Source organism: Pantoea sp. X-Soil-MYKO-1289 (genome assembly GCF_059730625.1).
On sequence record NZ_AP036004.1, the window covers coordinates 2193221 to 2307756 of the forward strand.

The 114536-nt window shown below is 59.0% G+C and carries 99 protein-coding genes, 2 tRNA genes and 3 pseudogenes (2 of these 104 running past the window's edge); 51 read left to right on the forward strand and 53 right to left on the reverse strand.

Going from position 1 to position 114536, the window contains the following annotated elements:
• From AC6I7Z_RS10625 to AC6I7Z_RS10635, 3 genes are all read right to left on the reverse strand, one after another.
• On the reverse strand, positions 1-7025 hold the 5' portion of the coding sequence (locus AC6I7Z_RS10625) for a hemagglutinin repeat-containing protein (protein WP_497814185.1). 4432 nt of this gene lie to the left of the window's left edge; 7025 of the gene's 11457 nt are visible here — the first part of the coding sequence; its start codon is at positions 7023-7025; its stop codon lies beyond the left edge, outside the window.
• 12 nt (positions 7026-7037) lie between these two features.
• Entirely contained in the window at positions 7038-8702 is a 1665-nt protein-coding gene (locus AC6I7Z_RS10630) for a ShlB/FhaC/HecB family hemolysin secretion/activation protein (RefSeq protein WP_497814186.1), read from the reverse strand.
• A 343-nt stretch (positions 8703-9045) separates the two neighbouring features.
• Entirely contained in the window at positions 9046-9954 is a 909-nt protein-coding gene (locus AC6I7Z_RS10635) for a LysR family transcriptional regulator (RefSeq protein WP_497814187.1), read from the reverse strand.
• A gap of 103 nt (positions 9955-10057) precedes the next feature.
• Between AC6I7Z_RS10635 and AC6I7Z_RS10640 the strand changes: the two genes are divergently transcribed.
• Entirely contained in the window at positions 10058-11146 is a 1089-nt protein-coding gene (locus AC6I7Z_RS10640; RefSeq protein ID WP_497814188.1) for an oxidoreductase, read from the forward strand.
• 51 nt (positions 11147-11197) lie between these two features.
• Here the strand turns inward: AC6I7Z_RS10640 and AC6I7Z_RS10645 are convergent, their stop codons facing one another.
• Complete coding sequence (locus AC6I7Z_RS10645) at positions 11198-11593, reverse strand: VOC family protein (protein ID WP_497814189.1); 396 nt, start codon at positions 11591-11593, stop codon at positions 11198-11200.
• Between the two features lie 81 nt (positions 11594-11674).
• Here AC6I7Z_RS10645 and AC6I7Z_RS10650 point away from each other — a divergent pair, with 81 nt between their 5' ends.
• Complete coding sequence (locus AC6I7Z_RS10650; RefSeq protein WP_497814190.1) at positions 11675-12538, forward strand: alpha/beta fold hydrolase; 864 nt, start codon at positions 11675-11677, stop codon at positions 12536-12538.
• Positions 12539-12561: 23 nt separating this feature from the next.
• Here the strand turns inward: AC6I7Z_RS10650 and AC6I7Z_RS10655 are convergent, their stop codons facing one another.
• The gene (locus AC6I7Z_RS10655; protein ID WP_497814191.1) at positions 12562-12771 is read right to left on the reverse strand and encodes a hypothetical protein; all 210 of its coding nucleotides are present in this window, start codon (positions 12769-12771) and stop codon (positions 12562-12564) included.
• 553 nt (positions 12772-13324) lie between these two features.
• On the opposite strand from AC6I7Z_RS10655, the gene AC6I7Z_RS10660 reads away from it, so the two are divergent.
• The 6 genes from AC6I7Z_RS10660 to AC6I7Z_RS10685 all read left to right on the forward strand — a co-directional run bounded on the left by AC6I7Z_RS10660 (position 13325) and on the right by AC6I7Z_RS10685 (position 19623).
• Entirely contained in the window at positions 13325-14176 is an 852-nt protein-coding gene (locus tag AC6I7Z_RS10660; RefSeq protein WP_497814192.1) for a transporter substrate-binding domain-containing protein, read from the forward strand.
• Between the two features lie 12 nt (positions 14177-14188).
• Positions 14189-14908 carry an ABC transporter permease gene (locus AC6I7Z_RS10665; RefSeq protein ID WP_497814193.1) on the forward strand — a complete coding sequence of 240 codons (720 nt, stop codon included), beginning with the start codon at positions 14189-14191 and terminating at the stop codon, positions 14906-14908.
• A gap of 11 nt (positions 14909-14919) precedes the next feature.
• Positions 14920-15648 (forward strand): ABC transporter permease, encoded by a 729-nt coding sequence (locus AC6I7Z_RS10670; RefSeq protein ID WP_497814194.1) that lies wholly within the window; start codon positions 14920-14922, stop codon positions 15646-15648.
• 1 nt (position 15649) lies between these two features.
• Positions 15650-16444 carry an ABC transporter ATP-binding protein gene (locus AC6I7Z_RS10675; RefSeq protein ID WP_497814195.1) on the forward strand — a complete coding sequence of 265 codons (795 nt, stop codon included), beginning with the start codon at positions 15650-15652 and terminating at the stop codon, positions 16442-16444.
• On the forward strand, positions 16441-17937 hold the full coding sequence (locus AC6I7Z_RS10680) for an HAL/PAL/TAL family ammonia-lyase (RefSeq protein WP_497814196.1): 1497 nt from the start codon (positions 16441-16443) through the stop codon (positions 17935-17937). The genes AC6I7Z_RS10675 and AC6I7Z_RS10680 overlap by 4 nt, the downstream gene beginning before the upstream one ends.
• 198 nt (positions 17938-18135) lie before the next feature.
• Entirely contained in the window at positions 18136-19623 is a 1488-nt protein-coding gene (locus AC6I7Z_RS10685) for a sensor domain-containing diguanylate cyclase (protein ID WP_497814197.1), read from the forward strand.
• On the opposite strand, the gene arnF is transcribed toward AC6I7Z_RS10685, so the two are convergent.
• The 9 genes from arnF to AC6I7Z_RS10730 all read right to left on the reverse strand — a co-directional run bounded on the left by arnF (position 19618) and on the right by AC6I7Z_RS10730 (position 28516).
• Positions 19618-20001: a 4-amino-4-deoxy-L-arabinose-phosphoundecaprenol flippase subunit ArnF gene (gene arnF / locus AC6I7Z_RS10690; RefSeq protein ID WP_497814198.1), complete on the reverse strand. Its 384-nt coding sequence runs from the start codon at positions 19999-20001 to the stop codon at positions 19618-19620. The two genes, AC6I7Z_RS10685 and arnF, sit on opposite strands and share 6 nt — an antisense overlap.
• The gene (arnE, locus tag AC6I7Z_RS10695) at positions 19998-20330 is read right to left on the reverse strand and encodes a 4-amino-4-deoxy-L-arabinose-phosphoundecaprenol flippase subunit ArnE (RefSeq protein WP_497814199.1); all 333 of its coding nucleotides are present in this window, start codon (positions 20328-20330) and stop codon (positions 19998-20000) included. The genes arnF and arnE overlap by 4 nt, the downstream gene beginning before the upstream one ends.
• Positions 20327-21988, reverse strand: a complete 1662-nt coding sequence (gene arnT, locus AC6I7Z_RS10700) for a lipid IV(A) 4-amino-4-deoxy-L-arabinosyltransferase (protein WP_497815428.1) — start codon at positions 21986-21988, stop codon at positions 20327-20329. Before arnT ends, arnE begins: the two co-directional genes overlap by 4 nt.
• Positions 21989-22021: 33 nt before the next feature.
• Positions 22022-22906: a 4-deoxy-4-formamido-L-arabinose-phosphoundecaprenol deformylase gene (arnD, locus tag AC6I7Z_RS10705; RefSeq protein ID WP_497814200.1), complete on the reverse strand. Its 885-nt coding sequence runs from the start codon at positions 22904-22906 to the stop codon at positions 22022-22024.
• The gene (gene arnA / locus AC6I7Z_RS10710) at positions 22903-24882 is read right to left on the reverse strand and encodes a bifunctional UDP-4-amino-4-deoxy-L-arabinose formyltransferase/UDP-glucuronic acid oxidase ArnA (RefSeq protein ID WP_497814201.1); all 1980 of its coding nucleotides are present in this window, start codon (positions 24880-24882) and stop codon (positions 22903-22905) included. The genes arnD and arnA overlap by 4 nt, the downstream gene beginning before the upstream one ends.
• Positions 24879-25865 carry an undecaprenyl-phosphate 4-deoxy-4-formamido-L-arabinose transferase gene (arnC, locus tag AC6I7Z_RS10715; protein ID WP_033746882.1) on the reverse strand — a complete coding sequence of 329 codons (987 nt, stop codon included), beginning with the start codon at positions 25863-25865 and terminating at the stop codon, positions 24879-24881. Before arnC ends, arnA begins: the two co-directional genes overlap by 4 nt.
• A gap of 1 nt (position 25866) precedes the next feature.
• On the reverse strand, positions 25867-27006 hold the full coding sequence (gene arnB / locus AC6I7Z_RS10720; RefSeq protein ID WP_497815429.1) for a UDP-4-amino-4-deoxy-L-arabinose aminotransferase: 1140 nt from the start codon (positions 27004-27006) through the stop codon (positions 25867-25869).
• 792 nt (positions 27007-27798) lie between these two features.
• Positions 27799-28203 (reverse strand): cupin domain-containing protein, encoded by a 405-nt coding sequence (locus AC6I7Z_RS10725; RefSeq protein ID WP_497814202.1) that lies wholly within the window; start codon positions 28201-28203, stop codon positions 27799-27801.
• Positions 28204-28306: 103 nt separating this feature from the next.
• Positions 28307-28516, reverse strand: a complete 210-nt coding sequence (locus tag AC6I7Z_RS10730) for a YdgH/BhsA/McbA-like domain containing protein (RefSeq protein ID WP_497814203.1) — start codon at positions 28514-28516, stop codon at positions 28307-28309.
• A 397-nt stretch (positions 28517-28913) separates the two neighbouring features.
• Here AC6I7Z_RS10730 and sapC point away from each other — a divergent pair, with 397 nt between their 5' ends.
• The 5 genes from sapC to AC6I7Z_RS10755 all read left to right on the forward strand — a co-directional run bounded on the left by sapC (position 28914) and on the right by AC6I7Z_RS10755 (position 33833).
• Positions 28914-29804, forward strand: a complete 891-nt coding sequence (sapC, locus tag AC6I7Z_RS10735; protein ID WP_497814204.1) for a putrescine export ABC transporter permease SapC — start codon at positions 28914-28916, stop codon at positions 29802-29804.
• Positions 29804-30799, forward strand: a complete 996-nt coding sequence (sapD, locus tag AC6I7Z_RS10740; RefSeq protein ID WP_103795928.1) for a putrescine export ABC transporter ATP-binding protein SapD — start codon at positions 29804-29806, stop codon at positions 30797-30799. Before sapC ends, sapD begins: the two co-directional genes overlap by 1 nt.
• Complete coding sequence (gene sapF, locus AC6I7Z_RS10745) at positions 30800-31603, forward strand: putrescine export ABC transporter ATP-binding protein SapF (RefSeq protein ID WP_048786201.1); 804 nt, start codon at positions 30800-30802, stop codon at positions 31601-31603.
• 118 nt (positions 31604-31721) lie between these two features.
• On the forward strand, positions 31722-32510 hold the full coding sequence (gene fabI / locus AC6I7Z_RS10750) for an enoyl-ACP reductase FabI (RefSeq protein WP_033746867.1): 789 nt from the start codon (positions 31722-31724) through the stop codon (positions 32508-32510).
• 195 nt (positions 32511-32705) lie between these two features.
• Positions 32706-33833 (forward strand): CMD domain-containing protein, encoded by a 1128-nt coding sequence (locus AC6I7Z_RS10755; RefSeq protein ID WP_497814205.1) that lies wholly within the window; start codon positions 32706-32708, stop codon positions 33831-33833.
• On the opposite strand, the gene AC6I7Z_RS10760 is transcribed toward AC6I7Z_RS10755, so the two are convergent.
• The gene (locus tag AC6I7Z_RS10760; RefSeq protein ID WP_497815430.1) at positions 33809-34726 is read right to left on the reverse strand and encodes a LysR family transcriptional regulator; all 918 of its coding nucleotides are present in this window, start codon (positions 34724-34726) and stop codon (positions 33809-33811) included. The two genes, AC6I7Z_RS10755 and AC6I7Z_RS10760, sit on opposite strands and share 25 nt — an antisense overlap.
• Before the next feature lie 314 nt (positions 34727-35040).
• Between AC6I7Z_RS10760 and AC6I7Z_RS10765 the strand changes: the two genes are divergently transcribed.
• Positions 35041-35211, forward strand: a complete 171-nt coding sequence (locus AC6I7Z_RS10765; protein ID WP_497814206.1) for a hypothetical protein — start codon at positions 35041-35043, stop codon at positions 35209-35211.
• A 100-nt stretch (positions 35212-35311) separates the two neighbouring features.
• Here the strand turns inward: AC6I7Z_RS10765 and AC6I7Z_RS10770 are convergent, their stop codons facing one another.
• Positions 35312-35521, reverse strand: a complete 210-nt coding sequence (locus tag AC6I7Z_RS10770) for a hypothetical protein (protein ID WP_123800292.1) — start codon at positions 35519-35521, stop codon at positions 35312-35314.
• 49 nt (positions 35522-35570) lie between these two features.
• Positions 35571-37157: a PTS transporter subunit EIIC gene (locus AC6I7Z_RS10775; protein WP_497814207.1), complete on the reverse strand. Its 1587-nt coding sequence runs from the start codon at positions 37155-37157 to the stop codon at positions 35571-35573.
• Between the two features lie 250 nt (positions 37158-37407).
• Between AC6I7Z_RS10775 and AC6I7Z_RS10780 the strand changes: the two genes are divergently transcribed.
• From AC6I7Z_RS10780 to pdeR, 5 genes are all read left to right on the forward strand, one after another.
• Positions 37408-39711, forward strand: a complete 2304-nt coding sequence (locus AC6I7Z_RS10780; protein WP_497814208.1) for an FdhF/YdeP family oxidoreductase — start codon at positions 37408-37410, stop codon at positions 39709-39711.
• 122 nt (positions 39712-39833) lie between these two features.
• A complete protein-coding gene (locus AC6I7Z_RS10785) occupies positions 39834-41768 on the forward strand; it encodes an exoribonuclease II (protein ID WP_497814209.1) in 1935 nt (644 codons plus the stop codon).
• A 181-nt stretch (positions 41769-41949) separates the two neighbouring features.
• Complete coding sequence (locus AC6I7Z_RS10790; RefSeq protein ID WP_497814210.1) at positions 41950-44016, forward strand: carbon starvation CstA family protein; 2067 nt, start codon at positions 41950-41952, stop codon at positions 44014-44016.
• Positions 44009-44293: a YbdD/YjiX family protein gene (locus tag AC6I7Z_RS10795; RefSeq protein ID WP_497814211.1), complete on the forward strand. Its 285-nt coding sequence runs from the start codon at positions 44009-44011 to the stop codon at positions 44291-44293. The genes AC6I7Z_RS10790 and AC6I7Z_RS10795 overlap by 8 nt, the downstream gene beginning before the upstream one ends.
• A gap of 159 nt (positions 44294-44452) precedes the next feature.
• Positions 44453-46438, forward strand: a complete 1986-nt coding sequence (gene pdeR, locus AC6I7Z_RS10800) for a cyclic di-GMP phosphodiesterase (protein ID WP_497814212.1) — start codon at positions 44453-44455, stop codon at positions 46436-46438.
• Between the two features lie 12 nt (positions 46439-46450).
• On the opposite strand, the gene AC6I7Z_RS10805 is transcribed toward pdeR, so the two are convergent.
• The 3 genes from AC6I7Z_RS10805 to araD all read right to left on the reverse strand — a co-directional run bounded on the left by AC6I7Z_RS10805 (position 46451) and on the right by araD (position 49476).
• Positions 46451-47317: a crotonase/enoyl-CoA hydratase family protein gene (locus AC6I7Z_RS10805; protein WP_497814213.1), complete on the reverse strand. Its 867-nt coding sequence runs from the start codon at positions 47315-47317 to the stop codon at positions 46451-46453.
• Between the two features lie 140 nt (positions 47318-47457).
• Positions 47458-48441, reverse strand: a complete 984-nt coding sequence (gene kdgT / locus AC6I7Z_RS10810; RefSeq protein WP_497814214.1) for a 2-keto-3-deoxygluconate transporter — start codon at positions 48439-48441, stop codon at positions 47458-47460.
• A gap of 333 nt (positions 48442-48774) precedes the next feature.
• Positions 48775-49476, reverse strand: a complete 702-nt coding sequence (gene araD / locus AC6I7Z_RS10815; protein ID WP_497814215.1) for an L-ribulose-5-phosphate 4-epimerase — start codon at positions 49474-49476, stop codon at positions 48775-48777.
• Positions 49477-49827: 351 nt separating this feature from the next.
• On the opposite strand from araD, the gene osmB reads away from it, so the two are divergent.
• Entirely contained in the window at positions 49828-50043 is a 216-nt protein-coding gene (gene osmB, locus AC6I7Z_RS10820; protein ID WP_033746828.1) for an osmotically-inducible lipoprotein OsmB, read from the forward strand.
• Positions 50044-50126: 83 nt separating this feature from the next.
• Here osmB and yciH read toward each other — a convergent pair whose 3' ends face one another.
• The 5 genes from yciH to pgpB form a co-directional block, all read right to left on the reverse strand.
• The gene (yciH, locus tag AC6I7Z_RS10825; RefSeq protein WP_497814216.1) at positions 50127-50450 is read right to left on the reverse strand and encodes a stress response translation initiation inhibitor YciH; all 324 of its coding nucleotides are present in this window, start codon (positions 50448-50450) and stop codon (positions 50127-50129) included.
• On the reverse strand, positions 50447-51169 hold the full coding sequence (pyrF, locus tag AC6I7Z_RS10830) for an orotidine-5'-phosphate decarboxylase (protein WP_497814217.1): 723 nt from the start codon (positions 51167-51169) through the stop codon (positions 50447-50449). The genes yciH and pyrF overlap by 4 nt, the downstream gene beginning before the upstream one ends.
• A 202-nt stretch (positions 51170-51371) precedes the next feature.
• The gene (gene lapB / locus AC6I7Z_RS10835; RefSeq protein WP_497814218.1) at positions 51372-52541 is read right to left on the reverse strand and encodes a lipopolysaccharide assembly protein LapB; all 1170 of its coding nucleotides are present in this window, start codon (positions 52539-52541) and stop codon (positions 51372-51374) included.
• Positions 52542-52547: 6 nt separating this feature from the next.
• Positions 52548-52856: a LapA family protein gene (locus AC6I7Z_RS10840; protein WP_033746819.1), complete on the reverse strand. Its 309-nt coding sequence runs from the start codon at positions 52854-52856 to the stop codon at positions 52548-52550.
• 128 nt (positions 52857-52984) lie between these two features.
• Positions 52985-53749: a phosphatidylglycerophosphatase B gene (gene pgpB / locus AC6I7Z_RS10845; RefSeq protein WP_497814219.1), complete on the reverse strand. Its 765-nt coding sequence runs from the start codon at positions 53747-53749 to the stop codon at positions 52985-52987.
• 229 nt (positions 53750-53978) lie between these two features.
• Here pgpB and ribA point away from each other — a divergent pair, with 229 nt between their 5' ends.
• Positions 53979-54575, forward strand: coding sequence for a GTP cyclohydrolase II (gene ribA / locus AC6I7Z_RS10850; protein ID WP_033790330.1), 597 nt, complete (start codon positions 53979-53981; stop codon positions 54573-54575).
• A 168-nt stretch (positions 54576-54743) separates the two neighbouring features.
• Here the strand turns inward: ribA and acnA are convergent, their stop codons facing one another.
• The 5 genes from acnA to topA all read right to left on the reverse strand — a co-directional run bounded on the left by acnA (position 54744) and on the right by topA (position 62477).
• A complete protein-coding gene (gene acnA, locus AC6I7Z_RS10855) occupies positions 54744-57425 on the reverse strand; it encodes an aconitate hydratase AcnA (RefSeq protein ID WP_497814220.1) in 2682 nt (893 codons plus the stop codon).
• 442 nt (positions 57426-57867) lie between these two features.
• Positions 57868-58047: a YciX family protein gene (locus AC6I7Z_RS10860; RefSeq protein ID WP_048781875.1), complete on the reverse strand. Its 180-nt coding sequence runs from the start codon at positions 58045-58047 to the stop codon at positions 57868-57870.
• Positions 58048-58050: 3 nt separating this feature from the next.
• Positions 58051-58209, reverse strand: a complete 159-nt coding sequence (locus tag AC6I7Z_RS10865) for a YmiA family putative membrane protein (protein ID WP_071997406.1) — start codon at positions 58207-58209, stop codon at positions 58051-58053.
• 495 nt (positions 58210-58704) lie between these two features.
• The gene (gene cysB / locus AC6I7Z_RS10870) at positions 58705-59679 is read right to left on the reverse strand and encodes an HTH-type transcriptional regulator CysB (protein ID WP_033746805.1); all 975 of its coding nucleotides are present in this window, start codon (positions 59677-59679) and stop codon (positions 58705-58707) included.
• 200 nt (positions 59680-59879) lie between these two features.
• The gene (topA, locus tag AC6I7Z_RS10875) at positions 59880-62477 is read right to left on the reverse strand and encodes a type I DNA topoisomerase (protein WP_497814221.1); all 2598 of its coding nucleotides are present in this window, start codon (positions 62475-62477) and stop codon (positions 59880-59882) included.
• A gap of 371 nt (positions 62478-62848) precedes the next feature.
• Here topA and AC6I7Z_RS10880 point away from each other — a divergent pair, with 371 nt between their 5' ends.
• The gene (locus AC6I7Z_RS10880; protein ID WP_286873072.1) at positions 62849-63097 is read left to right on the forward strand and encodes a YciN family protein; all 249 of its coding nucleotides are present in this window, start codon (positions 62849-62851) and stop codon (positions 63095-63097) included.
• 58 nt (positions 63098-63155) lie between these two features.
• Here AC6I7Z_RS10880 and sohB read toward each other — a convergent pair whose 3' ends face one another.
• Entirely contained in the window at positions 63156-64205 is a 1050-nt protein-coding gene (sohB, locus tag AC6I7Z_RS10885) for a protease SohB (protein ID WP_497814222.1), read from the reverse strand.
• Positions 64206-64379: 174 nt separating this feature from the next.
• On the opposite strand from sohB, the gene AC6I7Z_RS10890 reads away from it, so the two are divergent.
• Together AC6I7Z_RS10890 and cobO are read left to right on the forward strand one after the other, a co-directional pair.
• Entirely contained in the window at positions 64380-65141 is a 762-nt protein-coding gene (locus tag AC6I7Z_RS10890) for a YciK family oxidoreductase (protein ID WP_497814223.1), read from the forward strand.
• Complete coding sequence (cobO, locus tag AC6I7Z_RS10895; protein ID WP_497814224.1) at positions 65141-65731, forward strand: cob(I)yrinic acid a,c-diamide adenosyltransferase; 591 nt, start codon at positions 65141-65143, stop codon at positions 65729-65731. The genes AC6I7Z_RS10890 and cobO overlap by 1 nt, the downstream gene beginning before the upstream one ends.
• Positions 65732-65767: 36 nt before the next feature.
• Here cobO and rluB read toward each other — a convergent pair whose 3' ends face one another.
• The gene (rluB, locus tag AC6I7Z_RS10900) at positions 65768-66652 is read right to left on the reverse strand and encodes a 23S rRNA pseudouridine(2605) synthase RluB (RefSeq protein WP_497814225.1); all 885 of its coding nucleotides are present in this window, start codon (positions 66650-66652) and stop codon (positions 65768-65770) included.
• Positions 66653-66877: 225 nt separating this feature from the next.
• Here rluB and AC6I7Z_RS10905 point away from each other — a divergent pair, with 225 nt between their 5' ends.
• Together AC6I7Z_RS10905 and AC6I7Z_RS10910 are read left to right on the forward strand one after the other, a co-directional pair.
• Positions 66878-68227 (forward strand): MFS transporter, encoded by a 1350-nt coding sequence (locus tag AC6I7Z_RS10905; RefSeq protein ID WP_497814226.1) that lies wholly within the window; start codon positions 66878-66880, stop codon positions 68225-68227.
• Between the two features lie 635 nt (positions 68228-68862).
• Positions 68863-69510 (forward strand): S1 family serine peptidase, encoded by a 648-nt coding sequence (locus tag AC6I7Z_RS10910; protein WP_497814227.1) that lies wholly within the window; start codon positions 68863-68865, stop codon positions 69508-69510.
• Between the two features lie 8 nt (positions 69511-69518).
• Here the strand turns inward: AC6I7Z_RS10910 and AC6I7Z_RS10915 are convergent, their stop codons facing one another.
• Both AC6I7Z_RS10915 and rnm read right to left on the reverse strand, forming a co-directional pair.
• The gene (locus AC6I7Z_RS10915; RefSeq protein ID WP_033790344.1) at positions 69519-70139 is read right to left on the reverse strand and encodes an L-threonylcarbamoyladenylate synthase; all 621 of its coding nucleotides are present in this window, start codon (positions 70137-70139) and stop codon (positions 69519-69521) included.
• Positions 70140-70151: 12 nt separating this feature from the next.
• Positions 70152-71036, reverse strand: coding sequence for an RNase RNM (gene rnm / locus AC6I7Z_RS10920; RefSeq protein WP_497814228.1), 885 nt, complete (start codon positions 71034-71036; stop codon positions 70152-70154).
• Positions 71037-71315: 279 nt separating this feature from the next.
• On the opposite strand from rnm, the gene AC6I7Z_RS10925 reads away from it, so the two are divergent.
• The 6 genes and pseudogenes from AC6I7Z_RS10925 (at position 71316) to AC6I7Z_RS10950 (ending at position 78336) form a co-directional block, all read left to right on the forward strand.
• Positions 71316-72878 carry an anthranilate synthase component 1 gene (locus tag AC6I7Z_RS10925; RefSeq protein ID WP_497814229.1) on the forward strand — a complete coding sequence of 521 codons (1563 nt, stop codon included), beginning with the start codon at positions 71316-71318 and terminating at the stop codon, positions 72876-72878.
• A pseudogene (trpD, locus tag AC6I7Z_RS10930) lies at positions 72878-74472 on the forward strand (bifunctional anthranilate synthase glutamate amidotransferase component TrpG/anthranilate phosphoribosyltransferase TrpD). The gene AC6I7Z_RS10925 and the pseudogene trpD overlap by 1 nt, the downstream one beginning before the upstream one ends.
• A 2-nt stretch (positions 74473-74474) precedes the next feature.
• On the forward strand, positions 74475-75836 hold the full coding sequence (gene trpCF, locus AC6I7Z_RS10935) for a bifunctional indole-3-glycerol-phosphate synthase TrpC/phosphoribosylanthranilate isomerase TrpF (RefSeq protein ID WP_497814230.1): 1362 nt from the start codon (positions 74475-74477) through the stop codon (positions 75834-75836).
• A 43-nt stretch (positions 75837-75879) separates the two neighbouring features.
• Complete coding sequence (gene trpB, locus AC6I7Z_RS10940) at positions 75880-77070, forward strand: tryptophan synthase subunit beta (protein WP_497814231.1); 1191 nt, start codon at positions 75880-75882, stop codon at positions 77068-77070.
• Positions 77070-77876: a tryptophan synthase subunit alpha gene (gene trpA, locus AC6I7Z_RS10945; RefSeq protein WP_497814232.1), complete on the forward strand. Its 807-nt coding sequence runs from the start codon at positions 77070-77072 to the stop codon at positions 77874-77876. The genes trpB and trpA overlap by 1 nt, the downstream gene beginning before the upstream one ends.
• Before the next feature lie 145 nt (positions 77877-78021).
• On the forward strand, positions 78022-78336 hold the full coding sequence (locus AC6I7Z_RS10950) for a BON domain-containing protein (RefSeq protein WP_497814233.1): 315 nt from the start codon (positions 78022-78024) through the stop codon (positions 78334-78336).
• Between the two features lie 50 nt (positions 78337-78386).
• Here the strand turns inward: AC6I7Z_RS10950 and ompW are convergent, their stop codons facing one another.
• Entirely contained in the window at positions 78387-79019 is a 633-nt protein-coding gene (gene ompW / locus AC6I7Z_RS10955) for an outer membrane protein OmpW (protein ID WP_497814234.1), read from the reverse strand.
• 253 nt (positions 79020-79272) lie between these two features.
• Here ompW and AC6I7Z_RS10960 point away from each other — a divergent pair, with 253 nt between their 5' ends.
• The 6 genes and pseudogenes from AC6I7Z_RS10960 to yciA all read left to right on the forward strand — a co-directional run bounded on the left by AC6I7Z_RS10960 (position 79273) and on the right by yciA (position 83406).
• Positions 79273-79677, forward strand: a complete 405-nt coding sequence (locus AC6I7Z_RS10960; RefSeq protein ID WP_497814235.1) for a YkgJ family cysteine cluster protein — start codon at positions 79273-79275, stop codon at positions 79675-79677.
• 234 nt (positions 79678-79911) lie between these two features.
• A complete protein-coding gene (locus AC6I7Z_RS10965; protein ID WP_497814236.1) occupies positions 79912-80604 on the forward strand; it encodes a hypothetical protein in 693 nt (230 codons plus the stop codon).
• A gap of 238 nt (positions 80605-80842) precedes the next feature.
• Positions 80843-81321: pseudogene (locus AC6I7Z_RS10970) on the forward strand (Hcp family type VI secretion system effector).
• 263 nt (positions 81322-81584) lie between these two features.
• Entirely contained in the window at positions 81585-82319 is a 735-nt protein-coding gene (locus AC6I7Z_RS10975) for a YciC family protein (RefSeq protein WP_497814237.1), read from the forward strand.
• 59 nt (positions 82320-82378) lie between these two features.
• A complete protein-coding gene (locus AC6I7Z_RS10980; RefSeq protein ID WP_033746753.1) occupies positions 82379-82918 on the forward strand; it encodes a septation protein A in 540 nt (179 codons plus the stop codon).
• Between the two features lie 65 nt (positions 82919-82983).
• The gene (yciA, locus tag AC6I7Z_RS10985; protein WP_497814238.1) at positions 82984-83406 is read left to right on the forward strand and encodes an acyl-CoA thioester hydrolase YciA; all 423 of its coding nucleotides are present in this window, start codon (positions 82984-82986) and stop codon (positions 83404-83406) included.
• A gap of 30 nt (positions 83407-83436) precedes the next feature.
• Here the strand turns inward: yciA and tonB are convergent, their stop codons facing one another.
• Complete coding sequence (tonB, locus tag AC6I7Z_RS10990) at positions 83437-84180, reverse strand: TonB system transport protein TonB (protein ID WP_497814239.1); 744 nt, start codon at positions 84178-84180, stop codon at positions 83437-83439.
• Positions 84181-84381: 201 nt separating this feature from the next.
• Here tonB and AC6I7Z_RS10995 point away from each other — a divergent pair, with 201 nt between their 5' ends.
• The 3 genes from AC6I7Z_RS10995 (at position 84382) to AC6I7Z_RS11005 (ending at position 86102) form a co-directional block, all read left to right on the forward strand.
• Positions 84382-84678, forward strand: a complete 297-nt coding sequence (locus AC6I7Z_RS10995; protein ID WP_033746748.1) for a YciI family protein — start codon at positions 84382-84384, stop codon at positions 84676-84678.
• A gap of 79 nt (positions 84679-84757) precedes the next feature.
• Complete coding sequence (locus tag AC6I7Z_RS11000; RefSeq protein ID WP_216493009.1) at positions 84758-84931, forward strand: hypothetical protein; 174 nt, start codon at positions 84758-84760, stop codon at positions 84929-84931.
• 103 nt (positions 84932-85034) lie between these two features.
• On the forward strand, positions 85035-86102 hold the full coding sequence (locus AC6I7Z_RS11005) for an acyltransferase family protein (RefSeq protein WP_497814240.1): 1068 nt from the start codon (positions 85035-85037) through the stop codon (positions 86100-86102).
• 30 nt (positions 86103-86132) lie between these two features.
• Here AC6I7Z_RS11005 and AC6I7Z_RS11010 read toward each other — a convergent pair whose 3' ends face one another.
• Complete coding sequence (locus AC6I7Z_RS11010) at positions 86133-86306, reverse strand: YciY family protein (protein ID WP_096073261.1); 174 nt, start codon at positions 86304-86306, stop codon at positions 86133-86135.
• 160 nt (positions 86307-86466) lie between these two features.
• On the opposite strand from AC6I7Z_RS11010, the gene cls reads away from it, so the two are divergent.
• On the forward strand, positions 86467-87927 hold the full coding sequence (gene cls / locus AC6I7Z_RS11015; protein ID WP_497814241.1) for a cardiolipin synthase: 1461 nt from the start codon (positions 86467-86469) through the stop codon (positions 87925-87927).
• A gap of 45 nt (positions 87928-87972) precedes the next feature.
• Positions 87973-88296, forward strand: coding sequence for an HI1450 family dsDNA-mimic protein (locus AC6I7Z_RS11020; protein WP_033746744.1), 324 nt, complete (start codon positions 87973-87975; stop codon positions 88294-88296).
• 66 nt (positions 88297-88362) lie between these two features.
• On the opposite strand, the gene oppF is transcribed toward AC6I7Z_RS11020, so the two are convergent.
• The 7 genes from oppF to AC6I7Z_RS11055 form a co-directional block, all read right to left on the reverse strand.
• Positions 88363-89364 (reverse strand): murein tripeptide/oligopeptide ABC transporter ATP binding protein OppF, encoded by a 1002-nt coding sequence (gene oppF, locus AC6I7Z_RS11025; RefSeq protein ID WP_033746742.1) that lies wholly within the window; start codon positions 89362-89364, stop codon positions 88363-88365.
• Positions 89361-90374 carry an ABC transporter ATP-binding protein gene (locus tag AC6I7Z_RS11030; RefSeq protein ID WP_497814242.1) on the reverse strand — a complete coding sequence of 338 codons (1014 nt, stop codon included), beginning with the start codon at positions 90372-90374 and terminating at the stop codon, positions 89361-89363. The genes oppF and AC6I7Z_RS11030 overlap by 4 nt, the downstream gene beginning before the upstream one ends.
• Before the next feature lie 11 nt (positions 90375-90385).
• The gene (gene oppC / locus AC6I7Z_RS11035) at positions 90386-91294 is read right to left on the reverse strand and encodes an oligopeptide ABC transporter permease OppC (protein WP_033790370.1); all 909 of its coding nucleotides are present in this window, start codon (positions 91292-91294) and stop codon (positions 90386-90388) included.
• A 14-nt stretch (positions 91295-91308) separates the two neighbouring features.
• Positions 91309-92229, reverse strand: coding sequence for an oligopeptide ABC transporter permease OppB (gene oppB, locus AC6I7Z_RS11040; protein WP_497814243.1), 921 nt, complete (start codon positions 92227-92229; stop codon positions 91309-91311).
• 93 nt (positions 92230-92322) lie between these two features.
• A complete protein-coding gene (gene oppA, locus AC6I7Z_RS11045) occupies positions 92323-93960 on the reverse strand; it encodes an oligopeptide ABC transporter substrate-binding protein OppA (protein WP_497814244.1) in 1638 nt (545 codons plus the stop codon).
• 150 nt (positions 93961-94110) lie between these two features.
• Complete coding sequence (locus AC6I7Z_RS11050) at positions 94111-95727, reverse strand: ABC transporter substrate-binding protein (protein ID WP_497814245.1); 1617 nt, start codon at positions 95725-95727, stop codon at positions 94111-94113.
• A 568-nt stretch (positions 95728-96295) separates the two neighbouring features.
• Positions 96296-96943: a YchE family NAAT transporter gene (locus tag AC6I7Z_RS11055; protein ID WP_033747940.1), complete on the reverse strand. Its 648-nt coding sequence runs from the start codon at positions 96941-96943 to the stop codon at positions 96296-96298.
• Between the two features lie 429 nt (positions 96944-97372).
• Here AC6I7Z_RS11055 and adhE point away from each other — a divergent pair, with 429 nt between their 5' ends.
• Positions 97373-100060 carry a bifunctional acetaldehyde-CoA/alcohol dehydrogenase gene (adhE, locus tag AC6I7Z_RS11060; RefSeq protein ID WP_497814246.1) on the forward strand — a complete coding sequence of 896 codons (2688 nt, stop codon included), beginning with the start codon at positions 97373-97375 and terminating at the stop codon, positions 100058-100060.
• A gap of 63 nt (positions 100061-100123) precedes the next feature.
• On the opposite strand, the gene tdk is transcribed toward adhE, so the two are convergent.
• Positions 100124-100741: a thymidine kinase gene (gene tdk / locus AC6I7Z_RS11065; RefSeq protein ID WP_497814247.1), complete on the reverse strand. Its 618-nt coding sequence runs from the start codon at positions 100739-100741 to the stop codon at positions 100124-100126.
• 428 nt (positions 100742-101169) lie between these two features.
• Here tdk and hns point away from each other — a divergent pair, with 428 nt between their 5' ends.
• A complete protein-coding gene (gene hns, locus AC6I7Z_RS11070) occupies positions 101170-101577 on the forward strand; it encodes a histone-like nucleoid-structuring protein H-NS (protein ID WP_033746720.1) in 408 nt (135 codons plus the stop codon).
• Positions 101578-101662: 85 nt separating this feature from the next.
• On the opposite strand, the gene AC6I7Z_RS11075 is transcribed toward hns, so the two are convergent.
• The 5 genes from AC6I7Z_RS11075 to rssA all read right to left on the reverse strand — a co-directional run bounded on the left by AC6I7Z_RS11075 (position 101663) and on the right by rssA (position 107171).
• Positions 101663-102670, reverse strand: a complete 1008-nt coding sequence (locus AC6I7Z_RS11075) for an NAD-dependent epimerase (RefSeq protein WP_497814248.1) — start codon at positions 102668-102670, stop codon at positions 101663-101665.
• A gap of 14 nt (positions 102671-102684) precedes the next feature.
• Positions 102685-104025: a UDP-glucose dehydrogenase family protein gene (locus AC6I7Z_RS11080; RefSeq protein WP_033746713.1), complete on the reverse strand. Its 1341-nt coding sequence runs from the start codon at positions 104023-104025 to the stop codon at positions 102685-102687.
• Between the two features lie 22 nt (positions 104026-104047).
• Positions 104048-104956: a UTP--glucose-1-phosphate uridylyltransferase GalU gene (galU, locus tag AC6I7Z_RS11085; RefSeq protein ID WP_033746712.1), complete on the reverse strand. Its 909-nt coding sequence runs from the start codon at positions 104954-104956 to the stop codon at positions 104048-104050.
• Positions 104957-105149: 193 nt separating this feature from the next.
• Entirely contained in the window at positions 105150-106166 is a 1017-nt protein-coding gene (gene rssB, locus AC6I7Z_RS11090; RefSeq protein ID WP_497814249.1) for a two-component system response regulator RssB, read from the reverse strand.
• Between the two features lie 99 nt (positions 106167-106265).
• Positions 106266-107171 (reverse strand): patatin-like phospholipase RssA, encoded by a 906-nt coding sequence (rssA, locus tag AC6I7Z_RS11095; protein WP_497814250.1) that lies wholly within the window; start codon positions 107169-107171, stop codon positions 106266-106268.
• Positions 107172-107264: 93 nt separating this feature from the next.
• Between rssA and AC6I7Z_RS11100 the strand changes: the two genes are divergently transcribed.
• The 5 genes and pseudogenes from AC6I7Z_RS11100 to xthA all read left to right on the forward strand — a co-directional run bounded on the left by AC6I7Z_RS11100 (position 107265) and on the right by xthA (position 109921).
• Entirely contained in the window at positions 107265-107720 is a 456-nt protein-coding gene (locus AC6I7Z_RS11100) for a YchJ family protein (protein WP_497814251.1), read from the forward strand.
• A 54-nt stretch (positions 107721-107774) separates the two neighbouring features.
• Positions 107775-108623 (forward strand): formyltetrahydrofolate deformylase, encoded by an 849-nt coding sequence (gene purU / locus AC6I7Z_RS11105; protein WP_033791175.1) that lies wholly within the window; start codon positions 107775-107777, stop codon positions 108621-108623.
• Positions 108624-108769: 146 nt separating this feature from the next.
• A tRNA-Tyr gene (locus AC6I7Z_RS11110) sits at positions 108770-108854 on the forward strand.
• Between the two features lie 45 nt (positions 108855-108899).
• A tRNA-Tyr gene (locus AC6I7Z_RS11115) sits at positions 108900-108984 on the forward strand.
• A gap of 129 nt (positions 108985-109113) precedes the next feature.
• Positions 109114-109921, forward strand: a pseudogene (xthA, locus tag AC6I7Z_RS11120) (exodeoxyribonuclease III).
• 29 nt (positions 109922-109950) lie between these two features.
• On the opposite strand, the gene AC6I7Z_RS11125 reads toward xthA, so the two are convergent.
• The 3 genes from AC6I7Z_RS11125 to AC6I7Z_RS11135 form a co-directional block, all read right to left on the reverse strand.
• Positions 109951-110256 carry a YnjH family protein gene (locus AC6I7Z_RS11125; protein WP_497814252.1) on the reverse strand — a complete coding sequence of 102 codons (306 nt, stop codon included), beginning with the start codon at positions 110254-110256 and terminating at the stop codon, positions 109951-109953.
• On the reverse strand, positions 110256-112175 hold the full coding sequence (locus AC6I7Z_RS11130; protein ID WP_497814253.1) for a DNA topoisomerase III: 1920 nt from the start codon (positions 112173-112175) through the stop codon (positions 110256-110258). Before AC6I7Z_RS11130 ends, AC6I7Z_RS11125 begins: the two co-directional genes overlap by 1 nt.
• 176 nt (positions 112176-112351) lie before the next feature.
• Positions 112352-112903 (reverse strand): NAD(P)H nitroreductase, encoded by a 552-nt coding sequence (locus AC6I7Z_RS11135; protein ID WP_497814254.1) that lies wholly within the window; start codon positions 112901-112903, stop codon positions 112352-112354.
• A 172-nt stretch (positions 112904-113075) separates the two neighbouring features.
• Between AC6I7Z_RS11135 and sppA the strand changes: the two genes are divergently transcribed.
• Positions 113076-114536 carry the 5' portion of a signal peptide peptidase SppA gene (gene sppA / locus AC6I7Z_RS11140; protein ID WP_497814255.1) on the forward strand. 399 nt of this gene lie beyond the right edge of the window, so 1461 of the gene's 1860 nt are visible here — the first part of the coding sequence; its start codon is at positions 113076-113078; its stop codon lies beyond the right edge, outside the window.

Below are 114536 nucleotides of genomic sequence, written 5' to 3' on the forward strand. Positions count from 1 at the left end.
GCATCGCCGAGGAATCGATAGTCTCGCTCAGGTTTCAGATTGAGGCGGTCAAGCAGGTATGAAGAGCCAAGGAAAGCATTCGCATCCGTATACTGCTGGCGATTTTCCTTTGGCGCGCTGCCAGGCTGTTTGCCCAGCAGCGTATTGAGATCGCTAAACAGACGCGTGTCCAGCTGACCCATCCCATCCAGCTTCGGGTTGACCGTGATGAGATAAGGACTTGAGGAGCTGGTGGAAACAACAAAATAGCCGTTGTCACTGACTGGTATCGGATACGCGCTAATATCAACCGCTTTACCCTGAAAGTTTTTCAGCGTGGTTCCTTTGGCATCAGACCCGGCATCTTTCAGGGCATTTGACACACCAAAACCGACGCGGCCTTTCTGGCTGACGGACCTGTCAGCAAGGGGTTTAATATCATTGCTTTCCGCTGCCAGCGCACCAGCGCCGTTGATCTGTAGAAGTGCGTTCTGGACCTGGTCTTTCCACGCAGGGGAGTTCACCGCGACTTTGTCTGCGGTTCCAGGTGATTGCTTCTGAGCCTTTCCACCTATCGTCTGCTGAGGCAGCGTGTTTAATACCGGTGCGTTAAGCGTGTTTACAATTCCGCTAACATGCGGATCGGTGGAGGTGTTGCTGATGTTCTGACTGAAGTCAGCATTGATGGTATTCCCCGCCTGAATGACGCTGCGGTAGACGTTGCCACTGCCGGTCGTTTCATATACCGGGCTGCCATCTAGCGTGTAGCCAAATGAGCTTGAGGACGCGCCGCCGTTATAACGGTAGATCTGGTAAACCGTTGTCGTGCCATCCGTCCAGCTCTGGTTATTCAGCTGATCGCCCGACAGCGCCATATTGTTACGGGCAAGCAGAGTGGACGCGGAATTGTCCAGCTGCGCGGCCTGTACATTCAGATCCCTGCCCGCCGCAATACGTCCTGCACCTCCGTTGGCAGTGGCGGTCACGGCAATCGACTGATACGCCACCTTTTGCACCTGAACATCAGCGTTGGGTCTGTAGCTGTATGTATGGGTTTCCCAGTCATCCCCATGACCGTGATGATATTGGGTACCACTAATGTATTGGCTGTAATCGCTGGACTTAAACCACGTAAACGGGATCCTGACATTGGTACCATTCGCCCATGACGGAGTAGCTAACTGAGTGACCTCATCATGAGTACTTAGCCCATCCCGCGTATTCAGCAGATGCCCGGTCCTGATAGTGATATCGCCATTCTGCGACTCAATGGTGCCCGACGTATTGATCACCTCGCCGTTAGCATTTCCCGCCGCATCGCCCTGCATCCACAGGCTGTCGCCCGCCAGCATATCCCCGCGCTGGTTGCGGATGCTGTTCGCATAGAGCGCCAGGTTTTGCCCGGCATAGAGCAGCGCAGCGTTGACGATGCTGCCTGGCGAACTCAGGGTCAGACTGCCCAGCGTACCGGTAAAACCATCGACCGTGATGTCGCTGCGGCTGTTCAGGCTGACGTTGCCGCCGCCCTGTAACGTGCCGCTGCCGTTCAGGGCGATACGGCTGCCGCTCAGGCTGCTGTCGCCGGTTCCGGTGGTGATCTGGCCGTTATTGGTCAAATCGCCGCCCGCGCTCAGCGTCAGCGCCTGGCCCTGCAGGGTGCCCTGATTATCGATCGCGCCGTTGCTGCTGATGCTGAGCCGATTGCCCGCCGCCAGCGTGTTGCGGGCGGTAAAGCCGTTAATCAGGTTCAGGGCGGCGTCGCCGAGCGCCACCACCTGACCCAGCTGATCGAAGCCGCCGCTCTCCAGTAGCAGGTTGCCGCCGCTGAAGAGTCTGCCGATCGCCTGCTGCGTCACCTGCGACGCCTTCACGTTAAGCTGACTGACGCCCAGCAGCGTTCCACTGTTAGTGAGCTGCGCGTAGTTCACCGTCAGGCTGCCGCCCTGCGCGGTGCCCTGATTTTGCAGCTGCGCGCCGGTCAGCGTGCCTTGTCCATCGGCCAGCAGCGTGCCGCTGTTGCTGGCGTTTGCCGCATTCAGCGTCAGCTGCGTCGCCTGCAGCCAGCCGCTATTGGTCAGCTGCGGCGCGTTCAGCGTCAGCTCGCCGGCCGACAGCACTCTGCCGGTATTGGTTGCCGAATTGTTTGCGGTGAGGCGGCTGTTGGCGCCCTGAATCAGGCCGTAGTTATACAGCTCCGGCGTGGTGAGCGTCAGTCCGCTCTGGCTGAGCAGCGTGCCGCTGCCCTCATTGGTCACGCGGCCGCTGGCGCTGAGCAGCAGGTTGGTGTCGCCCTGCAGACGCCCGCTGTTGGCGACGGCGCCGGTGGTCATGATCAGATCCGCGCCCTGCGCCCGTCCGGCGTTGTTGACGGCGGCGGCCTGCAGCTCCAGCCGGCCGCCGCTAAGCAGCGAGCCGTTCTGCTGCTGCGTCAGCGTATTGCCGAGCAGGGTCGTTAGCCCGTTAACGCCGGAAATCTCTCCGCTGTTATCTAACGTGCTCCCGTTCAGCGTCAGGTTTTTCGCTATCCACTCTCCCTGATTGCTGAGGCTGAGCGCACTGAGCGCGGCGGCGCCGTTCGCGGTGATTTTACTGCCCGCCGAGGATGAGAGCCGGTCGCGCAGGCTGAGCTGCATGGCGTCGGCGCTCTGGATCGCGCCGCCGTTAGCGAGGCTCGTGGCGTTCAGCAGAATTTGCTGCCCCTGCCAGGTTCCGTTATTGGTGACGGTATCGCCGGTAATGCTTAGCGTGCCCTGCGTCAGCAGCTGCCCGCCGGGGTTATTGATCAAGACGCGCGCCGGCTGTGCCTGCGCCGCCAGCAGGCGCAGGCCGCGGACCGCAGCAGCCGGGCCCAGCGTCAGCGACTGCAGACCGATCAGGCTGCCCTGATTGGTAACGCTGGCGGGCGTAATGGTCAGCGTCTCGCCCTGCAGGGTGCCGCCGTTGTTGAGCACGCCGCCCCGCAGCGTCATCGCTTTTTCTGCCAGCAGCGAGCCGCTGTTCTCGGTATCCTGCGCGGTAATCAGCGAAGCGCCCTGCGACATCACCTCGCCGCGGTTGCGCAGCGCGCCGCCGATCGACGCCGTGAGGTTGCCGCTGCTTATCAGCGAGCCCTGATGCTGCCAGCTCTCAGCGTCGATCTGCACGCCGTTGCCCTGCAGCGTGCCGTCGGTATTCAGGTCGCGCGCACTGAGCAGCAGATCGCCGCCGCTCAGGGCTTTGCCGGACGATGTCTGCGTGATGTCGCCCGTCGCCTGCGCGTCCAGCAGCGTGCTGCCCTGCCACAGCCCGCCGTTGCTGAGCGTATCGCCGCGCAGCGCCAGGCTATCCGCCATCAGCCTGCCGCGGTTGTCCAGCCGACCCGCCGTCAGGCTGGCGCTGCCTTTTGTCACCATCGCACCGCTGTTGTCGAGCAGCCCGGCGGTGGTGCCGGTCAGCGTCGCGATGCCGTTTATCGTGCCGCTGTTGGTCAACGCGCCGAACTGATAGTGCAGATCGCTGCCCTGCATCGCGCCAGCGTTGTTGCCGCTGTTTGCCTGCAGGCCGAGATCGCCGCCGCTCAGCAGCGTGCCCGCGCTCAGATTGTCGATCTGACCAAAATCGGCCGAAAGCGCCGCGTCGCCCTGCACAAGACCGCGGTTAGTCAGCGTATCGCCTGACGCAGCGAGCTGCTGCGCGGCCAGCGTGCCGGCGTTGTCCAGCGTCGCGGCCTGCAGCGTCGCCTGCTGACGCGCCAGCAGCACCCCGGCGTCGTCGTTGCTGAACGTGCCGGTCAGACGGGTGGTGACGTTGTCCGCCGTGACCCGTCCGCTGTTGCTGAAGTCGCGTCCGTTTAAGTCGAAGTCGCCAGAGACCTGCAGCAGTCCGGCGTTGGTGAGTGTCACCGGCGAGAGCAGCAGCGAGGAGCCGCTGATAAGCTGGCCGCCGACTGCGTTGGCAATAGTCTCGCTGCTGAGGGTGAGCGCGTTGTTGCCCTGCAGCAGACCCGCGTTAGAGAGATTCGCTGCCGTGACATTAAGCTGGTCCGCCGCCAGCGTACCGGCATTGCGCGTCTCGCCGCTGGTCAGGTCAAAACGCTTCTCGCTCAGCAGCGCTCCGCCGTTATCCAGCAGGCCGCTGACCTCTGCGGTAAGCTGCGAGGCAGCGCGCGCGCTGCCCGGGTTCTGCCAGCGGTTTACCCGCAGGTCGAGCCGGTCGCCCTGCAGGCTGCCCTGATTAGTGAGATTATCGCCCTGCACCGCCAGCGTACCGCCGCTGAGCAGCTGACCGCTCGCCTGGTTGCTGAGCTGGCTGCCCTGGAGCGTCAGCGCGTCCGTGCCCTGCATCAGCCCGCTGTTCACCAGATCGCTCTGTAGCGTCAGCACCTGCGCCAGCAGCCAGCCGCTGTTGTCTGTTTTGCCCGCCTGCAGCTGCACGCCCTGCTGTCCCAGGATCTTGCCGCTGTTGTTCAGGCTGTCAGCCTTCAGCTGCGCGTCGCCGACGCTGAGCGCGTTGCCGCGGTTTTGCCAGTCGGCGGCCGTCAGGTTCAGTCGCTCGCCCTGCATCAGGCCGCTGTTTTCAAGCTGGCCGGCGTCCAGCTTCAGCTCCCCGCCGCTCAGCAGGGTGCCGCTGTTGCTGAGCTGATGGACTGCGGCGAGCAGCGCCTGCTTGCCCTGTAGGATGCCGCTGTTGTCCAGGGTGCCGCCGTCGATGTTCAGCTGACCGGCGGCGATCTCTCCGCCGTTAGTCAGCCTGGCGTTGTTTAACTGCAGGGCGTTATCCGCCAGCAGCCGCGCCGCCTGCTGGTTGCTGAAGCTGTTGTTGCTGGCAAGGATATCCGCCGCGTTGATCTCGCCGCCGTTGATCAGGCTGGCGCCGGCCAGCGTCAGGGTGCCGCCGCTGGTGATCAGGCCCAGGTTGTTCAGCTCGGGCAGATTCAGCCCAAAGCTGTTCTCAGAGCTGACCGTGCCTTGCGCCAGGTTAGTGAGGCGTTGTCCTGTCAGGCTGAGCGCGCGGGTGCCCTGAATCAGCCCGCCGTTGTCGGTTTCCCCGCTGCTGAGCCGCAGCGCCTGCTGGCTGAGCAGGCTGCCGCTGTTGTTGAGGCGGTTCAGAGTGATCGACGCATCCCCCAGGCTCAGCACCTTGCCGCTGTTCAGCCCGCTGTTGGCGGTGACGGTTAACTGCTGTCCCTGAAGCGCGCCTGCGTTGCTGAGCGTGTCGGCATTGAGAGTTAGCTGCCCGTCGCTCAGCACCGTTCCGCGGTTGTCGAGCTGCTGGCCCTGCGTCTCCAGCGTCTGCTTCGCCTGCAGCGTCCCGCTGTTGCTCACCGCGCCGCTGTTAAGGGCCAGCTGTTCGGCGGCGATCTTTCCGCTGTTGTCCAGCGCGTTGTTGTTTAGCTGCAGGCGGTGCTCCGCGAGCAGCGACCCGCCCTGGCCGTTACCGATCGTCTCATTGAGCGCCGTCAGGTTCGCGGCGTTGATTTCACCCCGGTTGGTCAGGCTGCCGCCGCCCAGCGTCAGCGTCGCGCCGCTGCCGATCAGGCCGCCGTTATCGAGAGACTGGAAAAAGAGCGAGAAGCCGTTATTTGAGCTGAGGGTGCCGCCCGCCAGGTTATTGAGCTGACTGCCGCTGAAGCTGAGCGCATCCGCGCCCTGCAGCAGCCCGCTATTGTCGGTTTGCGCGCTGTCGAGGGTCAGCGCAGGTGCGGAGAGCACGCCCTGGTTGAGCAGATAATCGCTGCGCACCGCCAGGCTGTCGGTGCCGGCAAGGGTCGCGCCGCTGTGGTTGGTTAAGGTGCCCGCGCTGAGCGTAGCGGCCGCCGCGGCAAGCGAACCGCGGTTATCGAGCTGCTGCGCGGTGGCAGAGAGCGTGTTGCCAGCGGTAAACTGCCCGGCATTGTTCAGCTGCTTAGCCGCCTGCAGCTGAATCGTCTCGCCTGCATTTGCCCGGCTCTCCTGGTCTGCCGACAGCGCGCCGCCGCTTAAGCGGATATCCCGCCCCGCCGTCAGGCTGGCGCCTTGCGTGGTGAGATTGCCGCTGGCCGACACGGCGATGCCGGCATCGCTCACCAGCGCGCCCGGCCCGATGGCGACATCCCTCTGCGCGTTGACGGCAATCTGCCCGGCCGCTTTATTATCGCCGCCTAGCGCGACCGACGCGCCTTTTGCCGTCAGCGCGCCGCTGCTCAGGCTGGTATTCAGCGTCAGCTGGCCGTTGCTGTCGAGCTGGATATCGCCCTGTTTCGCCACCAGGTTGCCGAGGTTGACCCCCACGCCCTTTTCGCTGGAGACCAGGCGAATGCGGTTGGCGTACATGCCGCCCAGCGCGCCGGTATCCACCGCCACCGACGGCGCGGCGCCCTCGCCGGCGATCGGCGTCACTGACCCGTCTGCGCCGACGCGGTTCGCGCCCACCGTCACCGAAAGATCTTTCGCATGAATGCCGGCATTGATTTCCGTGGCGCGCGCGACGATCGACACCGCGTCCGCGCTGCTGCCGTCCAGACCTTTGCCCTCGACGATCACCGCGCCTTTGCTCACCTCCAGCGCGGCGAGGTTGCCGTTTGCATCCAGCTGCGGCCTGCCGGTGGTGAGCGTAACGTTCGGCGTGTTGATAAAGCCGCAGCCGTTGCAGGTAATGCCGTACGGGTTGGCGACCATCACGTTGGCGGCTTTGCCCGCCACTTCGGTGTAGCCCTGCAGCTGGGAGCGGTTCGCGCCCGTGACTTCGTTGATGATCGCCCGCGCTTCCTGCCCGGCTTTCAGGTTGGGGTTGTTCTGGATCAGGCCGCCCAGCTGCGTCTGATTAAGCTGACCGGTGGCGTTATTGAGGATCAGCCCTTCCTGCCCGACGTTGTACTGCTGGTACTGGTTATGCGAAACGCCCGCGCCGTTCGGCGTGGCGATATTGATCACCGGCACGCCGTTGCCCGCGGCATCCATCTGCGTGCCGGGCGTGACCGGCGTAATCTGCGCCGCCACGGCGGGCAGCATCGGCTGCACGGCCACCAGATAACAGATGAGGTAGCTCAGCGCGCGGCGGGCAAGGGAAACAGGTTGACGATCGTCCATAATCTTTGCCTCTTAGAAAACCAGCCCGACGCGGGCGTAAATGCTGACGCGATCCGGCTGCAGATAGCCGGGATAGCTGAGGGGAATAGCGAGGGTGTACTGGGTGTAAAAGTAACGGCCGCGCGTGCCGAGCCCGACCGCGCCGCCCCACAGCGTGCCGGTCGCTTCCCGGTTCTGCGCGTCGCTTTTCAGCCAGCCGCCGTCCACCGCGGCCAGCGCGCTGACCTCGCCCATGACCGGCAGCGTGAACAGGCGGTAGCTGAGCTCATTACGCAGATAACCGCCGGCGTCGCCGGAGAGATACTGCTCTTTGAAGCCGCGCACCGAGCTTTCGCCGCCGAGCGTCAGGCGCTCGCTGCCGTAAAGCCGATCGGGCGACCACTGGCCATAGAGGCTGCTGAGCCACCAGAGATCGTTCGTCAGGGGGCGCTGGAAACTGCCGCTGAGGCTCCACTTGCGGAACTGCGCCTTCGGCAGCTCGCTGTTTTTTCCCGCGTCGCTTTCGGCATCAAACCAGGGCATGCCGCGGCTGAAGGTCGGATTCAGCGTGGCCACGCCGCCGAACATTTTTTGCGTGTGGTTCAGCCCCAGTTGCAGGCTGGTGATTTTGCGGCTGCTGCCGGAGAGCAGCGTGTGGTTGAGGAAGTTATGGCTGCTGTAATGGTTCAGGCCGAGCTGCACGCCGGTTTTAATATCGCCGTTGCGAAACAGCACCCAGGCGCCGCTCAGGCGGTGCGCGACGTTGTCGCCGTTGCTCAGCCAGGTAAAGCCGTTGTTGACGAAGCTGCTGTGATAGCTGCTCCAGCTGTAGCTGTAGTCGAGCAGGCCGTAGCCGTACGGCACGCTGACGCCCGCCTGCAGGTTCTGCGCGTCGCGCCAGTCGCTAAAGGCGCTGCTGCGTCCGCCGCTGATAAACCAGCGGTCCGCCAGTCCAAGCAGGTTATTGCCGGTAAGCGAGGCGCTGAGCTGGCCGACGCCGGTGCTTTTCTGTCCGCTGTTGTCAACGCCCACAGCGGCGCTCAGCGGAAATTCCGGCTTCGCGGTAAGATTAACTACGGAATAGCCCGCTCTGGGCGACGGCTGAATATCGATCTGCACCGGCGTGCTGCGCACCCGGTTAATCTGCTCCATGCCCTGCTCAATATCACGCAGGTTGAGGATTTTGCCTTCCAGCCCGGGAAAAGCCATCGTCAGGGCGTGCGGATGCTGGCCCTCAAGACGAATTTCATCCAGCTTGCCTTCCAGCACCGGAATAGTCAGTTTGCCCTTTGATAAATCCTGTTCGGTAAGAAACGCCCTGCTGGTAATATAGCCGCGCTGCATATACCAGTCGGAAATGCTGTGCACCAGCGCGTTTATTTCCGTTAAGTTAAGACAACGGTTAATATAGGGCGCGGCAATCTTTTCCCGCTGGCGTGCAGAGAGCAGCGAAGCGTCGCGAATATCGACAGCGTGGACTGGAAAACAGGGGCCGGTTTGCGAGGAGGCCACCTTGGGCATACGTTCAGGCGACGCCGCGCGCCACAGGGCGTCGCGCTGCTGCTGATCCTGATTCAGTCGCTGCTGCTGCTGATTTTGAATATAATCGCGGTCGGCGGGATTTAACGGCGCCGCCATAGCCGAAGTTGCCAATAAGCTGACGCACAGCGCCAGTAACATCCCTGATTTAGCCATCATCAAAAACTTAAGTTAATTATCATTGCTCATTCTTCCCTGCGACACAGAATATCACTTAAACAATGGGAAAGTTCCGGTTAAATGCATAAAAAATTAATCTCGCCTGGGTTTTATATAGTAAAGCGTTAAATAACAAATTAACTCAAATGGAGAGAGTTAAAGATGGCATTGCATATTAATGGATAATTAATCGGGCAAGAGACTGATATTAACGCTTAACGTTAACCTCGTTTTTAATTTAATCCGTGACGCGACTGATAAATAAAGCAGGCGCTGATGCATCGCCTCCGGCGGGAAAAGCGAGTCTCTGCCGTATGGCATCGCGTCACCTTTCCGGCGGCGGTTAAGGCGGATTTTCACCGTTTTGCCCGGCATCGAACTCCTGCAGGGCCGCTTTCAGCGCCTTCAGCAGCAGCGTCGTGCGATAAGGCGTGTACTGTCGGGTCGGCAGCAGCGCCCAGACCGCCAGCGCGTGTCGACTGGCGTCTGACAGCGCAATCTCCACCAGATCTCCCCGGCGCAGCTCGTCGCGAATATCGAGAAAGGTCAGCTGCGCGATGCCGATCCCCGCTACGCACATCTCCCGCACGCCTTCGACGCTGCTGCAGCTAAAGCGCGCGGCGATCGGGCAGTTCACCACCTGTCCGTGCTGCTCGAACATCCAGTGCGCCACCCCGGAAATTTTCAGGCAGCGATGCTGCTGTAGATCGCTGAGGCGGGTCGGCTGGCCGTAGCGCGCCAGATAGCCGGGCGCGGCGCAGAGTATGCGCGGATTATCGGCGAGCCGGTGGGCCACCAGCGTCGAATCCTTCAGCGGCGCCAGCCGCAGCGCCATGTCATAGCCCTGGCCGACGATATCGACCACGCTGTCGCTGAGGTTGAGATCGACCCGCAGCGCAGGGTTCGCCTCCATCAGCGCAGGCAGCAGCGGCAGCAGATGGCGCTTGCCGAATTCTGACGCCGCCGTCACGCGCAGCAGCCCGCTGGCGCCCTGCGATGCTGAATTAAAGAGGCTTTTGGCGGTTTCTCCCGCCTCCAGCATCAGGCGCGCATAGGGCAGGAACTCCTCGCCCTCGCTGGTTAACGACACCGCGCGGGTGGTGCGCTGAAACAGGCGCACGCCCAGTTCGCTCTCCAGCTGCGCTAACCGTCGCGAAATGGTCATGGCCGTTGCGTTAACCCGTCTGGCCGTCTCGGTAAGGTTGCCTGTGTCGGCGATGCTGCAGAAAATCTCAACGTTCTTTAAGTCCATTGTAACGTTATCCGTTATACAGCTTGTCGATTTTGGCGATTATTCGCCGCCTGCCGCTGCATTACAATAGCTTCAGTAGATAATCACTCAGGAGAGCCTGCCAATGGCTAAAAAACTTTTTACGGCTGGCGTTATCAACGCTACACCCTTTAACAACCGCGCGCTGGTGGCGCCGATGACCCGCATCTCCGCCTCGGAAACCGGCGTGCCGGGCGAGACCATGCAGCGCTACTACGCCAGCTTTGCGCGCGGCGGTTTCGGCGGCGTGATTTCCGAGGGGCTTTATGTCGACCAGGCCTGGTCGCAGACCTACGCTTTTCAGCCTGGCATCGTCACCGACGAGCACGTCGAGGGCTGGCGCAAGGTGGTCGACGCAGTGAAAAGCCAGGGCGCCGTGTTTATCGCGCAGCTTATCCATGGCGGCGCGCTGTCGCAGGCCAATATCTATCGCCGATCGACCGTTGCCCCTTCGGCTGTGCGGCCGGTCGGCCAGCAGCTCGGCTTTTACCACGGTCAGGGCGACTATGCGCTGCCGGAGGCGATGAGCGAGGAGCAGATCCAGCAGGCGATTAGCGCCTTTGCCGCCAGCGCGGCGCGCGCGGTCAACGCGGCGGGTTTTGACGGCGTCGAGATCCACTCCGCCAATGGCTATCTGCTCGATCAGTTCCTGACCGACTACACCAATCAGCGCACCGACCGCTGGGGCGGCGACATCGAAGCGCGCCTGGGCCTGACGCTGGCGGTGATCAAGGCGGTGCGGGCGCAAATCGGGCCTGACGCCATCCTGGGCGTGCGCATCTCGCAGGGCAAGGTCAATGATTTCCATCACAAATGGAAAGAAGGTAAAGCGGGCGCGGCGAAAGTGTTCGCTCTGCTACAGGCCGCGGGCGTGGATTATATCCACGTGACGGAATATCAGGCGTGGAAACCCGCCTTTAGCGACGGCGAACAGACTTTTGCCGCTATCGCCCGCGAGGCGGCGCCGGATACCCTGCTTATCGTTAACGGCGGCCTCGATACCGGCGACCTGGCTGAAGCGCAGCTTGAACAAGGGGCCGACTTTGTGGCGATCGGTAAGGCGGCGCTGGCCAACCACGACTGGCCGACGCGCGTGGCGGAAAATGCGTCGCTGCGCGCCCTGCCGGACAACGTGCTGGCGCCGGTGGCGAATATCAAACCAGGCGAGATTTAATTTTCGCCAGCATGCCGGGCCGTAGCTGTAGATGCAGGCCCGGCATAGTCATCAGCGCTCGCTCCAGCGCCTCTGCTGAATCACAACGCGATAGCCATCGGCATCCTGGAATGTCACGCCTCTCCTGTCCCAGTAGGGATTGAACGATTTCACCCTGACAAAGCCAGCCTGATCCATCTTTGCGCAGCGCCTCGCCCAGCTAGCCTGCTCAGGCACGTAGAGCACCAGCAGATCTTCGGCAGACGGAGATGGTGTGACCGGATGAAAATGACACTGCGTAAATTCAAGATGCCAGGGCAAATCGTCGCGCCCTAACATACAGCCGCTAAATCCATCGTGATCGCGAAATTCGCCGATGATCTGCAGATCCAGCCCGCTGACGTACATCTCACCGCTTCTGCTCAGCAGGCTCACCGGCCTGGCGATACGCATATGCTGAAATTCCATTGCCGCCTCTCTTTATGCTCCAGATGAATCACTGCCGATCGTGGCTATAATCTGTACAACCCGCCCGCCAGGAAAATAAATATGTTTGAAGGATTTATTCATACAGAAATAGCGCTTTCCGACGCGACAATCAACGTACGCTATGGCGGAAGCGGCCCGCCGCTTATGCTGCTGCATGGCCATCCTCGTACCCATGTCACCTGGTCAAAAGTCGCGCCGCAGCTGGCTAAGTTTTTTACCGTGGTCTGCCCAGACCTGCGCGGCTTCGGCCGCTCGTCAAAGCCTGCCGATTTGCCGGATCACGCTGGCTCTGCCAAAAGAGCGAAAGCGAAAGACTGCATTGAGCTGATGCGCCACCTTGGCTTTGCGCGCTTTGCGCTGGTCGGCCATGACCGAGGGAGTTATACCGCCTATCGCGCCGCGCTCGATTATCCCGACAGCATCACACGCCTTGCGGTTCTCGATTCTGTTCCGATCCTTGAAGCTCTGGAACGCTGTAACGAGAGGTTCGCGCGTCAGTGGTATCACTGGTTTTTCTTTGCCCAGCCTGAAAAGCCTGAACGGGCGATTCTGGCCGATCCGGACGAATGGTACGGTCCGCAGCCGCACACGATGGGAGATGAAGAATATCAGGCGTTCCGGCAAGCCATTCACGATCCCGCCACCGTACACGGGATGCTTGAGGACTATCGCGCAGGCTTGACGATAGACAGAGAGCACGAGGCGCAGGATCGAGAGGCGGGACGTCTTATCACCTGCCCGACCTTATGTTTATGGTCGAAGCAGGACGATCTGGAGGAGTTGTACGGCGACATACTCGCTATCTGGCGGCTCTGGGCGCCGGATGTGCGCGGCCACGCGATTAACAGCGGTCATCATATGGCGGAAGAGGCGCCTGAAGAGCTTAGCGCCGCGCTGCTGCGCTTTTTTCAGTCGGGGCGTTGACCAGGTGACTGCCAGCGCCGCCTTTAACGGCCGATATCTTTCAGACATTCGCAGCAGGGTTTTGAATTCACCTTTCTGCTTTTGGCGGTCAGCAGCGCGTCGCGTGGATGATAAAACGTGCCGATAAATACCCGAAGCGGCACGTCGGGAAGCCGGACACAGGCTTTGGTATGCAGAACAAAACAGCCTGTGGGATCGCATTGCAGGGTAAGGTAGTAAAAGCTGCTCATCATGTTAACTGATTGAATATCGTCTCGTAGAGACACTATTAGACAGCTTGAAACAAATTGATACATCAGACAAACCTATTGCTGGAAAAGGTTTTAGCTATCAAAAAAATTTAGCCTTTTCTGCTGCCGGTCTGACTTAAATCGGCATAAAACCATTCCCACCCCCGCTTTAACGCCTGATATCTTCAGGTTCATCTCTATGATTAACCTGACCTTAAGATGAAAATAAATAAGCGGCTCGCATGACCTTCCGCCGCACCTCTTTTGCACCTTTTTCATGCGCGGTGCGCTTTTTCCGTGCAGAAGCGCGGCATTGACCCCCAGCTTTTGCGCCTGTTTTACCGGTTTCGCCTGCCTGTTTGCTGGCACAACTTTTGCTACTTGTATGTACAAGTTAATTCTGTTCTGCATTTAACAAAATTTTATCAAGTGATGCTCACAATCTGGGCAAATCAACGATGTGCCAGAACGAATTTACTTGTATATACATGAAATGTCATTTGCACAGATTTCACCATGAGATGGCCTGAATCGATTACTCACCAGGAGAAGCCGCATGACGCAACGCGCACCCGTACGCCTTTTTTGCCTCACCACCCTTTTCGCCACGCTGATGTTGAGCGGCGCGGCCGCGCAGGCCAAAGAGTGGAAATCGATCACCATAGCGACCGAGGGAAGCTATGAACCCTGGAACCTGACGCTGCCGGGCGGCAAGCTGGGCGGTTTTGAACCTGAACTCATGGAAGACCTCTGCAAGCGAATGGGCGTTCAGTGCAAGCTGGTGGTGCAGAACTGGGACGGCATGATCGCCGGACTCAATGCCGGCAAATATGATGTGATCATGGATGCGATCGTGATTACGCCCGATCGTAAAAAAGTGGTCAACTTCACCACGCCGTACGCCTCTACGCCCGCCACCTTTATTACCAGCAAAGATAACCCGCTGCTGCCGGCCGACAGCCAAATCATTAAGCTGCACGACGATGAGGCCGCCATCAACGCGGCGATCGCCCCGCTCAAAGCGGCGCTGAAAGGCAAAACCATCGGCATCGCCTCCGGCACCGTTTACACCCCCTTTATCGATAAATACTTCAAAGGCGACGCCGACGTGCGGGAATACACTTCGTCGGCGGACGCCATTCTCGATCTGCAATCGGGCCGCATCGACGCGGTGTTCGATGATGTCACCTTCGCCCAGTCGATGCTGGCGCGCAAAGAGAACGCCAACCTGAGTTTCAGCGGGCCGCAGCTGGGCGGTCCGATCTGGGGCGAAGGCGAAGCGATGGGCGTGCGCATGGCCGACAACGATCTCAAAGCCAAACTCGACGAAGCGATTCATGCCGCGCTGGCTGACGGCACGGTGAAAAAGCTGAGTGAAAAATGGTTTAAAACCGACGTCACCCCGTAAGAGAGGTAAAAGATGATGAGCCTGCTGAGTTTTGGCCCGGACGGCTGGGGCCGACTGATCCTGAGCGCCGCCTGCACCACGCTGCTGCTGTCGCTGGCGGCGCTAGTCATCGGCGCCGTGGTCGGCTCCGGCGTGGCGGCCGCCAAACTCTCCCCCCAGCGCTGGCTGCGCTGGCTGGGCGAGAGCTATTCGGTGGTGTTCCGCGGCATTCCGGAACTGCTGGTGATCTACCTGTTCTATTTCGGCGGCTCCGGGTTGATTACGCTGGTGGGCCAGCTGTTCGGCGCGGACGGCTTTATCGAGGCGCCGCCGTTCCTGATCGGCGCGCTGGCGATCGGACTCATCTCCGGCTCCTATCAGGGGGAAGTCTATCGCGCGGCGCGCCTGGCGCTGGCCAAAGGCGAAGTGGAAGCGGCGGTGGCGATCGGCATGCCGCGCTGGCGCATCGCGCAGCGCATTCTGCTGCCGCAGGTGGTGCGCTACGCCCTGCCCGGCATGTCGAACGTCTGGCAGATGAGCCTGAAGGATTCGGCGCTGGTCTCGGTGACCGGCATCGTCGAACTGATGCGCGCCAGCCAGGTCGCCGCCGGTTCCACGCGCGATTACTTCACCTTTTACCTGGTCGGCGGCGCCTGCTATCTGGTGCTGACGCTGCTGTCTAATCAGGCGTTTCGTCGGGCGGAGTCGCGTCTCGGACGCGCGTGGCAAAGCCGCACCGCGGCGCAGCATTAAGGAGCAGCAGCATGATTGACTTCGCCTTTCTCTCCGACACCTTTCTTAAGCTCAGCGCCGCCCTGCCGGTGACTCTCGGCCTGTTTATCAGCGCCTTTCTCTGCGGCGGCGTGCTGGCGATCGGCATTCTGGCGCTGCGCATGAGCCGCTGGCGGCTGCTGAGCGGCTTCGCGCGCGGCTACATTCTGGTGTTTCGCGGCTCGCCGCTGATGATCCAGCTCTTCCTTATCTACTACGGGCTTGGGCAGTTCGGCGTGATCCGCCACAGCTTCGTCTGGCCGTTCCTGCGCGAGCCGTTTATTTGCGCGGTGCTGGCGCTGTCGCTCTGTACCGCAGCCTATACGGCGGAGATCCTGCGCGGCGCGCTGCTCGCCGTGCCCGCCGGCCAGGTCGAAGCCGGCCTCGCCTGCGGCATGTCGCGCTGGCTGCTGCTGCGCCGCATTATCGCGCCGGTGATGCTGCGCTATGCGCTGCCCGCCTACTCCACCGAGGCGATTCTGCTGGTGAAATCCACCGCGCTGGCCAGCCTCGTCACCGTCTGGGACGTGACGGGCGTGGCGCAGCAAATCATCCAGCGCACCTACCGCACCATGGAGGTGTTCCTCTGCGCCGCGGCGATCTACCTGCTGCTGAACTTTATTATCGTCCAGCTCTACGCGCTGCTGGAACGTCGTCTGACCCCGGTGCATCGCACGGCAAAAAAGCCGTTGTCCGCCGTTAAACCGCTTGTCGGAGAGTAATATGCATTCCACATCCCCCGTTACCCTGACCGCCACGGATATTCATAAATCCTTCGGCGCCATGGAAGTTCTGAAAGGCATTTCACTGCAGGCGCACAAAGGCGACGTTATTTCGATTCTCGGCGCCAGCGGCTCGGGAAAAAGCACCCTGCTGCGCTGCATTAACCTGCTGGAGACGCCCGACGCCGGCGTGGTCAGCGTCGGCGGCGAAACCATCGAGATGAAGCGCCATGCGCGCGGCCACCAGCTGGCGGCCAATCCCCGGCAGATCGAGCGCCTGCGCTCACGCCTCGGCATGGTGTTTCAGAGCTTTAATCTCTGGTCGCACATGACGGTGCTGCAAAACGTCATTGAAGGGCCGCACTACGTGCTGAAGCGCGACAAAAAAAGCTGCATCGCTCAGGCGGAGCAGCTGCTGGACCGCGTCGGCCTGCTTAACCGCAAAGATTTCTATCCGGCGCAGCTCTCCGGCGGTCAGCAGCAGCGCGTGGCGATCGCCCGCGCGCTGGCGATGGATCCTGAGGTGATGCTGTTCGACGAGCCGACCTCCGCGCTCGATCCCGAACTGGTGGGCGAGGTGCTGAAAGTGATGCGCAGCCTGGCCGAAGAGGGACGCACCATGCTGGTGGTGACGCACGAAATGGGCTTCGCGCGCAACGTCTCCAACCGCGTGGTGTTTATGCATCAGGGCACCATCGACTGTCAGGGCGAACCCGAAGCGATGTTCGGCCAGCAGGGCTCGCAGCGCTTTAAGCAGTTTATCTCCAGCCACCACGGCGCGGGGCAGCCGTCATGACCCTGGTCTGGGGCGACGGGCCGCTGCGGTGGCAGGATCTGGTCGCGGTGGCGCGGCACGATGCGGAGTTAAGTTTAAGCGCTGGCGCCTGGCAGCGTATCGCCCAGGGGCGCGCCATTGTCGATAAGATCGTCGCCAGCGGGCAGATCGCCTACGGCGTCAACACCGGCCTCGGCGCGCTGTGCAATATCACGCTGGCGGACGAGCAGCTCAGCCAGCTGTCGCGCAATACCCTGCTGAGCCACGCCTGCGGCGTCGGCCCGCTGCTGACGCGCGAGCAGGCGCGCGCCATCCTGTGCGCGGCGATCGCCAATTACAGCCACGGCAAATCGGGCGTATCGATCGGGCTGGTGCAGCATATGCTGGCGCTGCTGAATCATCAGATTACGCCGCAGGTGCCGTCGCAGGGATCGGTCGGCTATCTGAGCCATATGGCGCATATCGGTCTGGCGCTGATCGGCGTCGGCGAGGTGGAGTATCAAAACCAGCGCATGCCCGCCGCGCAGGCGCTCGCGCTGGCTGGCCTGACGCCCTGGCGTCCCGGCGCCAAAGAGGGGCTGAGCCTGGTGAACGGCACGCCCTGCATGACCGGTCTCGCCTGCCTGGCACTGGACGATGCCGCGCGCCTGCTGAACCGGGCGGACGTCACCGGCGCGATGAGCTTCGAGGCGCTGCGCGGCCAGCTGGCGGCGTTCGACCCCGAGGTGCTGGCGCTGAAGGCGAGTCCCGGCATGCAGATCAGCGGCCAGCGGCTGCGTCAGCTGCTGGGCGACAGTCCGCTGCTGGCGGCCAGCGTCGGCGTGCGCACGCAGGACGCGCTCAGCCTGCGCTCGATGCCGCAGGTACACGGCGCCAGCCGCGATCAGTTCGCGCACGCCGCGCGCCAGATCGAGACCGAGCTTAACGCCTGCACCGACAACCCGCTGGTGCTCGGCACGCCGGACAGCTGGCGCGTGGTGTCGCAGGCCAACCCGCACGGCGAGTCGGTGGCGATGGCGGCGGATCTGCTGGCGATCGCCATGGCGGAGATCGGCAGCATCGCCGAGCGGCGGCTCGACCGGCTGGTCAATCCGCTGGTGAGCGGCCTGCCGCCCTTTCTGGTGGCGCAGCCAGGCGTTAACTCCGGCATGATGATCGCGCAGTATGTGGCGGCGTCGCTCTGCGCGGAGAATCGCCAGCTGGCGCAGCCTGCGGTGCTGGATAACTATGTCACCTCTGGCTTGCAGGAGGATCACCTTAGCCTGGGCACCGGCGCGGCGCTCAAACTGCTGAAGCTGCTGGAAAATGTCTGGCATATTCTGGCTATCGAGTATCTGCTCGCCGCCCAGGCGCTCGATTTTCACGGCGACGCGGCGCTCGCCTCGGGCACGCGGCAGGCACTGCACCGCCTGCGGGCGGTAGTGGCCAACTGGCAGCAGGATCGCTGGCTGGCGCCCGATATTGCCCAGGCGGTCAGGGTACTGAAAAGCGCGCCCGATTTTAACCAGCCTTAATGCCCTGAAGCGGACTCTCTACGCCCGGCGGGCGCCATCCCGCCGCGGCGCGGTCCGCTTTGCCGCTGCGCTTCTCCGACGCGCCAGCTCGCCGCCCGCCGCCAGGTCCGCTTTTTACTGCTACCTTTACAGATAACCCGTTGTTTTACCGGAGAGAGACTTTTGCCCTTGCCCCGCGCCAGGAAAACAGAGCGCTTTGTGCTGCTGTTTCTGCTTTTTATCAGCGTTTTTATCGTGACGGCGTGCAGCTGGGCGCTCTGGCAGTCATGGCAAAACCGGCTGCAGGATGTCTCGGTGCAGGCGCGCAACCAGTCGCTTTCGCTCTCCCGCCAGGCGCAGGACACCTTTCTGCAGGTCAATATCGCGCTGGATGAGATCGCCCGCCAGGGAGACGAGGTGTTTAACCGTCCCGAGGCTTACAGCGGCAGAAACGGCATTCTCGCCGGACTCTCGCTGCCGCTGCCGCAGCTGGCCGGACTCTTTGTTTATGACAAAGAGGGCAACTGGCTGGCCACCTCGCGCGACATGCAGTTTAAACAGATGAATAACGCCGACCGCGAGTCCTTTATCTGGCACCGCGACCATGCCGATACGGGCGCGCATATCGGCCATGTGATCCGCAGCCGCAGCGCCGACGAGCTGGTGATCCCGGTTTCGCTGCGCCTCAACGACGCGGCGGGCAATTTTCGCGGCGTGGCGCTCGGCTCGGTAAAAGTCGCTTTTTTCCGCCAGTTTTACGGCTGGTATGAACAGAGCCCGGGCGATCTGCTGGCGCTGATGAACACCGACGGTGTCTTGCTTTACGCCCGCCCTTTTCCCGACAGCATGCTCAACCGCAGCCTCTCTTCCAGCCCGCTGTTTACCCGCCTGCTGAGCCAGTCGCGCATCGGCAGCGCCACCTGGGACAGCCGCCTGGACGGCGAGGAGCGTCTTTTCGGCTACGCCCGGCTGGAGCGCTATCCGCTGGTGGTGGCGGTCGGCTATGAAACCCGGGCGATCCGGCACGCCTGGTGGAAGAGCAATATCACCGGCATCGGCGTGAATATTTTCACCTGGCTGCTGGTGCTGCTGTTCGGCTATCTGGTGCTGCGTCAGCTGCGCGCCAACCAGCGCAGCCAGCAGGCGCTGATGCGCTCGCAGGATGAGCTGACGCGGCTCAACGGCACGCTGAGCGATCTGGCGATGCTGGATGGCCTGACCGGTCTGGGCAACCGGCGGCAGTTCGATTTTTATCTGGAAAAGAGCCTGAAAGGCGCTGCCTCGCCCGTCTCGCTGATTATGTTCGACGTCGATTTTTTCAAACGCTACAACGATGAGTATGGCCATATCGCCGGCGATCGCTGCCTGCAGGAGGTGGCGGCGGTGCTTAAACACCTGCCGCTGCGCGGCACCGACCGGGTCACGCGCTACGGCGGCGAAGAGTTCGCCATTATTCTGCCGGGCACCCACGCCCGCGACGCTGAAAATGTCGCTCACCGCGCGCTGGAGGCGATTCGCCGCGCGGCGCTGCCCCATGAGGCGAGCGATCTGCCCGATAAAATCGTCACCCTGAGCGCCGGTATCAGCGCTTCGCCGCCCGGCGACTCGCCTGATTCTCTCAAGCTGGCCGCCGACGAGGCGCTCTATATGGCGAAAAAAGCGGGACGCAACTGCATAGCCGGAACGGACGGCATCTGCCTGTTATAGCTTTTTCCGGCGCGGCGGCACGGCAATCGCCAGCAGCCCCAGCACGATCAGCAGCATGCCCGCCAGGCCGCTCCAGCGAAACGGCTCGCCGAATGTCGGCAGCAGCACCGCCGTCAGCCATACCAGCACGTAGCTCAGGCTCAGCAGCGGATAGAGCCGGTTGAGCGGCAGATGGCGCAGCGCCACCATCCAGCAGATCATGGAGAGCGCATAGGCGCCCAGTCCGGCAGCGAGCAGCAGCAGCGTCCTGGCGTGGCGCATCCCGTCGAGATTCAGCCACGCCTCGATGGGCGGGAAATCGCGCATCGCCAGGCGCAGCGTCAGCTGCGCCAGCGTCACCAGCAGCACCGAACCGATCGCCAGCATCACGCCCCTCACAGATGACTCCCGATCAGCGCCACGCCCGCCACGATCGCCAGCGTGCCGAGCCACTGTCGCAGCGTGTAGCTTTCCTGCCAGATCAGCCGCGCGGCGAGCGCCACCAGCACAAAGTTAATGCTGAGCATCGGATAGGCGACGCTGACCGGCACCCGTTGCAGCACCCACAGCCAGAGCAGCATCGCGACGCCCAGCAGCAGCAGGCTTAAGCCAGCCCACAGCATCAGGCGGCGTTTACCGCGGCGCGCGCTGAGGGTCGCCGCCTGCTTCTGGCAGAGCTGCGCGAGGCAGCTCAGCAGGCTCACCAGCGCAATCAGCAGCAGGCTCATGGTTTTTCGTCGTAGCCGTAGTAGACCAGCCGCCCCTGCCGATATCTCTCGTCCGGCGTCGGCATCGTCGCGTCAGGCGCTTTCTCGCCTGAATTGAGCATGATGACCAGCGACACACGGCCGTGGCGGCGATGCGCCGCCAGCCAGTCGGCGAAGGCCGCGCCATCGACGTAGCGCGCCTGGGCATCGGGATAGCTCAGGCCATACTGCACTTCGCCTCTGGCGTCGTAGAGGGTGATGTCGCTGCGGCGCAGCGTCCAGGCGATGGCCGAGGCGACGCCCGGATTATCCGCCAGCAGATAGCGGCTGCCCGCCAGTTGCTCGCGCAGCGCGCTGACGAAGCTCAGCGGCTGCTTTGAGTCGCGCACCTTCTGCGGAATGGCGTACCCCACCAGCAGCGCCAGCGCCAGCGGACAGAGCGCCGCCAGCTGCCAGCGGTAGTCGCCCGGCCGCCGGCTCAGCCAGCCCGCGACGCCCCAGCCGGCAAAGGCCGCCGCCGCCGCCGCCGCGCGCAGCGTCTCGTCGCACGCGTAGAGCGGATGGCGCGCCACTCCCCAGGGCGCGAGAAACAGCACGACCGCCGCGGCGGCAATCAGGCCGAACAGCAGGTTGATCCCGCCGTTGATGCGGAACACCCTGCCGAGGCGCGCGCCGCCGCTGTGGGCGTAGCGCGCCATCAGCAGCGCCAGCGGCGCGAAGCACGGCAGGATATAGGTCGGCAGCTTGCCTTTAGCGATGCTGAAAAACAGCAGCGGCAGCAGCACCCAGCTCAACAGATAGGCGGCGCCGGCATGCTCTCCGCGCTGCCGCCACGCCGCAGCCAGCGCGCCGGGCAGCAGCGCCAGCCAGGGCAGCGAGCCCGCCAGCGCCACCGGCAGGTAGTACCAGAACGGCGCTTTATGCTGGGCATCGGCCTCGGCGAAGCGCTGGATATGCTCGACCCAAAAGAAGTAGTGCCAGAAATCCCCCTCCTGCCGCGCGATCGCCAGCGCCCAGGGCGCGCTAATCGCCAGCGCCGTCGCGACGGTCAGCGTCCCCCAGCGCAGCAGTTCGCCGAAGCGACGTTGCCAGATGGCCCAGGGCGCGATCGCCAGCACCGGCACCGCCAGCGCCAGAAAGCCCTTGGTCATAAAGCCCATGCCGCAGGCGACGCCGAGCAGCAGATAGCCGCACAGCCGCTGCCGCGTGCCGTTTGCCTGCGTCGCCAGCCAGTAGCTGCACATCGCCGCCACCAGCCACAGCAGCAGAATGGGATCGAGCACTGCGTAGGTGCCGATGCCGTATACCAGCAGCGAGGTAAGGAATATCACGCTGCCGCTGAGCGCGACGGCGCGGCTGGCGAACATCCGCGCGCCGAGCCAGTAGAGCAGCAGCGCGCTCAGCGCGGTGCTGAAGATCGCCCCCGCGCGCACGCCAAACAGGGTGTGGCCAAACAGCAGCTGGCCGATATTGTTGACCCAGTAGCCGGCGATCGGTTTTTCAAAGTAGCGCAGGCCGAAAAAGCGCGGCACCACCCAGCTGCCGCCCGCCACCATTTCGCGGCTGATCTCGGCGTAGCGGGTTTCATCCGGCTGCCACAGGCTGCGAAATTCAACTGGAATCAGGTAATAGAGGGCAAAAAGCGCCAGCAGCAGCGCCGTTTTCTTCCCGGCGCGCATCGATGTCCACATAGAGAAGCGTCCCGTCTTGAGTTAACGCTGGCAGCCCAGCCAGCCTTCACGCCCGGCGATCTCGCCGCGTACCACTTTGCCCTGCGGCAGCGTCGCGAGATCCTCAGGCAGCAGCTCGCTGAGCGGACAAAAGCGAATGCCCATCCGTTCGGCGCGCGTCAACAGCTCGCGGAAGGCAGGCAGTCCCACGATGCCTTCGACCTCGGCATGAATGGTGTAAACCGGCGCGCCGCTGGCGGCCGCCATCTGCGCGAGGATATAGTCGTTGAAGGCCGCCGCGCTCACCTGCTGCCCGACCACCTCATCCCAGGTGGGCAGGGTCACCGGGATTTGCACCGTCGCCGGGCTGCCGTCAGCCAGCAGCGGGATAAAGGGCCCGCTGCCGCGGCAGTCGCTGTTATAGCGAAAGCCGAATGGCTCTTTAGCGGCGACAACCCGCGTATCGGCGCGCCAGCCCGCCACGGCGGAGCAAGTGACAACGTCACCGATTATTCTCTCCAGCGCCGTCTTGCCGCGCGCAATCTGATCATTCAGCTTTTCCTGCGGCCAGACGCCCGCCCAGGTTTGCCAGGCGAAGTGATCCCAGGCGTGCAGGCCGATTTCATGGTGCTCCGCCGCCGCGCGAATGGTGTCAGCCAGCCCGCGCCCGATATCCCGTCCCGGCCAGGCGGTGCCCGCCAGCAGGATATCCCAGCCGTAGAGCGACGCCGCGCGCGAACGCAGCATCTTCCATAAAAAGCGCGGCTTCATCAGACGCCACAGGTGGCGTCCCATGTTGTCCGGCCCGACGCTGAAAAAGAAGCTCGCCTGCAGCTGATGCAGGCTGAACTGCTCCAGCAGCGCCGGCACGCCCAGCTTTGTGCCTCGCCAGGTGTCGACGTCGACGCGCAGCCCGACTTTCTTCATGGCTTCTCCTGCAGCTCGACGGTGCGCAGGAAGAAATCGAGCGTGTTATCGATGGTGGTGTCCATCTCCACCGCTGGCGTCCAGTTCAGCAGACGACGCGCGTTTTTGATCGAAGGCTTGCGGTGCTCGACGTCCTGATAGCCTTTGCCGTAGTAGCTGCTGCTTTCCACTTCGCGGAAACCGGCGAACGGCGGAAAGCGGTCGCGCAGCGGATGGCGCTCGAAGCTCGCCAGCAGATGCTCCGCCAGCTCTTTGATGCTGGCCTCGTTGTCTGGATTGCCGATGTTGACGATCTGGCCGTCGCAGTTGCCGTTTTTGTTTTCAATAATGCGGAACAGCGCTTCGATGCCGTCGCGAATATCGGTAAAGCAGCGCTTCTGCGCGCCGCCGTCAATCAGCTTGATCGGTGAGCCTTCCACCAGGTTAAGGATCAGCTGGGTAATGGCGCGCGAGCTGCCGATACGGGCGGCATTCAGGTTATCGAGACGCGGCCCCATCCAGTTAAAGGGACGGAACAGCGTAAAGCGCAGCCCCTCTTTTTCGCCGTAGGCCCAGATGACGCGGTCCAGCAGCTGTTTCGACACCGAGTAGATCCAGCGCTGCTTGTTGATCGGGCCGACCACCAGATTAGAGTGATCCTCGTCGAAGTGGTGGTCAGTACACATGCCGTAGACTTCGGAGGTAGACGGAAAGATGATGCGCTTTTTGTACTTCACGCAGTCGCGAATAATCTTCAGGTTCTCTTCAAAGTCGAGCTCGAACACGCGCAGCGGGTTGCGGGTGTACTCAATCGGCGTGGCGATCGCCACCAGCGGCAGCACCACGTCGCACTTCTTGATGTGGTATTCAATCCATTCGGAGTGAATGCTGATATCGCCTTCAACAAAATGGAAGCGCGGCTGGTCAAGGAAGCGGCTGATGGCGTCAGAGCCGATATCGAGCCCGTATACCTCGAAATTGTCATCCTGCAGCAGACGTTCGGTCAGGTGGTTGCCGATAAAGCCGTTGACGCCGAGGATCAATACGCGGGTGCGACGCTTCACCGCGGCAACCGGCTGCGAATAGAGCAGCGCGCCCGGCACCATGCCCAGGCTTTGCGCCAGCTGGCTGCCGTTCATATAGACGCCGTTGTCGCTCTGACCGGTCAACACCTCCAGCGCGCCGTCGCCGCAGGCGATCAGAAAAGGATCGACCGACAGCACCGTGCCGGGCTTCGCCGCCGGCGCGTCGGCGTGCACGCGCCCTTTCCACACCACAAATTTCAGCGTGCCGGCAAAGGCGAAAGCCCCAGGCCAGGGATCGGTAACGGCGCGCACCAGGTTGTTCACCCGCTGCGCCGGCCACGCCCAGTTGATGCGTCCGTCCTCCGGCGTGCGGCGGCCGACCAGGGTCGCGTCGCTGTGGTTCTGCGGCCGCGCGGCGATATCGCCGCGCTTCATCGCCGGCAGCGCCCCTTCCAGCAGTTCGGTGGCGCAGGCGACCAGCTTGCGGTGCAGCGTCAGGGCGTTGTCCTGCGCATCGATCGCCACGCGCTGCTGCGCCACGATATCCCCCGCGTCGGCGCGCTTCACCATGTGGTGCAGCGTGACGCCGGTTTCCGTTTCGCCGTTGACCAGCACCCAGTTGAGCGGCGCGCGGCCGCGGTATTTCGGCAGCAGCGAGCCATGCAGATTAAAGGCGCCCACGCGGGCGGTGCGGAGAATGCTGTCGCTCAGCAGCGCGCGGTAGTAGAACGAGAAGATAAAGTCCGGCTGCATCGCTTTGATGCGGTCGACCCACAGCGGATGGCTGGCCTCTTCCGGCGCGTAAACCGGAATACCCTGCTCCGCCGCCAGGCGCGCTACAGAGGGAAAGGCGTGGCTTTCCGGCGAGGTGTCGGCATGGGTGAAGATGGCGCTGATTTCATACCCGGCGTTCAGCAGCGCGCTGATGCCCGCACAGCCCATTTCGGCGTAGGCGAAGACGATGGTTTTCATTGCTCAGATTCCTGTACAGAAGTGGCTTTTTGCTGGGGATGGATAACACGCTGAATGAAGTAGCGAGGCCGCGCGCGCACGTCGTTATAGATGCGCCCTATATATTCGCCGAGCAGCCCCATGCCGATAAACTGCGCGCCGACAAAGATAAACAGGATGGCGAACAGCACAAAGACGCCGTCGCCCGCCCAGCTGGCGCCGAGAAACAGGCGCAGCACGATCAACACCAGCGAGAAGGCGAAGCCGGCCAGCGCAATCAGGCTGCCGACGATGCTCAGCAGACGCAGCGGCGTGGTGGTCAGGCAGGTCACCAGGTCGTACATCAGGTTAATCAGCTTCATAAAGCTGTATTTGGAGTCGCCGAATTCGCGCTCGGCGTGGGTCACCGGCAGTTCGATGGTGCGCCGCGCGAAGGTGTTGGCGAGGATGGGGATAAAGGTGCTGCGCTCGTGGCAGTTCAGCATCGCATCGACGATATGGCGGCGATAGGCGCGCAGCATACAGCCATAATCCCCCATCGCTTTTCCGGTGACGCGCTGGATCAGGTGGTTGATGGCGCGCGAGGCGCGGCGGCGGAACCAGCTGTCCTGACGATTCTGGCGCACGGTGCCAACCACGTCATAGCCCTGCTGCGCCGCGCGCACCAGGTTCGGGATCTCCTCCGGCGGGTTCTGCAGGTCAGCATCCAGCGTGATAATCAGATCGCCGGAAACATGGCTGAAGCCGGCCATAATCGCCGAGTGCTGGCCGTAGTTGCGGTTCAGCAAGACGCCAACCACATGGCTGCCGGGCATATCAGCGGCATCGTCGATCATCTGGGCGGAGCGGTCAGCGCTGCCGTCGTCCACCAGCAGAATTTCATACTCCAGCCCCAGCGTGGCGCAGGCGGCGTCGGTACGGCGCACCAGCTCCGCCAGGCTCTCTTCTTCGTTGTAGACCGGGATCACCACGGACACTTTGCGAATCGCTTTTTCTTCCTGCATCTCATCCTCCTGCCAGCTGACGCAACGCGCCGACGACGCGGGCGACGTCTTCATCGCGCATATCCGGGAACAGCGGCAGAGAGCAGATGCGATCGCTGTTCCATTCGGTGTTGGGCAGCGAGAGCTGCGGATAGCGGTCGCGGTAATATTTATGGGTGTGCGCGGCGCGGAAGTGCAGGCCGGTGCCGATATCCTGCGCCTTCAGCGCCTCCATCAGCGCATCGCGGCTGATGCCGCACGCCGCCTCGTCGACGCGAATGATAAACAGATGCCAGGCGTGCTGATGCGGCCAGGCCGGCTGCGCCAGCGGCAGAAACGGCGTATCGGCCAGTTCGCGCAGATAGCGCTGGGCGATGGCGGTGCGGCGCGTATTAAAATCGGCGAGCTTTTTCAGCTGCGTCAGCGCAATGGCCGCGCTGATATCGGGCAGGTTGTACTTAAAGCCGGGCATCACCACTTCCGCCTGCGGCTTGCGGCCGTGGGTATGGCGATCGTAGGCGTCGACCCCCAGCCCGTGAAACTTCAGGCTGCGCATGCGATCCGCCAGCTGCGCGTCGTCCGTGACAATCAGCCCGCCTTCGGCGCAGGTCATATTTTTAATGGCGTGAAAGGAGAAAATCGCGGTGCCTGCGCTGCCGATATGGCGTCCCCGGTAATAGCAGCCCGCGGCGTGCGCGCCATCTTCGATGACCGGAATGCCATAGCGCGCGCCGAGGGCATGAATCGCGTCCACATCCGCCGGCGCGCCGGCGTAGTGCACCGGAATGATGGCGCGGGTGCGCGGCGTGATGGCGGCCTCAATCTGTTCGGGCGTCACCATCAGCGTGTCGCGATCGATGTCGATCATCACCGGCGTCGCGCCCAGCAGCGTAATGATATTAAGCGTGGAGACCCAGGTCAGCGACGGCGTTATCACCTCATCGCCAGGCTGAATACCGAGCGCCAGCAGCGTAACGTGCATTCCCGCCGTGGCTGAGCTGACCGCGATGGCGTGCTGATTGCCGGTGAGCTGACAAAACGCCTGTTCCAGCGCCGCATTTTGCGGACCGGTGGTAATCCATCCGGATTCAAACACCGCTTTGACCGCCGCCAGCTCCTCTTCACCCAACGAAGGCCGCGAAAAAGGGAGAAATGACATAATAAAATCCCATCCGTTCCAGATGTTCGAAATAAATAAATGCGTAAGCGCCGCCTGAAGAAATAAATCTTACAAATATGAAGGAATTGTTTCCTTCTGAAGTAAGTTTGATGAATCTCGCCAGCCCTGCTTCATGACGGGGTTGAGAAAATAATGCTGGCGAAACCTTAAGACAGCCTTAATCAGGCTGGCGCTTTTTTTCATCTGGCGTGAGAGAAAAGGCGAGAGCAACAAAGAGGGATGGCGAAAATAGTGCAGCCGCAGCCGGTTTTATTATTTTAACGCGACCGATGCAATATGAGTTTATATCGACTGCGATCGAGATCAACTTCATGACCTAATAAAGTTAAAGCCGGTTATCGATATTGATTATTATGGGCCTAATAATTAGCGCAGAAATGCAATTAAAATACAATAAAAATCAACATCTTAAATTTGATATATTTACAACGCGCTCTTTTTCCCTTCCGTTCCCAAATCATGTGCCTCTCGAACAAAATCTCTTCCAGACCTGTTATAACCGGCCAGCCTGTTAAAGAAATAGAAAAGATAAACAGATTTGACGAGCCGCTCGATATTATTTCCGCGCATGAAAAATCAGGCGCGAATTTACGCTGCGAGTCAGGTTCTGTAACAGACGGGCACGTAAAATAACGCGCTTTTAAGCGCCCTGCTATCGCCGAATTACAGCAATGGTTTATCTTTTGTTTAAGATAAAGCTATTGTCAGCACCCTTGCCGGCAGCGCAATGCGGTATATCGCTCCCGCTGCGTTACCGGCAGGCGAACGTTGCGACTAAAACTCCGCTTCCTCTCCCGGCAGCGGTTGAGAAAGTTCCTGCCCTTCGACGCCAGCATAGAAAATCACTAACTCAGTCGGCTCGTCGGTGGTGTAGCCACGGTGCGCGCTGTCGATCGTTTCGTTCAGCGCCTCTCCCGCGCCTGCATGAAATTGTTCGCCGGTGAGCCTGTCTTCGATGGTCAGAAGCCCGGAAAGCACATAGGCGCTATTCGGCATGGGATGGGTGTGCCAGGGAAGTTCGCTGTGGGCGGGCAACGACATGCGCATCACCGTTATCTGCGGTTTGCCCGCGGGATAAGCCTTATAGGGCTGGCCATTCCAGGCGCTGCCGCTCTGTAACAGCTGTTGATGGGCGATCTCTGCCGGACGCCGATCTGAGTTGGTTTTTTTCTCCGTCATGGTCTCTCCTGTTCGTTAGTCTGAATAGAGTGTAGCGGACAGGGCGCGCCAGAAACGCCAAAGGCCGCACTAAGCGGCCCCTGAAACAGGTTTTGCGACAGCGTTATTTAATCAGTTCAGCTGAAACGTAGGCGCCGTTATCAAATCGAGCCCCGGTAATTTTGTATGATGCGCCAGCCTGATGCGCCTGCGCGGCGATTTGCGCTTCTGCCGCGTCGAGCGTGGAGGCTGAAGCGGTAACGCTCTGAGCGAAGCTGCCGAACGATACGAAAGAGAGCGCAGCAACTACAACGAAAGTTTTGATGGTTTTCATGGTCATTTCCTTAAAGTTTATTTCAGTTGGTGAGGCATTTTGCCTCGATGTAGACATCATGCGCCTGAGTGATGCGGTTTAAAAGCTGACATATTTGCTTTTAAACCACAAAAAAATTGAAAGACTTTTCAGTGTTACTTTACCCGCCTGCCCGCCGGGCGACGCCCCGCTCAACGGCGCAAATTATGGCCTTCCATCAGCCCGACACGAAATTGCTGCCGCCCTTTCCTTGCCTGTAAGCGGGTTATCGACGGATAATCCCCTACAGACTTCGTCATGCTGACGCGACGACGCCGCAGCCCGACGCCCTAACGCTGAAAATTTAGGCAACGCATTGATATGAGTGAAAAATGTAAAGCGCTGCAAACCCCGCTGATTCCCCTTCAGGCGATTGCGCATGCCCTACGATAACGTCTATGCCGAAAAACGGCTGCCCGGCGCGTTTCGCCGCAGCTGGCACCATTTTTATCGCAACACCACGGCCATGATTGGGCTGTACGGCTTTGGCGCCCTGCTGTTTCTCTGCCTGTTCGGCGGGCTGCTGGCGCCCTACGGCATCGATCAGCAGTTTCTCGGCTATCAGCTGCTGCCGCCCTCCTGGTCGCGCTACGGCGACGTCTCGTTTTTCCTCGGCACCGACGATTTGGGACGCGACGTGTTAAGCCGCCTGCTGAGCGGCGTGGCGCCGACCGTGGGTTCGGCGATTATGGTCACGCTCTTCGCCACGCTGTGCGGGCTGGCGCTCGGCGTGCTGGCGGGCATTACGCACGGTTTGCGCTCGGCCGTTATGAATCACGTGCTGGATACCCTGCTGTCTATCCCCACGCTGCTGCTGGCGATTATCGTGGTGGCCTTTCTCGGCCCGCGCCTTGAGCACGCGCTGCTGGCGATATGGCTGGCGCTGTTGCCGCGTCTGGTGCGCGCCACCTATAGCGCGGTGCATGACGAGCTGGAAAAAGAGTATGTGGTGGCGGCGCGCCTCGACGGCGCCAGCAATATCGATATCCTGCGCCATGCGATTTTGCCCAACGTGCTGCCGATGCTGATCAGCGAAGTGACGCGCTCGCTGTCGCTGGCGATTCTGGATATCGCCGCGCTCGGCTTTCTCGATCTCGGCGCGCAGCTGCCCTCGCCCGAATGGGGCGCGATGCTTGGCGATTCGCTGGAGCTGGTTTACGTCGCCCCCTGGACGGTGATGCTGCCGGGCGCCGCGCTGATGATCAGCGTCTTAATCGTTAACCTGCTGGGCGACGGTATCCGCCGCGCTGTTGAGGCGGGAGTGGAATAATGCCGTTACTCGATATTCGTAATCTGACCATTGAATTTATGACCGCCGACGGTCCCGTCAAGGCGGTGGACCGCATCAACCTGACGCTGATGGAAGGGGAAGTCCGCGGGTTAGTGGGCGAATCGGGCTCGGGCAAAAGTCTGGTGGCAAAGGCGATCTGCGGCGTGACCAAGGATAACTGGCGCGTCACCGCCGATCGCATGGTATTTGACGATATCGACCTGCTGCGCCTGTCGCCGCGCGAGCGTCGCCGCATCGTCGGTCACAACGTCTCAATGATTTTTCAGGAGCCGCAGTCCTGTCTCGATCCTTCGGAGCGTATCGGCCGCCAGCTGATGCAGGCGATTCCGCGCTGGACCTATAAAGGTGCGTGGATGGGGCGCTTCTGGTTCTGGCGCAAAACCCGCGCCATCGAGCTGCTGCACCGCGTCGGCATCAAAGATCATAAAGATATCATGCGCAGCTTTCCCTATGAGCTGACCGAAGGCGAGTGCCAGAAGGTGATGATCGCCATCGCGCTGGCCAACCAGCCGCGCCTGCTGATCGCCGACGAACCTACTAACGCCATGGAGCCGACCACCCAGGCGCAGATTTTCCGCCTGCTGAGTCGCCTCAACCAGAACAACAACACCACCATTCTGCTGATTAGCCACGATCTGCGCACCATGAGCCAGTGGGCGGACCGCATTAACGTGATGTACTGCGGGCAGACCGTTGAAACGGCGGGCAGCGACGATCTGATCGCGACGCCGCACCATCCTTATACGCAGGCGCTGATCCGCGCGATGCCCGATTTCGGCCGCGCGCTGCCGCACAAAAGCCGCCTGAACACCCTCTCCGGCGCGATACCGTCGCTGGAGAGCCTGCCGATCGGCTGTCGGCTTGGCCCGCGCTGCCCATACGCGCAGCGCAAATGCGTGGAAACGCCGCGCCTGAGCGGCAGCAAAACGCATCTTTTCGCCTGCCACTTTCCGCTGAATATGGAGGAGCAGTAGATGGAGACGCTGCTTGAAGTGCGCAATCTGAGCAAAACCTTCCGCTATCGCACCGGCCTCTTTCGCCGCCAGCACGTCGAGGCGGTGAAATCGGTGAGTTTTATTCTGCGTGAGAAGCAGACGCTGGCGATCATCGGCGAGAACGGCTCCGGCAAATCAACGCTGGCGAAAATGCTGAGCGGCATGGTGGCGCCGAGCAGCGGCGAAATCCTGATTAACGATCATCCGCTTGAATTCGGCGACTACGGCTACCGCAGCCAGCGCATCCGCATGATTTTTCAGGATCCCTCTACCTCGCTCAACCCGCGCCAGCGCGTCAGCCAGATCCTCGACCTGCCGCTGCGCCTCAACAGCGATTTGACGCCGGAGGCGCGCGAGAAGCGCATTATCGCTACGCTGCGCCAGGTGGGATTGCTGCGCGACCACGCCGGCTACTATCCCCATATGCTGGCGCCGGGCCAGAAGCAGCGCCTCGGCCTGGCGCGCGCGCTGATCCTGCAGCCGAAAGTGATTATCGCCGACGAAGCCCTCGCCTCGCTCGATATGACGATGCGCTCGCAGCTGGTGAATCTGATGCTGGAGCTGCAGGAGCAACACGGCATCACCTATATTTATGTGACGCAGCATCTCGGCATGATGAAGCACATCAGCGATCAGGTGCTGGTAATGCATCAGGGGGAAGTGGTGGAGCGCGGCGGCACCGCCGACGTGCTGGCTTCACCGCTGCACGATCTGACTAAGCGGCTGATTTCGAGCCACTTCGGCGAAGCGCTGACGGCGGAAGCCTGGCGCCGCGAGGCCTGAATCAGGTTGGTTTACCCCATTTGCCTGAGACGTGCTAGAATCCGCACGTCGATTAATGCGGTCGCCTGTTTTTTAACCAATGCGGCCGCCAACAACAATGACCATAAGGATTACAGCTATGGGTTTTCTTTCCGGTAAGCGCATTCTGATTACTGGCGTTGCCAGTAAACTCTCTATTGCCTACGGAATTGCGCAGGCGATGCACAAGCAGGGCGCAGAACTGGCTTTCACCTACCAGAACGACAAACTGAAAGGTCGTGTGGAAGAGTTTGCTAAAGATCTGGGTTCAGACATTGTGCTGCCGTGCGATGTGGCCGAAGACGAGAGCATCAAATCGCTGTTTACTGAACTGGCAAAAACCTGGCCGAAATTTGACGGTTTCGTTCACTCCATCGGCTTCGCCCCGGGCGACCAGCTGGATGGCGACTATGTGAACGCCGTTACCCGCGAAGGCTTTAAGATTGCTCACGACATCAGCGCCTACAGCTTTGTAGCGATGGCGAAAGAGTGCCGCGAGATGCTGAACCCCAACTCCGCTCTGCTGACGCTCTCCTACCTGGGCGCAGAGCGCGCGATCCCGAACTACAACGTGATGGGTCTGGCGAAAGCGTCGCTGGAAGCCAACGTGCGCTATATGGCGAACGCGATGGGTCCGGAAGGCGTGCGCGTGAACGCCGTTTCCGCCGGTCCGATCCGTACCCTGGCGGCGTCAGGCATCAAGGATTTCCGTAAGATGCTGGCGCACTGCGAAGCGGTTACCCCGATTCGCCGCACCGTCACCATCGAAGACGTCGGCAACTCGGCGGCGTTCCTCTGTTCTGACCTGGCCGGCGGCATCACCGGCGAGATCGTTCACGTTGACGGCGGCTTCAGCATCGCCGCGATGAACGAACTGGAACTGAAATAAGTTCTGAGGGCGAGCCTGGCTCGCCCTTTTTTCTGCTCACTTTCCCCGCCTTATAGCTTCGCGCTATTAATTATCACCGATCGGTCTTTTGCCCTTCCCCGCCGTTAAGCGACGATAAGCCAGCCCCCGGGCGCGCGTCACGGTTTCGGATTCACGCCATGCGCGACGTGCCAGTTATTTGCAAAAGGAATAACCATGGAACAACGCCGCTATCCTGGCCACAACCACTGGTTTTACGAGAGCCAGACCAGCCCGCACGCCATTCAGGCTGAGCCGCTGGTTCCCGAAGCAGCCCTGATTAACGACCGTTTCCTGCTTGGACTGCAGCAGGAGGCGAGCGCGCTTCAGCCGCTGTTGCAGGCCAGCCAGCCGATGCTGCTGGCCTCCCGCGATCTCTGCCAGCTGCTGTTTCCCGATCGCGTCGCGGCGACGCTGACCCATACCCTTACCCTTTACGATCGCCTCAGCACCGCGCTGACCGTGGCGCAGGTCGCGGGCGTGCAGCGACTCTGCAATCACTATTCGGCGCGCCTTAATCCGCTGCCTGGCCCCGACTCGTCGCGTGAGAGCAATAACCGCCTGACGCAGCTGACGCAGTATGCGCGCCAGCTGGCGATGCAGCCGGAGCTGATCAACGCCGCAGCGCTCAGGGCGCTCGACGCCGTGGGCCTGACCGAGCCGGATATCGTGACGCTGAATCAGATCGTCGGCTTCGTCAGCTATCAGGCGCGCGTGGCGGCCGGTTTGCAGGCGCTGCTGGCATTGCCGGTGCGCTGGCTGCCGGGCGTGACGCCGCCGCCCGACGCCGACCGCGACGGGTTTGTGGAAAAGCCACTCTGGAAACATGGCGTGAAGCCGCTGGAGCTGCGCTACGCCAGCGCCGAACAGCTGGCCGCCGTTACCTTCTGCCAGCCGCGTCCCGATCTCGCCGATGCGGTCTGGCTGCTGGCGCACGACGCCGCCGCGCTCTACGGCTGGCAAACCCTGCGCCTACGCATCAATCCGACACCCTTTACCCCGCTGGCGGAGGCGACCTGCGCGCGCGCGCTCGGCAGCCGCTGGGCGTTTCAGTTTTTCCCGGATGAGGTGCGCGAGGCGCTGCTGGAGTCGGTGGATGACGCCGCCGATCAGACAACGACGCAGGGCCGCGTCGTGGCGCTGGCGGCGCAGCTGACCCGCTCGCCTGAGCGCTTCAGCGCGGCGCATCTGCAGCCGCTGGTTACCGAAGGCTGGCAGCCAGAGGCGCTGTTCGCCCTGATTCAGGCGGTGGCGATCGGCAACTGGAACAGCCGGCTGTTTTACGCTATGGGTGAAGCGGCGTAGCCTTCAAGGTGGCTGCGCGCCTCGTCGAAGAAGTGTTGCGACAGCGGCGAGGCGCGACCCGGTTCGGCAATCACCAGCGCCGCCTGGCGCGCCATATGGGTAATGGCGATCGGCCGCTGCGCCATGCCCTGTAGCATCGACGGCAGCAGATGACCGACAGGCGACACCAGCACCCCCAGCCCCACCTGCGCGCTCTGCACCAGTTCGAGAATCGCGGCGCTCTCCACCATTACCTGCGGCGTCAGCCCCGCCTCGCGGAAGGCCATGTCAAGATAGCGGCGAAAATAGCGCGTCGGCTCCGAGAGGCAGAGCGGCAAAGCGGCCAGCGCGGCGAGCGAGAGCGGTTCGTCGCCTACCAGCTCGGGAAACTGCGTCGGATCGAATATCGCTTCAACGCCGCGCTCGGGCAGAAACGCCGTCTGAAAATGCAGTTCGCGCAGCGTCGCCAGCTCGAAAAAGCCGATGCCGACGTCGACGGTATGACTGTTAAGCGCCTCCAGCAGCTGATCGGCGCTGAGCGCGGCGATGCGGTAGTTAAGCTGAGGATAGCGGCTCTGCACCCTTTTCAGCAGCGCCGGCAGCGCCACGCTGCACTGCGGCATCACGCCGATGCGCAGCGTGCCGTTGACGCCGTGCTTCAGCGATTCCACCTCCAGCTTCAGCCCCTGATAGACCGACACGATCTCCCGCGCCCACGCCAGCACGCGATCCCCTTCCGGCGTAAAACCGACGAAGTTATTGCTGCGGTTGATCAGCGACAGGCCGAGTTCGCGTTCGAGGTTCTTCAGGCGCATAGAGAGCGTCGGCTGGCTGACGAAGCTGGCTTCGGCCGCGCGGCCAAAATGGCGTTCACGTTCGAGGTTGCAGAGGTAGATGAGTTGTTTGATGTCGATTTTACTAGCCCGCCACTATTTGCTGGAAATTTCAAAGCCGACCGGCAATAGGTTGTTTGCGCCGGGGCGATCGCTTTCCAGTAACGGCAAAAACCGTTACTCGTTAGCGATGCCTGAATGTTCATTGAGCATCATGAGATTGTCAATTTTTACCCAATGTTGCTGGCACTAAAAGTACGCCGTTTGGCTTGCCCCATTGCTGCCTGTTGCCTGAAAGCGCGGGAAATTAATCACTTAATTTTTGACAGTCATCACAGACTGGCTAAGCTTAATCGGCAACACACGACAAAACTTTAAACCTCTCAGGGACATATATGAAAAGTTTATTCAGTGGAATGTTAATTATCGCCAGCCTGGTTGCGCTTTCAGGCTGTCAGCATGACAGCAGTGCAGTGGGCAATGATGGTCGTCCGCACGCGCCAAGCGGCCAGTCCGTTCCTGGCGGCCCGCTGGGTTCGGGTCCGGTTGGTCAGCCGCAATCCTGACAGTGACGTTCTGGCTAACCGCCAGCTCGCGCAAACATCCAAAAAGGCCGCAGCGACAACGCTGCGGCCTTTCTTGTCACGGGGCGATAGCGGAAAGCCGCTATTTCTTTTCGCGATCCTCGTAGGGATCTTTCTTATCATCATTATGATCGTCACGAGTACGCGGAATTTCGCCGTGTTCAGCAGGCGCATCGGTCGCCGGATGATCGTCCTCTTCATAGGCGTTGTGAACGTGCGGCGTGCTCTCGGGCGCGCTCTTGCTGACGTCCCCTTCCTGTTTACGCTCTTCGTTGGTTTTATGTTTAAACATTTCCGTCTCCTCGTTCGCTTCCAGTCTGTTAAGTGTAGACGTAAATCCTTCAGGCCACGCCAAGCGCGCTTTTTACCTCGTTGGCGATCTTCTCGACCTGCGGACCATAGATAACCTGAATATCGTGCTCGCTGACGCGGTTGATGCCGTTGGCGCCGGTAGTGAGCAGCGTCTGATCCACCACCTCTTTCATATCTTTCACCCTGACGCGCAGACGGGTAAAGCAGCAGTCGACATCTTCAATGTTCGCCTGCCCGCCAAGGCCGCTGATAATCACCTTCGTGCGCTCGTCCGCCGCCACCAGCTGCGGCTTTTCATCTTCTGATTCGCGTCCCGGCGTCTCAACGCCCATGCGGGTGATAATAAAGCGGAATGCATAGTAGTAGAGCGGCGCATAGATCGCGCCGAGCGCCAGCGTCCACCACCAGTGCGTTTTGCTGCCGCCGAGAATGCCGAACACCACCAGATCGATCACGCCGCCCTGCACGTTGCCGATCATCAGGTGCAGCATCGACATCAGCATAAAAGAGAGACCGGTCAGCAGCGCGTGCAGCAGATAGAGCACCGGCGAGACGAAAATAAAGCAGAACTCCAGCGGCTCGGTGATGCCGGTAGTGAAAGAGGTCAGCGCGCCCGCCATCATCAGCGCCTTGACCCGCTGCTTATGTTCAGGACGCGCGGTGTGATAGATAGCCAGCGCGGCGGCCGGCAGGCCGAACATCATCACCGGAATTTTGCCCTGGGCGAGAAACTGGGTGGCGTTGCGCAGCGCGTCGTCAGGCACCGAGCCGGGATGGGTCAGCGACGCGTTGAAGATATTGAGCGCGCCCACCAGCGTTTGCCCGTCGACAATGGCGATGCCGCCAATCGGGGTAAAGCGCACGGTTTCATTGAGGATATGGTGCAGCCCGGTAGGGATCAAAATGCGCTCCGCCGTGCCGAGCAGAAAGGCGCCGTACTGCCCACTTTTGCCGATCATCTCGCCTACCCAGGCGATGCCCGCGCCCAGCGTCGGCCAGATCAACGCCAGCAGCACGCCCACCAGCGGCAGGACAACCACGGTGACAATCGGCACGAAGCGGCGGCCGCCGAAAAAGCTGATGGCGGTCGGCAGCTGCTGGGTATAGAAGCGGTTATGCAGCAGCACCGTCAGCAGCCCGGCAATCACGCCGCCCAGCACGCTCATGTTATAGGTGAAGATGCCCAGCATCTGGATATATTCCGCCGAGGTCATCATCGCCGTGGTCTGATCCATGCCCGCCTGCTGGAGCGCGGCCGGCGTGGTGGTCGCCGCCGTCAGCCCCTTTGCCGCCAGCGTGGCGCTGATGCCGACGTTCATGGTGATGTAGCCGATTACCGCGGCGAAGGCCGCCGTCGGCTTTTCCGCCTTCGCCAGGCCGATGGCGCTCGCCACGGCGAAGAAAACCGGCAGGTTGGCGAAGAGCGCGCCCGCCACTTTGCGGATGAAACCGATAATCAGCTGCGGCACCTGCATCTGGGCGAAGGCATCGCCGGTAATCGCCGGGTTCTGCATCGCGGCCGCGAGGCCAAGGAAGATCCCCGCCGCCGCAATCACCGAGATCGGCATCATCAACGCTTTGCCAAACGCATGGATCTGGCTGGTGAGCTGTTTCATGGAGTGCGCCCTTTTAGAGATGAAGGAGCAAGTATTGACCCGTTGCGTCAGTAACTCCCGTTATCAGCAGGTTGCCAGAGAGTAAAATTTGAGCAGCATCACAATTTTGCATCGGGCGCGATAAACAGCGGCTATCGCACCATTAAGTCAATCAATTAGACAACTTATGATTGCAGTCGCACACTTCCCTCACCGTCAGGATATATCCTGATAACAAACTTCCTACAAAAAACATAAGCCTGCACTCACCATGAAATTCAAACGCAAAATTAAGCCTTACCGCGCCGCTGCGGGCGGCTGGGGATCGCTGGAAGCCACGACCCGTTTCGTTTTAGACAGCAAAGCCGCGCTGAAAAATATGCGCAACCTGATGCGCATGAACAAAGCGCGCGGCTTCGACTGCCCGGGCTGCGCCTGGGGCGACGATAACAAAAGCACCTTTAGTTTCTGTGAAAACGGCGCCAAAGCGGTGACCTGGGAAGCGACGCGTCGCGTGGTCGACACCGATTTCTTTGCCCAGCACAGCGTCACCAAACTTTATGCGCAGAGCGACTACTTCCTGGAGTATCAGGGCCGTCTGACCCACCCGATGCGCTATAACGCCGAAACCGATCACTATGAGCCGGTGAGCTGGGACGACGCCTTTGCGCTGATCGCGCAGCATATCAAGGCGATGGACAACCCGAACCAGATGGAGCTTTACACCTCGGGCCGCGCCAGCAACGAAGCCTCCTGGCTCTATCAGCTGTTCGGCCGCCTGGCGGGCACCAATAACTTCCCGGACTGCTCCAATATGTGCCACGAAGCGAGCGGCGCCGGTCTGAAGCGCAGCATCGGCGTCGGCAAAGGCACCATCCGCCTCGACGATTTCGACCATGCCGATGCGATCTTGGTTTTCGGCCAGAACCCGGGCACTAACCACCCGCGTATGCTGCACAGCCTGCGCCACGCTGCCGATCACGGCGCGAAGATCGTCACCTTCAACACCCTGCGCGAGCGCGGACTTGAGCGTTTCGCCGATCCGCAGAAGCCGCTGGAGGTGGTCACCTCTAAAGCGGGCACCATCAGCTCCGCCTATTACCAGCCGAATCTCGGCGGCGATATGGCGGCGGTGCGCGGCATGGTGAAAGCGCTGCTCGAAACCCATCGCGCGCGCCTGGCGGCCGGTGAGAAAGGCCTGTTCGACGAAACCTTTATCAACGCCACCACGCACGGCGTCGAAGCCTATTTCGACGCGGTCGACAGCACCGACTGGATGCAGATCGTGCAGCAGTCCGGCCTGAGCGAAGCGCAGATCCGCGAAGCCGCGGCAATCTACCAGAGCGCCGATCGCGTTATCGTCACCTGGGCGATGGGCATCACCCAGCACAAACACTCGGTAGACACGGTACGCGAAATCGTGAACCTGCAGCTGCTGTTCGGTCAGCTCGGCAAGAAAGGCGCAGGCCTCTGCCCGGTGCGCGGCCACAGCAACGTGCAGGGCAACCGCACCATGGGCATCGACGAGAAGCCGAGCAAAGCCTTCCTCGACGCGCTCGGCAGCCACTTTGGCTTCGAGCCGCCGCGCGAGCACGGCCATAACACCGTTGACGCGCTGAACGCTATGCTGCGCGATGAGATCAAAGTGCTGATCGCGCTGGGCGGCAACCTCGCCGCGGCGGCGCCCGACTCGCCGCGCACCGAAGAGGCGCTGCAGCGCTGCGGCCTGACGGTGCATATCAGCACTAAGCTCAACCGCAGCCATCTGGTGCCAGGCGCGGAGAGCCTGATCCTGCCGACGCTGGGCCGCACCGAGCGCGACACCCAGGCGACCGGCAACCAGTTCATCACCGTAGAAGACTCTTTCAGCATGGTGCACGCCTCCGAAGGCATCGGCATTCCGCTGGCGGAGACGCAGCGCTCGGAAACCGCGATCGTGGCGGGCATCGCTCACGCGGTGCTGGGCGACGAGAAGGTAGAGTGGCTGAAGCTGGCCGCCGACTACAACCTGATCCGCGACCATATCGCCGCCACCATTCCGGGCTTTGCCGACTTCAACGAGAAGTGCGACCAGCCGGGCGGCTTCTACCTCGGCAACGCGGCGGCGGATCTGCGCTTCAACACCCCGACGCAGAAAGCGGAGTTCAGCAGCGCGGCGCTGCCCGCCTCGCTCTTCCCGCTGGACGTGGCGGAAGTGCCTTTCACGCTGCAGACCCTGCGTTCGCATGACCAGTACAACACCACGATTTATGGCCTCGACGACCGTTACCGCGGCGTTTACGGCCAGCGCGAAGTGGTGTTTATCAACCCGGAAGATATGCAGGCGCTCGGCTTTACCGAAGGTCAGCTGGTGGATATCGAAACCCTGTGGAACGACAATATCTCGCGTCGCGTCAGCGGTTTTAAACTGGTGCCCTACAATATTCCGCGCGGCAACCTCGCGGCCTATTACCCGGAAACCAACCCGCTGGTTCCGCTGAACAGCTTCGGCGACATCAGCGGCACGCCGACCTCTAAATCGGTTCCGGTGAAGCTGGAACTGTCGGTTTCTCTGCCGACTCAGCGCATCGCGTAAGCGCAGAGTTTCCTTAGTAAAAAGCCGGTTAATCCGGCTTTTTTACCCTCATTTGCCTTGCCGCGCGCCCCTGATTCGCGTAAAACTAGCAGCCGCTCTTAGGCCACGAAACTAAACTGACTATGTTCCAGGATAATCCGCTGCTCGCGCAGCTTAAAGAGAAGCTCCACGCGCAGACTCCCCGCGCAGAAGGTGTCGTTAAAGGCACCGAAAAAGGTTTCGGCTTCCTTGAAGTCGACGCGCAGAAAAGCTATTTCATTCCGCCGCCGCAGATGAAGAAAGTGATGCACGGCGACCGGGTATCCGCCATCATCCACAGCGATAAAGATCGGGAAAGCGCCGAGCCTGAAACGCTGATCGAACCCTTTCTCAGCCGCTTTGTCGGCCGCGTGCAGAAGAAAGATGACCGTCTTTCCATCGTTCCTGACCATCCGCTGTTAAAAGACGCCATCCCCTGCCGTCCGGTGCGTGGCCTGAGCCATGATTTTCAGGCGGGCGACTGGGCCGTTGCCGAAATGCGCCGCCATCCGCTGAAAGGCGACCGCGGTTTCTACGCCGAACTGACCGAATTTATCGTTAAAGCCGACGATCATCTGGCGCCGTGGTGGGTCACCCTGTCGCGCCATAACCTGGAGCGCGAAGCGCCGCAGGTCGGCTTTGGCGAGATGCTGGACGAACAGCTGACGCGCGAGGATCTTACCGCGCTCGATTTCGTCACCATCGACAGCGCCAGCACCGAAGATATGGATGACGCGCTCTACGTCGAAGAGAACGCCGACGGCACGCTGCGTCTGACTATCGCTATCGCCGATCCCACCGCCTACGTGCCGGAAGGCAGCGAGCTGGACAAGCTGGCGGCGCAGCGCGCCTTCACCAACTATCTGCCGGGCTTCAATATCCCGATGCTGCCGCGCGAACTCTCCGACGACGTCTGTTCGCTGCGTCCCAACGTGCGCCGCCCGGCGCTGGTCTGCCGCGTCATCGTGGCGCAGGATGGCTCGCTGGGCGACGACGTGCACTTCTTCGCCGCCTGGATCGAATCGAAAGCCAAGCTGGTCTATGACCAGGTTTCCGACTGGCTGGAGAACAGCGGCGAATGGCAGCCGCAGAGCGAGGCGATCGCCCAGCAGATCCGTCTGCTGCACCGCATCTGCCTGGCGCGCAGCGAATGGCGTCAGAACCATGCGCTGGTGTTTAAGGATCGCCCGGATTACCGCTTTGTCCTCGGCGAGAAAGGCGAAGTGCTGGATATCGTCGCCGAGCCGCGTCGCATCGCCAACCGCATGGTGGAAGAGGCGATGATCCTCGCCAACGTCTGCGCCGGTAAGGTGCTGCGCGAGAAGCTGGGCTTCGGCGTCTACAACGTGCATACCGGCTTCGACGCCACCAACGCCGAGCAGGCCGCCGCCGTGCTGGCCAGCCACGGCGTCAACGTCGATGCCGCCGCCATCACCACGCTGGAAGGTTTCCGCCAGCTGCGCCGTCAGCTCGACGCGCAGCCGACGCAGTATCTCGACAGCCGCATCCGTCGCTTCCAGTCTTTCGCCGAGATCAGCACCGAGCCGGGTCCCCATTTCGGCCTGGGCCTGGAGGCGTACGCCACCTGGACCTCGCCGATCCGTAAATCGGGCGACATGATCAACCATCGCCTGCTGAAGGCGATTATCCGCGGCGAGCAAGGCGCGCGTCCGGATGAGGCGCTGACGGCGACCATGGGCGAACGTCGTCGCCTGAACCGTATGGCGGAGCGCGACGTCGGCGACTGGCTTTACGCGCGCTGGCTGGCGCCGCACGCCGGCACCGACCGCAAGTTCAGCGCCGAGATTATCGACGTCTCGCGCGGCGGCATGCGCGTGCGCCTGCTGGAGAACGGCGCGGTCGCCTTTATTCCGGCGCCCTTTATCCACGCGGTGCGCGACGAACTGGTGTGCAGCCAGGAGAGCGGCACCGTGCAGATCAAAGGTGAAGTCGCCTTCCGCGTGACCGACGTGATCGACGTGACTATCGCCGAAGTGCGCATGGAAACGCGCAGCGTGGTGGCCCGCCCGGCGGTCTGAGCATGAAAAGATGCGGGATAATCGCTGTTATCCCGCATTTTCACCTCTCTGTTTACACAAATGTTAAATTTGTTCCCCGCTTCACACTTCTCAACACATTAACTTTCACTTACATTCCATTACATTACCTTTGACTCGTTGTCTTTGAACGTCCCTTTCGGTTCATACAAGGAGTGAGGTTATGAAGAACGTCAAAACCAGTGTCATCTGGTTCGCGGTGGCGTTAGTTGGCGCAGGCGCATTCGCCATGCTGGCGTTAAACCGCGGCGAGCACGTTAACGCCGTCTGGCTGGTGGTGGCCGCCGTCGCCTGCTACAGCATCGCCTATCGCTTTTACAGCCTGTTTATCGCCCGTAATATTTTCGAGCTGGACGATCGCCGCCGTACGCCCGCCGAGCGCTTCAACGACGGCCTCGACTATGTACCGACCAATAAATGGGTGCTGTTTGGCCACCACTTCGCCGCGATCGCCGGCGCCGGGCCGCTGGTCGGGCCGATTCTGGCGGCGCAGATGGGCTTTCTGCCCGGCACCATCTGGATCCTTGTCGGCGTGATGCTGGCGGGCGCGGTGCAGGATTTCCTCGTGCTGTTTATCTCTACCCGCCGCGACGGCCGCTCGCTGGGCGAAATGGCGCGTCAGGAGCTGGGCGCCTTTGCCGGCGTGATTACCATGCTCGGCGCGCTCGGCGTGATGATCATCATCCTCTCCGCGCTGGCGCTGGTGGTGGTGAAAGCGCTGGCCAACTCGCCGTGGGGACTCTTTACCATCGCCGCGACCATTCCGATTGCGCTGCTGATGGGCGTCTATATGCGCTTTATCCGTCCCGGCAAAATCGCCGAGGTGTCGCTGATCGGCTTTGTGCTGATGATGGCGGCGATTATCTACGGCGGCAACGTGGCGCAGGATCCCTACTGGGGCCCCTTCTTTACCCTGAAAGGCACCTCGCTGACCTGGGTGCTGGTGATCTACGGCTTCGTCGCCTCGGTGCTGCCGGTCTGGCTGCTGCTGGCGCCGCGCGACTATCTTTCCACCTTCCTGAAAATCGGCGTGATCGTCGGACTGGCGGTCGGCATCGTCTTCGCCATGCCGGAGATGAAGATGCCGGCGGTGACGCGCTTTATTGACGGCAGCGGCCCGGTCTTCGCCGGTCAGCTCTTCCCCTTCCTGTTTATCACTATCGCCTGCGGCGCCATCTCCGGCTTCCATGCGCTGGTTTCCAGCGGCACCACGCCGAAGCTGGTGGAGCGCGAGAGCCATATCCGCTTTATCGGCTACGGCGCGATGCTGATGGAATCGTTCGTCGCCATCATGGCGCTGATCTGCGCGTCGGTTATCGATCCCGGCGTCTACTTCGCCATGAACGCGCCGGCGGCGCTGATCGGCACCACGGTCGAGAACGCCTCGCAGGTGATCAACGGCTGGGGCTTCGTGGTGACGCCGGAGATGCTCTCGGGCATTGCGCGCGACGTCGGCGAGGCTTCCGTGCTGTCGCGCGCGGGCGGCGCGCCGACCTTTGCGGTGGGCATGGCGCATATCATCACCGACGTCTTCAACAGCCGCGCGATGATGGCCTTCTGGTATCACTTCGCCATCCTGTTTGAAGCGCTGTTTATCCTGACGGCGGTGGATGCCGGCACGCGCGCCTGTCGCTTTATGGTGCAGGATCTGGTTGGCACCGTGGTGCCGTCGCTGGCGAATAACCGTTCTTGGGTGGGCAATATGGCGGGCACGGCGGTCGCGGTCGCCGGCTGGGGCTTTTTCGTCTATCAGGGCGTGGTGGATCCGCTGGGCGGCATCAATACCCTGTGGCCGCTGTTCGGCATCGGCAACCAGATGCTCGCCTCGATGGCGCTGATCCTCGGCACCGTGGTGCTGTTTAAGATGAAGAAGCAGCGCTACGCCTGGGTGACGATTCTGCCGACCGTCTGGCTGTTTATCACCTCGATGACGGCGGGCTGGCAGAAGATTTTCCATGAGAAACCGGCTATCGGTTTTCTGGCGCAGGCGAACAAGTTCCGCAAAGGCATCGACGAAGGCGTGATTATCGCCCCGGCGAAGAGCGTGGCGGATATGCAAACCATCGTTTTCAGCAACCAGATTAACGCCGTGCTGTGCGGCTTCTTTATGCTGGTAGCGGTCACCATGCTGATTGCCGCCTTCTTTGTGATTCGCCGCGCCCTGCGCAGCAACGTGCCGACCACGCACGAAGCGGAGCCGTCGCTGCGTAAGGAGGTTCGCCATGTCTGATGCGATCCGCCGCGCCGTCCGTCCGGCGCGCCTCGACACCATTACCCGCTGCCGCCCGCTCGACGCCCCCAGCCGCTTCAGCTGGCGAACGCTGTGGCGCGGCGTGCAGCAAAGCTTCCGTCTGATGGTGGGCGTGCAGGATTATCAAAATTATCTTCAGCATATGCAGCGTCAGCACCCGGATCTGACCCCGATGAGCGAGCGCGATTTTCATCGTTACTGTCTTGATGCCCGGTTCCCCAGTCAGGCAGGCAAGCTGGGAAAATGTCCTTGTTAAGCAGGTAAATCGGCCCCGCGACGCGGGGCTTTTTTGTGCCATTCTTTAGCAGACCGGAAAATATATTTGGCTGGCATCTTGTGCTGAAGTGAGATGCCGAATACTGTTGATAAAATAATGAGATAACGCCAGTAGAGCACTCCCCCGGAGGACCTTTCCATGACCGATGAACAAGGGCAAACGTTGCTGTATACCTTGTTTGGCACGACCAGCCCTCATTGGCGCCTGACCACCGACAGCGATGCCCTGCATTTCGCAGAGGATGAAAACGCGCACACCAACATCGCCGTTGCGCTGACGCCCGCGCAGGCCAGCCTGTTGCGCGCCATGCCGGTGATCACCTCCAGCGTAAACCTGACGCTGCCGCTGCACGGCACGCCGGTGCCGATGCATTTCGTCGGCCGCAAGGTAGACCAGTCGAGCTGGGCCGGCACCGCCTCCGCGTGGGGCGATACCTCCGCCGTCGCGCGCGACCTGACGCTGGGGCTGTCGTTTGCCGAACAGGTGGTTTCTGAAGCCAACTCGGTGATCGTGATTGTCGATCAGCGCGGCAATATTCAGCGCTTCAACCGCCTCAGCGAGGAGTACACCGGCCTCAACGAGCACGAAGTGATCGGCCGCAACGTTTTTCAGCTGTTTATGACCAAACAGGAAGCGGCCGCCTCGCGCCGCAACATCGCCGGCTTCTTCCGCGACGGCAATTCCTATGAGGTCGAACGCTGGGTGAAGACCCGTAAGGGCCAGCGACTCTTTCTGTTTCGTAATAAGTTCGTTCACAGCGGTAGCGGGAAAAATGAAATTTTCCTCATCTGTTCCGGAACGGACATAACCGAGGAGCGACGGGCTCAGGAGCGCCTGCGGGTGATGGCGAACACCGATACCGTGACCGGTTTGCCTAATCGCAACGCGATCCACCAGCAAATTAGCCTGGCGCTGGAGCTGGCGAAAGAGGATGAGACCGGCGTGGTCTACCTCGATCTCGATAATTTCAAGAAGGTGAACGACGCCTACGGCCATATGTTCGGCGATCAGCTGCTGCAGGCGGTGTCGCTGGCGATCCTCAGCTGTCTGGGGAAAGACCAGACGCTGGCGCGCCTCGGCGGCGACGAGTTCGTGGTGCTGGCGGAGCATACCAGCCAGGCGGCGCTGGAGGCGATGGCGTCACGCATTCTTGAGCGTCTGCGCCAGCCCTTCCGTATCGGCCTGATCGAGGTCTACAGCGGCTGTTCTATCGGCATCGCGCTGGCGCCGCTGCACGGCGAGGATCGCGAAAGCCTGATCCGCAACGCCGATACCGCAATGTATCACGCCAAAGAGAACGGGCGCGGCAAGTTCTGCGTCTTCGCCTCTGAAATGAATCAGCGCGTGTTTGAATATCTCTGGCTCGACACCAACCTGCGCAAGGCGCTCGATCAGGATCACCTGACGGTGTTCTATCAGCCGAAGCTCGACAGCGACGGTGCGGTGCGCAGCGCGGAAGCGCTGGTGCGCTGGAATTCGCCGGAGCGCGGCATGGTTTCGCCCGCCGACTTTATTCCCTATGCCGAAGAGTCGGGGCTGATTGTGCCGCTCGGCCGCTGGGTCATGCTCACCGTGCTGCGGCAGATTCTGGCCTGGCGCGAACAGGGGATTAATCTCCGCGTGGCGGTCAACGTCTCGGCGCGACAGTTAATCGATCAGAGCATCTACAGCGATCTCAAGCTGGCGCTGATGGACAGCGGCCTGTCGGAGTGCCCGATCGATATCGAGCTGACCGAAAGCTGCCTGATTGAGAACGAAGCGCAGGCGCTGACCCTGATGAAGCAGTTCCAGGAGCTGGGCGCGCAGGTGCATCTCGACGATTTCGGCACGGGCTACTCTTCGCTGTCGCAGCTGGCGCGCGTGCCGATCAACGCTATCAAGCTCGATCAAAGTTTTATTCGCAATATTAATGAGCAGCCGGTCTCTCAGTCGCTGGTGCGCGCTATCGTCGCTGTGGCTAAGGCGCTGACGCTGGAAGTCATCGCCGAGGGCATCGAGACGAAAGCGGAAGAAGAGTTTGTTCTCCTCAACGGCGTGGACGGGCGTCAGGGCTACTTCTACGCAAAACCAATGCCCGCAGAGCAGTTCGGGCATTGGCTGGCTAAGCATCCTGCCCGCGTTTAAAACTCCGCGTTATTAGCCCGCTTTACGCAAGGATGCGCTATGGCGGTTTTGTAACTGCACCAGACGTTCCATATAGGCAATGTCTTTCGGCTCCAGCGTAAAGGCATAATCGACCCAGTCCTCAGTGATATCCATCAGCTCGGCGCGCGAGAGCTGCAGCACGCGCTGGCGCGCCTTCAGCATGGCGCGCACGCCGTTCAGCTTCGGCCGCAGCGTATCGATAAAGGTGCGCGTGCAGCGGTAGCTTTCGCCGGGCTGGAACACCTTGTCCACCAGACCGCGCGTCTCATACCATTCGGCGCTGTGCGACTCCCCTTCGCATATCAGCTCTTCCGCCAGCTTCATCCCGGCCCGGCGCGCCACTAAAGAGTAGCCGCCCATACCGGGGAACAGGTTGAAGGCGATCTCCGGGAAGCCAAGCCGCGCGTTGTTTTGCGCCAGAATAAAGTGGTGCGCCAGCGCGGCCTCGAAGCCGCCGCCTAACGCACTGCCCTCAATCATCGCAATGGTGACCGCGCCGGTGTCGAAGCCGCGCGCCGCCGAGTGAATGCAGTCGACGCAGGCCCGCGCATAGGCGCGCAGCGCCTCGCGGCGGTTGTTGCGAATGCACTCGACGAAGAAGCGCAGATCGCCGCCCGCGTTGAACATCTGCGGCACCAGCGAGCCGGTAACCCAGAAATCGATCGGCAGACCGGAACGCTGCGCCGCATAGCTCAGGTTCATGATCTCCTCGATCAGTTCATGGTTGAAGCTGGGGCGCGGCTGCGCCCGCAGCAGCATCCACATGGTGCGGCGGCCCTCTTCGTAGTACGCGGCAAGCTGAGTGGTCTGTCCCACTTCGGTGAACAGTCGGCAGGTTGGTTGGTTAATTACTGTCATCGTCTCATCCTCTGTTTATTTGATGCGTTAAACGCCACATCAGCGTAATGCAGAGAGAGGCCAGACCAAATGAGAGATTGATTTATAAAGTAAAATCCAGAGATATCCCCGACTTAGAGGTCGGGGATGCTTAAGCGGGGTTACTTAATCGCCGCGCGCTGGCCAACCGCAACGCGTGAACGCTTAACGCGTTTTGAATAGACAGCAGTTATCACTGGCACCAGCACCGAGGTGACAATCACCGAGGTCGCTACCAGCGCGGTGGCGGCTGGCGCGACCGGTTTAAACTGCGGCAGCATTTCCGCAATCAGCACCGGCGTCGCCACCGCCGCGCCCGCCGTGCTTGATGCAGCGATGCCCGCAGTGCCGTCGCCGCCGCCGATCAGCCGGTCGGCGATAATCAGCGGAATGCCGGTAACGATGATGACCGCCACGCCCAGCAGAATACCCAGCAGGCCGGTTTGCGCGATCACCGTGAGGTCAATGGTATTGCCCAGCGCGAAGGCGAAGAAGGGAATAAGCGTGTGCACCGCTTTGGCGAAAAACTCCCGCAGTTCGGGATCCAGATTGCCGAGGGCAAAGCCGATCAGGAACGGCAGGACCGCGCCGACGAAGACGTGCGGTTCAAAAGAGGCGATGCCGGCGGTGCCAAGGATCACCATGGTCATCAGCGGGCCTGACTCCAGCGACATCAGCACAAAAGCGCCCGCCTCTTCTTTGCTGCCGTACTGCTGCATAACAGAAGCGTAGAGGCCGCCGTTGGTCATATCCATCGCCGCCACCAGCGCCAGCGTCGAGAGTCCGGCGAACATGCCAACCTCGACGCCGTTTTCCGGCACCACGCGGGATGCGATTGCCGCCACGATCCAGGCCACCGCAATTTTCGTGATCACCAGCGTGCCCGACTTGCGCAGAACCGCGCCGGTGGCGCTGAGCTTGATCGAGGCGCCCATACAGAAGAACCAGATGGCGAGGATCGGCACCGTGCCGGTCATCAGACCATTGCTGAATGAACCCAGATATTTGCCGGCGCCAGGCGCCAGCGTATGGCAAAGCGCGCCGAGAAAGAGCGGGATAAGCATCATGCCGCCAGGAATTTTATCGATAGCACGTTTGATATGCATAAGGGGTCACCTTTGCTGTCCAGAGGGAGGTGCGTTTTTTTATGCCCGAGGGCGTGACAGCAAAGTACGGCTCGCGGCGAGGGAAAACAGTGATCGCATCGTAAAAATGAAACGCTGTTTTATTTTTAGTTGCCGGTATGTTTCGTTATTTTGATCGGCATCGCCATACCAGCGGAATTGTTTATCGAGTGTCGGTTATTTCAGGCAAACGCAGGCGGCATCAACCGAAGGCAAAGTGGTGTCGTTTCCCCCTGATACGGGACGTCTTAGCCTTCGGTGATGCCGCCTGCGTCTTAGGGTTTGCGCCCCCTTTAATCTCACTGGCGCGGCGAGTTACTCTTTCTGGCCATACCAGGCATTTTTGCCGTGCTTGCGCAGATAGTGCAGGTCGAGCAGCGTCTGATTGATTGGCGGCAGGTCGGCGCGCAGCTGTTGGCTGAACAGCCCCATATAGGCCACCTCTTCCAGCACCACGGCGCTGTGCACCGCCGCATGGGCGTCGCGTCCCCAGGCGAACGGCCCGTGCGAGTTCACCAGCACCGCCGGTATGGCGCTGGGCGAGAGGTCGCGCTGGGCGAAGGTCTCGATAATCACGCTGCCGGTATTCCATTCGTAGTCGCGCTGAATTTCATCGTCGTACATGGCGCGGGTACAGGGGATTTCGCCATAAAAATCGTCTGCGTGCGTGGTGCCCCAGGCCGGGATCGCGCGGCCAGCCTGCGCCCAGATAGTGGCGTGGCGCGAATGGGTATGCACGATGCCGCCAATTTCCGGCCAGGCCAGATAGAGCGCGCGATGAGTGGCGGTATCGGACGAGGGACGCTTGTCTCCTTCGACAACCTCACCGCTGGCAAGATCGACCACCACCATATCGTCGCGCTGCATGCTGGCGTAGCTGACGCCCGAAGGCTTGATCACCAGTAAGCCCTGTTCGCGATCCACCGCGCTAACGTTGCCCCAGGTAAAGGTCACGAGGTTGTAGCGCGGCAAATCCAGGTTCGCTTCCAGAACCTGCTGTTTGAGTTGTTCCAGCATTGTTGTCTCCTGCTCAGATTGATCCCTGAATTGTGCAGGCGCTGGCTAAAAAGCTTATGGAGAGACTGGCTGGAAAAGAGGCGGAAAACGGCTGATAAATAAAAAATGTGGCGCGAATTAGGAATCTTCCATCTTCGTAAAATTTGCATAAGGCTTAGAATTCACTCATGCAATGGGCGGATCTGTTTGCCGACTGCATTTATCTGTCCGAGACAACATTGTCCATAGTGAAAGGCATATCGGCATCTTCAGGGAAGAAGCGATGGCGTAATACGGGCAGATATAAGAACAGAGGAAAAAAACGCCTATACTGAGTGTGTTGCCTCTGTGAGCACAATCAAGGAGAAGTTTATGACAACAACCATGAAACGTATTACCGCAGCTGTTTTGGCTACCACTTTAGTTGTCGCACTGAGCGGCTGTTCAAACTGGTCAAAACGCGATCGTAACACCGCTATCGGCGCCGGCGCTGGTGCAATCGGTGGTTCGGTGTTAACGCACGGCAGCGCGCTCGGCACGCTGGGCGGCGCGGCGGTGGGCGGCGTTATCGGTCATCAGGTCCATTAATGACCGTAAAGCCGTTTTAATAATAAAAGGCTACACAGCGTATCAATATAACCATCGGGCTACAGACGTAGCCCGATTTTTATTTAACCGCCCGCCAGTTTGACCTTCAGCCCTTTGGCTTCCAGCAGCTGTTTAAGCAGATCGCGCTTGTCGCCCTGGATCTCGATAACGCCCTCTTTCACCGACCCGCCGCAGCCGCATTTTTTCTTCAGCTCCGCGCCCAGCTTGTTCAGGGCGTCGTCGTCGAGATCGAGTCCGGTAATCAGGCAGACGCCTTTGCCTTTGCGGCCGCTGGTCTGACGCTGAATGCGCACGATGCCGTCGCCTTTCGGGCGTGCGACTTTCTCTTGCGGCTGCTCGATGCGGCCCGTATCGGTGGAGTAGACCAGCGGATTGTCGCGGCTCATGAGGCCTCCTTGAGCGAGGTTAAAATAGCTGACAGCGTGGCGGCGGGATCGGCCGACTGGGTAATTGGACGCCCGATCACCATATAGTCTACGCCCGCCTGCTGTGCCTGCTGCGGCGTCATGATACGGCGCTGATCGCCGGCGTCGCTGCCTGCCGGACGGATGCCCGGCGTCACCAGCGCGAAATCGGCGCCGATAGCGGTTTTGAAATGCGCGGCCTCATGCGCCGAACAGACCACGCCGTCGAGGCCGCACTCGCGGGTCAGCTTCGCCAGGCGCTCCGCCTGCTCGGCGGGCGACAGGGTAATGCCGAGGCCGCGCAGATCCTCGGCGTCCATGCTGGTTAACACCGTGACGGCGATCAGCAGCGGCGCATCCTTGCCGAACGGCAGCAGCGCTTCGCGCGCGGCGTTCATCATGCGCGCGCCGCCGCTGGCGTGCACGTTCACCATCCAGACGCCGAGATCGGCCGCCGCGGCGACCGCATGGGCAGTGGTGTTAGGAATGTCGTGAAATTTAAGGTCGAGAAAGACCTCGAAGCCGCGCTGCTGCAGATCCTTTACCAGCGCCGGGCCAAACAGCGTAAACATCTCCTTGCCAACTTTTAAGCGGCAGCTCTGCGGATCAATCTGGTCGACGAAACGCAATGCGCTGTTGAGATCGTGATAATCGAGCGCCACCATAATGGGCGACGCGGTCACGGTTGACGATAAAGGCATGGCATTTCCTCGTAGTTGACGGCGACAGGCAAAGGGGACAAACGGCAAGCATTCTACCCGCGCCTTCCGCCAGGGACAACGTTTGCGGCGCCCTCCCCGCCTGCATGGCGACAAGTTGCACATTGCCAGGCAGGTGCCTTTGCTGACTTTATAGTATGTTGTAACTAAGAAGGGTTAAGGCATAAAATGGCGCGACGGTCGGCTATTGACCGTCGAGTCCGCGAATCGGTTTGACCGAAGACCAGGTGCGGCAGGAAGGACAGTGCCAATAGAGAGCATGGGCGGTAAAGCCGCACTTCTGGCAGCGATAGCGCGGCTTGGTACGGATCTGCTCGCCGACCATATCGCGCAGCACCATCAGGCTCTCTTTGGCGCGTCCGTCTTCCGCTTCGTGCAGGTGGAAGTCCATCAGGCGATGGAAAACGCGCATAGTGGGATGACGCTGCAGCTGTCGGTTGATATAGAGCTGCGCCGCTTCCGGCCCTTCATGGCGCTCAAGAATATCGGACATATAAAGCTCGGCCGCCGCGCCGGTGTTCTCTTCTACGCAGCGCTGCAGAAAGGCTGCCCAGGCGTCGGGCTGGTTCAGCCGCTGGTAGCAGGTTTCCAGCATCGGCAGCGTTTCGCTCACCAGCTCTTTATCCTGATCCAGCACGCGCTGCAGATGGTCGATCGCTTTAGCGTACTCGCCTTTTTCGATCAGGATACGCCCCATCATGATCGACACGCGCGCGCTCTGGCGATCGGCCGACTCGCCTTTTTTCAGCAGGCTCATGGCGCGATCGAGATCGTCGCTGCTCATCGCCTGCAACGCCAGCTCGCAGTAGAAGTGGGCGATCTCCCCTTTCTGCTTATCTTTGCCCAGCTTCACCAGCCGCTCGGCAACCTCTATCGCCTGATGCCAGTCGCTGGTCGCCTGATGGATCAGCAGCAGCTGCTGCAGCGCGCTGATGCGGAAGTCGGTTTCATCCGTCAGCTGCTTGAACATATCTTCGGCGCGATCGTAGAGCCCGGCGGCCATATAGTCGCGGCCCAGCTGCTGGATCGCCAGCAGCCGCTGATCGTAGTTGAGCGAGGCGCTCTCCATTAGCGACTGGTGAATGCGTATCGCGCGATCCACCTCGCCCCGCGAGCGGAACAGATTGCCCAGCGTCAGGTGCGCCTCCACCGTGCCGCTGTCCTCTTTCAGCATATCGAGAAAGAGATCGACCGCTTTGTCCTGCTGGTTGGAGAGCAGAAAGTTAACGCCTGCGACGTAATCCCGCGACAGGCGACTCGCTTCCTGTTGCTTGTCCTGTTGCGCGCTGCGTCGCCCCATATACCAGCCGTAAGCCGCAGCGACGGGCAATAACAGAAACAGCAGTTCATGCATGGAGGACTATTCCCGACCCGCGACGGCGGTCGATGAGGCGGCAGGCGGCGCGCTTTTATCCAGCTGCGTCTGCATGCGTTTGATTTTGCGCTGCGCATGCCCCAGCGAGACGCGGACGCGCAGCCAGAAGAGACCGCAGATAGCCCAGCCCAGCACAAATCCCGCGCCGAACAGCGCAGCCAGCAGCGTAGAGATGCGGAATTCGCCCTGCGCCAGCAGATAATTGAAGGTGATGACCTGGTCGTTATGCGCGCCTAAGGTGACGGAGATGATAAAAATGACCAATACCACTAAGAAGATCAGCAAATATTTCACAGTGCATCCTGTTGTGAGGTTATCCGGTAGAAGTATGCCAAAAAAGCGGCAACAATGCTGCTCCCTGCAGCGCCAGGCGCATCGCTTTTACGCAAGCGCAATCAATAATATGGGGATAAAGTCCGGGATTACAATCCGTTTTCCCGCTGCGCCACTTCCTTTCGCTCTTCCGGCGGCAAGGTAAGCGGGCCGCAAAAGCGCTGCGCCAGCCAGGTGGCTAAGGAAACCAGCAGCCAGGAGAGCGCCACCGCCACCGCCAGATCGCCCGGCCAGTGCATGCCCAGCAGCAAACGGCTGGCCATTACCGCGCCCGCCCAGACGCCGACCACCGCGATGGTGACATAGCGGCGGCGCGGCCAGAGCAGGCTCAACACCAGCAGCGCCCAGCTGGCGGCGAACAGCGTATGGCCGGAAGGAAACGCGAAGCCGGTTTCAAACGCCCAGTGGCGCTTCAGCCAGCCCGGCAGCATCCGGTCGCTCGCGAGCAGCTGATCGACGCGCTGACCGCGCTCTTTGCGCGTCATGCTGTAAAACTCGCGGTCGTCGAGACCGTGGTTATGCTCGAGCCAGACGACATAGGGGCGCGGCTCCTGAACCTGATCCTTGATATAGGATTTGGTGTATTGCCCGGTAAGAATGGTGACGTTCATGATCAGCAGCAGCAGCAGCGCGGGCTTGAGGCGAAAGCGCAGGCACCAGAGCACCCACAGGCTGAGCAGCAGGCTGGTCAGGGTGCCCCAGGGGCGCGTCACGGTTTCGGTCATCCAGTAAAGCACGCGCAGCAGCGCGTCGCTTTCGCCGGGTTGCCAGCGCCAGCCGGTCGCCCAGACCACGAGCGGAATGATCATCAGCAGCAACATGCCTGCCGTCGTGCGACGCAAAATCTGCAGCATCCTTTCTCCTCTGGTACGGCCTCATTTTGCCGCTTGCAAATAACTTTATCTTAAAAAATAATAACATAACTTGTTGCGCATTGGATAATCGTGCTTTATCACTACAATCGCTCTGACAAATTACCAGCCCAACTTCACGTTGTGGCACAATATTGCCAATTTTTTCAGGCCATACTGGCCTGTGCGCTGTTTTAGAATAGCGCATCCTCTGAAGGTTCTGGAGAGTCACATGCAGCTTAAACGGGTGGCAGAAGCCAAACTGCCCACGCCCTGGGGCGATTTCCTCATGGTAGGTTTTGAAGAACTGGCAACCGGTCACGATCACGTCGCGCTCATTTTCGGCGACATCAGCGATAACACGCCCGTGCTGGCGCGCGTTCATTCGGAATGCCTGACCGGTGACGCGCTGTTCAGTTTACGCTGCGATTGTGGTTTTCAACTGGAAGCGGCGCTGAACGCCATCGCCGAAGAGGGTCGCGGCGCGCTGCTCTATCATCGTCAGGAAGGCCGTAATATCGGCTTGCTGAACAAGATCCGCGCCTATGCGCTGCAGGATAAAGGCTATGACACCGTCGAAGCCAACCACCAGCTCGGCTTTGCGGCGGATGAGCGCGACTTCACGCTCTGCGCCGATATGTTTAAGCTGCTGGGAGTGAACGAAGTACGTTTGCTGACCAATAATCCGCGTAAGGTGGAGATCCTCAGCGAAGCGGGCATTAATATCGTTGAGCGCGTGCCGCTGGTCGTCGGCCGCAACCCGAAAAACGCGCACTACCTGGATACCAAAGCCGCGAAAATGGGCCATCTGCTGCCGAAATCGGAATAACGGCTCAGTCAGCTGCAATGCTGAGACGCGGGCGGCAGGGTTCGAAGAGCAAAGCGTTCTGCGCCATGAAAGGCGCAGGTTGAACGGGCAGAGATGCCCACTTTGCCATCGGGCTCTGCGGCCCGCGTTAGTCGCTTACTGCTATGCCGGGTTTCCCCGGCGTTGCGCTTAGTTAAGCATATTGCGAATCACGTAGTGCAGGATGCCGTCGTTGCGGTAATAGGTCAGTTCGTTGCCGGTATCGATGCGGCAGCGCGTCTCCAGCGTCTCCTGCGTGCCGTCCGGGCGCGTCATCGTTACCTGCACGGTGCAGCCAGGCTGCAGCTGCGACAGATTATCGATATCAAGCACCTCTTCGCCGGTCAGCTGCAGCGTTTTACGCGTCACGCCCGGCGCGAACTCCAGCGGCAGAATGCCCATGCCGATCAGGTTGGAACGGTGGATACGCTCGAACGACTCGGCGATCACCACGCGCACGCCCTGTAAACGCGGGCCTTTCGCCGCCCAGTCGCGGCTCGAACCTGAGCCGTACTCTTTACCGGCAATCACCGCCAGCGGCGTGCCCTCCTGCTGATACTTCATCGCCGCGTCGTAAATCGCCAGCTGCTCGCCGCTGGGGATATGGCGCGTATAGCCGCCTTCAACCCCGGGCACCATCTCGTTGCGAATACGGATATTGGCGAAGGTGCCGCGCATCATCACTTCATGGTTGCCGCGTCGTGAGCCGTAGGAGTTAAAGTCGGCCCGGTCAACGCCGTGAGACTGGAGATAGCGTCCAGCCGGACTGTCCGCTTTGATGCTGCCGGCGGGCGAAATATGGTCGGTGGTCACGGAATCGCCGAGCATCGCCAGCACGCGCGCGCCTTTTATATCTTCAACCGGCTTCGGCTCGCGCGCCATATCATCAAAGAACGGCGACAAGCGAATATAGGTAGAGCCCTCGTCCCACGCATAGGTGGCCGCTTCGCTCACTTTGATCTCCTGCCACTCTTTGGTGCCGTAGAACACCTCGGCGTACTCTTTATGGAACATGTCGCTGGTCACCTGCTGCACCGCGGTGGCGATCTCTTCCGGCGACGGCCAGATATCCTTCAGGAAAACGTCCCTGCCCTGCGCATCCTGCCCCAGCGGCTCGGTCTGCAGATTGATCTTCATATTGCCCGCCAGCGCATAGGCGACCACCAGCGGCGGCGACGCCAGCCAGTTGGTTTTCACCAGCGGATGAATGCGGCCTTCGAAGTTGCGGTTGCCGGAAAGCACGGCGCCGACGGTTAAATCGCCCTCTTTAATGGCGGCTTCAATCTCGTCGGGCAGCGGCCCGGAGTTGCCGATACAGGTGGTGCAGCCATAGCCCACCAGGTTGAAGCCGAGCTTGTCGAGATAAGGCGTCAGCTGCGCGACCGCCAGATAGTCGGAAACCACTTTCGAACCCGGCGCCAGCGAGGCTTTCACCCAGGGCTGACGCTTCAGGCCGCGTTCAACCGCTTTTTTCGCCAGCAGCCCCGCCGCCATCAGCACGCTCGGGTTAGAGGTGTTGGTGCAGGAGGTAATGGCGCTGATTACCACGGCGCCGTCCTCGATCTCATGGCTGAGACCGGTGCGGCTGTCGGTATAAGTGACGGATTTATGCGCCGGCTGGCTGTGATTTACTTCCAGCTCGTTGCTGGCGTTAAACGCGGCAGGCACATCGCCGAGGGAAACGCGATCCTGCGGGCGTTTGGGGCCGGCGATGCTCGATTCAACGCTGTCCATATCGAGCGCCAGCGAACTGGTGAAGATCGGCTCGTCGCCCGGATTGCGCCACAGCCCCTGGGTTTTGGCATAGGCTTCAACCAGCGCCACCTGCTCGGCATCGCGCCCGGTGAGCGTCAGATAGCCCAGCGTCACGTCGTCAATCGGGAAAAATCCGCAGGTTGCGCCATATTCCGGCGCCATATTGGCGATAGTCGCGCGATCGGCCAGCGGCAGATCCGCCAGACCGTCGCCGTAGAACTCCACAAACTTGCCGACCACGCCATGCTTGCGCAGCATCTGGGTTACGGTCAGCACTAAATCGGTGGCGGTAATACCGGGACGCAGCTTGCCGGTCAGCTTAAAGCCGACCACGTCCGGGATGAGCATGGATACCGGCTGTCCGAGCATCGCTGCCTCAGCTTCGATACCGCCGACGCCCCAGCCCAGCACGCCGAGGGCGTTGATCATGGTGGTATGCGAGTCGGTGCCGACCAGCGTGTCTGGCCAGGCGAACTGCTTGCCGTCGATCTGCTCATGCCAGACCGATTTGCCGAGATACTCCAGGTTCACCTGGTGACAGATGCCGGTGCCGGGCGGCACAACGCGGAATTTATTAAAGGCCTTCTGGCCCCAGCGTAAAAAGACATAGCGCTCATGGTTGCGCGCCATCTCCAGCTCAACGTTCTCTTCAAACGCGCTGTCGTCGCCGAAGCGGTCCACGGTAACGGAGTGGTCAATAACCAGATCCACCGGCGAAAGCGGATTAACCTTCGCCACGTCGCCGCCGAGGCGCTTCACCGCCTCGCGCATCGCCGCCAAATCCACGACCGCCGGCACGCCGGTAAAATCCTGCATCAGCACGCGCGCAGGACGATAGGCAATCTCTCGATCGGCATGCGCATTTTGCTGCCAGCCAACCAGCGCCTGAATATCCTCTTCCGTCACGGAATCGCCATCCTGCCAGCGCAGAAGATTCTCCAGCAGCACTTTTAACGATTTGGGAAGGCGGTCGATGTTGCCGAGGTGTTGGGCGGCGCGGGGTAGACTGAAAATATGATACTGCTGCTTGTCGACCTGCAGCGTGTCCTGACTCTGCTGGCGTAGGGTGTCCGACATAGCTCCTCCTTTTCTTATCGTGATCGCGGTAACCTCAGTGAGAACAAGGTTTATGTTAAAGATAGACTACATTTTCTTTAACGTTTTGATTACAACACGAAATGCTACACCATTGTGCAGACAAACGAAAACGCCCCGCAGACTCTGCGGGGCGTTGGCGAAAAGAATAAGGAGAAATACCGCTTTCAGGTTATACAGCAATCCATACGGCCGCTGCCCAGAATGCAAACGAGAATGCATATGCGCTCAGCCAGGAGATCTTAATGCTATTAATAGTCATATTCATACGTCACTCCTCCCGAATTCGGGCGTAAAAAAATCCTGCAGTCATCAGACAGATGACACCTTTTTTTATGCTGAGTGTAAAAGAGTGGGCTTTTAATTTGCCCGCCGGATAACCGGAAAGAAGTATTACGCTAGCGCAGCCAGTTACGCTGACAGCTTATTTGGCTTTCGTGTCCATGAAAGACTCGATGAAGTGACGCTGATTTTCACTCAGTTCCCAGCTATCCGGGATGGTCACTTTGTGTTCCGTCACGCTGCTCTCTTTGCCTTTACAGGCTGGCGCCTGAAGCTGAGGCGCGGATAACGACTGTTTACGGCTGAGTGTGTTTGCCCACATGGTTTAGCCCCATATACGCCAGATCATCAATGCAACAACTACCCAGAACAGCGCAGAAGCAGCTATTACGGTTAACCAGGCTTTGCGACGGGTGTTACCAGAGCGCTCAACCTTGGTGCTTTTTGCCCGGAAGTCCGGTTGTACAGTCAGTCTCGTAGCCATAGTTTTTGATAATCACTCTCAATAAAACGATTGATAACATCGATTAAGATTTAGGACGAATCCTAAACTCATTAAGGCCGAAAATCCAGTTATTTTTATTGAGCACAACGATTAACGCTATTAATCAACGTGGCCTGAAAACTTAAGGAATAATGAACCGCGACACATTTCCTTAATTGAATTATTAGATTGCAAATTTGAGTTAAATTGCGATTAGGGCCATTTCAAATTTGAGTTAACTTTATAAGTCCTGATAAAAAGCGCTTTCACATCAGGTCTTAACTGGAGTATGGGAATAATCCTGGCGTGGCGCAAAGCGGCAAAGTTAAAATTGTGTACTATTTCTCATTTAAGTAACGTAAACAGAAAAACATGTGATCGATGTTTCATTTACAAAAAAATAATAACTTTTTTCGACCTTAAGGTGGCGCTAACGACTACGAAGAAAAAAGGCTGCCCAGGGCAGCCTTTAGCAATGCTAAACGAAACGCGGCGTTACTTAAACGGCAGCTTGATATCTTTAAACATCGCTTCGATATCTTCGTTAGAGCGCAGCGCGACCGCCGCATCGACGACGTCACGCGTCAGGTGCGGCGCAAAGCGTTGAATAAAATCATACATATAGCTTCGCAAAAAGGTACTGCGTCGGAAGCCGATTTTAGTCGTGCTGTTGGTGAAAATTTCCGCCGCCTCAATGCGCACCAGGTCGGGATCGGCGATGGGATCGACCGCCATGCTGGCGATAACGCCGACGCCAAGACCTAAGCGAACATAAGTTTTAATAACGTCTGCGTCGGTTGCGGTGAACACAATACGCGGCGTCAGGCCTGCGCGGTTAAACGCGGTATCCAGCTCCGAACGTCCGGTAAAGCCGAAGGTGTAGGTCACCAGTGGATATTCCGCCAGCTCTTCAATCGAGACCTGTCCCTTGCCCGCCAGCGGATGATCGGGCGTCACCACAATGGCGCGATTCCAGTGGTAGCACGGCAGCATAATCAAATCGTCGTAGAGATGCAGCGCTTCGGTGGCGATAGCGAAATCAGCGTTGCCCTTGGAGACCGCTTCGGCGATCTGCGTTGGCGACCCCTGGTGCATATGCAGGGAGACGCGCGGATAGCGCTCGATAAAGCCCTTAATGACGCCAGGCAAGGCATAGCGCGCCTGGGTATGGGTTGTCGCCACATAGAGCGATCCCTTATCAGGCCAGGTATGCTCTCCCGCCACCGATTTTATCGCATCGACTTTGGACAACACCTCGCGGGCGATGCGAATGATCTCCTCGCCAGCTGGTGTGACCTGGGTTAAATGCTTGCCGCTGCGTGCAAAGATCTGCACGCCCAGCTCATCCTCCAGCATGCGCACCTGCTTACTGATGCCCGGCTGTGATGTGTAAAGCCCTTCTGCGGTCGAAGAGACGTTCAGGTTGTGATTAACCACTTCGACGATATAGCGCAACTGCTGCAATTTCATATCTGTTCCATCCCAGTAAGCTACAGAGCAGCATCCCCGATTGACGTATTTTCGCCGGATCGGTGAGAAAAGAGGCAAAGCACAGGAACATGTCGGAAATGCTATAACTACTATATCATCGCGGGAAGGAATGTAGAACGTTTTGATATAAGGCTAAGAAAAAGGCCAGCAATGCTGGCCTTAGATAAGGAGGGAGAAGATTATTTTTTCGCTTCCTGCCACTTGCCGTCGATGTAAAACGCCGACCAGCCTGTCGCTTTGCCCTCTTTTTCAGAGGCGACATACTGCTGTTTGGTTTTACGGCTAAAGCGCACCATCGTCTTGTTGCCGTCGGCATCGGTCGCAGGCGCCTCAGCCAGGTAGCGCAGTTTTTCCGGCAGACGATCTTTAAAGCGCTGCAGCTCTTCCACTAACGGCGCGCGGGTTTCACGCGATTTCGGGAAGGTGTTGGCCGCAAGGAACACGCCTGCCGCCCCGTCGCGCAGCACGAAATAGGCGTCTGACTTCTCGCACGGCAGCTCAGGCAGCGGCACCGGATCTTCTTTCGGCGGCGCCACTTCGCCGTTACGCAGAATTTTACGCGTGTTCTTACAGTCGTCGTTGGTGCAGGCCATATACTTGCCGAAGCGCCCCATTTTCAGGTGCATTTCCGAGCCGCACTTCTCGCACTCCACTACCGGGCCGTCGTAGCCTTTGATGCGGAATTCGCCCTGCTCGATCTCGTAACCGTCGCACTCCGGATTATTGCCGCAGACGTGCAGCTTGCGCTGCGGATAGATCAGGTAGCTGTCCATCGCCGTGCCGCACTTCTGGCAGCGGCGACGGGCGCGCAACGCGTTGGTTTCAGCGTCGTCGCCTTCCAGCACGTTCAGCACTTCGTTTTCCGGGATCAGGTTGATGGTCTGCTTGCAGCGCTCTTTCGGCGGCAGCGCATAGCCTGAACAGCCGAGGAAGACGCCGGTGCTGGCGGTGCGGATACCCATCTTGCGTCCGCAGGTCGGACAGTCGATAGAGGTGAGCACCATCGGGTTCGGCTGCATGCCGCCCTCTTCCGGATCTTTCTCCGCCTTGTCCAGCTGCTGAGTAAAGTCGCTGAAGAAGTTATCCAGCACGCCTTTCCATTCCGCCTCGTTATTGGCGACGCGGTCAAGGCTGTCTTCCATGGTGGCGGTAAAGTCGTAGTTCATCAGATCGCGGAAGTTCTCTTCCAGCCGATCGGTGACGATCTCGCCCATCTTCTCAGCATAGAAACGACGGTTCTCCACGCGTACGTAACCGCGATCCTGAATGGTCGAGATGATGGCGGCGTAGGTAGAGGGACGGCCGATGCCGCGCTTCTCCAGCTCGCGCACCAGCGAAGCTTCGCTGAAGCGCGCCGGCGGCTTGGTGAAGTGCTGGCTTGGCGTCAGCTGCTGCAGATCGAGCGTCTCGCCTTTGGCGACGTGCGGCAGCGTGCGGTCTTCGTCGTTTTTACGCAGCGCAGGCATCACGCGCGTCCAGCCGTCGAAGCGCAGCGTGCGCCCTTTCGCCTTCAGCCTGAAGCCGGCGGCAGCAACGGTGAGCGTGGTGGAGTCGTACTGCGCCGGCATCATCTGACAGGCGACGAACTGACGCCAGATCAGCTGGTAGAGCTTCTGCGCGTCCGCTTCCATATCCTTGAGCTTCTCCGCCACGACGTTAACGTCGGAAGGACGGATCGCTTCGTGCGCTTCCTGGGAATTCTCTTTGCTGGCGTAGGTGTTCGCCGTCTCCGGCAGATACTTTTTACCGAAGTTTTTATCGATGTAGCCGCGCGCCATCGCCAGCGCATCCTGACTCAGGTTGGTGGAGTCGGTACGCATATAGGTAATGTGGCCCGCTTCATACAGGCGCTGCGCCATCATCATGGTTTTTTTGACGCCGAAGCCGAGTCGCGTACTCGCCGCCTGCTGCAGCGTCGAGGTAATAAAGGGCGCGCCGGGCTTGCTGCTGGTCGGTTTATCTTCGCGATCCACCACTTCATAGCGGGCGTTTTCCAGCAGCGCGACGGCGGCCTGAGTCTGCTCGCCATTAACCGGACGGAACGGGCTGTCGTTCTGATGGGTGACCGACATCGCCAGCAGGTCGCCTTTCGCGGTATGCAGATCGGCGTTCAGCTCCCAGTATTCTTCCGGCACGAACGCTTTGATTTCCCGCTCGCGCTCAACCACCAGGCGCACTGCGACGGACTGCACGCGACCGGCAGAAAGGCCGCGCGCGATTTTTTTCCACAGCAGCGGCGAGACCATATAGCCGACGACGCGGTCCATAAAGCGACGCGCCTGCTGGGCGTTGACGCGATCGATATTCAGTTCGCCCGGCGTTTCGAACGCCTGACGAATCGCATTTTTGGTGATTTCGTTAAACACCACGCGGCTGAAGCGCTTGTCGTCGCCGCCGATCACTTCCCGCAGGTGCCAGGCGATGGCTTCCCCTTCGCGGTCAAGGTCGGTTGCGAGATAGATGTGGTCGGCGTTCTGCGCCAGCGCTTTCAGTTCGGAGACGACTTTTTCCTTGCCGGGCAGGATCTGATAATCCGCTTTCCAGCCGTGATAAGGGTCGACGCCCATGCGGCTGACCAGCGCGGCCTTTTCATCTTTTTTAACTTTTTTCGCTTTTTTGTCGCCGGCCCCGTCAGCACTCTTTTTCGCGGTTGAACCACTGGTCGGCAAATCACGGATATGACCGACGCTGGATTTCACCACGTAGTCACTACCGAGGTATTTATTGATTGTTTTGGCCTTTGCCGGGGACTCAACGATGACGAGTGCTTTACCCATATGTACCTTTACCTAATGAAAACGTCCTGATAAACGGGAGAGGATTTGATGCCCAGAAACCCAGTGGGTTCAATATTGTTGCGCCTTTTTTGCTTTTCAAGGCTGCGGGGTCAATCTCGGGCCAGCTGGCATATGTTTATGCAAGGGTATGAATAAGAGCGACTTTTTCATCTGACACAATCACACTTCCCGGTGTGATCTCCCTGAAATCTGAATCGCCCACACTCTACCTGATAAAATTCGTTACGCAACTTAATTAGCACTCAGTTGAATTTTGCGCCAGATTTTCACGCGTTTTGCTGATTTGCCGCGCAGCGGTTTTGGCACGTAATATAGAAAGGATTTTGTGCATGTCAAAAAGGCGATATTCAATGCAGAAAAATACCCAACCCATTTCACGCCAGGCGCTACTGGAAAAAGCGAATGCGCTTATTCAGGAGCACGACGATTATTTTGCCGGTCTGGAAGCTGACGAGGTGATTCAACAGGGCGACGTGCTGGTGTTTCGCGGCCCCTTTTTTCTTGATGACGAAGGGCTGCCGACGGCAAAAACCACGGCGGTGTTTAACGTCTTTAAATACCTGGCGCTGACGCTCTCGTCGCGCTATCACCTGGCGTAAAAAACCCGGCGTCAGCCGGGTTCATTTGCGGGAGAGTGCCGACACGGATGCCAGGCCGTTACAGCAGCGGCTTCTCGCCGCGCTGCCACCACTTCATCAGCAGCCGTTCCGCTACCGAACCCGCGCTGTGGGTGACGCGGTCAACCATCTTGCGACGACGCGTATAGCGCACGCCCAGCACGTTGAAGAGATCCATCTGGCTGATGATCAGCTCGTCGCTGGTGATGATATCGTCGATAAGATTTAACGCCAGCGCCTGGCGACCATACCAGTGTTCGCCCGTCGCCACTTTGTCGATATCCAGCGACGGCCGCATCTGATGCACGAACGCTTTAAACAGCAGGTGCGTTTCGTTAAGGTCTTCCTGGAATTTCTCGCGACCTTCGTCGGTATTCTCACCAAATAGCGTCAGGGTACGCTTGTACTGCCCGGCGGTATGCAGTTCGACGTCAATATCGTTGCGCTTGAGCAAGCGGTTGAAGTTCGGGATCTGCGCCACCACGCCGATGGAGCCGAGAATGGCGAAAGGAGCCGCGACGATGCGATCCGCCACGCAGGCCATCATGTAGCCGCCGCTGGCGGCCACTTTATCCACCGCCGCCGTCAGGCGCAGACCGCGATCGCGCAGGCGTTGCAGCTGCGACGCCGCCAGGCCGTAGCCGTGCACCACGCCGCCCGGGCTTTCCAGCCGCAGCAGCACTTCGTCGCCCTTCTCCGCCACCGCCAGCACGGCGGAAACTTCTTCGCGCAGCGACGTGACTTCGCCGGCGTCCATGCTGCCCTTGAAATCAATCACGTAAAGCGTTGGCTTCTGGCTCTCAACGACGCCCTGCTTCGCGGCGCGCTTCTCCGCCTTCGCCTTCTGCTTTTCCGCTTTTTTATGCTGTTTTAGCCACACTTTCTGCACCTGCGGCTTCATTTTAGCCAGCTGCAGGTCGTCCTTCATTTGCTGATAGTCGTCGCCCAGGTGCGTCAGCCGCAGCTGGCCGGCCGCCTGACCGCGCTTGCGCAGCGCCGCGTTAACGATAATCGCCACAACAGCGGCGACGGCGACCACCACCGTTACCGCTTTAGCGAGAAATAATCCATAGCTCGAGAGTAAATCCATTCTGCCGCCTTATTAAACAGAGAATTAGCACCGATCGGAGAGTTTACCGGGTTTAGCGCCGCGCGTCGCCTGAAATGCCAGCGGCCGGCACAGAAAGCGCCTGCGGATGATTGCACCCTCCGGCAAATTGAGGCATAAAGCCAAAAACCCGTTTATGCGCTCAAGGAAAACGTCGTGCACTATCAACCGAAAAGCGACCTGCTGCAAAACCGCATCATTCTCGTCACCGGCGCCTCCGACGGCATTGGCCGCGAAGCCGCCATCACCTATGCGCGCTACGGCGCGGAAGTTATCCTGCTGGGCCGTAACCTGGATCGGCTGGAACAAACGCAGCAGGCGATCGCGCAGCTGGGCCTGCGCCCGGCGCACAGCCTGGTGTTCGATCTGGCGCAGGCGACGCCGGCATCCTGTCAGCAGCTGGCCGACCAGCTGGCGCAGCAGTTTCCGCGCCTGGACGGCGTGCTGCACAACGCCGGCATTCTGGGCGAGATCGTGCCGCTGGCCGAGCTGGATCCGCAGATCTGGCAGCAGGTAATGAAGATTAACCTCGACGCCACCTTTTTCCTGACCCAGGCGTTGCTGCCGCTGCTGCTGAAATCGAGCGCCGGCTCGCTGGTCTTCACCACCTCCAGCGTGGGCCGCACCGGCCGCGCCGGCTGGGGCGCCTATGCGGTGTCGAAGTTCGCCACCGAAGGCATGATGCAGGTGCTGGCGGATGAGTACAAGAACCAGCCGTTGCGGGTCAACTGTATTAATCCCGGCGGCACGCGCACCAAAATGCGCGCCTCTGCCTTCCCGCAGGAGGATGCTGGCAAGCTGAAAACCCCGGCCGATCTGATGCCGCTCTACCTTTATGTCATGGGTGACGACAGCCGCCGTAAAACCGGCATCAGTTTTGATGCGCAGCCTGGCCGTAAACCCGGAGCGGCGGAGTAATGGGCGACGATCGCCACCAGCAGCGGCAGCAGCGGCTGAAAGAGCAGGTTGACGCGCGCATCGCCGCCGCGACGGAAACGCGCGGCATCATGATGGTCTTCACCGGCAACGGTAAAGGCAAAACCACCGCCGCCTTCGGCACCGCGCTGCGCGCCGTGGGGCACGGCAAAAAGGTGGGCGTTATCCAGTTTATCAAGGGCGAATGGCCCAACGGCGAGCGCAATCTGCTGGCGCAGCACGGCGTGGAGTTTCAGGTGATGTCCACCGGCTTTACCTGGGAGACGCAAAACCGCGCCACCGATACTGCCGCCTGTCAGGCGGTGTGGCAGCACGCCCTGCGCATGCTGGCGGACGATACCCTGGATCTGGTGCTGCTCGACGAGATCACCTATATGGTGAGCATGGATTATCTGCCGCTGGACGAGCTGGGGCGCGCGCTGGCGGCGCGTCCGCCCCATCAGAGCGTCATCCTGACCGGACGCGGCTGCCATCGCGCGCTTATCGAGCGCGCGGATACCGTGACCGAAATGCGGCCCGTGAAGCACGCCTTCGACGCCGGCATTCAGGCGCAGCAAGGCATAGACTGGTAGGCAAAAAAAACGCAGCCCGTGAGCTGCGTTATTTTATTAGCCGCGTTTGCCGCCGCCGCTGTTGCTGCTGCGTCGACCGCTGCCGCTCACCTGCGTGTGGCGCTTAACCGCGCGACGAATTTGATTCGCCTTGGTGCGGCGGCGATCTTTTTCCACCGCCAGCTTGGTGACCGTCTCGTCATCCATGCCGACCAGCGAGCGCAGATAGTTCACCGCAGTCAGATCCATTTCCATCCAGCCGCCGCGCGGCAAGCCTTTCGGCAGCGTGATATCGCCGTAGCGCACGCGCATCAGACGGCTGACCTGCACGCCGACCGCTTCCCACAGGCGACGCACTTCGCGGTTGCGTCCTTCGGTCAGGGTGACGTTATACCACTGGTTGACCCCTTCGCCGCCGGCGAAGCGCAGCGTTTTAAAGGCTGCCGGGCCATCTTCCAGCTGCACCCCTTTGCTCAGCTGACGGATTTTATCGTCGTCGACCTGACCAAACACGCGCACGGCATATTCGCGCTCGACTTCGCGGCTCGGATGCATCAGGCGGTTTGCCAGCTCGCCGTCGGTGGTGAACAGCATCAGCCCGCAGGTATTGACATCAAGACGTCCGACCGCGATCCAGCGGGAACCGCGCAGGCGCGGCAGGCGATCGAACACCGTTGGACGGCCTTCCGGGTCGCTGCGGGTGCAGAGTTCGCCTTCAGGCTTATAGTAGGCCAGTACGCGGCAGACTTCCGTCGCCGACTCGGCGATAGAAACCAGATGACCGTCGATGCGGATTTTCAGGGATTTGTCATTTTCAATGCGGTCGCCCAGGGTGGCGAGTTTGCCGTCGATACTGACGCGACCAGCGGCGATTTTTGCTTCGATTTCACGACGGGAACCGTGGCCTGCACGTGCCAGGACTTTCTGTAACTTTTCGCTCATAGCGGCCTCACTGTCGCCTTCCCAGGCGTCATTTGGGTTAAAATTCTTTAAAATCAATAACTTAAGTTATGACATTCCGCCTATTATACCTTTAATTTACGGTTTTGTAACCTGCTTAATCAGGCTAGCCGCCGTGACTCTTATTTAACAACTGTGATCATCTTCGCAACAGATTTACATGCAGACTTGTATGGTAGCCCAACCTCTGACATAAGGGCTACTGCTATGACCTCTCTCTCTACCCCAACCGCGCGCGATAGCGCGACAGACGCCGACCACAAGAGCGTGATACGCCGGGTCGCCAGCGCATCCGCCATCGGCACCGCCGCGGAATATTATGATTTTTTCGCCTATGGCACCGCTGCGGTGCTGTTCTTTGGCCACCTCTTCTTTCCCAGCGATAATCCGCTGGTCAGCACTCTGGCCGCCTTTGCCACCTACGCCGTTGGCTTTCTGGCGCGACCGGTCGGCGGGATTATCTTTGGCCATATCGGCGATAAGGTGGGCCGTAAAAAAGCGCTGGTGGTTACCATTCTGATCGTCGGTCTGGGCACGTTTTGCATCGGCCTGCTGCCGACCTACGCCACTATCGGCATCTGGGCGCCGGTATCCCTGATCGTTATCCGTCTGCTGCAGGGTTTTGGCGTCGGCGGCGAGCAGGCGGGCGCGGTGCTGATGACGGCGGAGTATGCGCAGCCCGCGCGGCGCGGCTATTTCGCCAGCTGGGTGCAGATTGGCGCGCCGACCGGCTTTCTGCTGCCGCTGGCGCTGTTCGCCATCCTGAATGCCCTGCTGACGGCGGATCAGATGATGAGCTGGGGCTGGCGCGTGCCCTTTCTGCTGAGCGCGCTGCTGGTGATCGTCGGGCTGTTTATCCGCCTGCGCATTGACGAGTCGCCGGTGTTCGCCGAGATCCGCGCCACCAAAGCGGCAGAGTCGCGGCCGCTGAAAGAGGTGATCAAGACTTATCCGGGGCTGGTGCTGAACGGCGTGGCGGCGAAGCTGATCGAAGCCTGCGCCTTCGCGCTGTTTACGGTGATCATTCTGGCATGGGGCAAAGCGAACCAGCTCGACAACAACATTCTAATGGAGAGCATGATTGTGGCGGTGGTGCTGGAAATTTTCGCTATTCCGCTGATGGGCGCGCTTTCCGATCGCATCGGCCGCAAACCGGTTTATCTGCTGGGCGCGCTGCTGATCGTGCTGGCAATCGTGCCCTTTTTCCTCGCCCTGCAGCAGAACAGCTACTGGCTGACGCAGATCGCCATGATCGTGGCGCTGACGCTGGGCCACAGCATGTGTTACGCGCCGCAGGCGTCATGGTTCCCCGAACTGTTTCCAACCCATATCCGCTGCAGCGGCATTGCGGTGATCTGGCAAATCGGCTCGCTGATAGGCAGCGGCATTCTCGGCCTGGCCGCGGTTAAAATCCTGCAGGTCACCGACGGCCACTGGTATGGGCTGGCGATCTATGTCGGGGTGCTGGGCGCGATTTCTCTGGTGGGTCTGGCGCGCTTGCCGGAGACCGCGCCGGGACGGCGCAACGCGGAATATCACAGCTGGCAGCGGCGCTAACCCGACACCATTGCCTTACAGTCGCCCTCTTCGCAGAGGGCAATGATTAATCTGCCGCGCAGGGAAAGGTTGCGCGTTTTTTTCGCCAACCTGCTGAAGCGAAAATAGTTTTATGCGCCGCATGCTCTGATTGCCGCGGCTAATGTTTGCCGGCAGCAGATGATTCATTAGCTACAGGATACAATTAAAAGAGCGTTAAGCTTAACTCGCTTCTCAGCTGCATTTTTTCATCTGACATTGCTTATCTCCTTAGTGAATTATTCTGAAAGTTTAACCCAGAACGCGTTACCTGCATGGCGGTCTCACTTTATACCCGCCTTTAACACCACAGATTGGTTTATCACCCTATTTATTCGCATTTCTTTTTAAGATTAATCTTAATCAATTGTCTACCGATGTATTACAGGTAAAATCAGAGCCAGAAACGCAAATAATCACTTTCGTATTATTAATCTTATAGCGTTACTCCAGCGAAAGTTTTTAACGAGAATTTAACTTGCCATTTGCAGTTTCTTTAAAAATAAACCGGCGCTACCGGAAATGCAGCGTTAATACGGCTCAATGATGAGTCTGAAATTGCATGTCAAAAGTCTTCACCAGGGATTTTCCGACATGCCAGCATAAAGATAATCACCATGAGAAAACTGTTCTTATGGCCGGCGTTTGCTGCGCTGGCTTTGAGCGGTTGCTCTGTGGGCCATACCGAATATAGTCGTACGGCAATGCAGCACGTGGACATGAGTTTCACCGGCATTCCTACGGTTCTCGGGCTCGGCACGCTGGGCAGCAGCATTCCCATCACGCCTGAATATAGCCTGACGGCGGCGCACGTGGCGAAATTTGCCGTACAGCGCGTGAAGGCGTATCACCCCTATTGCGATCTGGCGATCATTTACCACAAAAATGACGCGGCCACGCTGGCGAAATTCCGCAGCGGCGCCATCGGCGATCCGATCAAAATGTACGGCTACAGTTTTATTTCCGCTATGCCGGTTGAATCCTCGGGCAGTAATTTAGCGCGCACCGCTATTCGCAACAGCTGGAATAAAAAACCCTGTATGGCAATGGCATCCAATGCTGGCGTCGTGAAGGGAATGTCGGGCGGCGCGGTCTATAATGCGGATAATACGCTGGGCGGCGTCATTGTCGGTTTCAGCGATGAAATAAAAAGCAGCAGCAGCGGCAAAATCGTTTTAAAAGATGTGTCGCTCTATATTCCCTATTCCGACTTTCAAAACTGGCTGAAACAGAATATTGGTCAGGCGGCGCAGAGCGGCGCCTGACCAGGCTGTTACAGGAAAGGACGGGTATCGCCTGAGCCTTCGCGCACGATGGCGGGCGCATCGCTGGTGAGATCGACAACCGTTGTCGGCTGCTGTCCCAGCGTGCCGCCATCGATAATTAAATCCACCAGCTTGCCGATGCTGTGCTGGATCTCTTCCGGGTCCGATTCGGTGAAATCGTTGCCCGGCAGGATCAGTGAGGTCGACATCATTGGCTCGTTGAGCGCCTCAAGCAGCGCCAGCGCAATCGGATTGGACGGCACGCGCAGCCCGATGGTTTTGCGCTTGTCGTTCATCAGACGACGCGGCACAATTTTGGTCGCCTTCAGAATAAAGGTATAGCTGCCCGGCGTGTTGTTTTTCAGCAGGCGAAACGCGCTGTTATCGACCTGAGAATAGTTGGAGATTTCCGACAGATCGCGACACATCAGCGTGAAGTTGTGATTGCCATCCAGCTGACGAATGCGGCAGATGCGCTCCAGCGCGTTTTTCTCTTCCAGACGACAGCCCAGCGCATAGCCGGAGTCGGTAGGATAGACGATCACCCCGCCCTTATTGAGGTAGTCGACCGCCTGCGAAACCAGGCGCGGCTGCGGATTGTCCGGGTGAATGTGAAACAGTTGACTCATAAAAACCTCGTATCACCTGTCCGCGACAGAGCCTGTGGGCGCCAGCGCCGGGAAACGTTCCCATACCGGCTCGACGCCGGCCGGTAGCCAGAGTTTGCGGCCCAGCTCAATCCACGGACAGGGTTGGTGAAAATCGGAACCTTGCGATCCAGCCAGATCGGCATCGCGGGCGTACTGCGCCAGCTGCGCGCGCTCGTTCGGCGCCTGCTGACACTGCGCGACTTCCATGGCGTCGCCGCCCGCTTCGCGGAAATGCGCGATAAGCCGCTTCAGCCACTTTGCCGACAAACCGTAGCGGCCTGGGTGCGCCAGCACCGCACAGCCGCCAGAATGGTGAATGGCATCAATGGCTTGTTTAATTGTACACCATTGCGGCGGAACGTAGCCGGTTTTGCCGCGCGCCAGATAACTTTTGAATACCTGCGCCACCGTGTCGGCTTTGCCCTGCTCAATTAAAAAGCGGGCGAAGTGGCCGCGCGTAATAACGCCGCCATCCGCCAGCCTTGCGGCGCCAGCCAGCGCGCCAGGGATGCGCGCCTTCTCCAGCCGCTCGGCGATCAGCGTCGCCCGCTCCTGACGACAGCGCGCCTGCTCCGCCAGAAAGGCGGTCATCGCCGGATGGCTGATATCGATATTCAGCCCGACGATATGAATCTCATGGTTCTCCCACAGCGTCGAGGCTTCTACGCCCGCCAGCACCTTCAGCGGCAGCGCCTGCTCGCTAACGGCGCGCTGCGCCGCCGCGACGCCCGCCACGCTGTCGTGATCGGTAATCGCCAGCACGCCGACGCGCATAGCCACGGCGCGCTCGACCAGCGCCTCGGGCGTCAACAGCCCGTCGGAAGCGCGGGTATGGCTGTGTAAATCATAAAGCGGAAAACGGGCAATCTCGTTCAAATGGCACTCCTGCTGCACGATGAAGCGGCCAGCATGATAACGATTTTATGCGCGGGTGAAAAAGCGTATTGACTTTTATCCGCTGAACCCGTTAACTAGTACACAAGTTCACAACTAAACGGGTTCTCTGTCATGGCAACGATGTTGATGCTTTCTGCAGGCTGGTGGCGCGATGTTTCCCCCGACGGGCGACGTCCAGCACCTCTTGCGTAACGCAGTGCAGAGACCCGAGCCCGCTTAAAGCGGGCTTTTTTTTAGGCGAATTTCAGAGAGAACATCATGCCAAATGCGAAACCTACAGTGAAGTTGATTACCGGCACCGCGCCCTACCGCGAAGATCCGGCCGCAGTGTTTCATCAGTTATGCGGCGCACGTCCGGCAACGCTGCTGCTCGAGTCGGCGGATATCGACAGCAAACAGAACCTGAAGAGCCTGCTGATCGTCGACAGCGCCCTGCGCGTCAGCGCGCTGGGATCCTGCGTAACGGTGCAGGCCCTGTCGGAAAACGGTCGCGCACTGCTGCCGCTGCTCGACGCGGCGCTGCCTGCTGGCGTGAAAATCGAACCACGTCCAGACGGGCGCGAGCTGCACTTTCCGTCCGCCGACGCGGTGCAGGATGAAGACTCACGCCTGCAGGCGCTGTCGGTTTTCGACGCGCTGCGCCTGATTCCACGTCTGGTGAACGCGCCGGCGGAGGAGCGCGAAGCGGTGCTGCTGGGCGGCCTGTTCGCCTATGACCTGGTGGCGGGCTTTGAGGAGCTGCCCGCGCTGGAAAATCAGCAGCGCTGCCCCGACTACTGCTTCTACCTGGCGGAGACGCTGCTGGTGCTCGACCATCAGACGCGCAGCGCCACGCTGCAGGCGAGCCTGTTCTCTCCCTCCACCAGCGAATTCCAGCGTCTGCAAAGCCGCATCGAGCAGCTGCACGGCCAGATGCTGCAGCCCGCGCCGACGCTGCCGGTGCAGAAAGTCGAGCAGATGACGCTGAGCGTCAGCCAGAGCGACGAAGCCTACTGCGACACCGTGCGTCAGATGCAGGAAGCGATTCGCGTCGGCGAAATTTTCCAGGTGGTGCCGTCGCGCCGCTTTTCGCTGCCCTGCCCGTCGCCGCTCGCCGCCTACGAAACGCTGAAGAACAGCAATCCCAGCCCCTATATGTTCTTTATGCAGGATCGCGACTTCGCGCTGTTCGGCGCCTCGCCAGAGAGCTCGCTGAAGTATGACGCCGCCACGCGCCAGATCGAGATCTACCCGATTGCCGGCACGCGCCCGCGCGGCCGACACGCCGACGGCTTGCTGGATCGCGATCTCGACAGCCGCATTGAGCTGGAGATGCGCACCGATCATAAAGAGCTGGCCGAACATCTGATGCTGGTGGATCTGGCGCGCAACGATCTGGCGCGCATCTGCGTGCCGGGCAGCCGCTACGTTGCCGACCTGACCAAGGTCGACCGCTACTCGTTCGTCATGCATCTGGTATCGCGCGTGGTCGGCACGCTGCGTGAAGACCTCGACGTGCTGCACGCCTACCGCGCCTGCATGAACATGGGCACCCTGAGCGGCGCGCCGAAAGTGCGCGCTATGCAGCTGATCGCCGCGGCGGAAGGCACGCGCCGCGGCAGCTACGGCGGCGCGGTCGGCTACTTCACCGCCAACGGCGACCTCGACACCTGCATCGTGATCCGTTCCGCCTGGGTAGAGGATGGCGTCGCCACCGTACAGGCGGGCGCCGGCGTGGTGCTCGACTCTAATCCACAGGCCGAAGCGGACGAAAGCCGCAACAAAGCGCGCGCCGTGCTGCGCGCCATCGCGACCGCCCATCACTGCAAGGAGATTTTCTGATGGCCGATATCCTGCTGCTCGATAACATCGACTCCTTTACCTATAACCTCGTTGATCAGCTGCGCGCCTTCGGCCACAACGTGGTGATCTACCGCAATAACGTGCCGGAGGCGGTGCTGACCGAACGCCTGCAGCGCATGGAGAATCCGGTGCTGATGCTGTCGCCGGGTCCGGGCGCGCCGAAAGACGCCGGCTGCATGCCGGAGCTGCTGCAAACCCTGCGCGGCCGCCTGCCGATTATCGGCATCTGCCTCGGCCATCAGGCGATTGTCGAAGCCTACGGCGGCCATGTCGGCCAGGCGGGCGAGATCCTGCACGGCAAAGCCTCCGCCGTGAATCACGACGGCGAAGCGATGTTCGCCGGATTGAGCAACCCGCTGCCGGTCGCGCGCTATCACTCGCTGGTGGGCAGCAATACGCCGGCGGAGCTGACGGTCAACGCCAGCTACAACGGCATGGTGATGGCGGTGCGCCACGACGCCGATCGCGTCTGCGGCTTTCAGTTCCATCCTGAATCCATCCTGACCACTCAGGGCGCTCGTCTGCTGGAACAGACGCTGGCCTGGGCGCTGGCGCCATCACAGGGAGAATGATCATGCATGCCATCCTGGAAAAACTCTATCAGGCGCAGACGCTGACGCAGGGCGAAAGCCACCAGCTGTTCAGCGCCATTATTACCGGTCAGCTGGAGCCGACGCAGCTCGCCGCCGCGCTGATCGCCATGAAGGTGCGCGGCGAATCGCCGCAGGAGATCGCGGGCGCCGCCAGCGCGCTGCTGGAAGATGCCCGACCCTTTCCGCGTCCGACCTACGCCTTTGCCGATATCGTCGGCACCGGCGGCGACGGCAGCAACAGCATCAATATTTCAACCGCCAGCGCCTTTGTCGCCGCCACCTGCGGGCTGAAAGTGGCGAAGCACGGCAACCGCAGCGTCTCCAGCAAGTCAGGCTCCTCCGATCTGCTGGCGGCGTTCGGCATCAGTCTGGATATGCCTGCCGAGCAGGCGCGCGCGGCGCTGGACGATCTCAACGTCTGCTTTCTGTTCGCGCCGCAGTATCACACCGGCTTTCGCCATGCGATGCCGGTACGCCAGCAGCTGAAAACCCGCACGCTGTTCAACGTGCTCGGCCCGCTGATCAACCCGGCACGGCCGCCGCTGGCGGTGATCGGCGTCTACAGCCCCGAACTGGTGCTGCCGATCGCCCAAACGCTGAAGGTGCTGGGTTACCAGCGCGCCGCGGTGGTGCACGGCGGCGGCATGGACGAGGTGGCGCTGCACAGCGAAACCCACGTCGCTGAGCTGCGCGACGGCGAAATCACCCGCTATCAGCTTACGCCGGAAGACTTCGGTTTCGGCTTCCATCCCAAAGAGGCGCTGGCCGGCGGCACGCCGGAAGAAAACCGTGACATTCTGACGCGTTTACTTCAGGGTAATGGCCAGCAGGCCCATGAGGAAGCGGTCGCCGTCAACGTGGCGATGTTGTTGAAAGTATTCGGTCATGAAGATTTGCGTGAAAACGCGCAGCGTGCGCTTCAGGCTATCCGCAGCGGACAAGCCTATGAACGCGTTGTCGCTCTGGCAGCAAGAGGATAACCATGCAAGGTACGATTTTAGAGAAGATTGTTCAGGATAAAGCGCAGTGGGTCGAGGCGCGCAAGGCGCAACAGCCGCTCGCCTCCTTTCAGAATGACGTGCAGCCCGCTTCTCGCAGCTTTTACCATGCGCTGCAGGGCGCCCGCACCGTATTTATTCTGGAGTGTAAAAAAGCGTCCCCTTCCAAAGGGCTGATCCGCGACGATTTCGACCCGGCGGCCATCGCGGGCGTTTATCGCCACTACGCCTCCGCCGTCTCGGTGCTGACCGACGAGAAATATTTCCAGGGCAGCTTCGACTTCCTGCCGATCGTCAGCGCGGCGCTGACGCAGCCGGTGCTGTGCAAAGACTTTATTATCGATCCCTATCAGATCTACCTGGCGCGCCACTATCAGGCTGACGCCATCCTGCTGATGCTCTCGGTGCTGAACGACGAGGAGTATCGTCAGCTGGCCGCTGTGGCGCACAGCCTGAAGATGGGCGTACTGACCGAGGTCAGCAACGAAGCGGAGCTGGAGCGCGCCATCGCGCTGGAAGCGAAAGTGGTCGGCATCAATAACCGCGATCTGCGCGATATGTCGATCGACCTCGACCGCACACGCCAGCTGGCGCCGCGCCTGTCGCACGGCGTGACGGTGATCAGCGAATCGGGCATTCATAACTATGCTCAGGTGCGCGAGCTGAGCCACTTCGCCAACGGCTTCCTGATCGGCTCGGCGCTGATGGAAGAGCCGGATCTGGCGGCGGCGGTGCGTCGCGTGCTGCTGGGCGACAACAAAGTATGCGGGCTGACGCGAGCGGAAGACGCGCGCGCCGCCTTTGAGGCCGGCGCGCTTTACGGCGGCCTGATCTTCGCCGACGGTTCGCCGCGCCGACTCGACGCGCCGCAGGCGCAGCAGGTGATAGCCGGCGCGCCGCTGCGCTACGTCGGCGTATTCCGCAACAGCGCTATTAGTGACGTTGTCACGCTGGCCGATGCGCTGCAGCTGAGCGCCGTTCAGCTGCACGGCGATGAAGATCGCGCCTATGTCGCAGAGCTGCGCGCCGCGCTGCCCGCCGCTGTCGCCATCTGGAAAGCGGTGAGCATTAAAAGCGCGCTGCCCGCGCGCGACTGGCCGCACGTTGACCGCTACGTCTTTGACAACGGCAACGGCGGCAGCGGCGAACGCTTCGACTGGTCGCTGCTGCAGGATCAGGATTTAAGCAACGTGCTGCTTGCCGGCGGCCTGGGCGCAGACAACTGCGTAGAAGCGGCGCGCCTTGGCTGCGCGGGCCTCGACTTCAACTCCGGCGTGGAAAGCGCGCCCGGCATTAAAGATGCCAGCAAAATCGCGGCGGTTTTCCGCACGCTGCGCGCCTACTGATTTGTCAGGTCCGCTGCGGCGGGCCTAAAAGGAAGATGAAAACATGACTCTACTGAACCCCTATTTTGGCGACTTTGGCGGCATGTACGTGCCGCAGATCCTGATGCCGGCGCTGCAACAGCTGGAAGCGGCCTTTGTCGAGGCGCAGAAAGACCCGGCATTTCAGGCGGAATTCACCGACCTGCTGAAAAACTATGCGGGACGTCCGACGGCGCTGACGCTGTGCAGCAATCTGACCAAAGGCACGAAAACGCGCCTCTACCTGAAGCGCGAAGATCTGCTGCACGGCGGCGCGCACAAAACTAACCAGGTGCTGGGCCAGGCGCTGCTGGCGAAACGCATGGGTAAAAATGAAATTATCGCCGAAACCGGCGCGGGTCAGCACGGCGTCGCCTCAGCGCTGGCGTGCGCGCTGCTCGGCATGAAATGCCGCATCTATATGGGCGCGAAAGATGTCGAACGCCAGTCGCCCAACGTCTTCCGCATGCGACTGATGGGCGCCGAGGTGATCCCGGTGCACAGCGGCTCCGCCACGCTGAAGGACGCCTGCAACGAGGCGCTGCGCGACTGGTCCGGCAGCTACGAAACCGCGCACTATATGCTTGGCACCGCGGCGGGCCCGCATCCTTTCCCGACTATCGTGCGCGAATTCCAGCGCATGATCGGTGAAGAGACGAAAGCGCAGATTCTGGAAAAAGAGGGACGCCTTCCCGATGCGGTTATCGCCTGCGTCGGCGGCGGCTCGAACGCCATCGGCATGTTCGCCGACTTTATCAATGATGAGAGCGTCGGCCTGATCGGCGTCGAGCCAGCTGGCCACGGCATTGAGACCGGCGAGCACGGCGCGCCGCTCAAGCATGGCCGCGTCGGCATCTATTTCGGCATGAAGTCGCCAATGATGCAGACCGAAGAGGGTCAGATCGAAGAGTCCTACTCTATCTCCGCCGGTCTCGACTTCCCCTCTGTCGGACCGCAGCATGCGCACCTCAACAGCATCGGCCGCGCCGACTATGTGTCGATTACCGATAATGAAGCGCTGGCCGCCTTCAAGGAACTCTGCCGTGCAGAAGGCATTATTCCGGCGCTGGAGTCGTCGCACGCCCTCGCCCACGCGCTGAAGATGATCCGCGCGAATCCAGAGAAAGAGCAGCTGCTGGTGGTTAACCTTTCGGGCCGCGGCGATAAAGACATCTTTACCGTTCACGATATTTTGACTGCGCAGGGAGAAATCTGATGGAGCGTTATCAACAGCTGTTTACGCGTTTACAGGCCAGCAAAGAAGGCGCATTCGTGCCCTTCGTCACGTTGGGCGATCCCTCGCCGGCGCTGTCGTTAAAGGTGATCGACGCGCTGGTCGCGGGCGGCGCTGACGCGCTGGAACTGGGCATTCCCTTCTCCGATCCGCTGGCGGATGGTCCCACCATTCAGAACGCCACCCTGCGCGCCTTCGCGGCCGGTACCACCACCGCGCAGTGCTTCGAACTGCTCAGCAGCGTGCGCCGGAAATATCCCGATCTGCCCATCGGCCTGCTCATGTACGCCAACCTGGTGTTCGCCAACGGCATCGACGCCTTCTATGCGCGCTGCGCCGAAGCGGGCGTGGATTCAGTGCTGGTGGCGGATGTGCCGGTCGAAGAGTCGGCGCCGTTCCGCCAGGCGGCGCTGCGCCACGGTATCGCGCCGATCTTTATCTGTCCGCCTAACGCCAGCGACGATCTACTGCGCGAGATCGCCTCTCACGGCCGCGGCTATACCTATCTGCTGTCGCGCGCGGGCGTGACCGGCGCGGAAAATCGCGCCAGCAGCCTGCCGCTGCAGCGCCTGATCGACAAGCTGCGCGAATATAACGCCGCGCCGCCGCTGCAGGGATTCGGCATCTCCGAACCGGCGCAGGTTAAAGAGGCGCTCGGCGCGGGCGCCGCGGGCGCTATCTCCGGCTCAGCGATTGTGAAAATTATTGAGCAGCACCATGCGCAGCCAGAAGAGATGCTGGCGAAACTGACCGCCTTCGTCAGCAGCCTGAAAGCCGCCACCCGCTGATCTTTTCATGCTCTCTCGGCTGAGGGAGCATGATTTTTCACTCTTTTTTACATCCCGACGTTGCCGCTTTCGCTTTTCCCGCCCACACTTGTTTTGCGCGCCGTTATGGTAACGGCGCATCTTGTTCGAGACAGGGAGAGAAGCAATGAAACTGTTTAAAGTCCTTGCAGGCGCGCTGGTCGCCATGGTTGTTGCGCTGACGCTGAGCGCTTGCGCGCCAACCCCGAAGGAAGAAGGTACCGGCGGTTATATCGACGACACGGTGATCACCACCAAAGTCAAAGCACAGCTACTGAACGACGATGAACTCAAATCACGCGAGATTAACGTTGAAACCTTTAAGGGCCGCGTGCAGCTAAGCGGTTTCGTCAGCTCGCCGCAGATGGCCAGCCGCGCGGTAGAAGTGACCCGTACCGTGAAAGGCGTGAAGTCTGTTGTGAATAATATGCAGATTAAATAACGCTGACGCAGAAAAGCAAAAGGCCGCGAGCGAATCGCGGCCTTTTTTTATCAGAAGCGGTAGCCTGCGCCGAAGAAGAAGACGAAAGGATCGATACGCGTATCGATGTTCTGCTGCTTGCCGCCCGCCTTAAACTTCACTTCCGTATCAATATCCATATACCAGAGCGAGGCGTTCAGCATCCAGTCGCGGTTAATCTGGTAGTCGAGACCGACCTGTCCCGCCACGCCCCATGAATCTTTCACGCTAAGATCGCTAAGGCCGGCATCACGGCCGGTCTGGTTGAAGTCCGTGTCGAAAAAGGTGGTGTAGTTGATACCCACACCGACGTAGGGGCGCACCTTGCTCTGACTGTCGAAGAAGTAATACTGCGCCATCAGGGTCGGCGGCAGCTGACGCACCGTCGCCAGCGTGCCGGTCGGACCCAGGCCCACCTTATGGCGGAACGGCGTCGCCGCAAGCAGCTCGACGCCGATATTGTCGGTAGCCATATAAGTAAAGGTCAGGCCCAGCTGGGTATTGTTGCTGACGTTGAAACCGCCCATGCCCAGCACATTATCGGAACCTTCGGTAGGACGCACCGTCGCGCTGCCTGCGCGCATAAAGAAATCACCTGCTTCATGAGCCAGTGCCAGTTGCGGTAGAGCCATTGCCAGTAAGAAAGCGCATTTTGTCAGTTTCATGGTCACTCCTTTGCACAAGATAAACGGGGAAAAATATGATTTGTCGTTGTCGGCAACGTTCTAACGGGATTTTGGAAAAAATGCATCCGAATCAATCACGAAAAACCATATAAAAAACAATGGATTGATTTAGATCAATTTTTGCCCGGCAGGCTTGCCTGAAATTTCCCTTGAAGAAAGCAAGCGGCGTGATTATTTTGCTTTTTTCCCGTGTTGATTTTGGTTCGATGCCTCAGGAGTGGCGGGCGATCAAATGAGCGATAATTTAAACCCTTGCATGACCTGCGGCGCCTGCTGCGCCCATTTCCGCGTCTCTTTTTACTGGGCTGAAGCCGACGACGCCGGCGGCGCGGTCCCGGTTGAGCTTACCGAGCCTTTAAGCCTGCTGATGCGCAATATGCGCGGCACTAACGCGCGCGAACCGCGCTGCGTGGCGTTGCAGGGTGAGCCGGGCAGCTGCACCTCCTGCGGCATCTATGCGCAGCGCCCCACGCCCTGTCGCGAGTTCGCCATGTCGGGCGAAAACGGCATTTATAACGAGGCCTGCGATCGCGCCCGCGCTCGTTATGGCCTGCCGCCTCTTTTTCACCCTTCCGGCTTTATGACAGAAAAACCGCACCAGGCCAGTGAAGGTGCAGGTTATATCAGCAACAATTAAATGCTTTACATGAAGCAGTAAAGGCTCTGTTTATGAAAGCAGAGCTTTTAAATAACAATGCTTATCAATTGAGAGAGATATAGTCGCTTTAACCTGACGCATGCCTGTTTACATAACGATCCGATCGTTTTACCGTAGATAAAATTCAATACCCGCCTCATTGGTTCTGTCACTTCCATTATATCCGGCGGGCAGTAAATTTTGCGAAATGGATCCAGTTAGAAGGACAAGGTGATGTATAACAAAAATGGCCTTATTGATTATTTGCAAGCTAACAATATACTGGCATTGAAACTTGATCATGCAATGACAGGCGTAGCAGGAAAAGTATCAAATCAGATCGAAACAGTAGGAAAAGGTGTTACGCGTTTAATTTACTACACATCCTGCTTCACCGATGAATATAACGATGTTTGCCAACAGCAAAAGAGGGAAGACATTCGATTCAGAGATGCTGTCTATAAAATAGTAAATCACACTGATGTGGTTTATGAGATGCTAAAACTATACTTTGAAGAAATATTCAGATATAAAACATCGCATCAATTCGAATACATCAAGCAATCTCTAATGGCGGTAAATGTCCATATCGCCGCCAGTTCGCTTACCAGCGCTGGTTTTTATTTGGCTGTGGCCAGTTCTGTGCGAATTGGGTTAAACCTTAGTCTGGCGTTAAGCGCGCTCGCAGGTAGATGGGGCGTTCGAGGAATGGCGACTATTGGGATTTATGGCGTGGTGCAACAGGCTGCGGAAAGTGCTCATCGTCTGCAAATACAATTCCCTGCCTATTACGCTGCACTCTATGCGCAAGAACTTGAGATGCTTTATTTTGTCATTGAACCTGTCTTCACAAAGGCAGGCGCCATCGAGGCACAATGGGCATCAGAGCACGGCATTTCGGGTATTATCAGCAGGATGATCCAATAAGTTATGTTGAATTATATTAAGCGTTTCCTACGGTGGCAAGGACGATTCTTTTTCTCGACATATGGCCCGGCAGTGCTAACCCTTTTTTTTGCTTTGCTCCAGGCGCATTTCTTTCCCGGCAGTCCCGTATGGCCGATAGGTCTTTTCTTTATAGTCATAATGATTATCTTTAGTCGTTACGTGAAGTAATAAACAGTCAATGAATATTTTAAGCAATATCTATTAATAAGGACGTCACATGTCAACACCCGCGCATTTATGGCTTAAAGATGAAAACGGCTCACCGATTGTTGGCGGCTGTTAATGCCGCTGCGTATCGGATCTGTCGAATTAAAATCTTTCTCGCACGGCGTCACTATACCGGTTGATCCCTCTTGGGGAAAACTGACGGGTACCCGCGTTCACCGCCCTGCCACCATCGTTAAAGAGTTCGATAAAACCACGCCACTGCTTTACCGAGCGGTGTGTGAAGGCCGCACCCTGAAAAAAGCGACTATCAGGATGTATCATATTCTGGAATCGGGCAATGAGGCGGAATATTTCAATATCATTTTAGAAAACGTCAAAATTACCACAGTTTCGCCCTACCTCTCCCCAACAGGCATCAGCAGCACACATTTAGAGACGCTGGAACTGCGCTATGAAGCGATTATATGGAAATATGTGGAAGGAAATATCATTTATCGCGATACGTGGAACGACCGCGCCACTGCATAGTAAAGTTTAAGAGCAGCATGATGAATGACAATGAGGTTCTTATTGATGGCTTGCCAGCAAATAAATTAGCCGCGCCAGAAGCGTTGTGCACCTGCGCATGATGTTCACAATGCAATGAAGTCTGTGCCCGTTACGCCACCGCCGCCCTTTTTTACCCTCCTTTACCTTCCATGACAGAAAGTTATCGCGCAGCGGGTGCCAGCTTCGGGCCAGACCATGTACAATCGCCGGGTTAATCAACCCGGTTCCACCAAGGAGAGTACATGTCTATCACGGCAAGCTCGTTATACCGTGACACAGGAAATTTTTTCCGCCACCAGATGCTGACCATCGTGCTGATGTCGTTACTGACGGCCTTTATCACGGTCATTCTGGTGCACGCCTTTACCCCAGGCGGCGATCAGCTGGCTCAGCTTCAGCAGGGCGATAGCAGCGCCTCTTCGCTGTTTGAGCTGGTGCAAAATATGTCGCCTGAGCAACAGCGCATTCTGCTGCGCGCCTCTGCGGCCGGCACTTTCTCCGCGCTGATCGGCAATACGCTGCTGCTGGGCGGCATGCTCTGCCTGATCCCGATGGTCTCCGCCGGACAGCGCATCAGCGCGCTGCGCGCCATCGGCGCTTCCGCCCCGCTGCTGCCGAAGCTGCTGCTGCAGACGTTTCTGATTACCCTGGTCGTCCAGCTGGGCTTTATGGTGCTGATGGTGCCGGGCATTATTCTGGCGATTCTGCTGTCGTTGTCCCCGGTGATCCTGGCGAGCGAAAAAAGCGGTATTTTCGCCGCGATGCGCGCCAGTTCCCGTCTGGCATGGAAAAACGTCAGGCTGATCGCGCCGGCGATTATTCTCTGGCTGCTGGCGAAAATGGCGCTGCTGTTCGCCTCATCCTCGCTGACGGCGCTGCCTGACAACGTGCTGGCCATCGCCATCACCGCTATCGGCAACCTGATCTCCGCCCTGCTGGTTATCTACCTTTTCCGGCTCTATATGCTGGTTCGTTAAGCGCGCTGCGCCCTGCGGGGCGCGCGGCTTTGTGTTGTTTTCGCTGAACTGGAATGACTATGAAGCAGTTACTCGATTTCCTTCCCTTAGTGGTCTTCTTTATTTTCTACAAGCTTTACGACATTTTCGTCGCGTCCGGCGCGCTGATCGTCGCCACCGGCCTCGCGCTGGTGGTGAGCTGGGTGCTCTACCGCAAGCTGGAGAAGATGACCATTTTCACCTTCGCCCTGGTGGCGATCTTCGGCACCCTGACGCTGGTTTTCCATAACGATGAGTTTATTAAATGGAAAGTCACGGTGATCTACAGCCTGTTCGCCCTGGCGCTGCTCTACAGCCAGTTCTTTATGGCGCAGCCGCTGATCAAAAGCCTGCTGGGCAAAGAGATCCAGCTGCCGGAAAGCAGCTGGCGCCGCCTGAATGTTGCCTGGGCGATCTTTTTCCTCGCCTGCGGCCTGGCGAATATTTACGTCGCGTTTTGGTTGCCTGAAGCCTTTTGGGTTAACTTTAAAGTATTCGGTCTGACCGCGCTTACCCTGCTGTTTACCCTGATTAGCGGACTCTACATCTGGCGACAGATGCCGCAACAAGAAGAAAAATAAAAGCGGCCCGGCCAGACCGGGCCTCACGGGCGCAGCGCGCCTTCACCTGCATAAGAAGTCGAGCAATGGGCGAAAGACATAAGTTGCCGCAAGGCGAAATGGTGTTGCGTACCCTGGCGATGCCGGCGGACACCAACGCCAATGGCGATATCTTCGGCGGCTGGCTGATGTCGCAGATGGACATGGGCGGCGCCATTCTGGCGAAAGAGATTGCGGAAGGACGCGTGGTGACGGTGCGCGTCGACGGCATGTCGTTTCTCAAGCCGGTCGCGGTCGGCGATGTGGTGAGCTGCCACGCGCGCTGCATCCGCACCGGCAACAGCTCGATGACCATCAATGTCGAGGTGTGGATCAAAAAGGTCTCATCGGAACCTATCGGTCAGACCTACTGCGCCACCGAAGCGGTGTTCATCTATGTCGCCGTGGATAATGAGGGTAAATCGCGCCCGCTGCCGCCGGCACGCGCCAATCTCGAAGCGGCGGAGTAGCGAAAAAGCGGTCAGATGACCGCTTTTTTTTTATTCGATGCTGGAGCCGCCGTTCATTTTAAAGACGATGGTCATCTTCAGGTTTTTGCCGGGACGGCCTGGCTGATAGCGCCACTGTTTCATCGCCTGCTTAACCTCACGCTCGAACATGTTGCGCGGCTGCGCGGCGAGAATAGCGATATTTTCCACGCGCCCGTCGTCGCCGACGTCAAACTGTACCTGCACGCGTCCCTCAATACGCAGCGCCTGCGCGCGCGTAGGATACCCCGGTTTCAACACGCTGAGCGCCTTCGGCCCCTGCGAGGTCGACTGCGACGGTGATGGCGACGGCGTCGATTTCGGCGCGGTTGTCGGTTTCGTCTGGGTGGCCGGCGCGTCCTGTTTGAACGGATTCTCCTGCGGCTTCGCCTCCTGACGCGGCTTCACCTCGCGCTTGTGCTCTACCTTTGGTTTCGGTTTGGGTTTAGGCTTAGGTTTGGGCTGCGGCACCGGAATCGGCACCGGCTCGGCTTTGGGCGGTTCCGGCACCGGCTGAGGTTCCGGAACAGGCTCCGGCTCTGGCTGAGGCGCCGGCTGTTCCACGACAGGCGCAGGCTCAGGCTGCACTTCCGGCGCGACCAGGCTGACGCTAATCGGCTGCGATACCTTGGGAACGTTGATTACCTGATGAAACGAGGCATAGAGAATGCCGGCGATAACTGAACCGTGCAGGACAACGGAGAGCAGCACGGAAACAGGCGTACGTTTTAAAATGGGCATCGTCAACGTGGTCATAGCAGTCGCAGTAAGAGAATGAAGCCACGATTTTAAATGCAAATAGCAATCAGTTTCAATAACTGCTGAAAATTGGTGAGATATTGCCGTTTTTTAACCTGACCTGCTGCCCCTTATGCATTACGCCATCTTTCGTTTGCACTCTTATTTACGATCCCTTACCGTGTTGCGAAAATATGATGAGCCAATGGGGGCTTTCAAGTGCTGTACATCATCTACGCCGAAGATAACGCTGATTCTCTGGAAAAACGCACCTCGGTGCGCCCTGCCCATCTGGCGCGCCTGCAGCTGCTGCAGGATGAAGGCCGTTTGATCGTCGCAGGGCCGATGCCGGCTGTCGACAGTAACGATCCTGGCGTCGCCGGTTTTACCGGTTCAGCGATCATCGCGGAGTTCAGCTCGCAGGAAGCCGCTCAGGCCTGGGCAGAGGCTGACCCCTATATCGCGGCCGGCGTTTACAAAAACGTCGCGGTAAAACCCTTCAAACGCGTCTTCTGATCCTCCGCCCGATTTTGTCACGATGGCTTCCGCGTCCGCGCCGAAGCCATTTTTATTTCTTTCGCATGGAGTGAACGCGATGCAATGGCTGGTGATTGCGCTGCTGGCGCTGGCGCTTGGGCTGATCGTGAAGGCCTTACTGATCTGGCGCCGTGACGGCTGGAAACAGAAAAAACAGCTTATCGTGATGCTGATTGTGATCGCTGCGGCGGCGCAGCTGGTAAATGTGGTGCTGGTCAGTCGGCCGCATTGAGGCAAACGTAAGACTTCCGTAAAGAATATGCCTGTCCGACATTAAGGATTTTCTCAATAACCGTTATACTGCGCCTCTTTTAGCCCTCCGGCGCGGATTTGTTATGGAAAATAAACAGATTAATTCTGTTCAGGCATTGCGAGGCATCGCTGCGCTTGCTGTTTTGGCCTTTCACTATCGCTACACCATTAATATGCAATTTCCTGGCGCGGGCGATCGCCTGTTTGGCTGGGGCGCTATCGGCGTTGATCTTTTCTTTGCCCTTAGCGGTTTCGTTATCACCCTTTCCGTTGCGCGAAGCTCAACTGGCCCACAGGCAGCCTGGCACTTTATTCAGCGTCGCCTGCTGCGTTTATTACCCGCTTATTATTTTCTGCTGCTGCTCAGCTTCGCGCTGGGTGGCGGCATGAGCCTGTTGCACTACCAGGACAAGCTCGACAATCTTATCAGCGCCCTGACCTTTACCACGGTTAGCGCCGATAATGGCCCTTTTTACGTAGATGATTCCGGGCTGTACGGCATTCGCTGGACGTTGAATTATGAGATTTGGTTCTATCTGCTGATGGCCTGCAGCCTGCTGCTGCGCCACCGCTGGCTAATGCTCGCGGCTTTGCTGACAGCGTCGCTGCTCCTCTTCCCGCTACTTCAGGGACAGGTGTTATCGCTTGAGACGCAGGGCTACGCCTTTCGCCACGGCATGCTTAACCTGATCACGAATCCCATAATCTGGGAATTTGCCGCCGGAGTGGCGGTGGGACTCGCCTGGCCAGTACTGCTGCGCTTGCCGACGCTGGTTCGTCGGCTACTGCTAATCGGCATTGTGCTCTGGACGCTCTGGCACATTGTTGACCGCTCCCATGTCGCGCACGGACTGACTTACTCCGGCGGGATAGTTTGCCTGTTGCTAATGGCGGTAGCGATCAATGACGATCTGCTGGCTAAAGTGACGCCGCGCGTGTTGATTTGGCTTGGTGATATCTCCTATTCGCTCTACCTGATCCACAACGTCATTATGCGCATGGTAGACAAAAGGATCCCTGTGCACGGTATCACGCAGTTTCTTGTGGCGCTGGCTCTCTCATTGCTTGTCGCCTGGCTGTCGCAGCGCTATATCGAACCGCTGGGATATCGACTCTTTGCTTCTCGCTCCGTACGAGTGAAAGCAGCATAAAAAAGAACCGCCCCTCTGGGGCGGCTCTGGTCAGGTATTCTGCGTGATAAACAGAATCGAACGGCGCTGCTGCTGCGCCAGCTGATGGCGAATCGCGTGGATCCGGCTGTAGCGACGCGACTGGCCTTCCAGCCAGCGGGCGCGACGGCGATGCGCCTGCCGCAACATTCTCCAGCGCGCTACTTCATTTCTGCTTTTTCTCATCACCTTCTCTCCTGCTTCGACATCACGCGGCCGCATTATAAAGATCTCCACGCTAATGCCAACTCGGATCTCTTATCGATCCCGGCGGCGATTGGGGGTTTCGTTGTCGCCTGCCAGCACGTAAACTTCTCTGACCAAGCGCGAACGGGATGTCCACTTAATGACCACCTTTTACACTCTAATCAGTTGGTTGCTGCTGTTTGGCTACTGGTTGCTGATTGCCGGCGTCACGCTACGTATATTGATGAAGCGCCGCACGGTCACCTCCGCCATGGCCTGGCTGCTGATTATCTATATCCTTCCACTGGTGGGCATTATCGCTTACCTCTCTTTCGGCGAGCTTCACCTGGGCAAGCGCCGCGCGGAGCGCGCGCGCACCATGTGGCCCGCCACTGCGAAGTGGCTGAGCGATCTGAGACAGCGCAGCCATATTTTCGCCACCGAACACAGCGACGTGGCGCGCTCGCTGTTCCAGCTCTGCGAGAATCGCCAGGGCATCGCCGGCGTGAAAGGCAATCAGCTGCAGCTGCTCACCAGTTCGGACGACGTGATGCAGGCGCTGATCCGCGATATCCAGCTGGCGCGCCACAATATTGAGATGGTGTTCTATATCTGGCATCCCGGCGGGCTGGCGGACGAGGTGGCCGAATCGCTGATGGCGGCGTCGCGGCGCGGCGTGCACTGCCGTCTGATGCTCGACTCGGCGGGCAGCGTCACCTTTTTCCGCAGCCCCTGGGTCGGCATGATGCGCAACGCCGGCATTGACGTGGTGGAGGCGCTGCAGGTCAGTCTGCTGCGCGTATTTCTGCGCCGCATGGATCTGCGTCAGCACCGCAAAGTGGTGCTGATCGATAACTATATCGCCTACACCGGCAGCATGAACCTGGTGGACCCGCGCTACTTTAAACAGGACGCGGGCGTCGGACAGTGGGTCGATCTGATGGCGCGCATGGAAGGCCCGGTCGCCACCACCATGGGCATCGTCTACAGCTGCGACTGGGAGATAGAAACCGGCAAGCGCATTCTGCCGCCGCCGCCCGACGGCAATATCATGCCGTTCGAGCGCGAGAGCGGCCACACGGTACAGGTTATCGCCTCCGGCCCCGGCTTTCCGGAAGATATGATCCATCAGGCGCTACTGACCGCCGTTTATTCGGCGCGCGAGCAGCTGATCATGACCACGCCCTACTTCGTGCCGAGCGACGATCTGCTGCACGCCATCTGCACGGCGGCGCTGCGCGGCGTCGAGGTGAGCATTATCGTGCCGCGCCACAACGATTCGCTGCTGGTGGGCTGGGCGAGCCGCGCCTTTTTCAGCGAACTGCTGGAGGCGGGCGTCAGGATCTACCAGTTTGAGGACGGTTTGCTGCACACCAAGAGCGTGCTGGTAGACGGCCAGCTCAGCCTGGTCGGCACGGTCAATCTTGATATGCGCAGCCTGTGGTTAAACTTTGAAATTACGCTGGTGGTGGACGACGCCGGCTTCGGCAGCGATCTCGCCTGCGTGCAGGATGATTATATCGCGCGCTCGCGCTTGCTAGACGCGAAACGCTGGACAAAACGTGCCTGGTGGCAGCGCATCGTTGAACGACTGTTTTACTTCTTTAGCCCTTTACTGTAAAACGAGCGGAAATTGCAACGCGCCTCAGGGCAGACAGGATCGATCATGGATTTAAATAATCGCCTTACCGAAGACGAAACGCTGGAACAGGCCTACGACATTTTTCTGGAGCTGGCAGGCGATAACCTCGATCCGGCGGATATCATTCTTTTCAACCTGCAGTTTGAAGAGCGCGGCGGCGCTGAGCTGTTCGATCCGTCAGAAGACTGGAAAGAGCATGTGGACTTCGATCTTAATCCTGATTTCTTCTCTGAAGTGGTGATTGGGCTGGGCGAAGCGGACGGCGAGCCGATTACCGACGTGTTCGCGCGCGTGCTGCTGTGCCGCGAGAAAGACCACAAGCTGTGTCATATTCTCTGGCGCGAATAAGCGACCTGAGCCGCTTGCGGGCTTGATCACTACGTTGAACGCCGGGCGACTGCCCGGCGTTTTTTATTACAGCGGATCCACCTTCAGACAGGAAACCGCATGGCGGAAACTCCCTTCCAGCAGCGGACGCGTTTTCGCGCACTCTGGCCCGGCGATCGGGCAGCGGGTACGGAACACGCAGCCTGACGGCGGATTGATCGGCGACGGCAGCTCCCCTTCCAGCAGCTGGATCTGCTTGTTCTTCTCCAGATCCGGATCGGGGATCGGCACCGCCGACATCAGCGCGCGCGTGTAGGGATGCTGCGGGTTGTTGTAGACCGCGTCGTAGGTGCCCAGCTCGACGGCGTGGCCGAGATACATCACCAGCACGCGGTCGGAGATGTGTTTCACCACCGCCAGGTCGTGCGCGATAAAGATCAGCGACAGCCCCATCTCGCGCTGCAGCTGCTGCAACAGATTCACCACCTGCGCCTGAATCGAGACGTCGAGCGCCGAGACCGGCTCGTCGCAGATAATCAGCTTCGGCTCGAGGATCAGCGCGCGCGCGATGCCGATACGCTGGCACTGCCCACCCGAGAACTCATGGGGATAGCGGTTAATCAGGTTCGGCAGCAGGCCCACTTTCATCATCATGTTTTTGACGCGGTCTTTCACTTCCTGACGCGGCATCTTCGGATGATAGGTGCGCAGCGGCTCGGCGATAATATCGCCGATGGTCATGCGCGGGTTAAGCGAGGCCAGCGGATCCTGGAAAATCATCTGGATATCGCTGCGCGCCTTGCGCCACTCCTCTTCGCTCTGCCCGAGCAGATCGCGCCCCAGCCAGGCGACGCGTCCGTCGGTCGCCTTCACCAGGCCGATGATAGCGCGCGCCAGCGTCGATTTGCCGCAGCCGGACTCGCCGACCACGCCTAAGGTTTCGCCCTCGTAAAGGCGCAGGCTGACGCCATCCACCGCTTTCAGCGATTTCGGCGGCTGCCAGAACCACTGGCGGCCATCTTTAATGTCGAAATGCACCTTGAGATCGGCGATTTCCAGCAGCACTTTTTTCTCAGCGACGGTACTCATACTAACTCCTCCACCGGCTTAAAGCAGGCGCGCAGGCGCCCTTCGCCAAACGGCAGCAGCGGCGGCGCCTGGGTGCAGATCGGCATCGCATGCGGACAGCGCGGCTGAAACGGGCAGCCCTGCGGCAGGCGCAGCAGGTTCGGCGGGTTGCCGGGAATGGTGGTCAGGCTTTCACCCTCGGCGTCCAGACGCGGCACCGCGCTCAGCAGCCCAATCGAATAGGGATGCGCCGGCTGGTAGAAGACGTCGCGCGCGCGGCCATACTCCATGGTGCGGCCGGCGTACATCACCAGCACCTTGTCGCAGATGCCCGCCACCACGCCCAGATCGTGGGTGATCATGATGATTGCGGTATTGAACTCGCGCTTCAGCTCATTCAGCAGCGTCATGATCTGCGCCTGAACGGTAACGTCGAGCGCCGTGGTTGGTTCGTCAGCGATCAGCAGCTTAGGCCGACAGAGCAGCGCCATAGCGATCATCACGCGCTGGCGCATACCGCCGGAAAACTCGTGAGGGAACATCTTCATGCGTTTGCGCGCTTCCGGCATTTTCACCGCGTCGAGCATGCGCACCGACTCTTCGAACGCCTGCGCGCCGCTCATTCCCTTGTGCAGCTTCAGCACCTCCATCAGCTGGTCGCCGACGCGCATATAGGGATTAAGCGAGGTCATCGGATCCTGGAAAATCATCGCTATCTGCTCGGCGCGCAGCTTGTTCAGCGCTTTCTCCGGCAGGTTGAGGATCTCTTTGCCGTTGAACAGCGCCGTGCCGCCGATGCGACCGTTTTTCGCCAGCAGCCCCATCAGGGCGAACGCCGTTTGCGACTTGCCGGAACCCGACTCGCCGACGATGCCCAGGGTCTCGCCAGCGCGCAGCGAGAAGTTCAGGTCGTTAACCGCCGTCACGTCGCCATCATGCGTCTGGAAGGTGACGCGCAGATCTTTGACTTCCAGTAACAGGTCGCTTCCCGCTCGGGCGGCCATCGCCGGCTGAAATTCATGAATCGTCATCGGGAAACTCCTTAGCGATCTTTCGGGTCGAGGGCGTCACGCAAGCCATCGCCGATAAAGTTGAAACAGAACAGCGTCACCACCAGAAAACCGGCCGGGAACAGCAGCAGCCACGGCGACACTTCCATTGAGTTGGCGCCGTCGCTCAGCAGCGCGCCCCAGCTGCTCAGCGGCTCTTGCGTGCCGAGGCCGAGAAAGCTCAGGAAGGATTCGAACAGGATCATGCTCGGCACCAGCAGAGAGGCGTAAACCACCACCACGCCCAGCACGTTCGGCACGATATGGCGCAGTACAATGCTGGTGGTAGAGACGCCGCCGACGTGCGCCGCTTCGATAAACTCTTTACGCTTCAGCCCCAGCGTCTGACCGCGCACGATACGCGCCATGTCGAGCCAGGAGACCATACCGATAGCGGCGAAAATCAGCAGGATATTGCGGCCAAAAAAGGTCACCAGCAGGATCACGAAGAACATAAACGGGAAGGAGTTCAGGATCTCCAGAATACGCATCATCACCGAGTCGGTTTTGCCGCCGAGATAGCCAGCTATCGAGCCGTAAAGGGTGCCGACAATAACCGCGATCAGCGCCGACGCGACGCCCACCATTAGCGAAATGCGCCCGCCAATAGCGACGCGCACCAGCAGATCGCGCCCGGAGGAGTCGGTGCCGAACCAGTGACCGGACGTGGTGTCCGGCGCAGCGGACATCATGCCCCAGTCGGTGTCGTCATAGTTAAACTGCGCGAACATCGGGGCGAAAATAACAAATAGCGTAATCAGCACCAGCACCAGCAGGCTGATCAGCGCCGCACGGTTATGGATAAAACGGCGACGCGCATCCTGCCACAGGCTGCGCCCTTCTACCTCAAGCTTTTCGCTGAAGGCGTCGAGAGCTTCGCTGTTTTTCTTACTCAACATCATTGCGAGCTCCAGCGTTAGTAACGGATTTTCGGATCGATCACGGCGTAGAGCACGTCGACGATCGCGTTAAAAATAATGGTCAACAGGCCGACCAGTATGGTCAGGCTCATCACCAGCGAGTAGTCGCGGTTCAGCGCGCCGTTCACGAACAGCTGGCCGATGCCAGGCAGGCCATAAATCGACTCGATCACCATCGAACCGGTGATGATGCCGACAAACGCCGGGCCGAGATAGGAGAGCACCGGCAGCAGCGCGGGCTTGAGCGCATGGCGCAGCACGATGCGGTGCAGCGGCAATCCTTTGGCGCGCGCGGTGCGGATGAAGTTAGAGTGCATCACCTCAATCATCGAGCCGCGGGTAATACGCGCGATGCTGGCGATATAGGCCAGCGACAGCGCCACCATCGGCAGCACCATATAGCGCAGCTGCCCGCCGTTCCAGCCGCCGCCGGGCAGCCATTTCAGGGTGATGGCGAAAAGCAGCACCAGCAGCGGCGCCACCACGAAGCTGGGTATCACCACGCCGGTCATGGCGACCCCCATCACCGCATAATCCCACAGGCTGTTCTGCTTCAGCGCCGCGATAACGCCCGCCGTCACGCCGAGGATCAGCGCCAGCACGAAGGCCGCCAGGCCCAGCTTGGCCGAAACCGGGAAAGCATGAGAGACCAGATAGTTAACCGTATAATCTTTATATTTAAATGAAGGGCCGAAGTCGCCGTGCGCCAGCTGGATCAGATAGTCCAGATACTGTTTGCCGATGGGATCGTTCAGGTGGTACTTCGCTTCGATGTTCGCCATCACTTCCGGCGCCAGCGTGCGTTCGCCGGTAAAAGGACTGCCGGGTGCGAGGCGCATCATAAAGAATGAGATAGTGATCAGCACGAAGAGCGTGGGGATCGCTTCGAGCAGTCGACGCAGGATAAATTTTAACATTGCCGTACCTACCAGGCTTATTGCTTCACAAAGCGTACAAAGTACATAAGGGCGGCGCACTGCGCGCCGCCCTGGCCGATAGCCTGTTTGCTATTAGTGTTTGATGATATAGAAGTTTTTGCTCAGGGTTTTATCCAGCGGATCTTTCCCGGTATAACCGCCCAGGTAAGGTTTCACCAGGCGCGCGTTTACGTAGTAGTAAACCGGCACGATGGTGCTGTCCTTATCCATAATTTGCTCTGCTTTGGCATAATCCGCCGCACGCGCCTTGTCGTCTGCCGCCTTGATCGCATCGTGGATGACTTTATCGAATTCGGCGCTCTTATAGTGCGCGGTGTTACTGCTGCTGTCAGAGAGCATGGTGTTCAGGAAGGATGTCGGTTCGTTATAGTCCGCGCACCAGGCGGCGCGCGCGACGTCAAAGTTGCCCTGATGACGCGTGTCCAGGAAGGTTTTCCACTCCTGGTTTTCCAGCTTGATGTTAACGCCGATATTTTTCTTCCAGATCGACGAGGCGGCGATCGCCAGCTTTTTATGCAGATCTGAGGTGTTATAGAGCAGATTGAAGGTCAGCGGTTTGTCAGCCGTGTAGCCCGCTTCGGCCAGCAGCTTTTTCGCCTCTTCGTTACGCTTGTCCTGCGACCACTTGAACCAGTCTGGCGGCAGAATATCCATACCGTCGGTCGCTGGCGGAGTGTAGCTATAGGCTGGCATCTGGCCCTGCGCCAGCACTTTGTTCACCATAATGTCGCGGTCCAGACCCAGCTTGAGCGCGGCGCGCACGCGCGGATCGGTAAACGGCGCTTTCTGGTTGTTGATTTCGTAGTAGTAGGTGCAGAGATAAGGATCGACGTGCAGTTCTTTCGGATTTTCGCGCTGCAGCTTTTTGAACAGCTCGATCGGCATGTTGTTATAGGTCATGTCGCTGCCGTTCTCCGAGAAGTAGCGGTTAACGTCGCTGACTTCGGAGTTGATCGGCAGGTAGGTGACCTTGTTCAGCACGGTATGCTCGTTATCCCAGTACTGGGGGTTACGCACCAGCGTAATACGTTCGTTAATCACGTGGGCTTCCAGCTTGAATGCGCCGTTGCCGACCCAGTTCTGCGGCTGCGTCCACTGATCGCCAAATTTTTCAATCGCCGGCTTATAGACCGGCGACATCACGGAGTTGATCAGCAGCTTGTTAAAATAGGGAACCGGCTCGCTCAGGGTCACTTCCAGCGTGTGGTCGTCAATCGCTTTTACACCCAGCTCTGACGTCGGTTTTTTACCGGCAATAATCTCATCGACATTCAGAATGTGGCCATACTGCGGATAGCTGGCGTAAGGAGAGGCGGTCTTGGGATCAACCAGGCGCTGCCAGCTGTAGACGAAGTCCTGCGCGGTCACCGGCTCGCCGTTTGACCATTTGGCATTTTTGCGTAAGTGGAAAGTCCACACTTTAAAATCTTTGTTTTCGTAACTTTCCGCGACGCCCGGCACCGGGTGGCCATCGCTGTCGCTAATCAGCAGTCCCTCATAGAGATCGCGCGCGACGTTGTCTTCCGGCACGCCTTCAATTTTGTGCGGGTCCAGCGACTGCACTTCATCGCCGTTGCCGCGCACCAGCTCCTGTTTCGCCGCCAGTTCAACGCCTGCCGGAACGTTTGCCGCTACTGCATTCCCTGCCAGTGCGCCCAATGCTGCCAGAACGCCTGCAGCAATCAGGCTTTTTTTCGTGATGTGGTTCATTATTACACTCCAGTTTTTTATCTTCACCGACACGGCAAGCCGTCCCGGCGTCCCCCGTTAGCGGGTTCCTCATTTTGGCTGAGGATAGTTGTTTGCCCCGAAAGGCTTTAGCACCGCGCGAGCTTCCTGGCTTATGTTGCCGGGTCAGCCTCAGTGCTTTTTAATAAAGTAATATTTCAAATCGGTCATATCGAGCGGGTCTTTGCCGGTAAAACCGCCTGTCCAGGGTTTCACCAGCCGCACGCTGACGCGGTAATAAACTGGCACAATTGCCGAGTCGTTGTCGAGCTGCGCTTCAGCCTGCTGGTAGAGCGCGGCGCGCGCCGCTTCGCTGCTGGCGGATAAGGTTTGCGCCAGCAGACGGTCATATTTTTCGCTGTGGTAATACGCCGTGTTGATAGAGGCGTTGCCGATCAGCATATTCAGAAAGGTGGAGGGTTCGTTGTAGTCGGCGCACCAGGTGGCGCGCACCACGTCATACTGCGCCTGATGGCGCGTCTCCAGCAGGGTTTTCCACTCCTGATTCTGCAGGCTGACCTGCGCGCCGAGGTTCTTTTGCCACATCGAAGCGGCGGCGATCGCCTGCTTTTTGTTTTGATCGGAGGTGTTATAGAGCAGCGTAAAGCGCAGCGGATGCTGGGCATTATAGCCCGCCTCAGCCAGCAGTTTTTTAGCGGCCGCGTTGCGTTCCGCCTGGCTCCAGGTGAACCAGGCCGGCGGCGTCAGCGTCACGCCCGCCGTCGCCGGCGGCGTCAGGCTATAAGCCGGGATCTGGCCCTGCCCCATGATTTTCTGCGTGATGATATCGCGATCCAGCGTCAGCTTAATGGCGGTACGGACGCGCACGTCGTCAAACGGCGGTTTTTTATTGTTGATCTCGTAGTAGAAGGTGCAGAGCAGCGGGCTGACTTTTACCTGATCGCCCAGTTCGCCCTGCAGCTTGCGGAACAGCTCGGGCGGCACCACGCTGTTGGTCATATCGGTATTGCCGCTGCGATAGCGGTTGACGTCGTTATGGTCCGACTCGATCGGCAAAAAAGTGCCCTGCTCGATTACCGTGCGGGCGTTATCCCAGTAATCGGGATTGCGCTTCAGCACCAGCTTCTCGTTGATCACCCACTCGCTCAGCAGATAGGCGCCGTTGCCGACATAGTGCTCAGGACGCGTCCAGGCATCGCCCCACTTCTCTACCGTCGCCGCGTTGACCGGCGACAGCGCGGTGTTCGCCAGCATGGAGATAAAATAGGGCACGGGATCGCTCAGAGTGACCTGCAAATGACGATCGTCCAGCGCTCTGACGCCGAGGCTGTCAGGCGCGGCTTTCCCGGCCATGATCTCGTCGATATTGCTGAGGTGCGCCGCCTGCAGATAGCTGGCATAGGGCGAGGCGGTTTTGGGATCGGCGAGACGTCGCCAGCTGTAAACGAAATCGTGCGCGGTAACCGGTGCGCCGTTGCTCCATTTCGCGTTGTCGCGCAGGGTGAAAGTCCAGACCTTTCCGCCCTCATTTTGCCACGACTGCGCCACGCCCGGCACGATAGCGCCGCTATTGTCGGTGGTGACCAGCCCTTCCAGCAGGTTGGAGATGATGCGCGATTCCGGCACGCCCTCCGTCTTTTGCGGATCAAGCGAAGAGACCTCTGTGCCGTTATTAATCACGATATTTTGCGTGGCGGCGAGTTCAGTGCCTGGAGGAACAGTCGCGGCGTGCGCGGCGCCTGAGAGTATCATTAAGCTGAGTGACAGCGGCGTAATCTTCCATTTCATCAAAAAAGTTAACCCTTCTTCATAAGCCCTTTAGCTCATAAGCAAGAAGTGTTCTCACTTTGAGACCAAATGAAAAACTATTGCGCCGAAAATTAGCAGAACGCCGCCTCTGCCGACAAAGTAAAAATAACAAAAATGTTACCTGATTCTCTTTTATCACGTCTGCATGCAGGAGGATAGCGTTAATTTTTACGCAAAAATAATGGTTATCACCCTGTTTATACAGCAGTTTACCTGTTTTTCCGCTTTTACTCGCGCTTTCACTCTCTTGCTAACGCAGGAATGCGCAACCCTTCTGCTTTTTTCTTCATGACGAAAACAAAAAGCAGGTAATTGCAGCTTTCATGCCAGTTTATGATGCCATTTCAGCGAGTGCTGACATTTTATAATGTGAAAATAGTCACAGCGGGAAGCGCTCGCGTCTGGCGCGGCGGGCAGGCAAGTAATTTACTTAATAATTTTTGCAGCAGATTAAGCCGCAGGAATAATTGCATTATAACGGTGCAATAAAACGTGCAATTGCACCATTAAGAGACATGCCAGCGTTTGCGCTGGAAATTAAGCAGCCTTAATTCACCAGCCCAGGAAATAGCGCTTTGATGCCAGTGACCACGAATTCGATGCCGAGCGCCATCAGCAGCAGGCCCATAATACGCGTAATCACGTTAATGCCGGTCTGACCGAGCACGCGCACCATCAGCGGGGCAGCCCGGAACAGCAGCCAGCAGCAGAAGGCGAAGAGCGCGATCGCCACGCTAAAGCCCAGCAGATTCTGCCAGCTATGGTAGCGCGTGCTCCAGACAATGGTGGAGCTGATAGCGCCAGGTCCAGCCATCAGCGGCAGCGCGAGCGGCACTACGCCGATGCTCTCGCGAATAGCGGTTTCCGATTTCTCCTGCTTGTTCTGCTTATCTTCGCCCAGCTTGCCGCTGATCATCGACATGGCGATGGTGACCACCAGAATGCCGCCCGCAATGCGGAAGGAGTCTATGGAGATGCCGAAAATATGCAGGATGGCATCGCCGAGAAACAGCGAGGTCCAGAGAATAATGGCGACCGCCAGGTTCGCCGTCATATTGGTTTTATTACGCTCAGCCGCCGCCTGATAACTGGTCATGCTGATAAAGACGGGAATAATGCCGACTGGATTCACCAGCGCGAACAGGCCAACAAAGAATTTGATATAGCCCGAAAGATCAAGCAACGCAGGGTTCACGGTTCGCTCCGATGAGGGAAAAGAAATCGCGCTTAATTTACGCAAAAACTGCCGCGTTAACCAGTCAACTTAACAGAAAATTCTGCTGCGTCAGGGCGCGACAGAGAGTCGGTTGCGCCAGCGCGGCACGCAGAGCAGGAATAAAATCGGGCAGCGCGCTCCGACTGCCGTTCTTTTGCAAAAATGGCTGCTGAAAGGTGTCAGCTTGGGTTTAAATTGATCTGAATCAATATTGATCTACCCCATTCCAGGTAATCTTTTCCCATCGAAAGTCATTAGCAAAGTTGTTTGACCCGTGCGAAAACTCTTTCAGTAAGCCAACGAAAATTCTGGCGTTTTGGCTTAGGCCAAAATATTAGCGCAGCATGGCTATAATCAGGACTCCAGGCAGGTTTACTAACAGAGTTTAACTTCCTTCAGGAGAGCACCATGGCCGTTACTAATGTCGCTGAACTTAACGCACTGGTTGAACGCGTAAAACAAGCACAGCGTGAATACGCCAACTTTACTCAAGAACAGGTTGACGCCATCTTCCGCGCTGCCGCCCTCGCCGCCGCTGACGCCCGCATCCCTCTCGCCAAAATGGCGGTCGCCGAATCTGGCATGGGCATCGTCGAAGATAAAGTTATCAAAAACCACTTTGCCTCAGAATATATCTATAACGCTTATAAAGACGAAAAGACCTGCGGCGTGCTGGATACCGACGATACGTTCGGCACCATCACCATCGCTGAGCCTATCGGCCTGATTTGCGGTATCGTCCCCACAACTAACCCAACCTCAACGGCGATTTTCAAAGCGCTGATTAGCCTGAAAACGCGCAACGGCATTATCTTCTCGCCGCATCCGCGCGCCAAAGAAGCCACCAACAAAGCAGCAGACATCGTGCTGCAGGCCGCCATCGCCGCCGGCGCGCCAAAAGATATCATCGGCTGGATCGACGCGCCGTCTGTCGAACTCTCTAATCAGCTGATGCACCATCCTGACATCAACCTTATTCTGGCGACCGGCGGTCCTGGCATGGTGAAAGCCGCGTACAGCTCAGGTAAACCGGCAATCGGCGTCGGCGCGGGCAACACGCCGGTGGTGATTGACGAAACGGCCGATATCAAACGCGCCGTCGCCTCTATCCTGATGTCCAAAACCTTCGATAACGGCGTTATCTGCGCCTCCGAGCAGTCGGTTATCGTGGTGGACTCCGTTTATGATGCGGTGCGCGAGCGCTTCGCCAGCCACGGCGGCTACCTGCTGCAGGGCGAGGAGCTGAAAGCGGTACAGAACGTCATCTTGAAAAACGGCGCGCTTAACGCGGCCATCGTTGGTCAGCCGGCGTACAAAATCGCCGAAATGGCCGGCATCAGCGTGCCGAGCAGCACCAAGATTCTGATTGGCGAAGTGAAGCTGGTGGACGAATCTGAACCTTTTGCCCATGAAAAACTCTCGCCGACGCTGGCGATGTATCGCGCCAGCGATTTCGAAGACGCCGTGGCAAAAGCGGAAAAACTGGTGGCGATGGGCGGTATCGGCCACACCTCCTGCCTCTATACCGACCAGGACAACCAGAAAGCGCGCGTGAACTTCTTCGGCGACCGCATGAAAACCGCGCGTATTCTGATCAATACACCGGCTTCTCAGGGCGGTATCGGCGACCTCTACAACTTCAAACTGGCGCCTTCTCTGACGCTGGGCTGCGGCTCCTGGGGCGGTAACTCCATTTCCGAAAACGTGGGACCGAAACACCTTATCAACAAGAAAACCGTGGCTAAGCGAGCAGAAAACATGTTGTGGCATAAACTTCCGAAATCCATCTACTTCCGCCGCGGCTCGCTGCCGATTGCGCTGGAAGAGGTGGCCGCCGACGGTGCGAAACGCGCCTTTATCGTCACCGACCGCTTCCTGTTCAACAACGGCTACGCCGATCAGGTGACGCGCGTGCTGAAATCGCACGGCATCGAAACCGAAGTCTTCTTTGAAGTTGAGGCTGACCCGACGCTGAGCATCGTGCGTAAAGGCGCCGAGCAGATGAACAGCTTTAAACCTGACGTGATTATCGCGCTGGGCGGCGGCTCCCCGATGGATGCGGCGAAAATCATGTGGGTGATGTATGAACATCCTGAAACCCACTTCGAAGAGCTGGCGCTGCGCTTTATGGATATCCGCAAACGCATCTATAAATTCCCGAAAATGGGCGTGAAAGCGCGCATGATCGCCATCACCACCACCTCAGGCACCGGTTCGGAAGTGACGCCGTTTGCCGTAGTGACCGATGACGCCACCGGTCAGAAATATCCGCTGGCGGACTACGCACTGACGCCGGATATGGCGATTGTCGACGCCAACCTGGTGATGGAGATGCCGCGTTCGCTCTGCGCCTTCGGCGGTCTGGATGCGGTCACGCACGCGCTGGAAGCCTATGTCTCAGTGCTGGCTAACGAATACTCTGACGGCCAGGCGCTGCAGGCGCTGAAACTGCTGAAAGAGAACCTGCCGGCCAGCTATCAGGAAGGGGCGAAAAACCCGGTTGCGCGTGAACGCGTGCACAACGCCGCCACTATCGCCGGTATCGCTTTCGCGAACGCCTTCCTTGGCGTCTGCCACTCCATGGCGCACAAGCTGGGTTCCGAGTTCCATATCCCGCACGGTCTGGCGAACGCCCTGCTGATTTGCAACGTTATCCGCTACAACGCCAACGATAACCCGACCAAGCAGACGGCATTCAGCCAGTACGACCGTCCGCAAGCGCGCCGTCGCTACGCGGAAATCGCAGACCATTTAGGTCTGGCGGCGCCTGGCGACCGCACCGCGCAGAAAATCGAGAAGCTGCTAGCGTGGCTGGATGAGATGAAAACCCAACTGGGCATTCCTACCTCTATCCGTGAAGCAGGCGTGCAGGAAGCGGACTTCCTGGCGAAAGTCGACAAGCTGGCCGAAGACGCCTTCGACGATCAGTGTACTGGCGCTAACCCGCGCTATCCGCTGATTGCCGAGCTGAAACAGATTATGATGGATACCTTCTACGGCCGTGAATACGCCGAGCCCTTCGCCGACGTGGCGCAGGCCCAGGCCGCACAGCCGGTGAAGCTGGAGAAAGCCGAGAAGAAAGCGAAAAAAGCCTGATGACCGGCCAGTAAGAAAAAACCCGCTTCGGCGGGTTTTTTTATGGCTGGCGAAAAATCGACGTCAGGCGGGTTTTTGCTGGCCGTAGATGGCGGCCAGCGACCCCTGCTCTATCGCCTGCTTGTAATGCTTGCGGCATACCGAGATATAACGCTCGTTGCCGCCGATCACCACCTGCTCGCCCTCGCTGTACGGACGGCCTTCGGCGTCGAGCCGCAATACCATACCTGCCTTGCGACCGCAGTGACAGACGGTTTTCAACTCCACCAGCTTGTCGGCCCAGGCAAGCAAATACTGGCTGCCGCCAAAGAGTTCGCCGCGAAAGTCGGTGCGCAGTCCGTAGCACAGCACCGGAATATCCATATTGTCCACAACGTCAGAGAGCGCCTTGACCTGATCGCGCGTCAAAAACTGGCATTCGTCTACCAGCACGCAGTGCACCGGCTGGCGCGCATGTTCCGCAGCGATCTCCGCATCCAGCTGCGTTTGCGCGTTAAACAGCGCCGCCGGCGAAGAAAGACCAATACGGGAGCTGACCTTGCCCGCGCCGAAACGATCGTCAATTTCAGCGGTATAGACCAGGGTTCTCATGCCGCGTTCCTGATAATTGTAAGACGACTGTAATAACGCAGTGGATTTCCCTGCATTCATTGCGGAATAATAAAAATAGAGCTGAGCCATTAGCGTGGTTTCTCAAAGCATTGCGAACAGAATGGGCGGAATTCTATCACAGATAAACACAAATTATGGCGGTGATTATTTCGTGCAGGCTGTTTACAACTTCGCCAGCAAGAGAAAAAATGCGCTTCTTCTTTGCCTTTTTTTTTAATCATTTGTACCTGAACTTTATTGTAAAGCGGCACTCTGCTACGCAGGTTCTGGCCTTACGTCACTCTGAAAGTGCTACTCACTTTAACGTTTCGGATTTTTCATAACGTGCCGACGCGCGAATATCAACCGCCTTATCGTTTCATTTGATTAAACCTCAGCGGCAAACTTAATTATCATTCTTTACCGTTACACTTATTTTACTATTGCAGTAATTTTTTGCCGCCACTATTATTAGCTGGCAGAACACCTCTTCATTAATATATTCAGAGATCAGGACAATGAGCGAAGCACTAAAAATTCTTAATAATATCCGTACATTACGCGCGCAGGCTCGAGAGTGTTCACTGGAAACGCTGGAAGAAATGCTGGAAAAACTCGAAGTCGTGGTTAATGAGCGCCGCGAAGAAGAGACGCATGCTAAAGCAGAAAGTGAAGAACGCACGCGTAAACTTGAGCAATACAGAGAAATGCTGCTGGCGGATGGAATCGATCCCAATGAGCTGTTAAGCACAATTGCTGAAACTAAAGCGCCAGGCAAAACTAAACGCGCTGCCCGTCCGGCTAAATATCAGTATGTCGATGAAAACGGCGAAACCCGCACCTGGACCGGTCAGGGTCGCACGCCTGCGGTAATCAAAAAAGCGATCGAAGAAGAAGGTAAACAGCTGGATAGCTTTCTGCTGTAATAACTGATAGTGCTTCCATCATTTGGGTCACGGGTCAGGTGACCCCAGATTAATCAAAGAAAGGAAGCGCAGGCTTCCTTTTTTATCAGACGTTGTAAAATTCACGATACCAGCTGACAAAGCGCGCTACGCCCTCTTCTACGCTGGTCTGCGGCTTAAAGCCAATCGCCTGATATAGCGCCTCGGTATCTGCGCTGGTTTCCAGCACGTCGCCAGGCTGCATCGGCAGCAGATTTTTCTTCGCCGTTACGCCCAACGCCTTTTCAATCGCCTCGATATATTTAATCAGACTGGTTGGCTGACTGTTTCCGATGTTATATACGCGGTACGGCGCAGAACTGGTGGCAGGCGAGCCCGTTTCCACCGTCCAGCTGTCATCGCGCTGCGGAATAACATCCTGCAGGCGCACAATAGCTTCGGCAATATCGTCGATATAGGTAAAGTCGCGCTTCATTTCGCCGCGGTTATAGACGTCGATCGCGTCGCCGGCGATCATGGCGCGAGTAAATTTAAACAGCGCCATATCCGGACGGCCCCATGGACCATAAACGGTGAAAAAACGCAGGCCAGTGGTTGGCAGGTTATAAAGATGCGAATAGGTATGCGACATCAGCTCATTGGCTTTTTTGGTCGCTGCGTAAAGCGAAACCGGATGATCGACGCTGTCGTCCGTCGAAAATGGCATTTTACGATTCAGTCCATAAACAGAACTGGAGGATGCGTAGAGCAGATGCTCGATTTTATGATGACGGCAACCTTCCAGAATATTTAAATGGCCGGTCAGGTTAGCGTCGGCATAGGCGTGAGGATTATCGATAGAATAGCGCACGCCCGCCTGCGCGCCCAGGTGAATGACGCGTTGAAACGCGTGTTGTTCGAATAACGAGGCCATAGCGGCGCGATCCGCCAGCTCCATTTTAATAAACCTGAAGCTGGGGTGCTGTGCGATTAAATCAAGACGAGATTGTTTCAGGCCAACATCATAATAGTCATTAAGATTATCGATGCCGACAATCTGGTGACCGGCGGCCAGCAAGCGTTGAGTGACGTGAAATCCAATAAAGCCTGCGGCGCCGGTGACCAGAATGTTCATACTTCCCTCGTTAATTACGCAATTTGAATAGACGCTCCGCGGCCGATTGCATAATAAACGAAACCGCGTTTGCTGATACGCTCTGGATCATACAGGTTGCGACCATCAAAAATCACGGGTTCTTTAAGGGAATTTTTAATTACGTCGAAGTCCGGCGCACGGAAGTTCTGCCACTCGGTGCAGATGACCAGGCCATCCGCGCCCTGCAGCGCCGCTTCTTTTGTGCCCATCAGCTTCAGATCGCTGCGGTGACCATAGATGCGCTGCGCTTCGTCCATGGCTTCCGGATCGAACGCCTGAACGCTTGCGCCAGCTTCCCACAGCGACTCCATCAGCACGCGGCTAGAAGCCTCTCGCATATCGTCGGTGTTCGGTTTAAACGACAGGCCCCAGACCGCAAAGGTTTTACCGCTCAGATCTTCGCCGAAATGACGTTTGATAAAAGCGGGCAGCTTGGTTTTCTGGCTGTCGTTAACATCTTCCACCGCCTGCAGCAGGCGCGGCTTATAGCCGATCGACTCAGCGGTACGGATCAGCGCCTGCACGTCTTTCGGGAAGCAGGAACCGCCGTAGCCGCAGCCTGGGTAGATGAAGTGGTAGCCGATACGTGAATCAGAACCGATGCCCTGACGCACTTTCTCGACGTCCGCGCCCAGGCGTTCGGCAAGGTTGGAGATCTCGTTCATGAAGCTGATTTTGGTCGCCAGCATGCAGTTCGCCGCGTATTTGGTCAGCTCCGCGCTGCGGATATCCATCACGATCATTCGGTCGTGATTGCGGTTGAACGGCTCATAGAGTTCGCGCAACAGCTCTTCGACTTCCTCATTGTCCGTACCCACCACGATGCGCTCAGGACGCATGCAGTCGTTAACGGCCGCGCCTTCCTTGAGAAACTCCGGGTTGGATACCACGTCAAACGTCAGGCTGACGCCGCGATCGCGCAGGGTCTCTTCCATCACGCGACGCACTTTATCCGCTGTTCCGACGGGAACGGTGGATTTATCAAGCACAACCTTGTGATCCTTCATATGCTGCGCAATGGTACGAGCAACGGCGGTCACATATTTAAGGTCAGCCGAGCCGTCCTCATCTGGCGGCGTACCCACGGCGATAAACTGCATGACACCGTGATTGACGCCCTCTTCCGCATCTGTGCTGAACTTAAGGCGACCCGCCTCATAGTTCGACATAACCAGCGGCGTAAGGCCGGGTTCGAAAATGGGGATGATGCCTTTTTTCAGGTTTTCGACTTTTTTCGCGTCGACATCAATGCAGAGAACGTCATGTCCGACTTCGGCCAACACCGCAGCCTGAACCAGACCGACATAGCCGATACCAAATACAGTGACTTTCATTGAGTTATCCTGTGTTTATGAATTACTTTTTATTGCCAACTGCGCTATCGAGCCACTGAGAAAAATCTTTGCCCAGCACTGGATGGCGAACACCGTACTCAACGAATGCCTGCATATAACCGAGTTTGTTACCGCAGTCATGGCTTACGCCTTTCAGGTGGTAAGCTTCTACTGTCTCTTTCTCCATCAGCATGGCGATAGAGTCGGTCAGCTGTACTTCGCCGCCTGCGCCCGGAGGGGTTTTCGCCAGCAGAGGCCAGATGTCCGCAGAGAGAACGTAACGGCCAACGACCGCGAGGTTAGACGGCGCTTCGGTGGCTTTCGGCTTCTCAACCACGCCAACCATCGGTGCGCTGTCGCCTGGCTGCAGCTCTGCGCCCTGGCAGTCAACTACGCCGTAAGCGGTCACGTCCGCGACCGGCTCAACCATAATCTGGCTGCGGCCTGACTCGTCGAAACGGCTCAGCATTTCCGCCAGGTTGTCTTTGGTCGGGTTGGATTCGTACTCGTCGATGATCACGTCCGGCAGGATCACCGCAACCGGCTCGTCGCCAATCAGCGGATGCGCGCACATAACGGCGTGGCCCAGGCCTTTCGCGATGCCCTGACGTACCTGCATGATGGTGACGTGCGGCGGACAGATGGACTGGATTTCATCCAGCAGCTGACGCTTAACGCGTTTTTCCAGCATCGCTTCCAGCTCAAAACTGGTATCGAAGTGGTTTTCAATGGAGTTTTTAGAAGAGTGCGTAACCAGCACAATTTCGTTAATTCCTGCTGCGATGCACTCGTTAACGACATACTGAATTAACGGCTTATCGACCAGCGGTAACATCTCTTTCGGAATCGCTTTGGTCGCAGGGAGCATACGGGTGCCCAAACCTGCTACAGGGATTACCGCTTTTTTTACTTTGGACTTATAGGCAGACATCAAGATACCTCTCTTATAGGCCGTTCAAGTTAATACTTGATATGTCGGTTGAAATTCGGGAATGAGTATATCAGTTACCATCGAACGGATTTATCCTGGAAGGAGTCAATCCGCAGAATTTAAGACTATTACCCAAGTGTAAAGCTAACCTCTGGACCTGTCTTCAGGGCCCGGCGAAATTAAATTTTTTCGCCTATTCCTCACCCGATAACATCAGGCGGATCCTGCCCCCAGCGCCCCAGACGTGGCATTGCCAGCTGTCGGCGCGCTGACTGATTTGGTTAAGATGCGTGCTTCCCATAGTGCCAAGGGGAACGCCGTTACTGAGTTGAATTTGGTGGGCGTGAACATGTAGCGTGGCGTTTAATCCAGCAGAAACCAGGATCAGGTTTTTCAAAGTGCGGTGGTAATAGCCGACCAACAGCGGAAACTGCCCGCTCAGATTGGCCTGCCGCAGCAGCAGATTCACCTGACGCAGCAAACCGTTTAACTCCGGCAGCCGCTGTTTTTGGCCGGAAAGCTGCTCCTGCAGCAGGCCGTTGAACAACGCGCGCAGCAGCAGCGCGGCCAGCACGCCGTTATCGCCGGCGCGCGTGACGTCAAGACAGTAAAAAGCGAGATCGTTGTCGGAGAGCGCCGCGATATCCAGCACCAGCCCCGGCTGTTCAGCCATGGTGAGCTGGCGGTAGTTGACGCGGCAATTGGCCACCGTCTGCTGTACCGGCGGCTGAAGCTGCTTTAGCAGCTTCGCGGCAGCGGCCGGATCGCGCACCAGTGCGTCCCAGTCCTGAAACAGCTGCTCATCCTCTTCCACCTTGGAGGTGAACATCGAAGGATAGAGACATTCATAAACCGCTTCGCGGAAGCGCTCGAAATTTTTCAGCGGCTTAAGCAGCACGTCCTGCACGCCGAGGCGCAGAACATGGGCGATATCTGCCATATTTTCCGTCGCCGAGATAATCAGAATCGGCACGCTGTTGCCGCGCGTGCGGATATGCTCAACAAACTGAATGCCGTTCATACGCGGCATCTCCAGATCGCAGATCACCAGATCCACATCGTGCTGCTGCAAATAGCCAATGCCATCAATGCCGTCGCCGGCTTCAAACGTACTGGCGCCGAGCGCCAGCAAGAAGTTGTTTACCAGAGAACGGAAAACGACCTCATCTTCGACAATGAGTATCTTTTTGCCGATTAGTGGTTTCTCCATTCTTTCCCCCTGCGTACCAGATCAATCAATAGTGGTTCATAAAACGCAGTTGCGCCTTTCAGAATTAGCCGAAGTAACATCTGTGAATGAACAACCTGATTATCTGTTTCGCACCAGCAGTAATAGTTCATCCATCTTTTTCTCTACGGCGGCCCTGCCTGCCTCAATAGCCTCTTCTGCGCGGTGAAAGTCCAGCGTTGAAATCTGCGGACAAAACGGCTGAATCAGCACATCGGGAGGATCGCCTGCCATACGGTTACGCTTCAGGCGATTTTCCAGCACCTGGATGGATGTCGACATAATCTCCATCGCACCCGGCGTTTGTGTGGTGCGGCGTTGGGTCAAGCCCACCAGCCGCTGACGTATTTTTTTAGCCCAACTCAGGGCCGCGGCCGAAACCGCTTCGTCGCTGTTCTGCGGCGTAACAGACAGGAGATCCTGCTGCATCAAATGCGCGTCATGCTGAAGATCGACAGCGATAACGATATCCGCGCCTAAGGCTCGCGTAAGCGAAACGGGTACGGGATTCACAACCGCGCCGTCCACTAGCCAGTAACCATTGTAGCCGACGGGCGGCAATAAGCCTGGCATACTGCAGGATGCGCGCACAGCCTGATGAAGATCGCCCTCGGTCAGCCATAATTCCCGACCGGTGCTGAGGTTGGTCGCCACCACGCCGAACGGCTTGCCGCAGCTTTCAAGGCGATGTTGAGTTATCAGCTGGCGCACATGGTTGAAGACGCGCTCGCCGCGCAGCAAACCGCCGCGCTGCCAGGAGAGATCCATCAGTCGAAGAACATCCCAGTAGCGAAAGGCGCTGACCCACTTTTCCATCTGCGGCAGGCGGTCGTTGACATAAGCCGCCCCGACCAGCGCGCCGACGGAACAGCCCGCTACCACGTCGATTTCGACGCCCGCGCGCGTCAGAGCGTTGATGACACCGATATGCGCCCATCCTTTGGCTGCGCCTGACCCTAACGCCAGTCCGATTTTAACCTTTCTCATTTACCCTCTGTCGCCAACGACTGTGCATAGCTTCACTGCGCCAGGTCGGCTACCATATGGCGTCATCTTAATTTATCGCTCACAGGAGTTATTGTGTCCGAACCCTGTCCTTGCTGTAGCGGGAAGCAGTATAGCCTATGTTGCGCGCCCTTTCTGACGGGCGAACGGCTGCCTGAAACGGCTGAACAGCTAATGCGCTCGCGCTATACCGCCTACGCCAGACAAAACAGCGACTGGCTGATCGCCAGCTGGCATCCCGACAAGCGTCTGCCCGATATGGCGCAGCGATTATCCGAAAGTTTTGCCGGTACCGAATGGCTAAGCCTGAATGTAACCTGTTGTAATCATGGAAGCCATGATAATGAAGCTTTCGTCACTTTTTTTGCGCGTTACCGCGAAAATTCGCAGATAAGCGCAATCCACGAGCGTTCTCGCTTTCTTCGCGAGGATCATCGCTGGTACTATGTCGATGGAACGGCGCCTGCCATAGGGCGCAACGATCGCTGTCCTTGTGGCTCCGATAAAAAATACAAGAAATGTTGCGGCTGAACAGCATACGGCCCAACGGTTTTACCCAATCGCTTTGACAGGACTCTGATCGAGATGCAAGCGCAAACTATGCAACGAAAAGTTTTACGTACCATTTGCCCTGACGCGAAAGGTCTGATCGCTAAAATCACCAATATTTGCTACAAGCACGAGCTGAATATCGTGCAAAACAATGAATTCGTTGATCATCGCACCGGCCGCTTTTTTATGCGTACCGAACTTGAAGGCATTTTCAACGATAATACGCTGCTGGCGGATTTAGACAGCGCGCTGCCGACCGGATCGACGCGCGAGCTAAACAGCGCTGGCCGCCGTCGCGTGGTGGTGCTGGTCACCAAAGAGGCGCACTGCCTGGGCGATCTGCTGATGAAGAGCGCGTTCGGCGGGCTGGATATGGAGATTGCCGCAGTTATCGGCAACCATGACACGCTGCGTTCGCTGGTGGAGCGTTTCGATATTCCTTTCGTGCTGGTGAGCCATGAAGGGCTGTCGCGCGAAGAGCACGACAATCTGATGGCGGACGAGATCGACCGCTACCAGCCTGATTATGTGGTGCTGGCGAAATATATGCGCGTGCTGACGCCGGCTTTTGTGCAGCGCTATCCGAATCAGATCATCAATATTCACCACTCGTTCCTGCCCGCGTTTATCGGCGCGCGTCCTTATCATCAGGCCTACGAGCGCGGCGTGAAGATCATCGGCGCAACGGCGCACTACGTGAACGATAATCTGGATGAAGGTCCGATCATCATGCAGGACGTGATTAACGTCGATCACAGCTATACGGCTGAAGAGATGATGCGCGCCGGACGCGACGTGGAGAAGAACGTGTTAAGCCGCGCGCTCTATAAGGTGCTGGGGCAGCGCGTATTTGTTTACGGCAACCGCACGATTATTCTTTAAGCGCATCGGGCGCTGAATTGTTTGTGAATTCAGCGCCACGGGCAAAAAGTGGGCAAAACGGTTCACATTTTTCAGTTGGGCGCTTTACACGCTGACCGCATTTGGTATGATGCGCCCCGCTTTAAGGCACAATGATTCAGGCCAGTGGTGGGATTCCCGAGCGGCCAAAGGGAGCAGACTGTAAATCTGCCGTCACAGACTTCGAAGGTTCGAATCCTTCTCCCACCACCATCTGAATCGTTTCTTCGCCTTACCGGTCATTATCAGCATTTCCCAGGTGGGATTCCCGAGCGGCCAAAGGGAGCAGACTGTAAATCTGCCGTCACAGACTTCGAAGGTTCGAATCCTTCTCCCACCACCATCCTTGCATCGTCTCCCATATCAAACGCACTCTCCTGATTCTCCCGACAGGTACCGCACGCATCCCATGACATTTTGCTAAAAAATCGCTACCATCCGGCGCAACATTCTCAGCACACTGGTCCACGCCATGAAATTTGTTTCATTCAACATCAACGGGTTGCGCGCCCGCCCCCACCAGCTTGAAGCGCTCGTCGAACAGCATCAGCCTGACGTTATCGGCCTGCAGGAAACTAAAGTCCATGACGATATGTTTCCGCTCGAAGAGGTGGCGAAGCTCGGCTACAACGTCTTCTATCACGGCCAGAAAGGCCACTACGGCGTGGCGCTGATGACCAAAGCGCAGCCCGTGTCGGTACGTCGCGGCTTTCCCGGCGACGATGAAGAGGCGCAGCGTCGTCTGATTATGGCGGAAATCCCGAGTCCGATTGGCGATATTACGGTTATCAACGGCTATTTCCCGCAGGGCGAGAGCCGCGACCATCCGACTAAATTCCCGGCGAAAGAGAAGTTCTATCGCGATCTGCAGGCCTATCTTGAGCAGAGCCTGCTGGCGGATAAGCCCGTGCTGATTATGGGCGACATGAATATCAGCAGCACCGATCTCGATATCGGCATCGGCGAAGAGAGCCGCAAACGCTGGCTGCGCACCGGCAAATGCTCTTTCCTGCCGGAAGAGCGCGAATGGATGGATCGCCTGCTGCAATGGGGACTGGTGGATACCTTCCGCGAAAAAAATCCTGAGGTGAGCGACCGTTTCTCCTGGTTCGACTACCGCCTCAAAGGGGTTCGACGACAATCGCGGGCTGCGCATCGATCTGCTGCTGGCCAGCCAGCCGCTGGCCGCCCGCTGCGTGGAGACGGGAATCGACTACGACATCCGCAGCATGGAAAAACCCTCTGACCACGCGCCGGTCTGGTCAACCTTTCAGTTCTGATGCGACGGCGTGGCCAGGCGCCACGCCGCTTACTTCACGATTTTCCAGATCAGCGGGTTGGTGCCGAGCACCTTTTCGTCTCGGGCGCACTGTAGCAGCACCCCTTCCGATTTCACCACCGCGCCCTCGCTGTAGTTGCGATTCTCGAAAATACAGCACTGCTGACAGCTGGGCGCGCTGCTCTGATTTTGCGTCCAGACTTCAGGCGGCATATCCACTACCACATCCGCATTGCCGCCTGCGCTGTACTCCTGCTGATGCCCGTGCGAGGGGCTGGCGGCCGCCGCGCCGCTCACCAGCGCCGCGATAAAGCATAAACCTGCGCCATAACGCATTATTCGCTCTCCTTCACTTTTCGTTTCGCCGTCCGTTTGGGACGTTTCTTTTGCCCTGAGGCGGGCAGTCCGCGAAAGGCCATCGCGCTGGGCTGCTGGCGCGCCTGATGGATCAGCTCGGTCAGCGTGCCGACCAGCGGCTGCATAAACTCCTCATAGCGGCACGCCTTTTCGCTGATACGCGTCAGCGTCGACTCCCACTGCGCCGTCATATCGGGCCGCGCCGCCAGTTCCGGCAGCGAGTGGATCAACGCTCGCCCCGCAGGCGTCGCATTGATATAACGCCCGTTTTTCACCAGAAAAGCGCGGCGAAACAGCAGCTCGATAATTCCGGCGCGCGTGGCCTCCGTTCCTAAACCATCGGTCGCACGCAGCACTTTCTTTAATTCTTTATCCTGCACAAAACGGGCGATGCCGGTCATGGCGGAGAGCAGCGTCGCGTCGGTGAAGGGACGCGGCGGCTGCGTCTGCTTCGCCAGCACCTCGCCCCGCTCGCACAGCAGTTCATCATCCTTCGCGACCACCGGCAGCGGCGTCCCGTCGTTTTCCTCGTCGCGCTCTTTGCTGCCCAGCAGCGCGCGCCAGCCCGCTTCGGCAAGAAAACGCGCTTTGGCGACGAACTTGCCGCCCGCGATATCCAGCTCGATAACGCATTTGCGGAAAATGGCGTCGGGACAGAACTGCATCAGATACTGTCGGGCAATCAAGGCGTAAACGTTCTGCTCGTTCTCCGTCAGCCGCACCGCGCTGGCGCGCGCGGTAGGGATAATGGCGTGGTGCGCATCGACTTTTTTGTCATCCCAGCAGCGGTTGCGGCGATCGGCGCTAAAGTCGTCCGGCGGCGTCATGGCGCCCGCGTGTGTCTGAATCGCCTTCAGCACCGCATGGCGGCCAGCGAAGTGCTCTTCCGGCAGATAGCGGCAGTCGGAACGCGGATAGGTGATCAGCTTATGGGTTTCGTAGAGCTTCTGGCAGGTGTCCAGCACCGTTTGCGCGCTCAGCCCATAGCGCTTCGCCGCTTCGATCTGCAGGCTGGAGAGCGAGAAAGGCAGCGGCGCGCCCTCGCCTTCGCGCTTATCGTTGTAGCTGGTGACCAGCGCAGGCTGGCCCGCGATGCGGGCGACCACATGATCCGCCAGCGCGCGATGCAGCAGCCGCCCCTCTTCATCCTGCCAGGGTTCGCAGGCGTCGCTGGGCACCCAGCTGGCGATGAAGCGCTGCTGGTCCGGCGTGACGATATGGGCTTTGACTTCGAAATAATCTTTGGGGATGAAGTTTTCGATCTCTTCGTCGCGGCGCACCACCAGACCCAGCACCGGCGTCTGCACGCGGCCTACCGACAGCACGCCATCATAGCCCGCGTTGCGCCCCAGCAGCGTCCAGGCGCGCGTCATATTGATGCCGTAAAGCCAGTCGGCGCGCGCGCGGGCCAGCGCCGAGACGCAGAGCGGAATAAATTCGCGGTTTTCGCGCAGGCGGCTGACCGCCCGCTGCACCGCCTGCGGGTTCAGGTCGTTGATCAGGCAGCGCTGAACGCGGCTGCGTTTTTCCGCCGGCAGTTGCAGATAGTCGAGCACTTCGTCCACCAGCAGCTGACCTTCGCGATCGGGGTCACCCGCGTGTACCACTTCGCTGGCCTGCTTCAGCAGCTTCTCAATGACTTTAAGCTGCTTCGCCACCGAAGGACGCGGCTGCAGCTGCCATTTTTGCGGGATGATCGGCAGGTCGGCCAGCGACCAGCGCGCGTAGCGGCTGTCGTAGCTGTCCGGCTGCGCCTGCTCCAGCAGGTGGCCGACGCACCAGGTGACCACCTGATCGTCGCCGCAGGCGATAAAGCCCTCTCCGCGACGATGGGGCTGGGGCAGCACATCGGCAATCGCGCGGCCAAGGCTCGGTTTTTCCGCAATAAACAAACGCATGAGTCAGCAAGATCCTTTACTTCAGGGTATGAGGGCCATTCGGCTAACGCGACAGAGGCGCAGCGCTATCTTAGACGTTTCCAGATAAGGAGGTAAGCTCTGGCGGGTCACTTCGAGATCGGTCGCGCAGGATCCGCGCAACCCGCTTCGCTGCACGGACAGAGAGACGGCGTCGGCTAGAAATAGCTGACGAAAGGCGCGGTATCGGGATGAACCAGGGTAGTGCTCGATTTCAGCTGCGGCGTGCCGAGATAGAGGAAACCGACGATAGCGTCCTGTTCGCGGCAGTTGAAAGCGCTGCGCACGCGCGCGTTGTCGGTCCAGGGACCGCTGCGCCAGATGCCGTTGAAGCCCTGCGCTGCCGCCGCCATCTGCATCGCCATCACCGCGCATCCCGCCGAGACCACCTGCTCCCAGCGCGGCACTTTGGGGTGATCTTCGCAATGGGCGATAACGGTAATGATCATCGGCGCGCGGAACGGCGAGCGCGCGGCTTTATCGATCGCTTTCTCCTCCAGCTGCGCCTCGCGCGCCGCCTCTTCCAGCAGCGCGCTCAGCCGATCGCGTCCTTCATTCTCGACGATAACGAAACGCCACGGCTGCAGCGACTTATGATCCGGCGCGCGCATGCCGGCGCGGATAATATTCTGCAGGCTTTCGCCGGCGGGCGCCGGTTCCGTCAGCCGTGAGGCGGAGCGGCGATTAATCAGTAATTCAAGTGCATCCATGATTTTCTCCTGATGTCATAACGCGTTGGCTAATCCTGGCACAGCCTGATCTTTTGTAACAGTCCGCCGCGATTTCCTGCTGACATTTTCCACGCCGCTCTTTAGGATGAGGGCGTCATGGAAGGCGGAGCCGCGCGGCGACCGCTTTCCGCTAGCGAAAATGGAGAGTCTGATGCGCACATTGTGGCGAATTATTGCCGGTCTGTTCCGATGGACATGGCGAGTGCTGAATTTTATCAGGGAGTTTATTCTCAATCTGTTCCTGATCTTTTTAATCCTGGTCGGCGTCGGCATCTGGCTGCAGGTCAGCGGTTCCGGCAGCGGATCGACGCCGGTGCAGCAAGGCGCGTTGAAAGTCGACCTCACCGGCGTGCTAGTGGATAAGCCCTCGGTCAGCAATAAGCTGAGCAAACTGGGTCGTCAGCTGCTGGGCGCAAGCAGCGATCGCCTGCAGGAGAACTCGCTGTTCGACGTGGTGGACGCCATCCGTCAGGCCAAAAGCGATAAAAACATCACCGGCATGGTGCTGGATCTGCGCGACTTCGCCGGCGGCGATCAGCCCTCTCTGCAATACGTCGGCAAAGCGCTGCGCGAATTCCGCGACAGCGGCAAGCCCATTTTTGCGCTGGGCGACAGCTATAGCCAGGCGCAGTACTACCTCGCCAGCTACGCCAGCAAAATCTATCTCTCGCCGCAGGGCACGGTCGATCTGCACGGTTTCGCCACCAACGGCCTCTACTATAAGACGCTGCTGGATAAGCTGAAGGTCAACTCCCACGTTTTCCGCGTCGGCACTTACAAATCGGCGGTGGAACCTTTCCTGCGCGACGACATGTCGCAGGCGGCGCGCGACGCTGACAGCCGCTGGGTCGGTCAGCTGTGGCAGAACTATCTGAATACCGTGGCGGGCAACCGTCAGATTACGCCGGATCAGCTCTTCCCCGGCGCGGCGGCGGTGATCGCCGGTCTTGAAGCGGTAAACGGCGATACCGCCAAATATGCGCTCAATAACAAGCTGGTGGATGTGCTGGACAGCCGCGCGGCGGCCGATCAGGAGCTGGTGAAAACCTTTGGCTGGGATAAAGCCAACAACGATTACCACAGCGTCAGCATTTACGACTACAACGTGAAACAGCCAACCCAGCAGGATGGCAATATCGCGGTGGTGATGGCGAGCGGCGCGATTATGGACGGCGAGGAGACGCCCGGCAACGTCGGCGGCGACACCACCGCCGCGCAGATCCGTGATGCGCGCCTCGATCCCAAAATCAAGGCGATTATCCTGCGCGTCAACAGCCCTGGCGGCAGCGTAACGGCGTCTGAAGCGATCCGTGAAGAGCTGGCGGCAGCGCATGCGGCCGGCAAGCCCGTCGTGGTATCTATGGGCGGCATGGCGGCTTCAGGCGGTTACTGGATCTCGACGCCGGCGGACTATATCGTCGCCAGCCCAAGCACGCTGACCGGCTCCATCGGCATTTTCGGCGTCATCAATACGCTGGAGAACAGCCTGGATAGCATCGGTGTGCATACGGACGGCGTCGCTACCTCGCCGCTGGCGGACGTGGCCTCTACCAAAGCGCTGCCGACCGAAGTGCAGCAGCTGATGCAGCTGACGATTGAAAACGGCTACCGC

Excerpts from the sequence above, each read along its gene's own strand:
- sapC (WP_497814204.1), top strand. The coding sequence starts at position 28,914 with ATGCCCTACGATAACGTCTATGCCGAAAAACGGCTGCCCGGCGCGTTT.
- pyrF (WP_497814217.1), bottom strand. The coding sequence starts at position 51,169 with ATGCCTTTATCGTCAACCGTGACCGCGTCGCCCATTATGGTGGCGCTC.
- oppC (WP_033790370.1), bottom strand. The coding sequence starts at position 91,294 with ATGATGTTGAGTAAGAAAAACAGCGAAGCTCTCGACGCCTTCAGCGAA.
- sohB (WP_497814222.1), bottom strand. The coding sequence starts at position 64,205 with ATGGATTTACTCTCGAGCTATGGATTATTTCTCGCTAAAGCGGTAACG.
- AC6I7Z_RS11135 (WP_497814254.1), bottom strand. The coding sequence starts at position 112,903 with ATGGATGCACTTGAATTACTGATTAATCGCCGCTCCGCCTCACGGCTG.
- rssA (WP_497814250.1), bottom strand. The coding sequence starts at position 107,171 with ATGAGAAAGGTTAAAATCGGACTGGCGTTAGGGTCAGGCGCAGCCAAA.
- acnA (WP_497814220.1), bottom strand. The coding sequence starts at position 57,425 with ATGTCGGACACCCTACGCCAGCAGAGTCAGGACACGCTGCAGGTCGAC.
- AC6I7Z_RS10660 (WP_497814192.1), top strand. The coding sequence starts at position 13,325 with ATGACGCAACGCGCACCCGTACGCCTTTTTTGCCTCACCACCCTTTTC.
- arnC (WP_033746882.1), bottom strand. The coding sequence starts at position 25,865 with ATGCAGGAAGAAAAAGCGATTCGCAAAGTGTCCGTGGTGATCCCGGTC.
- AC6I7Z_RS11125 (WP_497814252.1), bottom strand. The coding sequence starts at position 110,256 with ATGCGTTATGGCGCAGGTTTATGCTTTATCGCGGCGCTGGTGAGCGGC.
- AC6I7Z_RS10635 (WP_497814187.1), bottom strand. The coding sequence starts at position 9,954 with ATGGACTTAAAGAACGTTGAGATTTTCTGCAGCATCGCCGACACAGGC.
- AC6I7Z_RS10650 (WP_497814190.1), top strand. The coding sequence starts at position 11,675 with ATGTTTGAAGGATTTATTCATACAGAAATAGCGCTTTCCGACGCGACA.
- hns (WP_033746720.1), top strand. The coding sequence starts at position 101,170 with ATGAGCGAAGCACTAAAAATTCTTAATAATATCCGTACATTACGCGCG.
- AC6I7Z_RS10880 (WP_286873072.1), top strand. The coding sequence starts at position 62,849 with ATGCAGAAAAATACCCAACCCATTTCACGCCAGGCGCTACTGGAAAAA.
- AC6I7Z_RS10775 (WP_497814207.1), bottom strand. The coding sequence starts at position 37,157 with ATGAAACAGCTCACCAGCCAGATCCATGCGTTTGGCAAAGCGTTGATG.
- rssB (WP_497814249.1), bottom strand. The coding sequence starts at position 106,166 with ATGGAGAAACCACTAATCGGCAAAAAGATACTCATTGTCGAAGATGAG.
- AC6I7Z_RS10725 (WP_497814202.1), bottom strand. The coding sequence starts at position 28,203 with ATGACGGAGAAAAAAACCAACTCAGATCGGCGTCCGGCAGAGATCGCC.
- trpCF (WP_497814230.1), top strand. The coding sequence starts at position 74,475 with ATGCAAGGTACGATTTTAGAGAAGATTGTTCAGGATAAAGCGCAGTGG.
- AC6I7Z_RS11130 (WP_497814253.1), bottom strand. The coding sequence starts at position 112,175 with ATGCGTTTGTTTATTGCGGAAAAACCGAGCCTTGGCCGCGCGATTGCC.
- AC6I7Z_RS11020 (WP_033746744.1), top strand. The coding sequence starts at position 87,973 with ATGGATTTAAATAATCGCCTTACCGAAGACGAAACGCTGGAACAGGCC.
- araD (WP_497814215.1), bottom strand. The coding sequence starts at position 49,476 with ATGCTGGAACAACTCAAACAGCAGGTTCTGGAAGCGAACCTGGATTTG.
- AC6I7Z_RS10645 (WP_497814189.1), bottom strand. The coding sequence starts at position 11,593 with ATGGAATTTCAGCATATGCGTATCGCCAGGCCGGTGAGCCTGCTGAGC.
- AC6I7Z_RS10670 (WP_497814194.1), top strand. The coding sequence starts at position 14,920 with ATGATTGACTTCGCCTTTCTCTCCGACACCTTTCTTAAGCTCAGCGCC.
- yciH (WP_497814216.1), bottom strand. The coding sequence starts at position 50,450 with ATGAGCCGCGACAATCCGCTGGTCTACTCCACCGATACGGGCCGCATC.
- arnD (WP_497814200.1), bottom strand. The coding sequence starts at position 22,906 with ATGAAGAAAGTCGGGCTGCGCGTCGACGTCGACACCTGGCGAGGCACA.
- trpA (WP_497814232.1), top strand. The coding sequence starts at position 77,070 with ATGGAGCGTTATCAACAGCTGTTTACGCGTTTACAGGCCAGCAAAGAA.
- AC6I7Z_RS10730 (WP_497814203.1), bottom strand. The coding sequence starts at position 28,516 with ATGAAAACCATCAAAACTTTCGTTGTAGTTGCTGCGCTCTCTTTCGTA.
- AC6I7Z_RS10925 (WP_497814229.1), top strand. The coding sequence starts at position 71,316 with ATGCCAAATGCGAAACCTACAGTGAAGTTGATTACCGGCACCGCGCCC.
- AC6I7Z_RS10860 (WP_048781875.1), bottom strand. The coding sequence starts at position 58,047 with ATGTGGGCAAACACACTCAGCCGTAAACAGTCGTTATCCGCGCCTCAG.
- AC6I7Z_RS10655 (WP_497814191.1), bottom strand. The coding sequence starts at position 12,771 with ATGATGAGCAGCTTTTACTACCTTACCCTGCAATGCGATCCCACAGGC.
- trpB (WP_497814231.1), top strand. The coding sequence starts at position 75,880 with ATGACTCTACTGAACCCCTATTTTGGCGACTTTGGCGGCATGTACGTG.
- oppA (WP_497814244.1), bottom strand. The coding sequence starts at position 93,960 with ATGAACCACATCACGAAAAAAAGCCTGATTGCTGCAGGCGTTCTGGCA.
- AC6I7Z_RS10980 (WP_033746753.1), top strand. The coding sequence starts at position 82,379 with ATGAAGCAGTTACTCGATTTCCTTCCCTTAGTGGTCTTCTTTATTTTC.
- cobO (WP_497814224.1), top strand. The coding sequence starts at position 65,141 with ATGGGCGACGATCGCCACCAGCAGCGGCAGCAGCGGCTGAAAGAGCAG.
- cysB (WP_033746805.1), bottom strand. The coding sequence starts at position 59,679 with ATGAAATTGCAGCAGTTGCGCTATATCGTCGAAGTGGTTAATCACAAC.
- lapB (WP_497814218.1), bottom strand. The coding sequence starts at position 52,541 with ATGCATGAACTGCTGTTTCTGTTATTGCCCGTCGCTGCGGCTTACGGC.
- AC6I7Z_RS10765 (WP_497814206.1), top strand. The coding sequence starts at position 35,041 with ATGAAAAGTTTATTCAGTGGAATGTTAATTATCGCCAGCCTGGTTGCG.
- ribA (WP_033790330.1), top strand. The coding sequence starts at position 53,979 with ATGCAGCTTAAACGGGTGGCAGAAGCCAAACTGCCCACGCCCTGGGGC.
- AC6I7Z_RS11050 (WP_497814245.1), bottom strand. The coding sequence starts at position 95,727 with ATGAAATGGAAGATTACGCCGCTGTCACTCAGCTTAATGATACTCTCA.
- AC6I7Z_RS10960 (WP_497814235.1), top strand. The coding sequence starts at position 79,273 with ATGAGCGATAATTTAAACCCTTGCATGACCTGCGGCGCCTGCTGCGCC.
- AC6I7Z_RS10965 (WP_497814236.1), top strand. The coding sequence starts at position 79,912 with ATGTATAACAAAAATGGCCTTATTGATTATTTGCAAGCTAACAATATA.
- osmB (WP_033746828.1), top strand. The coding sequence starts at position 49,828 with ATGACAACAACCATGAAACGTATTACCGCAGCTGTTTTGGCTACCACT.
- AC6I7Z_RS10805 (WP_497814213.1), bottom strand. The coding sequence starts at position 47,317 with ATGACAGTAATTAACCAACCAACCTGCCGACTGTTCACCGAAGTGGGA.
- AC6I7Z_RS11075 (WP_497814248.1), bottom strand. The coding sequence starts at position 102,670 with ATGAACATTCTGGTCACCGGCGCCGCAGGCTTTATTGGATTTCACGTC.
- AC6I7Z_RS11030 (WP_497814242.1), bottom strand. The coding sequence starts at position 90,374 with ATGACGATTCATGAATTTCAGCCGGCGATGGCCGCCCGAGCGGGAAGC.
- AC6I7Z_RS10755 (WP_497814205.1), top strand. The coding sequence starts at position 32,706 with ATGGAACAACGCCGCTATCCTGGCCACAACCACTGGTTTTACGAGAGC.
- rluB (WP_497814225.1), bottom strand. The coding sequence starts at position 66,652 with ATGAGCGAAAAGTTACAGAAAGTCCTGGCACGTGCAGGCCACGGTTCC.
- arnA (WP_497814201.1), bottom strand. The coding sequence starts at position 24,882 with ATGAAAACCATCGTCTTCGCCTACGCCGAAATGGGCTGTGCGGGCATC.
- sapF (WP_048786201.1), top strand. The coding sequence starts at position 30,800 with ATGGAGACGCTGCTTGAAGTGCGCAATCTGAGCAAAACCTTCCGCTAT.
- AC6I7Z_RS10640 (WP_497814188.1), top strand. The coding sequence starts at position 10,058 with ATGGCTAAAAAACTTTTTACGGCTGGCGTTATCAACGCTACACCCTTT.
- cls (WP_497814241.1), top strand. The coding sequence starts at position 86,467 with ATGACCACCTTTTACACTCTAATCAGTTGGTTGCTGCTGTTTGGCTAC.
- tdk (WP_497814247.1), bottom strand. The coding sequence starts at position 100,741 with ATGGCTCAGCTCTATTTTTATTATTCCGCAATGAATGCAGGGAAATCC.
- oppF (WP_033746742.1), bottom strand. The coding sequence starts at position 89,364 with ATGAGTACCGTCGCTGAGAAAAAAGTGCTGCTGGAAATCGCCGATCTC.
- AC6I7Z_RS10675 (WP_497814195.1), top strand. The coding sequence starts at position 15,650 with ATGCATTCCACATCCCCCGTTACCCTGACCGCCACGGATATTCATAAA.
- topA (WP_497814221.1), bottom strand. The coding sequence starts at position 62,477 with ATGGGTAAAGCACTCGTCATCGTTGAGTCCCCGGCAAAGGCCAAAACA.
- AC6I7Z_RS10950 (WP_497814233.1), top strand. The coding sequence starts at position 78,022 with ATGAAACTGTTTAAAGTCCTTGCAGGCGCGCTGGTCGCCATGGTTGTT.
- AC6I7Z_RS10910 (WP_497814227.1), top strand. The coding sequence starts at position 68,863 with ATGAGAAAACTGTTCTTATGGCCGGCGTTTGCTGCGCTGGCTTTGAGC.
- AC6I7Z_RS11080 (WP_033746713.1), bottom strand. The coding sequence starts at position 104,025 with ATGAAAGTCACTGTATTTGGTATCGGCTATGTCGGTCTGGTTCAGGCT.
- fabI (WP_033746867.1), top strand. The coding sequence starts at position 31,722 with ATGGGTTTTCTTTCCGGTAAGCGCATTCTGATTACTGGCGTTGCCAGT.
- arnT (WP_497815428.1), bottom strand. The coding sequence starts at position 21,988 with ATGCGCGCCGGGAAGAAAACGGCGCTGCTGCTGGCGCTTTTTGCCCTC.
- yciA (WP_497814238.1), top strand. The coding sequence starts at position 82,984 with ATGGGCGAAAGACATAAGTTGCCGCAAGGCGAAATGGTGTTGCGTACC.
- AC6I7Z_RS10785 (WP_497814209.1), top strand. The coding sequence starts at position 39,834 with ATGTTCCAGGATAATCCGCTGCTCGCGCAGCTTAAAGAGAAGCTCCAC.
- purU (WP_033791175.1), top strand. The coding sequence starts at position 107,775 with ATGCAAGCGCAAACTATGCAACGAAAAGTTTTACGTACCATTTGCCCT.
- AC6I7Z_RS11005 (WP_497814240.1), top strand. The coding sequence starts at position 85,035 with ATGGAAAATAAACAGATTAATTCTGTTCAGGCATTGCGAGGCATCGCT.
- arnE (WP_497814199.1), bottom strand. The coding sequence starts at position 20,330 with ATGAGCCTGCTGCTGATTGCGCTGGTGAGCCTGCTGAGCTGCCTCGCG.
- sapD (WP_103795928.1), top strand. The coding sequence starts at position 29,804 with ATGCCGTTACTCGATATTCGTAATCTGACCATTGAATTTATGACCGCC.
- oppB (WP_497814243.1), bottom strand. The coding sequence starts at position 92,229 with ATGTTAAAATTTATCCTGCGTCGACTGCTCGAAGCGATCCCCACGCTC.
- tonB (WP_497814239.1), bottom strand. The coding sequence starts at position 84,180 with ATGACCACGTTGACGATGCCCATTTTAAAACGTACGCCTGTTTCCGTG.
- galU (WP_033746712.1), bottom strand. The coding sequence starts at position 104,956 with ATGTCTGCCTATAAGTCCAAAGTAAAAAAAGCGGTAATCCCTGTAGCA.
- AC6I7Z_RS10790 (WP_497814210.1), top strand. The coding sequence starts at position 41,950 with ATGAAGAACGTCAAAACCAGTGTCATCTGGTTCGCGGTGGCGTTAGTT.
- pdeR (WP_497814212.1), top strand. The coding sequence starts at position 44,453 with ATGACCGATGAACAAGGGCAAACGTTGCTGTATACCTTGTTTGGCACG.
- AC6I7Z_RS10795 (WP_497814211.1), top strand. The coding sequence starts at position 44,009 with ATGTCTGATGCGATCCGCCGCGCCGTCCGTCCGGCGCGCCTCGACACC.
- AC6I7Z_RS10975 (WP_497814237.1), top strand. The coding sequence starts at position 81,585 with ATGTCTATCACGGCAAGCTCGTTATACCGTGACACAGGAAATTTTTTC.
- pgpB (WP_497814219.1), bottom strand. The coding sequence starts at position 53,749 with ATGCTGCAGATTTTGCGTCGCACGACGGCAGGCATGTTGCTGCTGATG.
- ompW (WP_497814234.1), bottom strand. The coding sequence starts at position 79,019 with ATGAAACTGACAAAATGCGCTTTCTTACTGGCAATGGCTCTACCGCAA.
- AC6I7Z_RS11010 (WP_096073261.1), bottom strand. The coding sequence starts at position 86,306 with ATGAGAAAAAGCAGAAATGAAGTAGCGCGCTGGAGAATGTTGCGGCAG.
- AC6I7Z_RS10865 (WP_071997406.1), bottom strand. The coding sequence starts at position 58,209 with ATGGCTACGAGACTGACTGTACAACCGGACTTCCGGGCAAAAAGCACC.
- AC6I7Z_RS10770 (WP_123800292.1), bottom strand. The coding sequence starts at position 35,521 with ATGTTTAAACATAAAACCAACGAAGAGCGTAAACAGGAAGGGGACGTC.
- AC6I7Z_RS10630 (WP_497814186.1), bottom strand. The coding sequence starts at position 8,702 with ATGATGGCTAAATCAGGGATGTTACTGGCGCTGTGCGTCAGCTTATTG.
- AC6I7Z_RS10665 (WP_497814193.1), top strand. The coding sequence starts at position 14,189 with ATGATGAGCCTGCTGAGTTTTGGCCCGGACGGCTGGGGCCGACTGATC.
- adhE (WP_497814246.1), top strand. The coding sequence starts at position 97,373 with ATGGCCGTTACTAATGTCGCTGAACTTAACGCACTGGTTGAACGCGTA.
- AC6I7Z_RS10915 (WP_033790344.1), bottom strand. The coding sequence starts at position 70,139 with ATGAGTCAACTGTTTCACATTCACCCGGACAATCCGCAGCCGCGCCTG.
- AC6I7Z_RS10905 (WP_497814226.1), top strand. The coding sequence starts at position 66,878 with ATGACCTCTCTCTCTACCCCAACCGCGCGCGATAGCGCGACAGACGCC.
- AC6I7Z_RS11000 (WP_216493009.1), top strand. The coding sequence starts at position 84,758 with ATGCAATGGCTGGTGATTGCGCTGCTGGCGCTGGCGCTTGGGCTGATC.
- AC6I7Z_RS10680 (WP_497814196.1), top strand. The coding sequence starts at position 16,441 with ATGACCCTGGTCTGGGGCGACGGGCCGCTGCGGTGGCAGGATCTGGTC.
- kdgT (WP_497814214.1), bottom strand. The coding sequence starts at position 48,441 with ATGCATATCAAACGTGCTATCGATAAAATTCCTGGCGGCATGATGCTT.
- AC6I7Z_RS10780 (WP_497814208.1), top strand. The coding sequence starts at position 37,408 with ATGAAATTCAAACGCAAAATTAAGCCTTACCGCGCCGCTGCGGGCGGC.